Raw genomic sequence first — 114,310 nt, 5'->3', positions numbered from 1 at the left:
TCAACGACAAGGCGTTCGAATACCTGATGAAGCAGCGCTGGCAGCCGGCCTTGCGCACGGTGCCAACCTATCACGATGACCCCGCCTATATCGTGGCGCTGGCCAATTCCGTTCGCCAGACGCTGTCGACGCTCGAGTGGGAACCGCAGCTGCTGATCACCTCTTTCCACGGCATTCCGCAGTCCTACTTCAAGGCCGGCGACCCCTATCACTGTTTCTGCTACAAGACCGCACGGTTGCTGCGCGAAGAGCTCGGCTATACCGAGAAGCAGTTGCGCCTGACCTTCCAGTCGCGCTTCGGGCCTGAGGAATGGCTGCAGCCCTATACCGACAAGACGATGGAAACGCTTGCCGCCGAAGGCATCAAGCGCGTCGCCATCATGAACCCCGGCTTCGTCTCCGACTGCCTGGAAACGCTTGAGGAAATTGCCGGCGAGGCTGGCGAGATCTTCATGCACCATGGCGGCGAGAATTTCGTCCATATTCCCTGCCTCAACGACAGCGTCGACGGCATCAACGTGCTTGAGACGGTGGTTCGTCGCGAGTTGCAGGGCTGGGTCTGAGCTTTAGGGAGATCGCGATGAAGCGAGCCATCGTTACCGGCGGTGCCGGCCTGATCGGAAGCGGGATCTGCACTGATCTGGCCGACCACGGTTTCGAGGTCGCCTCGTTCGACTTCAGCGAAACGGCTGATGTTCCGAAGGGCGTTCAGCCCGTTCTCTGCGATGTCTCCGACGAAACCTCGGTCGAGGAAGCCTTTGCGCTACTCGGCTGGGACAGTCTCGACCTGCTCGTCAACAATGCCGGCATCGCCAGCCCGAACCATGGCCCGATTGCGCAGCTGTCGCTTGCCGACTGGCGCCGCGTGACCGATAGCCATCTGACGGGCGCCTTCCTGATGACCCGCGCTGCAGTTCCGCTGATGTCATTAGGAGGATCCATCGTGAACATGGTGTCGACACGCGCCTTCATGTCGGAACCGGATACGGAAGCCTATGCCGCGTCCAAGGGCGCATTGGTCGCCTTCACCCACGCACTTGCGATCAGCCTTGGCCCGAAAATCCGGGTCAATGCCATCGCGCCGGGCTGGATCACCAATGAGACGAAGCTGAGCGACGAGGACCACGCACAGCACCCTGTCGGCCGCGTCGGTCGCCCGAAGGACATTGCCGACGCCGTTCTCTATCTGTCGAGTGCCGGCTTCATGACCGGCCAGGTCCTGACGCTCGACGGCGGCATGACCAAGAAGATGATCTACGCCGAATAGCGCTTACCGCACTTCGTCGGCGCGAAACCCGTCCGTTGCGGACTTCCAGAATTCGGCATCCTCATACTCGGTCGGATCCGCGACGCCAGCGAGATGAAACGCCTCGCGACGCTCGACGCAGGTGCCGCACCGGCCGCAATGGTTTTCGCCACCCTTGTAGCAGGACCAGGTGTCGCCAAACGGTGTACCGTGTTTTGCGCCGTCGGTGACGATATCGGCCTTCGACCCATTCACATAAGGCGCCAGCAGCCGCACCGAGGCGTATCCGTCGAGCGCATGATCCTGCATCGTCTGAAACGCGTCGATAAAGCCCGGCCGGCAATCGGGATAGATGAAATGGTCGCCGCCATGGACGGCAATCGCCACCGCATCCGCGCTCTGGGCCGCCGCCACCCCGAACGCGACCGCGAGCATGATCGCGTTGCGGTTCGGCACGACGGTGACCCGCATCGTTTCCTCAGCGTAATGACCGTCAGGCACGTCCAGATCGTCCGTCAGCGCCGATCCCGTCAGCTGGTCACCGATCGAGCGCATATCGATGATCTGGTGAGGTACGCCCAGCCGCAGCGCACAGGCCGCGGCATAGTCGAGTTCCTTCCTGTGTCGCTGGCCGTAATCGAACGAGACGAGCCCGATCAAATCCTGCTCGGCATCAATCTTGTGGGCAAGCGAAACGGAATCCAGTCCGCCGGAACAGACGACGATGGTCTTCATGGTTTTGGTCCTTGTTTTGTCGGGGTAGGCTGCGACCCGTGTGTCCGGCGGTTTCTAGTGCAAGAACATGCGCTTGTGAACACCTCCGCACATCTCTAGGGTTGTCGGGTATGAAACGAACGCAATTTATTGGGCAGGAGGCCTCTTCATGAGCCTGGACGGTTTCGACTATTTTGTCATCGGTATCGTAATCCTCGCGATACTCCTGCTCTTTGCCCTCGTGAAGACCGTGCCGCAGGGCTATAACTACACCGTCGAGCGGTTTGGCCGCTACACGCGCACGCTGGAGCCGGGCCTCAATATCCTGACACCGTTCATCGAGCGCATCGGCGCGCGGATGAACGTCATGGAACAGGTGCTCGACATTCCCACCCAGGAAGTCATTACCCGGGACAATGCCAGCGTTTCGGCCGATGCCGTCGCCTTCTATCAGGTGCTCAACGCCGCGCAGGCCGCCTACCAGATCACCAATCTCCAACTCGCCATCCAGAACCTCACGATGACCAATATTCGCTCGGTCATGGGTTCGATGGACCTCGACGAGCTGTTGTCCAACCGCGAAGTCATCAACGAACGGCTGCTGCGCGTCGTCGACCAAGCGGTTCATCCCTGGGGCATCAAGGTCACCCGCGTCGAGATCAAGGACATCCAGCCGCCGGCAGACCTCGTGCAATCGATGGGCCGCCAGATGAAGGCGGAGCGCGAGAAGCGCGCCCAGATCCTCGAGGCCGAAGGCTCACGCAACGCGCAGATCCTGCGGGCCGAGGGCGCGAAACAGGCCGCTGTGCTGCAGGCCGAAGGCGAACGCGAAGCAGCGTTCCGCGATGCCGAGGCGCGCGAGCGTCTGGCAGAAGCCGAAGCACGCGCGACGCAGGTCGTCTCCGAAGCAATCGCCTCCGGCAACGTGCAGGCGATCAACTACTTCGTGGCGCAGAAATATACCGAAGCTCTGGTCGAGATCGGCAAGGCGAACAATTCCAAGATCGTGCTGATGCCGCTTGAAGCCTCGTCGCTGATCGGTTCGCTCGGCGGCATCGGCGCCATCGCCAAGGAAGTCTTCGGAGATGGCGACGGCCCTGCCCCGGCAGCGCCCCGCACGCAACCCGGCCAGCCTTCGCGCACCACCCGCAGCACGCCAAGCGTGACCGCCGTCATCCCGCCCTATACGCCCTCCTCCGACAAATGAGGCTGCAATGATCATCGATCTGGTACGCAGCCTCGGCTCGTGGAGCTGGTGGCTCCTCGGCCTCGTCCTGCTCGCAGCAGAACTTGCCGTTCCCGGTGCCTTCCTGATCTGGATCGGGCTTGCCGCCATCATCATCGGCGCGCTGTCTCTGGCACTCTGGGATACCGGCATCTGGACCTGGCAGGTGCAGCTTCTGCTGTTTGCCGTGCTCGCGGTCGCACTGGCGGTGGTAGGGCGTCGCTTCTATTCGAGCCGTGGCGGCGAGAGCGATCAGCCGAACCTCAACCGGCGTGGCGAAAGCCTCGTCGGGCGCACCGCAACGCTGCACGAGCCGATCGCGGAAGGTCGCGGACGGATCAGGCTTGATGATACGTGGTGGTCGATCATCGGGCCGGACCTGCCAGCCGGCACGCAGGTCGTGATCATCGAATCAAATGGCCGCGATCTTCGCGTCGAAGCAACCGCCACCGTCTTGCGTCCCGCCTGAAACTCAGATGGGTTTCAGGCGACGCCGACGCGGAGCAGATCGTGGAAATGGACGATGCCGATCGGGCGCTGATCTTCGCCGACGACGAGAAGTGCACCGATACTATACTGGTTGAGAAGCGCGAGAGCCGCAGTCGCCAGCGTATCCTTGCCGACAGTCTTCGGACGAACGGTCATGACCTCGTCCACGGACATCTTCGTCAGGTCGACGTCGAGATGGCGCGCAATGTCGCCATCGGTGACGACGCCGACAAGCCGGCCCTCATCATCGGTAACACCGACGCAGCCGAACCGCTTGCGCGACAGTTCCTGCACCGCTTCCGGCATCAGAACGCCCTGGCGCACCAACGGAATGCTGTCGCCGACATGCATGAGGTCGCTGACATGCGACAGCATGGCGCCGAGCTTGCCGCCGGGATGATAGACGCGGAAATCGGTTGCCGAAAAACCGCGCGCTTCCAGAAGCGCCACAGCGAGCGCGTCGCCCATCGCAAGCTGCATCAGCGTGGAGGTGGTTGGAGCCAGCCCGTGCGGACAGGCTTCCTGTTCCTTCGGCAGAAGCAGAACGACATCTGCCGCTCTGCCGAGCGCTGAGACCTCACCAGACGTGAGTGCGATCAAAGGAATAGAAAAGCGACGGGTGAACGATACGATCCCCTGCAACTCGGCGGTCTCGCCGCTCCAGGACAGCGCCAGCACGACATCGCCGGGCGCAATCATGCCGAGATCGCCGTGGTTTGCTTCGACCGGATGCACGAAGAAGGCCGGCGTTCCTGTCGAGGCAAAGCTTGCAGCAATCTTTTTGCCGATATGGCCGCTCTTGCCGATGCCGGTCACGATGACACGACCGCTGATGCCACCGATCAGCTCGGCCGCTGCGCGGAACGGGCCGCCCAGGCCATTCTGAAGGGCATGATCAAGGGCTACAAGGCCCTGTTTTCCAAAGGCAATCGTCCGCAGGGCGGAATCAATGACATCGACCTCTGCGGCCTGCAACGCTCTCTTTATCATGTCGCAGGCTTAGCGCTTTTTCCTGGTCAAGTCCATCGCATTAGCCGCTGAGCAAGTATTGCGGACTTCGAGAAAACAATGCGTCGATCTTCGAAACCGGTCGCTGGCTAGAGTGTCGCTGAGCAAGGAAAGAACCGGGCAACGGGAAATCGCACAGCTGTTTGCGTACATCACTGACGCGCTCAGCGTTCCAAGATATTCGCGGAATAAATACGTCCAACGGCCCCCAGCACACTGCAGCCTGATGACGAACGGAGCCCCCTCGAATGTCGAGACGGCTCCTTCTATGGCATTTCGCAGACTGCAATCAGCAAGTGGTGGCACTTCCGTCGCAGGTGAGCTTTCCTGCTATGTTGCTGAACTGGTTATTCAAAGCGCCGCCGAGCGTTGTTGCGCCGGCAATCAAAGCAACGGAAATAAGTGCGGCAATGAGGCCATATTCGATGGCAGTCGCGCCCGACTCATCCTTCATCATGCGTGCAAGAATTGACATATAACTCTTCCCTGACTCGCCCCTCGGAACGGAATTGCTCCGATATCAAGTTTCTATACTTCAACTGTAGATACATTTTCTTAATGCGCTTAAACAAATCCAATGTGTGTAAATGTCACGTTTGACTTGGTTAAATCACCGTAAACGCGCGAATTCGCCAGCCTTGGGCAACCGGCGTTTGTGCCCTGCGACCATCCATGCGCGCTGGGAATGTTCATGCAAATGTAGTGGCATCTCCTGGCGAGTGGACGGATAGCGTGAAGGGCAGTCGCGCAGCCCCACGCGGCCGGTTTCACCAACTGTTAACCATAAACTAACCCTTTCGAGGCATACTTCGCGATAAATCCGACAAGGTGACATTCGTGTTTCAAAGCATACACTTAGCCAGGACGGACCTGTGGATGCGGAGCGACGCTGGACTTTGCCTTTGGATCAGCATTTCCGATTTCCGGGCAGTCCGATGATTATCAGCAGGACAAAAGCCACGACGCTTTCGTTGCGCGGCCGTGCGTATGGACTGCTGCTGGCCGGCTCGGCACTGATCCTCCCGTCGGCTGCCGTTTCGCAGAGCCTTTTTCCAGACAGTGGCAGCGCGCTTCCAGCCATTCCCAGCAGCCAGGTCGGAACAGCCGGAACATCGACGATTACCCGCAACACCCCGACTGCACCGGTCGGCGGGACGATTCCCGGCATAGTCGCCGTTGCCGGAGACGAACGGGCCGCCGATACGACGGCGCAACAGAGTGCGGCCGCGCGTGTTCAGGAGCCGGAAGTCGACTTCAACCAGCCGATCGGTCCGTCCGATCTCGAGCCGCTCGATGATGGTCCCGAGGCAATCGATCCGCAGGAGGCTCCGCGTCAAGAGGTGGATCCGACCGGCATCCGGCTCGGCACGTTCATGCTGCGCCCGTCCATCAATCAGAGCATCAACACAGAAATCACCCGCGAGAACGGATCGAAGGAAACGCGCAATTACGCGGCAACCGGGATTCGCGGAACGCTGACCTCCGACTGGTCACGGCATGCGCTGACAGTTACCGGCGAAACCACGATTGAGCACAATTTCACCAAGAGCAAGGAAGGCGAGGATCCGGAGGGCAAGATCAGCGCTGATCTGCGTCTCGATCTTGCAGACGATACCGTTGCGCATCTGACCAGCGGCTACAGCTTTACCCGTGAGGACAATGACGACCCGAACGCCGTCGGTGGCGCCGACGTCCAGTCCGGCGTGCACCTGTTCCAGACCGGGGCATCGATCGGTCGCGACATCGGCAAGATTAGAGCACTCGCCGCCGTCAACGGCTCTCGATATGTCTATACCGAGGCAAAGCTTGCGGACGGCGGCACGCTCAACATGAAAGACCGCAATCGCAGCGGCATCGATGGTCGACTGCGCCTCGGCTATGAACTTTCGCCTGCCCTCATCCCGTTTGGGGAAATCGCATCGGGCCACACATTCTACGATCGCAAGCGCGATGCTTCTGGCTATCAGCGCTCATCGCAGACCTATGCCGCGCGCACCGGCGTCGAGTTCGATTTCGGCGAGAAACTGCGCGGCGAGTTGGGAACGGGCTATGAGGTCGTCGACTACGAGGATAACCGCCTCAAGAATGTCGGTGGCATCAGCTTTGATGGCGATGCGACCTGGTCACCACAGCGCGGCACCGACGTCAATCTCGGTCTGCGCACGACAGTCCAGGATTCCACAACGCCCGGCGAAGGCGGATGGGTGGAGTATGAGCTCACCGCAGCGCTTGCGCACGAGATGCGCGACAGCGTCGTGGCACGCCTGAGCGGCAGCACCGTGTTCCGCAACTTTGATTCCGGCAGCGAAGACGAGGTCACCTGGCTTGCCGGCGCGGGGATAACATGGGCAATCAACCGCTATCTCGATCTCACGAGCGACGTTGAATACGAGAAAACCACGGGCGGCACCGAACAGAACATCGTTCGCGCGGGCATGGGGCTGACTCTGAAGCGATAGCGTCCATCAGGCAATCACGTTTCCGTGATATCTATCCCGGTACTGCCGCCACTCGGCGCCAACGCTTCGACATGTGTGCCTTCACAATAGGCATAAAGTACGAAGTCGCGCTAAACGGCCCGGGATCGGAATGGGTTCTGTCTCCAACATACCTTCCCGCGAACAATTATTTCCGCACTGCAGCAATCGTTGCTCCAGCTACTCCTCCAGCGCATGGCTTCTCCAGCCGATCAAGCCGTCCATGCACGTTGTACAAAGCTTGCGCCCGGGCTTCCGCCCACTTCCCCTCAGGACTGTGCGCAACATATAAGCGCTCACGACGAATTGTCGCAGTGCAGCATTAATGCACTCCATCGATACATCCTGATAGATTAGAGGCTCAACGTGGCTGGAATTCCAACAGACAGCGCGACCACACCGCGCACAGCAACAAGTTCGACGGCAGGTAACAATTACCGCTTCGCTCTCGTTGCCCTGACTTCCCTGTTTTTCATGTGGGGCTTTATCACCTGCCTGAACGACATTCTGATCCCGCACCTGAAGAACGTCTTCCAGCTCAACTACACCCAGTCGATGATGATCCAGCTGTGCTTCTTCGGCGCCTATTTCATCGTGTCGCTGCCGGCCGGCGCGCTTGTGAAGCGCATCAGCTACAAATGGGGCATCGTCGTCGGCCTGCTGATTGCAGCGATCGGCTGTGGGCTGTTCATCCCGGCTGCCAGCTACCGCGTCTATGCGCTGTTTCTCGGCGCGCTGTTTGTGCTGGCAAGCGGTGTCACCATTCTGCAGGTTGCCGCCAATCCCTATGTGACGGAGCTGGGCGCCCCTGAAACTGCCTCGAGCCGGCTGACGCTGACCCAGGCCTTCAACTCGCTCGGAACCACGATCGCACCGCTCTTCGGCGCCTTCCTCATCCTGTCGGCCGCGACCGGCGACATCCAGAGCGCCAGCGGCGAACAACTCGAAGCCTTGCGCCTCGCAGAGGCTGATGCCGTCCGCTTCCCTTACATGCTTCTGGCAATCGCCTTCCTCGTGCTGGCCGCCGTCTTTGCAGCCCTGAAGCTGCCGCATGTCGAAACGGAAGACACGACGGTCGCTGAAGGCGGCGAACGTAGCTCCGCGTGGGCCTACCGTCACCTCGTTCTCGGCGCGATCGGCCTGTTCGTCTATGTCGGCGCCGAAGTGTCGATCGGCTCGTTCCTGGTCAATTACCTGGCAGAACCAAGCATCGCCGGCATGCCGGAATCGGAAGCCGCTCATTACGTCGCCTATTTCTGGGGTGGCGCCATGATCGGTCGTTTCGTCGGCGCCTATGTCATGCGCTTCGTCGACGACGGCAAGGCGCTGGCGTTCAATGCCGGTGTTGCGATCCTTCTGATCCTGCTCACGGTGTTTGCCGGCGGCTCGCTGGCAATGTGGTCGGTGCTCGCCATCGGCCTGTTCAACTCGATCATGTTCCCGACCATCTTCAGCCTGGCACTCAAGGGTCTTGGTCGCCACACCAGCCAGGGATCGGGCATCCTCTGCCTGGCCATCGTCGGCGGTGCCATCCTGCCGGTCGTGCAGGGCATGCTGGCCGATACGGTCGGCATCCACCTCGCCTTCCTGATGCCGGCGATATGCTACCTCTACATCGCCTATTACGGCCTCAAAGGTCACAGGGCGGCCTGATCGAAGGCATCGGTCCCCGAAACGAAAAACGCCCCCGCGATCGTCTCGCGGGGGCGTTTTCTTTTGCAGTAACGGATAGGCTTACATCAGCTTCGAGACGAGCGCCTTCAGCGGCTCTTCGATCGCCGGGCGGATATCCGGGCGCTGCAGGGCAAAGGCGATATTGGCCATGATGAAGCCGTCCTTGGCGCCGCAGTCGTAGGTCTCGCCCTTGAAGTGGTAGCCGGCAAATTCCTGGCTCTTGGCCAGCGCCAGCATGCCGTCGGTCAACTGGATCTCGTTGCCGGCGCCACGTTCCTGGGTTTCCAGGATCTTGAAGATCTCCGGCTGCAGGATGTAGCGGCCGTTGATGAAGAAGTTCGAAGGGGCCGTACCCTTGGCAGGCTTTTCGACCATCTCGGTGATCTTGAAACCGTCGCCGACGGTCTCACCCTTGCCGACGATACCGTATTTGTGGGCCTGGTCCGGATCGCATTCCTCGACCGCGAGAACGTTGCCGCCGGTCTGGTCGTAAAGTTCGACCATGCCCTTGAGGCAGCTCTTTTCCGACGACATGATCATGTCCGGCAACAGGACCGCGAAGGGTTCGTTGCCGACGATGTCGCGCGCACACCAGACGGCGTGACCGAGACCGAGCGGAACCTGCTGGCGGGTGAAGCTCGCCGTACCGGCCTTCGGCAGGATATGCGAGAGCAGCGTCAGTTCGGCATTCTTGTTGCGCTCGCGCAGCATCTGCTCGAGTTCGAACTGAATATCGAAATAGTCTTCGATCACACCTTTGCCACGGCCGGTCACGAATACGAAATGTTCGATGCCGGCTTCCGCCGCTTCATCGACGACATACTGGATGACCGGCTTGTCGACGACCGTCAGCATTTCTTTTGGCACAGCCTTTGTGGCCGGCAGGAAGCGGGTGCCGAGGCCCGCAACAGGGAAGACTGCTTTACGAATTTTCCGTTCTTGTGACACTCATGCCTCCTGATGCATTTCGCTGTGCGGTTTCGGGTCTTTTGTCGGCTGTAATAAACATTTGCTACCTTTTAGCAAAGATCTGCCCCGGCCGCGCGTTTCATGGTAAAGAATTTGTTGACCCTATCCTGTTATCACATCGCTGAGCCGCATCCCGATCTCGCCATGATGGCCAGAATAAAAATGGACCGACTGCCGATGAAAAAAATCAGCCCCAATCGCTTCCGCGCAACGATCTTCTCGCTTGTCGCCGGCCTTGCCATATCGACCTGCGCGATAGATGCCCGCGCCGATGCCGGTTTCAAGACGTGGGTTGCAAATTTCTATTCGACTGCTGCCAAAAGCGGCATCAGTCGCTCGACCTATGATCGCGCCTTTGCAGGCATCAGCGGTCCCGACCAGGAAGTCCTGCGCAAGGCCGAGTACCAGCCGGAATTCAAGTCGAAAATCTGGGATTATCTCGACAGCCGCGTCAATCCCTACACGGTCAAGATCGGCCGCGAAATGGCTGCCCGCCATGGCGCGACGCTGAACGCCGTGGAGCGGCATTTCGGTGTCGACAGAAACATTCTCCTCGCCATCTGGTCGATGGAATCCAACTATGGCGCAGCTCTGGAAAACCCCGAACGTCTGCACCACGTGCCACAGGCACTAGCGACGCTCGGCTGGGGCGATCCGAAGCGCGGCAAGTTCGCGCGCAACCAGCTGATCGCCGCCTTGAAGATTCTTCAGGCAGGCGACGTATCCCCCAAGCAGCTGACCGGTTCCTGGGCAGGCGCGATGGGCCATACCCAGTTCATCCCGACGAGCTACCTGCTCTATGCGGTCGACGCTGATGGCAACGGCAAGCGCGACATCTGGCATTCGGTTCCCGATGCGCTGGCGACCTCCGCCAACCTCCTGGCCAAGAACGGCTGGACTGCCGGCAAGACCTGGGGCTACGAATCCGTGCTTCCCGCCGGCGCCGCAAAATACGAAGGCCAGAGCAAGACCCTGGCACAGTGGGCAGCGCTGGGCTTCCAGCGTCCGAACGGCAAGGGTTTTCCGCGCGGAGCAGACCGCGCGACATTGAAGCTGATGGCCGGCGCGAACGGTCCAGCCTACCTGATGCTCTCCAACTTCTTCACCATCAAGCGCTACAACGCAGCCGACAGCTACGCGCTCGCGGTCGGTCTTCTCGCCGACGAGATCGCCGGTTTCGGCGGTGTACAGCAGTCCTGGCCGCGCCCCAACGGCACGCTCGACATCAAGGAAAAGTTCGAGCTGCAGAGCCGCATGAAGGAACTCGGCTATTACGAAGGCGAAGTGGACGGCAATTTCGGCTCCGGCTCGAAGGCCGCGATCTCCGCCATCCAGAAGCGTCTCGGCATGCAGCCGGATGGCGAGCCGTCGCATTCTCTTCTCAAGGCGATCCGTTGAGGCTAGCATGCGATGCGCCGCAATCGTGAACGGTGCGGCCAAAAGGCATGAAAACGATGAAGCTCTTGCGCCACAACAGGCCAAACCGACGCCTGGTCCGGACGGTATTCATGGTAGCGACCAGCCTCGTGCTGTCGCTGCCATCAACCGTTTCGTTTGCCCAGGACGGCGGCGATCGGCGCAACCTGTTCGACATGCTGTTCGGTGCGCCGCGCACAGAGCGATATGAACGCTACGAACGTCCGACCCGGCGATATGACCGGCAGGATGGATCGATCATTGAGATGGCGCCACGCCGGCAGAGAAGCCGTGCCACTCCGCAGGCTGCGGTTCCCCGCACGAGGACGGCGCCGATACCCTCTCAGCCCCAGGCCGAACCCGTCGCCAAACTGGAAACCGCCAAAAAGATCCTCGTTATCGGCGATTTTCTCGCCGGCAATATCGGGGGTGAGCTGGAAGCGACGTTTGCGACCTCCCCGGGGGTTTCGATCATCAGCCGCAGCGACGGATCCTCCGGCCTGGTGCGCGACGACCATTACGACTGGCTTGGCCAACTGCCGGCTATTCTCGACGAGGCCAAACCCGCGATCGTGGTCGTCATGCTGGGTGCCAACGACCGCCAGCAAATGGACACCGCCAGCGGACGCGAGAAATTCCGCACGGATGCCTGGTTCAAACAATATGAAACCCGTGTCGCGGAGCTTGCCGGCATGATCGCGCAGCGCAAGCTGACGCTGCTTTGGGTCGGCCTGCCGGCGTTCCAGTCGCCATCGATGATGGCGGACGCGGTCACGCTCAACACGCTTTATCGGGGACAGGTGGAGAAGGTCGGCGGCGAATTCGTCGACATCTGGGACGGCTTCGTCGACGAGGACGGCAGGTTCGTCCTGACTGGCTCGGACGTCAACGGACAGCAGGTACGCCTGCGCAATTCCGACGGCATCACGCTCACCAAGCCCGGCAAGGAAAAGCTCGCCTTCTATGTCGACAAGGTCCTGCGCCGGCATCTGGGCGACATGGCAAGCCCCGATCTCGCCAAATTCGACAGCAGCACCCTCCCGCCGCTCCAGACGCTCGAATCTCCTGCCAACCCCGAAGTGCCCGTACGGCCGATCAGCCTGGTTGACCCGGAGCTGGACGGCGGCCAGGAGCTTCTGGGCGGCAATGCGCCACCGGCCCGTCTAACGGAAACGCCGCGCGACAAACTGGTCAAACGCGGCGAACTCGAGCCCGCCCCGGCCGGTCGGATCGACGACTACCGGCTCACGACCCAGTAGGTCTTTGACACGAGCGCGAGCTCTCGCCTGTAGCTTCGCGAAAAAACGTGCTACATAGTCATAAATTCCCAGTTCAGACGTGCATGGCCTAGCTGATCTCTTTTATCGGAGTGCCCGCATGAACCTGCTTTTTCGCGTTATCGTATCAACGATTCTGCTTGCGACGCCGGTCCTTGCAGACGTTCCGCCGTTTCCATCCACCTTCAGGACCCAAACTGTCCATGTCGGCAACGTAGACATCCATCTCCGGATTGGCGGCAGGGGACCTGCCGTCGTTCTGCTACATGGCTACGGCGAAACCGGCGACATGTGGGCGCCGCTGGCTGCAAAGCTCGAGATGGATCATCTGGTCATCGTTCCCGATCTTCGCGGCATGGGTCTGTCATCACACCCCGAAGGCGGCTTCGACAAGGCAAGCCAGGCCCGCGACCTGGCCACCATTCTGAACGGACTGCACATTGATCGTTTCTCGCTGGTCACGCACGATATCGGCAACATGGTGGGCTTTGCCCTCGCGACGCAGCAACCCGCCCGCGTGACTCGCTTCGCGCTGCTCGATGCGCCCGTTCCCGGCATCGGCCCATGGGACGAGATCCTGAAAAACCCGCTTCTCTGGCATTTCCGCTTCGGGGGGCCGGACATGGAGCGTCTCGTCGCCGGGCGCGAGCGGATCTATCTGGACCGGTTCTGGAACGAATTTTCCGCCGACCCAAAGCGGTTCGACGAAGCATCCCGCAAACACTATGCCGCCCTCTATGCCTTGCCAGGCGCCATGCATTCCGGCTTCGCCCAGTTCGCGGCCTTCGACCAGGATGCGATCGACAACCGCGCCTGGGCAGCCACGGGCGCAAAACTGGAAATGCCCATTCTGGCCGTTGGCGGTGAAAAGTCCTTCGGGCCGGGCATGGCGGCGGTGATGCGCACCGCAGCCACGCAGGTCAGCGAGGGCGTAATCGCCGATGCCGGCCACTGGCTGCTGGAAGAACAGCCGGATGCCACCGTCAAGATGATCGACGCGTTTCTCTCCAGCAGCGAGTGATGCGATCACAAAACCAGGCGCTTATTGTGGAAAGCAAGCGTCGCCCAAGCAGCAATTCGCTTCGATCCTACTGATGACCGTCTGCGCGCAGGAATCGGATCGTGAAATTACTGATCCGGGCGATGCACAGCGTATCGAGCAGGCCAAGATCGATTGCGGGATGGTCATGGGCAAGCATGACCTGATTCTCCCGAAACAAAAACGGCCCCTCCCCGCGAAACGGAGAGAGGCCGTTCATTTTGACATATCAGTTAGCGCGGCAGGACGCTCGATCCCATCAGCGCTTCGTCGATGGCTCGTGCTGCCTGACGGCCTTCGCGGATCGCCCACACCACCAACGACTGGCCGCGGCGAACGTCGCCGGCGGTCCACAGCTTATCGACCGAGGTCTTGTAGTCGCGTTCGTTGGCGATGACGTTGGTCGAGCCGCGGCGGTCGACATTGAGCGCCAGCTTGCCGTCGAGTTCGGACAGCACACTGTCCGTTGCCGGGCCGGAGAAGCCGATGGCGATGAAGGCGAGATCGGCCTTGATGATGAAGTCGGTGCCCGCGATCGGCTGGCGGCGATCGTCTACCTCGCAGCAGCGAACGCCGGTCAGCTGGCCGTCTTCGCCGACGAATTCGAGTGTTGCCACCTGGAATTCGCGGATCGCTCCTTCGGCCTGGCTGGACGAGGTGCGCATCTTGGTGGCCCAGAACGGCCACACCGCGAGCTTGTCTTCCTTTTCCGGCGGCTGCGGGCGGATGTCGAGCTGGGTCACCTTGACGGCGCCCTGGCGGAACGCGGTGCCGACGCAGTCAGACGCGGTATCGCCACCGCCGACGACGACGATATGCTTGCCACCGGCGAGGATCGGCTCGGCCGCCCAGGCGACGCTGTCGATATTCTCGCGACCGATGCGGCGGTTCTGCTGCACCAGATACGGCATCGCATCATAGACGCCGTGCAGTTCCGTGCCGGGAATGCCGGCCGGACGCGGGGTTTCCGATCCGCCGCAATAGAGCACGGCATCGAATTCCGCAGTCAGTTCTTCGACCTTCTTGTCGACGCCGATATTGACGCCGTAGTGGAAGGTGACGCCTTCGCCGGTCATCTGCTCGACGCGGCGGTCGATGAAGTTCTTCTCCATCTTGAAATCAGGAATGCCGTAGCGCAGCAGACCGCCGGCCTTGGACTCGCGCTCGAACAGATGCACGTCGTGCCCGGCGCGCGAAAGCTGCTGGGCCGCCGCCATGCCAGCAGGACCGGAGCCGATGACGGCAACCTTGCGGCCAGTCTTCACGGTCGCCGGCTGCGGCACGATATAGCCCAGCTCATAGGCCTTGTCGGCAATCGCCTGCTCGACGGTCTTGATCGCGACCGGCGCATCTTCGAGGTTGAGCGTGCAAGCTTCCTCGCACGGCGCGGGACAAACGCGACCGGTGAATTCCGGGAAGTTGTTGGTGGAATGAAGGTTGCGGATCGCCTCCTCCCACTTGTTGTTGTAGACGAGGTCGTTCCAGTCGGGGATCTGGTTATGAACAGGGCAACCGGTCGGGCCATGGCAATAGGGGATGCCACAGTCCATGCAGCGGGCCGCCTGTTTCGTCACTTCCGCATCCGACATCGGAATGGTGAATTCGCGGAAATGGCGGATACGATCGGACGCCGGCTGGTACTTGCCAACCTGCCGGTCGATTTCCATGAATCCCGTAACTTTGCCCATAGTCTTTCCCTCAGTTCACAGAGGCGGCCATTGCGGCCCCCAGTACCAGTAGGCGAAACCGATCACCGCCCCCAGCACCACAAATTCCAAAACTAGCGCACCGTTGACCAGTGCGGCGACCGTTGGAACAGCCGCGGCGATTGCCACGGCCGTTCCGGCATGAACGATGCGTCCAATGCGGTTCACTCCGCAGCCACGCCCATCCGCATCCGTTCCATCTCCACCAGTGCACGGCGATATTCGACCGGCATGACCTTGCGGAACTTTGGACGGAACTCGCTCCAGCGGTCGAGAATGTCCTTGGCGCGGGTCGAGCCGGTATAGTGCATGTGGTTGGAGATCAGCTGGTAGAGCCGCTCCTCGTCGTGACGCGTCATGTCTTCGGAAACGTCCACGCGTCCCTTGTGCATGATGTCGCCGCCGTGGTGGTGCAGCTTTTCCAGCATGTCGTCTTCTTCCGGAACCGGCTCCAGTTCCACCATCGCCATGTTGCAGCGCTTGGCGAAATCGCCCGTCTCATCCAGCACGTAAGCCACGCCGCCCGACATGCCGGCTGCGAAGTTGCGGCCGGTTTCGCCGAGCACGACGACGATGCCGCCGGTCATGTATTCGCAGCCGTGGTCGCCCACGCCCTCGACCACCGCGATGGCGCCCGAGTTGCGCACCGAGAAACGCTCGCCGGCAACGCCGCGGAAGTAGCACTCGCCGGTCGTTGCGCCGTAAAGCACGGTGTTTCCGACGATGATCGAGTTCTCAGCGACGATGCTGGAGTTTTCCGGAGGCCGCACGATGATGCGCCCACCCGACAGACCCTTGCCGACATAGTCGTTGCCGTCACCGATCAGATCGAACGTGATGCCGCGTGCGAGGAAGGCCGCGAACGACTGACCGGCCGTGCCGCGCAGCGTCACATGGATCGTATCGTCCTTAAGACCCTTCTGGCCCCAGCGCTTGACCAGCGCACCCGACAGCATGGCGCCGACGGACCGGTCGACGTTCTTGATCGGCACTTCGAAGACGACAGGCTCCTTGCTTTCAAGGGCTGCCTGCGACTTCTCGATCAGCTTGCGGTCGAGAATATCGTCGATCGGATGCTTCTGCCGCTCGGTCCAGTAGGTCGCAGACTTCGGAGCCTCAACCTTGTGGAACAGCTTGGTGAAGTCGAGGCCCTGCGACTTCCAATGCGCCAGCATGTCGTCCTTCTCGAGCAGCTCGGAAAGGCCGATGATCTCGTCGAACTTGGTAAAGCCAAGCGATGCGAGGATCTCGCGCACTTCCTCAGCCACGAAGAAGAAGTAGTTGATCACGTGTTCCGGCGTGCCCTTGAAGCGCTTGCGCAGAACCGGATCCTGCGTCGCGACACCGACGGGGCAGGTGTTGAGATGGCACTTGCGCATCATGATGCAGCCGGCGGCAATGACCGGCGCCGTCGCAAAGCCGAACTCGTCGGCTCCGAGCAGCGCGCCGATGATGACGTCGCGGCCGGTCTTCAGGCCACCATCGACCTGCAGCGCGATACGCGACCGCAGACCGTTCAGCACCAGCGTCTGCTGGGTCTCGGCAAGGCCGATTTCCCAAGGGGAACCGGCATGCTTCAGCGAGGTCAGCGGCGAAGCACCCGTGCCGCCGTCGAAGCCTGCGACCGTGATATGGTCGGCGCGTGCCTTCGCAACGCCAGCCGCAACCGTGCCAACGCCCACTTCCGAGACCAGCTTGACGGAGATGTCGGAGGTCGGGTTGACGTTCTTCAGGTCATAGATCAGCTGCGCCAGATCTTCGATCGAATAGATATCGTGATGCGGCGGCGGCGAGATGAGGCCGACCCCCGGCGTCGAGTGACGGGTCTTGGCAACGGTCGCATCCACCTTGTGGCCGGGCAACTGACCGCCCTCGCCGGGCTTTGCACCCTGCGCCACCTTGATCTGCAGCATATCCGCATTGACCAGATACTCGGTCGTCACACCGAAGCGGCCGGATGCGATCTGCTTGATCGCCGAACGCTCCGGGTTCATCGAACCGTCGGCGAGCGGCAGATAACGATCGCTTTCCTCGCCGCCTTCACCGGTGTTCGACTTGCCGCCGATGCGGTTCATGGCAATCGCAAGCGTCGTATGCGCCTCACGGGAAATCGAGCCGAACGACATGGCGCCGGTCGAGAACCGCTTGACGATATCGACTGCGGGCTCCACCTCGTCGAGCGACACCGGCTTGCGGCCGGACCGTTCCGCCGACTTGATCTTGAACAGGCCGCGAATGGTGTTCATCCGCACCGCGCTCTCGTTCACCATTTCGGCGAACTCGCGGTAGCGATCCTGGCTGTTGCCGCGCACGGCATGCTGCAGGGTGGCGACCACATCCGGCGTCCAGGCATGGCTTTCGCCACGCATGCGGTAGGCATATTCGCCGCCGATATCGAGCGACGAGGCGAGAACCGGATCCTTGCCGAAGGCTGCACGGTGGCGGGTAACGGTTTCCTCGGCGATATGATCGAGGCCGATACCTTCGATCGACGTCGCGGTGCCGAAGAAATACTGGTTGACCAGCTCGGTGTTCAGACCGACGGCATCGAAGATCTGGCCGCCGCAATAGGACTGGTAGGTCGAGATGCCCATCTTGGACATGACCTTGAGGATGCCCTTGCCGACCGCCTTGATGTAGCGCGAGACGATCTCGGAACTGTCCACTTCCTTCGGAAACTCGCCGCGCATATGCATGTCAGTCAGCGTGTCGAAGGCGAGATAAGGGTTGATGGCTTCGGCACCGTAACCGGCGAGAAGGCAGAAATGGTGGATCTCGCGCGGCTCGCCCGATTCGACGACGAGACCGACCGAGGTGCGAAGACCCTTGCGGATCAGATGGTGGTGCACGGCAGCTGTCGCGAGAAGCGCCGGGATGGCAATCCGGTCCGGTCCGATCTGGCGGTCGGAGAGGACGATGATGTTATAGCCGCCCTTGACCGCCGCTTCCGCACGCTCGCAGAGGCGATCGAGCATTTCCGGCATGCCTTCGGCGCCGCGCTCGATATCGTAGGTGAAATCGAGCGTCTTGGTGTCGAAACGGTCTTCCGTGTGACCGATCGAGCGGATTTTTTCCAGATCGCCGTTGGTGAGGATCGGCTGGCGCACTTCCAGACGCTTGGCGTTGGCGGCACCTTCATGGTCGAGAATGTTCGGCCTCGGCCCGATGAAGGAGACGAGGCTCATGACGAGCTCTTCGCGGATCGGATCGATCGGCGGGTTCGTCACCTGCGCGAAATTCTGCTTGAAATAGGTGTAAAGCAGCTTCGACTTTTGCGACATCGCCGAGATCGGCGTGTCGGTGCCCATCGATCCCACGGCTTCCTGACCGGTCGTCGCCATCGGCGACATCAGGATCTTGGTATCTTCGGACGTGTAGCCGAACGCCTGCTGGCGATCGAGCAGCGACACGTCGCGGCGCAGCGCCCGCGGTTCGACCGGCTTCAGGTCCTCGAGGATCAGCTGCGTGCGGTCCAGCCACTTTTCGTAAGGATGGCGGGTCGCAAGCGTCGTCTTCAACTCCTCGTCGGAGATGATCTGACCCTTTTCCATGTCGATCAGCAGCATCTTGCCAGGCTGCAGACGCCACTTCTTGATGATGCTTTCTTCCGGCACCGGCAGCGTGCCGGCTTCGGATGCCAAAATGATGCGATCGTCGTCGGTGACGAGGTAACGGGCCGGGCGCAGACCGTTGCGGTCGAGCGTCGCGCCGATCTGGCGGCCATCGGTAAAGCATACGGCAGCCGGACCGTCCCATGGCTCCATCAGAGCCGCATGGTACTCGTAGAACGCTTTGCGCTCCTTCGACATCGACTGGTTGCCGGCCCAGGCTTCGGGGATCAGCATCATCATCGCATGCGCCAGCGAATAGCCGCCGCGCAGCAGGAATTCGAGTGCGTTGTCGAAGCAGGCGGTATCGGACTGGCCCTCGTAGGAGATCGGCCAGAGCTTGGAAATGTCGTCGCCGAACAGTGGCGAGGACACCGATGCCTGACGCGCCGCCATCCAGTTGACGTTGGAGCGCAGCGTGTTGATTTCGCCGTTATGGGCAACCATGCGGTATGGATGCGCCAGCTTCCAAGACGGGAACGTGTTGGTGGAGAACCGCTGGTGCACGAGGGCGACAGCACTTTCAAACCGCGGGTCGGCCAGATCCTTGTAATAGGCGCCGACCTGATAGGCGAGGAACATGCCCTTGTAGACGATCGTCGTCGATGACAGCGATACCGGATAGAAGCCGGTTTCCTGACCGCCGAACTGATCGTAGATTCGGTTGGAGATGACCTTGCGAATGAGGAAGAGCTTGCGCTCGAAATCCTGATTGGTCGCAGCATCGCGGCCGGCGCCAATGAACACCTGGAGGTGATAGGGCTCGGTACCGGCAATATCCGGCGCCTTGGACAGCGAGGAGTTGTCGACGGGCACTTCGCGGAAGCCGATGAACTGCTGGCCCTCTTCGGCCGTCACATCGACGATGACCTTCTTGAAGTGCTCGATCTGATCCGGGTCACGCGGCAGGAAGAAGTGACCGACGGCATACTCGCCAGCCTTGGGCAGGGTGATGCCCTGCTTTGCCATTTCCTCGCGGAAGAACTTGTCGGGGATCTGCAGCAGAATGCCGGCACCATCGCCCATCAGCGGATCAGCGCCGACGGCGCCGCGATGGGTGAGGTTTTCCAGAATGAACAGGCCATCCTTGATGATCTGGTGCGACTTCTGGCCCTTCATATGGGCGATGAAGCCGACGCCGCAGGCATCGTGCTCGTTGCGCGGGTTGTAAAGCCCCTGCGCTGCCGGAATGCCGGAGGCAATGAATGGCAGACGCTGTTCGACGCCCGAGCCAGCTTCCGCCGCGGTTGCGGTAGCGGGCAGACAGTGCACTTCAGGAACATTCTTCGTCATTGCTATTCCTCCTGTTGGCCACTCACGATCGAGCTTGCAAACGGCGTATTCTTCATTTCACCCGAAGAAATGCCTCGTCCTTTCAGGTGGCAGACTGCGGAAGCAGGAAGCCCTTGAGAGCACGAAGCATACCCTTGAACACGTCGACGGTCACCGCTCGGAAACGAAAAACCGCCTTCATTTCAAAAAATTAGGACAACAATTCTGTCCTAATTCTCGAATTTTATGACATAAGTGCCGCCTGTCTTCAATCCCCGGCCCACGAAAAAGTTAAGGCTAAACGACAGTTGATTACTGGTTGCGATGCCAGATCGAAATAATCTTGCGCCGCAAATGATAAAACTCGGCTTTGATTACGCGGCACGAGCAGACACCGCTCATTCGGCATGTTTCCGGATTGATCAACGGTCCAAAAGGCTTATGGTCCGCCTCGCTCAAAGCCCCGCATCTTATCCCACATCGCTTGCAAGGTACCGTCATGTTCTTCGCCTCGGACAACTGGGCTGGCGCCCATCCCGCAATCAATGAACGCTTGTCGAAGGAATCCACCCGCTTTGCCGCGGCCTACGGCAACAGCGAGCTCGACCGCTCGATCGAGGCTCGCTTCAACGAGATGTTTGAACGCGACGTGGCCGTCTTCTTTGTCGCGACCGGCACGGCAGCCAATTCGCTAGCGCTTGCCAGCGTCGCCCGCCCCGGCGGCCTCACCTTTTGTCATTCCGAAGCGCATGTGATCGAGGACGAGTGCGGAGCACCCGACTTCTTCTCGGGCATGCGCATGGTCGCGGTCGAGGGCCCGGCCGGCAAAATGCTGCCGGAAAACCTCGTGGAGCGCATCTCACGCTACCCGCAGGACGCCATTCACCACGGCCGCGCCGCCGCCATCACCATGACGCAGGCAACAGAAGTCGGCACGATCTATACGCTCGATGAAATCGACGCGATCGCAAAGATCGCCAAGGACAACGGTCTGCCGCTGCACATGGACGGGGCCCGCTTCGCCAATGCTCTGGTCGCGCTTGATTGCTCGCCCGCCGAGATGACCTGGAAGCGCGGCGTCGACGTGCTGTCCTTCGGCGGCACCAAGAACGGCTGCTGGTGCGCCGAGGCGATCGTGTTCTTCAATCCTGATCTCGCCAAGGATTTTGCATTCCTGCGCAAGCGCAGCGCACAGCTGTTTTCGAAATCGCGCTTTATCGCAGCCCAGTTCGACGCCTATCTGAAGGACGACCTGTGGATGGGTCTCGCCGGCCATGCCAACACCATGGCCGATCGCCTGCGCACTGGCTTCGGCGCGCTCAACAGCGCCCGGCTTGCCTGGCCGACGACATCGAACGAAGTGTTCGCGGTCCTGCCGAAAGCCTCAGCCAAGGCCGCCGAAGAACAGGGCGCACGCTTCTACAACTGGCCGGCACCCCGCGACATTCCGGAAAAGGTCAAGGCAGACGAAGTGCTCATCCGCATGGTCACATCGTTTGCGACCACGGAAGAAGACGTCGACCAGTTCCTGTCGATCTGCGCTTCCACCTAATCGTCAGCCCTGCTTTTGCGGCGCAATCTGCGCCGTAATCAGGCTGGACAGGGCCTCGACCAGCGCTGCATCTGCGCCGCGCCTGGAAATCAGCACGAACTCGACATCCTGCAGCGTTGGCAAACGGTCCCCGGTGATCTCCTTGAGGCCTTCGGGCGCCATGCTGCGCGGCTGCACGAGCACGCCCATTCCCGCCCGCGCCGCAGCCGTCAGACCGCTGAGACTGCCGCAGGTGCAGACGATCCGCCAGGACATACCGGCTCCATCCAGCGCCTCCTGCGCCACCCGCCGCGTGATCGAGGGCGACGGGAAGGCGATCAGCGGCAGAGCATCGGTCCGGTCGATCATGCGCTCCGGATCACGCGCCAGCCACACAAGCGGCTCGCGGTAGAGCAGACGCCCATGGGTTTCCCCAACATGCCGTTTGGCGAGAACCAGATCGAGATCGCCCGCGTCCTGCATCTGATTGAGCACGGCCGACAGCGCCACGGTCAGCTCCAGATCGACCAGTGGATGCAGACGAATAAAATCTTCGAGAATGCCGGTCAGCCGGCTCGCAACCACATCCTCGGAAACGCCGAGCCGCAACCTGCCACGCAGCCGGCTTTCGCCGAACAACGAGGACACCTTGCTGTTGAGATCCAGCATTCCGCGCGCATAGCCCAGCAGCGCCTCCCCTTCCGTCGTCAGCCGCACGTGGTGCGTATCCCGCGAAACGAGCTGACGCCCGAGCGACTTTTCCAACCGCTGGATATGCTGGGTAACGGTCGACTGCCCGAGCCCCAGCCGTGCCGCCGTATCGGTAAAACTTCCCGTCTGCTCCAGCACGAGAAAACTGTTCAGGTGATGCAGGTTGAGCATGGTTATCCGACTTCGCGATAGCTGTTAGTGTTTGCATTCAAATTCATGATAAGCGAAGACAGCCTCGACAAACAATGAAATCGTCGAAGGATTTTCCATGCGCCGCTACCTGCCGGATCGCTTCACCGTCATGCTCGTCTGCACCGTCATCCTCGCCTCCTTCCTGCCGATCCAGGGCGTATGGGCGGAATGGTTCGGGGTGGCGACAGACATCGCCATCGGCCTCCTCTTCTTTCTGCATGGCGCTCGCCTGTCGCGGGATGTGGTGGTCGCAGGCGTCCTGCACTGGCGCCTGCATCTGACGATCCTTCTGACGACGTTTGCGATCTTCCCGATCCTTGGGCTCATGATCGGTTTCGTTCCGGAAGACATCCTGCCGGCACCGCTTTACATGGGCATCCTCTTCCTCTGTGTGCTGCCGTCCACCGTGCAGTCGTCGATCGCCTTTACCTCGATGGCGGGCGGCAACGTGCCGGCGGCAATCGTTGCGGCATCCGGTTCCAACATTCTCGGCATGTTCCTGACCCCGCTTCTGGTCGGCCTGCTTCTGTCGACGACCGGCGACGCCGGCGTTTCGACCGATGCCATCCAGAAGATCGGTCTTCAGCTTCTGGCACCGTTCATCGCCGGCCAGATCCTGCAGCCGTGGATCGGCAACTGGATCCGCTCCAAGAAAAAGATCCTCTCGCCCGTCGACCGCGGCTCGATCCTGATGGTCGTCTACCTCGCCTTCTCGGAAGCGGTCATCGAAGGGATCTGGAGCCGATTTTCGGTGAGCGACATCGCCGCAGTCGTCGTCATCGACATGCTGCTTCTGACCGTCGTCATCTGCATCACCATGTTCGGCAGCAGACTGCTCGGCTTCAAGAAGGAAGACGAGATCACCATCACCTTCTGCGGCTCGAAAAAATCGCTGGCAAGCGGCGTACCGATGGCCAACGCCATCTTCTCCGGCCAGTCGGCCTCGATCGGCGCCATCGTCCTGCCGATCATGCTGTTCCATCAGATCCAGCTGATGGCCTGCGCCGCGATCGCCCAGAAATACGCCGATCGCGCCAGGGCCAAGGAAGAAGCCCTCGCCAAGGTCGCCGCAGCCTGAAACCGGCGTGCAGACCTTAAGGTGTGCCAATCAGGGCCGAAGCTTTGGCCCTGATCAATCCCACGCAAAAAACGCCCCTTCCCCGGCAAGGGAAGAGGCGTCTGTATGCTACCCGTGACTGGAGGTCATTGGGCTGTCATTACTCTCCGTGGCGGGTCAGTTGACCTGCTGCGGAGCGATCTGTGCTTCGATCGTCTTGACGCTGTCGGACGCATCGGCCGCAATCGAGATACGGCGTGGCTTGAGCGCTTCCGGAATGTTGCGCACCAGATCGATGTGCAAGAGACCATTCTTCAGCGAAGCGGTTTCGACTTCCACGTGATCGGCGAGCTGGAAGCGGCGCTCGAAGGCGCGCTTGGCGATGCCGCGGTAGAGATATTCGGTCTCGGCACCGGCTTCGTCATCGCTCTTCTCGCCCTTCACGGTCAGCGAATGGGCCTGGAATTCGATCGAGAGTTCCTTCTCGTCAAATCCCGCGACAGCCATCGTGATGCGATAGGTGTTGTCGCCGGTCCGCTCGATATTGTAGGGCGGATAGCTCTGCGCCTGATCGCCAAGGTTGCGATTGTCGAGCAGATTGAAGAGACGGTCGAAACCGACGGTGGAGCGGTAAAGGGGGGAAAAATCGACGTGACGCATAAAGTCCTCCATTGAAGCGACGTTGCGGTTTAGGTTTGGCGTCTCACCCCGTTCTGGCGATGAAGACCCCGTTCTGCAGGCCCTTTCGGCGCCTGCAGAGGAAAGATGGGAATTGATTTTCCGTCATTCAAGAGGTTTTTTCATTGGGGAAATTCATCCCGTGACGGGCTCGGCTTCTTGGTTATAGGCCGACAGGTCAGAGTTCTCCGCTCCGGCCTCGCCTCTATCCGCATCCACCATTTCAGATGATTTCACTTGACGTGGCGGCCCGGATCGCTTGAGCCTGTCGGCATGACTGACACGCCCCACGCCTCACAGACCCTGTTGCGATCGACGCCGGAAAACCCGGCGCCGGCCGATTACACCGCTGGCCATTTCACCGGTCACCGCGGCACGAAGCTGCGTTACGCGCTTTTCCGCTCACCGGTCTCACCAGCCCGCGGCACGATCGTGCTGCTGCAGGGGCGCAATGAGTTCATCGAGAAATATTTCGAGACTATCCGCGAGCTCAACGCGATGGGCCTGTGGGTCGCGACCTACGATCTGCGCGGCCAGGGCGGTTCCGACCGCGAGACGCGGCATCCGAAAAAAGGCCATGTCAGACATTTCTCCGACTACCAGAAAGACCTCGACATCTTTCTCGAGCAGATCGTGCTTCCGGATGCACGCCTGCCGTTTTTTCTGATCGCCCATTCCACCGGCGCGCTGATCGCCCTGTCGTCGGCGCCGAAACTCGCCAACCGGATCAGCCGCATGGCGCTGCTGTCGCCCTATATCGGCTTTCAGGGCCAGGCCCTGCCGGAACGCATCGTCTGGCCGCTTTCGACGGTCATGCGCTGGACCGGGTTCGGCAAGATCCAGCTTGGCGGAGACAAGCGCTTCATACCCTTCGAACGAAACGGCCTGACCGGCGATCGCACCCGCTTCGAGCGAAATCTCGGCCTCTACGCTGCCTATCCGGAACTGACAGTCGGCGCACCGACGGCCGGCTGGGTTCACGAGACCCTTCGCGCAGGCCGGCGCGTCTCGTCGCAGGCGCATCTGACACGGATCACCATTCCGACGCTGATCATCGCGCCTGTCCTCGATGGCGTCGTGCCCTATTCGGCCCAGGAGGAACTCTCGCGCAATTTCCGGGCGGCACAGCTCATCACCATCACCGGCGGCCGCCATGAGCTGCTGCAGGAAAAGAATATCTACCGGGCCCAGGTGATGGCGGCGCTCGAGGCCTTCATGCCTGGGCTCGATGGCGGCATAGACCTCAGCGAAACCGCGGCCTGACCCGTCTTATCGGCGCGCCAGCAGCGCAAGCGCTTCGGCGTGCACGCTACGCGAACCGGCGGCGATGATATTGCCGCCGTTCTCCGGCCGGCCACCATCCCAATCGGTGATGATGCCGCCCGCCTGCTCGATGATCGGGATCAGCGCACCGACATCATAGGGCTGCAGATTATTCTCGACCACGAGATCGATATGCCCGCCCGCCAGAAGGCAATAGGCGTAGCAATCGCAGCCATAGCGGAACAGCCGCACCTTTTCTTCGATCGAGCGGTAAAGTGCCAGATCCTCGCCCTCGAAAATATGCGGTGACGTGGTGAAGAGAACCGCATCGGACAGCTGTCCGCAGTCACGCACGGCAAGGACGGCCTCACCACCCGGGCCGCGATAGGTTGCGACCTTGCCATCGGCAAAATAGCGTTCGCCGGTAAACGGCTGGTCCATCATGCCCATCGTGGCCCGACCATTCGACTGCAAGCCGATCAGCGTGCCCCACAGCGGCACGCCTGAGATAAAGGCCCGCGTCCCGTCGATCGGATCGATGACCCAGACATGCTCGCGGTCGAGCCCGACATTGCCATGCTCTTCGCCCAGGATGCCGTGTTCGGGAAACCGCGCCTCGATCAGGGTCCGGATCGCGGTTTCCGCCGCCCTGTCGCCCTCGGTCACCGGATCGAACCCGCCGGCCAGCTTGTTGACGACGGAGACACCGGTGCGGAAGCGCGGCAGCGTCTGCTCGCGGGCGGCATCGGCGAGCGTATCGAAAAAGGTGCGATCAGGCAGCATCAACAACTCCGTCCCAGAAAAGCTGCCCCCGTTCTAAAGCAGGTCTTGACGCTTAGAAAGGCCTGAACCGTTCTTCGAGTGACCAAAACGCGGTCACATCGCCAAATAATGATGCAATTTTCATCACACAAAATAATTGATTGACAGATGTGCATAACGGACGTAGCGTCTTCATACAGTCTTTGACTGTAAATACCCTCCTTGGGTGTTTCCTCCCTAGACTTAGCCGCGCTGTAAGCGCGGTTTTTTTTGTCCAAAATACAGGGGTGGAAGGGTATCGCGATGAGCACGCAGATTTCTGCGTCCAGCGGCATCGAATGCGTTCTGTCAGGGAAGTCGGCTACCTCGGCGATCGAAGTCAGCCTGATGCGGGGATACTATTCCGCGGCGAGCGCGGTATCGCCGGCCGAGAAATCAGCGACGAAGTCCGCCATCTGGCGCATGAAGAGCGAGAGTGCGGCGGCGATCGCATCAAATTCCGGCCGCTTCGAAAGCGTCCCCTCATCCACGTAAAGCCCGCGGTTGATCTCGATCTGCAGCGCGTGCAGGCCGCGCACGGGCCGGCCGTAGTGTTCGGTGATGAAGCCGCCAGCATAGGGTTTGTTGCGCACGGCGGCAAAACCCATCTCGCTCAGGAAGCTGAGCGCTGCGCGCGAAATTTCGGCAGACGCGCTTGTGCCGTAACGATCGCCGATGATGAAGTCGGGCTTCACGTTCGAACCCGAAAGCCGGATATTGCCAGGCATCGAATGACAATCAATCAACATGCAGATGCCGAACCGGGCATGCGTGGCCGCGATCAGCCGGCGCAGGCAGGCATGGTATGGCTTGTAGATTGCCTCGATCCGGGACAGGCCCTCCGCCACCGAAAGCTTGCGCCGGTAGATATCCATGTTCTCGGCGACGATGCGCGGAATGGTGCCGAGGCCACCGGCAACGCGCATCGATCCGATATTGGCGTAAGGCGGCAACGGACCATCGAACATACGCGGATCGAGTTCGAACGGCTCGCGATTGACGTCGAGATAAGCCCGCGGAAAATGCGCGGCAAGCAGAGGCGCGCCAAGTTCCGGCGCATCGGCAAAGAGATCGTCGACATAATGATCTGCCGAACGGCGAATCGCCATCGAGTCGAGATTGCTGTCGGCAAGAAAGCTTTCCGGGTAGCACCGGCCGCTATGGGGAGAGTTGTACACGAAGGGAATGGTTTGCCTGGCGGGTTCCCTTACCTCGAAATGCTCAGGATCGCCGGCGTTGAAATCCATTCCGTTTTTACCATGTCATGAACAAGTCGGATGAGGTATGTTGCCAGTTGCCCGGCGGGAAGTCCATACTATGTAATCCCACCAAGGCTGCTTCGGCTCTTATTAAACGGATGTTTACCGTCAATTGAGAGTGTAGACGGCCATACAGCCACGACTCATAGACAGATAGCGGTCCCCGAGATGCTTCCAAAAATCCTTCTCGCCGAAGATGACAACGACATGCGCCGGTTCCTGGTGAAAGCGTTGGAAAAGGCGGGCTACAAGGTCATTTCCTTCGACAACGGCGCCAGCGCCTACGACCGGCTCCGCGAAGAGCCTTTCTCGCTGCTCCTGACCGACATCGTCATGCCCGAGATGGACGGCATCGAGCTCGCCCGCCGCGCGACCGAACTCGACCCCGATCTCAAGGTCATGTTCATCACAGGGTTTGCCGCCGTCGCTCTGAATTCTGATTCGAAGGCCCCGAAGGATGCAAAGGTTCTCTCCAAGCCCTTCCACCTGCGCGATCTTGTGGACGAAGTGAACAAGCTTCTGGCCGCGTAAGCCCGGTTTTCCGGCGGCTGTCAAAAAGACTTCACAAAACCGGAAAAAGCCTATTGACGGCACATCGGTTTCTGTGGTCTTAAGCCGCCCATCGGATGGGCGTATAGCTCAGCGGGAGAGCACTACGTTGACATCGTAGGGGTCACAGGTTCAATCCCTGTTACGCCCACCATCCTGATTAGCCGCAAGGCACGAAAGGCTTCCGGGAAACCGGAAGCCTTTTTCGTTTCAAGCCGTTAACCGACCGCATAACGTCCCGTCACCATTCTTCCATCCGTAACAATACCAATAGCGCGAGGCTTGCGGATGCGGGAGCTTGTGGGTCTGAGTTTGTGGCTGGCCTCTCGGCCAGTGGCACTCAGGCGGCCGGGGTCGTGTGGGGCTCCGGCCGCTTCAATAGCGCTTCACTTCCCGAATTTACCGCAAACAAAAGCCGCCCGTGGAAGCTCCAGGGCGGCTTTGCTGTTTTGATCCTTGGGGTCTTTCTTAGAAGACCACGGCGCCTGCCGTCAGTGCCAGAACCAGGAAGATCAGGAAGATCACGATAGCGATAAAGAACAGGATTTTCGCGATGCCCGCGGTGGCAGAGGAGACGCCGGAGAAGCCGAGGAAGCCTGAAATCACGGAGATGACGAGAAAGATGAGAGCCCATTTCAGCATGGTATTATTCCTTCATATTTGATGCGGGAACAACGTGACAAAAGGTTCCAGGTTCCAGCGCCGTGATGGCCGCGAAGAAATATTCCGGCAAAAATGTGAACTACGCGTCGGCAAGCAGATGCACTCGTCCCGAGATGCCGATCGACACCCGGTCGCCTGACGCAATCAGCTCGCGGCCGGGGATATCCAGGCGGAAGGAAATCTCGCCCTCGGCGATACCGTCTCCGGCGAGTGTTATCCTCGCATCAAGCGATGGCCCACAGAAAACCACGTCGCTGACCACAGCCGAGACCCCGTTGTCCGGCGCGTATTCGATCCGGCTGACGGTAAACTGCTCAGGCCGGATCATGATCTGCGCCCGGCCGCGATAGGTGACGTCCGCTACCTCTAGTCGGCCGATCGGGCTGTCGGCTATCCCGTCGCCGACCACGGCCGGCAGCACGACCGCTTCTCCGAGGAAGGTGGCCGTCGCCCGGTCGACGGGTTTCAGATAGACATCGCGCGGCGTGCCGACCTGGGCAAATTTGCCGGCCCGCATCACGACCAACTGATCGGCGAAGGCCAGCGCTTCTGCCTGGTCGTGGGTGACGAGAATGGTGGTGACGCCAGCGGCCGACAGCACGTCGGCCACAGCCTTGCGGGTCGCGGTCCGCAGGCCCATGTCGAGCGCCGAGAAGGGTTCGTCCAGCAGCATCAGCCGTGGCCTGCGGGCAAGCGCCCTTGCCAGCGCCACGCGCTGCTGCTGGCCGCCGGAGAGCTGATCCGGCTTGCGGGCAAGCATCGCCCCGTCAAGTCCGACCATCTCCATCAGTTCCGCAGCCCTTGTCTGTTTGGCGTCGCGATCCGCGTCCATGCCGAAACCGATATTGTCGAGCACCGAGAGATGCGGAAACAGGCAGCCGTCCTGCGCCACGATGCCGATATTACGTCGGTAGGCAGCAACATGCGCGTCCGCATTGGACATGATCTCGCCGCCAAGCGTGATCGAGCCGGCGTCAGGAACCTCGAACCCGGCAATCAGCCGCAAAAGCGTGGTCTTGCCGCAGCCGGAAGGGCCGACGATGGCCGTGCGGCTTCCGCTTTGGGCTGCAAGGTCGACACCGGCAACGGCTGCGACGGAACCGTAGCTCTTGGCAACGGAGGAAAGGGTAAGCAGCGTCATCGCCCGGCGATCTTTTTTGACTGGTGGTGAAGGAGAAGGGTGAGCGGCAGCGAAAACAGGATCATCAGCAGCGCATAGGGTGCAGCCCCCGCATAATCGATCTCGCTGGTCAGGGCCCAGAATGCCATGGCAAGCGTGCGCGTGCCGTTGGGCGCCAGCATCTGCGTCGCGGTCAGCTCGTTCATGATGCCGAGCGAGGACAGCGCCATCGCCGCTGCAGCGCCCGGTGCCGCCAGCCGCACTGTGGTGGACCACAGCGCCCGCGCCGGCGACCGTCCGAGACTTTCGGCCGCCTGTTCCAGCTCTGCCGGCACCTGCGCGATACTGGCGCGCAGGCTGACCAGCGCCCGCGGCAGAAACATGATGACGTAGGCGATGACGATCGTCGCCACCGTCTGGTAAAGCGGCAGCATCACCCGGATCGAGATCGTTACCAGAGCGAGCGCGACAACCACGCCCGGCATCGAGCTTGCGAGATAATAGCAGCCTTCGAGAAACCGGCTGGAACGCGTCGGGCGGCGCACCGAAAGCCAGGCGATCGGCACGGCAGCAGCAGCCGTTGCCACACCGCCGATCACGCAGATCGTCAGCGTCTGGGAAAGGGCCAACCCGATCTCGCTGAATTGCCAGATATCAGCGCCTCCGGCGATCAGCCAGCGCCCCAGCGTCAGCACCGGCACGCCCAGCGAAAACGCAGTGGTCACGACCGGCAGCAGCAGGCAGGGATATCGCCAGACGCCAAGCGAGGCGCGCACCGGATGGCGGGCAACGCCCGAGCCCAGCCGGGCATAGCGACGGCGGCCCCGCACAGCGGCATCGACGCCGATCAGCACGAAGCAGCAGGCCACCAGCACCAGCGCCAGCATATGCGCTGCAACGCCGTTGTAGGTGGACTGGAACTGGTCAAGAATTGCCGTCGTGAACGTGTCGAACCGGATCATCGCATAGAGCCCGTATTCCGACAGGAGATGCAGGCTGATCAGCAGCGCCCCGCCACACAGTGACAGTCTGAGTTGCGGCAACACGACGCGCCGCAAGACCGCAGCAGGCGAAAGACCGAGAGAGGCTGCCTGATCCTCGAGCGCCGGATCGATCAGCCGAAGGGCCGCCGACACGGGAAGGTAGACGAAGGGAAAGTAGGTCACGACCGAGATCGCGACGCCCGCTCCAAGCCCGTTCAGCCGCGGCCACATACCGATCCAGGCATAGGACTGCACGAAGGCGGGAATGGCGAGCGGCACGATGGCAAGCCAGGCCCATAGCTTTGCGCCCGGCAGGTCGGTGCGCTCCGTCAGCCATGCAAGCGCCGTTGCAAGAACCGTCGCGACCGGCACCGTGAAGACGATCAGCGCAACGGTATTGAACAGGAGGTCGCCGACACGGGAACGGAAGATCAGCTGCGATGCCGTTTCCCAGCCGGTCGCAACCGTTGCCCAGAACACGAACCCGAGCGGCGTCAGCGTCAGGGCGGCAATCGCAACGGCGATTGCCAGCGTCCAAGACGATCCGGCAAGGGGTTTCCCCGCAGGCTTCCGGCGCGGCCGGCTGGCAACCATGCTCTCGGTGGTAAACGTCATCGCGTGCTCAAGAAAGAAGAGACATCGCAGGTACGCCCTGCGATGTCCGTGCGCAACAGGATTCGATGGTGTTTAGAGAATGCCGGCGGCTGTCATCATGTCGGTGACCTTGGCATTGTTGAGGCTCGAAGGCTCGACCTTCGGCGCCTGAAGGTCGGCAATCGGAACGAGCGCCTTGTTGGAAGCCTCGTCCTTGCCGACGGCGTATTCGAACGAGGTGCCGTCACGCAGAATCTTCTGGCCGCCCTTGCCGGCAAGCCATTTCAGAAATGCCTGCGCCTGCTCCTTGTGCTTGGAAGAGGCCAGAATGCCACCGCCGGAGATCGACACGAAGGCGCCCGGATCCTGGTTCTTGAAGTAATGCAGCGCAACGTTCTTGCTGTTTTCGCCGGTCTTCGCCTGATCGCCGAAATAGTAGTAGTGATAGATCAGCGCGCCTTCGAACTGGCCCGCATTGACGGCCTTCATGGCGGTGGAATTGCCACGCACGGCAGTGAAGTTCTCTTTCATGCCCTTCAGCCAGGCAGCGGTTTCCGGCTCACCCTTCAGCTGCAGAAACGCGCCGACGATCGCCTGGAAATCGGCACCCGACGGAGATGCGGCCCAACGGCCCTTCCATTCGGGCTTGGCGAGATCGAGCATCGATTTCGGCAGCTTGTCCTCGGTGAGCTTGGTCTTGTCATAGGCAAACACGGTGGAGCGCGCGGCAATTCCGGTCCAGTGACCGTTGGCCGGGCGGAACTGCTCGGGAACGAGATCAAGCGTTGCCTTGTCGACAGGCTCAAACAGCCCCTTGCCATCGACAAGCGCCATGGCCGGCGAATTTTCCGTCAGAAACAGGTCGGCCGGCGAGTTGGCGCCTTCCTGCACAATCTGGTTTGCCATTTCGAGGTCGGATCCGTTGCGCACCGTAATGACGATGCCGGTCTCTTCCTTGAAGGCCTCGACCCATTCCTTGGTCAGGCCCTCGTGCTGGGCATTGTAGATCGTCAGGCTGTCAGCGACCTGCGCGTTGGCCGGCATGGACAGAGCGAGTAGCGAAACGGCGAGCGAAGCTCCGGCCGAAAGAGCAGACAGAATTTTCAAGTTTGCCTCCAATTCATAAGCGTCATCGCATCGATAGCCAAAGCCGACCTGCGTAGTCAAGTTTAAGAATCGAACGGGGATGGAGACCGATTGCGGCAAATGCCGGCGAATCAGGTAGAGCTGAAACGAACACATCAAGAACAAGCCGCGGAAGCTGAATGTCGGTTGCTTATCTGGAAAAATTGAACGAGGCCCAGCGCCGCGCGGTCGAACATGGTTCGGACGTGCCGGATGGCGGCGCTGCCGGACCGCTTCTGGTGATTGCAGGCGCAGGCTCGGGCAAGACCAACACGCTTGCCCATCGCGTCGCCCACCTGATCGTGTCAGGTGCCGATCCGCGCCGCCTGCTGCTGATGACGTTTTCCCGCCGTGCGGCCTCCGAAATGGGCCGCCGCGTCCAGCGTATCTGCCGTGAAGTGATGGGTGCAAAGTCCGGCGTCATGACCGATGCGCTCGCCTGGGCCGGCACGTTTCACGGCATCGGCGCAAGGCTGTTGCGGATCTATGCCGAACAGATCGGCCTCGACCCGGATTTCACCATCCACGACCGGGAGGATTCCGCCGACCTGATGAACCTCGTTCGCCACGAGCTTGGCTTCTCCAAGACGGAGAGCCGGTTTCCGACCAAGGGCACCTGCCTTGCCATCTATTCCCGCGCCGTCAATTCCGAGACGCCGCTGGACGAGGTGCTGAAGACCTCTTTCCCGTGGTGCCTTGCTTGGGAACCGCAGCTGCGCGACCTGTTCGCCTCCTATGTGGACGCCAAGCAGGCGCAGAACGTGCTCGATTACGACGATCTTCTGCTCTACTGGGCGCAGATGATGAGCGAGCCGCTGATCGCGCAGGATGTCGGCGAACGGTTCGATCACGTCATGGTAGACGAGTACCAGGACACCAACCGCCTGCAATCCTCGATCCTGATGGCGATGAAGCCCGGCGGCCGCGGGCTGACGGTGGTGGGCGATGATGCCCAGTCGATCTATTCGTTCCGGGCCGCCACGATACGCAACATCCTCGATTTTCCAGCGACCTTCGATCCGCCCGCCAACATCGTCACGCTCGACCGCAATTACCGCTCGACCACGACGATCCTGGCAGCGGCCAACGGCGTCATCGAACTTGCCCGCGAGCGGTTCACGAAAAACCTGTGGACCGACCGCCAGTCGGAGGAGAGACCGCGTCTGGTCACCGTCAAGGACGAGACCGAGCAGGCAAGCTATATCGTGGAAAAGATCCTCGAGAACCGCGAAACCGGGATGCTGCTGAAACAGCAGGCAGTGCTGTTTCGCGCTTCGCACCATTCCGGCCCGCTGGAAGTGGAACTGACGCGCCGCAACATTCCCTTCGTCAAGTTCGGCGGCCTGAAATTCCTCGATAGCGCCCATGTCAAGGACATGCTGGCGGCCCTGCGCTTTGCCCAGAACCCGCGTGACCGGGTTGCGGGGTTCCGCCTGCTGCAGCTCATTCCGGGCATCGGCCCGCAGACAGCGGCAAAGATCCTCGATGCGATCGCAGCTGATCCGGAACCGCTGGCGGCACTCCAGGAAATCCCCTCGCCTCCGAGATCCGGAGAAGACTGGCCGGCCTTTGTCGAGATGCTCGGCGCCGTCAGGAAAAGCGAAGGCTGGCCTTCCGAAATCGGGCTCGCCCGCCAATGGTACGAACCGCATCTTAGCCGCATCCACGAAGATGCCGACACCCGCAAGGCCGACCTTCTGCAACTGGAGCAGATCGCTTCCGGCTACGCGTCGCGCGAACGCTTCCTCACCGAACTGACGCTCGATCCGCCGGATGCCACCAGCGACCAGGCCGGCGTGCCGCTGCTGGACGAGGATTACCTGATCCTTTCGACAATCCACTCCGCCAAGGGCCAGGAATGGCGCTCGGTTTTCCTGCTCAACTGTGTCGACGGCTGTATTCCCTCCGATCTCGGCACTGGCACGACGGCCGAAATCGAGGAGGAACGGCGGCTTCTCTACGTGGCGATGACGCGGGCGAAGGATCACCTTCACCTGATCACGCCGCAGCGTTTCTTTACCCACGGCCAGCATTCCCAGGGCGACAGGCACGTCTACGCCTCGCGCTCCCGCTTCATCCCGGCAACGCTCCTGCAGTTCTTCGAAAGCACCGCCTGGCCGGTGGTGGCGCAGATGACGGAAGCCGAACGCCAGGCCCGCCACCAGATCCGCATCGACGTAACCGCAAGAATGCGCGGCATGTGGCGCTGACCCTTAGAGCGAACGAGAACCCGCTGTCACACCGAGAATGTGGCGTGGGCTTATAGGCAGTACGCCCGACATTGGAGATTGCGTGGTGGAGAAATCGTCGCTCGAAGCCGCATTCTCGATGAAGGAACCCGTCATCGGCCTCCGATTTGCATCCGAAGACCTGACCGATTTCATCACGTCCGAGTCGAAATTCGCAGATTGCCGGTTCAACGACTGCGTCTTCGACGGCGCGAAGATCAGGGAATGCGAATTCATCGGCTGCAGCTTTTCCAACTGCTCCTTCAAGGAAGCCGAGTTTTTCAACTGCATCTTCGTCGATCGCGAAACGCAGGCAGGATCTGCGTGGAATTACTGCGACCTCAACGAGGCGAAGTTTAAGGCCTGCAACCTTTCCAACAACCGCATCGTCAAATGCGAGGCCTTCCTGCTCGAGATTACCGACTCGTCGGCTGTCGGTCTGCAGTTCGATGCCGAGGTTCATCGCAAGATCAGCAAGCGCATGATGTTTGGCGGCGTCGTCTTACAGCGTTGCAAGCTGCAATACGCGGTGTTTGCGGCCTCAAGCTACGAAGAGAGCCGGTTCGAGAGCTGCGATCTCAGAGACTGCTCGTTTGTCGACAGCAATCTCAGCCGCGTCAGCCTGATGGGATCGAGCCTCAACAATATCGATTTCACCGGCGCGACGCTGGATTTCGCCAACCTGTCGCAGGCGACCTTCGATGAGATGGATCTTGTAGCCATGGCGTCGTTCAAGGGCATGACTGTCAGCCGCGACCAGCACGAAAACCTGCTCCGCTCGATGGGAATTCTGACGTCGGGATAAGCAGCAGACACAACCGGTGGGCGGAAAGGCTTTCCTTTCAAACCGAAAAAGCTTTAGAGCGACCGTTCTGCGTCGAAGGAGACTGAAGTGGACAGCAATCAATCGGCAAGGGCCTCGCGGGCGACGTCGTCAGCCCAGCCGGCCCCGTCGACGAAGAAGGCTGCAGCCTGGATGCTGACGTCGATCAGCCTGCTGCTGCTGATGGCGATCTCCGGCCGGATCATCACCCGCGAGATCGACGTCTTCCAGGTGATGGAAATGCGCTCGATCATCGCCTTCTTCATGCTTTTGCCGCTGGTGTTTCGCGAGGGTGGCTTCAAAGCCATGCGGACCACCATCCTGCCGGCCCATATCGGCCGCAACGTCGCCCACTATATCGGCCAGTTCGCCTGGCTGATGGGCCTGACGCTGATCCCGCTCGCGCAGGTGATCGCCATCGAGTTCACCGCCCCGATCTGGGCGGCGCTGATGGCAGCGGCTTTCCTCGGGGAGAAGCTGACATGGCGCAAGGGTGCGGCGATCGGCTTCGGGCTCGCCGGCGTGCTTTTGATCCTGCGGCCAGGCGCCGCCCCGCTCAACCCCGGCCACCTGATCGTGCTGGGTGCTGCCTTCTTCTTCGCCATCTCCTTCATCACCACCAAGCTCCTGACGCGCACCGACAGCGCCACCAAGATCATCTTCTGGATGCTGATCATCCAGTCGATCATCGGGCTGATCCCGGCAATCAGGGTATGGACCTGGCCGTCCGCGGGGATCTGGCCGTGGATCTTCCTGATCGCGTTCACCGGGACATTCGCGCATTACTGCATGGCAAAGGCGCTGTCTTATGCCGATGCGACGGTGGCGATGCCGATGGATTATCTCCGCGTGCCGGCCTCGGCCCTCATCGGCTACCTTCTCTACGCCGAAGCCATCGACGGCCTGACCGCCGCCGGCGCAATCCTCATCCTCGCCGGCAACCTCTTCAACCTGCGACGCCCGAACGCCGGAAGAATCCAACAGACGCCGCCGTGAGATCGGTTTAGTCTTGTTCCTTGAATGCTGCGGGGATATCGCGCGCGCCGTGCAGGATGCGCTCAATTCTCACACCATCCTGGGACACGGTGTAGAACATCACGTACCGTTTGAAGTGGATGCAACGAAGCCCGGTCGCGCATCAGGAGCGGCGTCCGCCATATCTGGCTTCAAGCCGATGGAAGACGTCATCCGCCGGAATGCCCGGCCCACTCTCGATCCCGGTGCGGATATCCGCCTTCAGTGCATCGAGCCCAGCCTTGCCGTGCTCCTCCATCTCTTCGAGCAGGCGAAGGCTATCGCGCATGACCTCGCTTTCGCTCGCATAGCGTCCGCTTTCCACCAGTTTGCGCACGAAGCTTTCGTAATGGGGGCCGAGTTCATAACTGGAAGGCACAAGATCCACCCTTGTTTCACCGAAATTATCAATCTTCGACATCCACGTAAAGCGTATCCCCTCGCGCAACTCGTCACCGCTTCTCCAGCAACTCGATCTGGATCTGCTGGAGTTCTGCGAGCCGTTCCCACTGCTTGGCCATCTGGTGATCGATCTTTTCATGCAGCTGGCGGATTTCGAGTTCGGCTCGAAGGTTGACCATGTAGTCGTTTTCGCTGCGCAGCCGGTCCTTGTCCTCCTGCCGCCTCTGACTCATCATGATGACGGGTGCCTGCAGGGCGGCAAGCGAGGACAGGACGAGATTGAGCAGGATGAACGGATAGGGGTCGAACGGATCGGCGGACAAACCGACCACGTTAAGCGCCATCCACAAAACCAGCACGGCTAAAAAGGACAGGATGAAGGTCCAGGAGCCTCCGAAGGCGGCGACCCTGTCGGCGACCCTTTCCCCGAACGTTTCCGCCTGGTCGATTGCGGCGGGCGCGCCCGCCTGAACCGTCAGCGTTCCCTTTTCGAAACTGTCGAGCACGCGGGCGTCAAGCTCGGTGATCTCGCCCCGCTCCTCTTCCAGCAGTGCCTCCACGTAGCGCCGCCTGAAGCGCGCCAGATCCTCGTCGCAGATCAGACTGTCGGCGCTACAGGTCTTTACCTCCTCCGCGATCATCTCGAAGAGATGCGGCCTTAGAGTGCCCGCCTTGTGAAGCTTCGATACCGCAAACGTGCGACCGCAGATGAGGCATTGCCCGGTTCTCCCTGTCGTTTGAGAAGCATGCTTACCCATTGTCTCAAGCCTCGTTCTTCGTATCGACAGCCAGGAGCGGCGCCAGATGAAATACCTTTGGTGAAAATCTGTCCGAAAACACGTCGGAGCGGCCGATATAGAGGAGTGTCGAGCCGGTAAGCCCGGCCAGCACGTCGAGCAACAGCGCCTGCGTCTCCGGTTCGAGACCCTCCAGAACGTCGTCCATGATCAGCCAGTCCGGCTTTCGAAGCACGGCATTGGCGATCTGCAGCGCCACTTCCTCGTCCTTGTCGAGCAGCCGGTCCCATCGCTCCACCTCGTCGAGTTTATCGACGAGCCGATGCAGACCGACTTTCTTCAACGCTTGCGCCAGCGCCGCGTCGGTCATGTCGGGAATGCCATCGCGCATGCCAGCAGGCCCAGTCGCCGGATAGGTCATGACCTCGCGCAGTGATGCGGTCGGCAGATAACCTTCCTGCGGCATCATGATCATCCGATCTGCGGCCGGCAGTCGGATCTCGCCCTTGCCCCAGGGCCAGATACCGGACAGTGCCTGGAACAGAAGATGCCGGTCTGTCCCCGGATTGCCGTTGATCAGCACGCGCTCGCCGGGTCGGATGGTGAAGGCGCCTTCCGCGACCCTGATGCCATGGCCGTCCCCACCCTTGTCGGGTTCGCCGAAGACCGCAAGGTCGGTGACGGACAGCACGTCCTCCCCATCGCTTTTCCGGTAGGTGAGGACGGAGCCTTCCATCGCCGGCGTATCCATCGAAACCAGGGCATTGCGGAACGAGGAGACACGGCCGAGCGTCGCCCGCCAGTCGGCGATGACGCTGAAATTCGCCACATACCAGCGCAGCGCCTGGTTGACCTGGTTGAAGGCGCCGACCGCCATCATCAGACCGCCGAACGAAAGGCTGCCGGAGAAATACATCGGCGAGGCAATGATGATCGGCGCGACAAGCGCCAGCCAGCCGAAACCGGCAGACACCCAGGTGAGGTTGGTGAGCGCCCAGGCAAGCTTGCGCAGCATGCCGAGCACGCCATCGATCGCGGTGTGAACCCGAAACACCTCGCTTGCTTCGCCGCGCGCAAGCGTGATCGGCTTCATGTTCTCGTTTGCCCGCACGAGCGTCGCGCGCAGATCCGCCTCGCGGGCATAGCGCTCGGCATTCAGCCGCGCCAGCCGGCTCCCGACGACGTTGCTGAGGACCGAGCCGGTCACCGCATAAAGGATCGTCGCCCACAGCATATAGCCGGGAATGACGATCGTCCGCCCGCCGATCTGCAGGCCGAAGTCGGAAGAGATCGTCCACAGCACCCCGATGAAGCTCGCAAGAAGAATGGTGGAGTTGACCAGCCCGATCGACAGCGCCGTCGTGTTTTCGGCAAGGATGCGGGTATCCTCATGCAGTCTCTGGTCCGGATTGTCGGAGATCGCGCCAGCGCCGGCAAGCTTCAGGGCCCGCCCCGGCGTCAGCCAGACATCGGCGAGATCGCGGGCCAGCCCTTCTCGCATCCGCATCGCAGCGATCTGGTTCAGCCATTGCTGGATGACGTTGAGCAGTGTCAGGAGCGAGGCGAGGACTCCGAACACCACAAGCTGGTGGAGGAATTCGGGCATGTCGCGCCGCGCCAAGGCATCGTAAAACGGTCCGTTCCACTCGTTCAGCCGATAGGTGGCGTAGGTGGTCGCAAAGATGACGCAGAGCAGCGCGGCCGTGAGCGCGAGAACGGGATTGCGCACCGGGGACGCCCAGAACGCCCCTGTCATCATTTTGAGCTGGCCAGACAGAGGAAGTTCATAGGGCTCCGCCTTATCTTGCGAATTCACCATCTGCCGCCGGCTCCTGCCTGTCTGTGTCGAGTCCTAACTACCACAAGGGAATTGCGAAGGTGCGAGAAAGGCGTGCCGTTCACGGCTGACCGGGAACAGCGTCGAGCGTCCCACGATCGAATGCGGACGTCCGCTCGTCACATCGCCTTGAACAGCACACTCGGATCGGTGAGGTATTTCGCAAAGATCGGCAGGCTGGCGCCGCCGATGGCGCGGGCGTGGCTGCCGACCTTGCCCTCGATGATATCGGGGATGATGACACCTTGCAGATCGAGCCGCTTGACGGCCTCGATCGTCTCGGTGACGATCCGCTTGCGCACCCATGACGGAAATCCGCCATCGATCACGGCAGCCCCGAAATCGATGATCGAGGCGCTGGCAATGATCGCCTGGGCAAGCGCTGCCGCCGTCTCGCCGATCCACAGATCGAGCGGCGCCCCGAAATCGATCCATTCGTCGGCCGAATACCAGAGCGGCTCCGGATCGATCCCCTTTTCCTTCAGCATGTTCTCGAGAACGAAAATCGAAGCGACGTCGAGCAACTGCCGGGTTGAACCGTCCCTGCCGCGCACCGGAAGTGGCGCGACGGCGCCGGCAGTCCCGGTTCGGCCGGAAAACACGGCGGAGTTCAGAACGATGCCGCCGCCGATAAATGACCCGATGAAGAAATAGACGAAGTCCGGATAGGATGGACCGATCCCGAACACCAGCTCCGCACCGCAGGCGCTGGTCGCGTCGTTCTGCAGGTAGACGGCATGCTTGGTCGAGGCGGAGACCTCCTGCTGCAGGTCGAAATCGCGCCAGAGGTCCATCGCGCCCGCAGGCGCGCCGACCTCATCTGCCCAGTTCCACAGTTCGAACGGCGCCGAGATCCCGATGCCGGCTATCCGCTCACGCTCGACCATGCTGAGCTGGCCCTCGAGCCTGCCGATCCCCTTGCCGATGATTTCGATGATCTTCTGCGGCACTGGGTAGGCATAGGTTTCGTGATGATGCATCCGGATCTGCCCGACGAAATCCATCAGCACCAGATCGGCGCTGCGCCGGCCGATTTTCACCCCGAAGGAAAACACGGCATCGGGATTGAGCCGCATCGGTACCGACGGCTGCCCCACCCGGCCGCGGATCGGTTCGCCGCGCAGCAGAAGCCCGTCCTTTTCGAGCGATCGCATGATAACCGACACAGTCTGCGCCGACAGTCCGCTGGCGCGGGTAATGTCCGCCTTCGACATTTCGCCGTGCATGCGAACAAGCGAAAGGACCAGCCTCTCGTTATAGGCACGCACGCGAACCTGGTTCGATCCGCCCGAAAAACTGCCGAGCGGCATCGACCCTGTCGCGGTACTTCCCGCGATCGACATTGGAACTCCTCCCGAAACTCGCCGTGGATCGTCGCTCCACGCACGCCGAATATGCCACCGTGGATAAATAATTCAATCGGAATTAATTATTGACAGCTCATGGAAAACTGGTCTTAATCCGGGCTGCAGAGGACATGGGAGGCTTGGAGACGGCGCTCGTCGAATTCGATGGCACCCGGTGTTTCTGAACATTTGCATCAATCGCCCCAGGCTTGGGGAAAAGGTCTCTCGGGAGGAGATATCATGAAAAAGACTGTGCTTTCTGGCGCCTTTGCGGCGCTTGTCCTCGGCGTTGCGTTTTCCGCTCCGGCGCACGCAGCCGGCGTCTCCGCCTGCCTCATCACCAAGACAGATACCAATCCGTTCTTCGTGAAGATGAAGGACGGTGCGACTGCGAAAGCCAAGGAACTCGGCGTCACGCTGAAATCCTATGCCGGCAAGATCGATGGCGATTCCGAAAGCCAGGTTGCCGCGATCGAAACCTGCATCGCCGATGGCGCCAAAGGTATTCTGATCACCGCGTCCGACACCAAGGGCATCGTGCCGAACCTCAAGAAGGCCCGCGACGCCGGCATGCTGATCATCGCGCTCGACACGCCGCTGGAGCCGATCAATGCGGCCGATATGACGTTTGCGACCGACAACCTTCTGGCCGGCAAGCTGATTGGCCAGTGGGCCAAGGAAACGCTCGGCGACAAGGCCAAGGAAGCCAAGGTGGCCTTCCTCGACCTTACCCCGTCGCAGCCTTCCGTCGACATCCTGCGCGACCAGGGCTTCATGATCGGTTTCGGCATCGATCCGAAGGATCCGAACAAGATCGGCGACGAGGACGATCCGCGCATCGTCGGCCATGACGTGACCAACGGCAATGAAGAAGGCGGCCGCACCGCGATGGAAAACCTTCTCCAGAAGGATCCGACCATCAACGTCGTTCACACGATCAACGAACCGGCAGCAGCCGGCGCCTATGAAGCGCTGAAGGCCGTCGGTCGCGAGAAGGACGTGCTTCTGGTCTCCGTCGACGGCGGCTGCCCAGGCGTCAAGAACGTTGCCGGCGGTGTCATCGGTGCAACCTCGCAGCAGTATCCGCTGCAGATGGCGTCGCTCGGCATCGAGGCGATCAAGAAGTTCGCCGATACCGGTGAAAAGCCGAAGCCGACTGCCGGCAAGGATTTCTTCGACACAGGCGTGACGCTCGTGACCGACAAGCCGGTTCCCGCGATCAAGTCGATCGACACCAAGGAAGGTCTGAACAAGTGCTGGGGCTGATCCCCACCTGCATTTGAAAGATCAAACCACTACCCTCCCCGCAACGGGGAGGGCTTGATCCGGCGGCAACCGCTCAGACAATCCCTGCGTCCGCCGCAAGTCTTCTCCCACCGGGGTGGGAGAGATGGCCGGCAGGCCGGAGAGGGTCTCTCACTGTCGAGCGACAACGGAATTTCTCGGAGGAACATCCATGACCGAGCCAACGGCGGCATCGCCGCATCATGACTACGAAAAGGTTCTGAAGGACAGTTCGACCGACGTCGCGTCCTTCGATGGCGACAAGAAAACGCCTGTCCAGAAGTTCCAGCATTTCCTGCATACCAGCCCGTCAGCGGTTTCGCTGATCGTCCTCGTCGCAGCCCTGCTGGTGTTCGGCATCCTTCTCGGCGGCAAATTCTTCAACGCATTCTCCCTGACGTTGATCCTGCAGCAGGTGGCGATCACCGGCATTATCGGCGCGGCGCAGACACTTGTCATCATGACCGCCGGCATCGATCTTTCGGTCGGCGCCATCATGGTCCTCTCCTCTGTCGTCATGGGCCAGATGGTTTTCCGCTACGGGGTTCCTGTCGAGATCGCCATTCCCTGCGGCTTCGCGGTCGGCGCGATTTGCGGCTTCATCAACGGCTTCCTGATTGCCCGCGTGAAACTGCCGCCCTTCATCGTCACGCTCGGCATGTGGCAGATCGTACTTGCCACCAACTTCCTCTATTCCTCCAACGAGACGATCCGCTCGCAGGAAATCGAGGCGACGGCCCCGCTTCTGCAGTTCCTCGGCACGACGTTCAAGGTCGGCGGCGCCGTCTTCACCTTCGGCGTTGTCGCGATGGTGCTGCTGGTCGCCGTCCTCTGGTACGTGCTCAACCAGACCGCCTGGGGCAGACATCTTTACGCAGTCGGTGACGATCCCGAAGCGGCAGAGCTTTCCGGCGTCAACGTCAAGCGCATGCTGATTTCGGTCTACGTTCTGGCCGGCACCATCTGCGCGCTTGCCGGCTGGGTCTCGATCGGCCGCAACGGCTCGGTTTCCCCGACGGTCGGCCAGTTCGCCAACATCGAATCGATCACCGCCGTGGTGATCGGCGGCATATCGCTGTTCGGCGGCCGCGGCTCGATCCTCGGCATGGTGTTCGGCGCCCTCATCGTCGGCGTGTTCTCGTTCGGCCTTCGAATGCTCGGCACCGACGTCCAGTGGACGTACCTCCTGATCGGCGTGCTGATCATCGCCGCCGTCGCAATCGATCAATGGATCAGAAAGGCAGCCGGCTGATGGCACGCGATCCGAACACTCAACCCATCCTCGCCGCCCGCGGCCTGGTCAAGCGCTACGGCCGGGTGACCGCCCTCGACAACGCCGATTTCGACCTCTATCCGGGTGAAATCCTCGCCGTCATCGGCGACAACGGCGCCGGCAAGTCTTCGCTGATCAAGGCGATCTCAGGCGCGATCCGTCCAGACGAGGGCGAGATCACGCTGGAAGGCAAGCCGGTGCAGTTCCGCTCGCCAATCGAAGCCCGCGATGCGGGCATCGAGACCGTCTACCAGAACCTCGCGCTCTCGCCGGCACTGTCGATCGCAGACAACATGTTCCTCGGCCGCGAGATCCGCAGCAAGGGCTTCATGGGGAAATACCTGCGCAAGCTCGACCATGGCGCCATGGAGAAATTTGCCCGCGGCAAGCTCTCCGAGCTCGGCCTGATGACCATCCAGAACATCAACCAGGCGGTCGAGACACTCTCGGGCGGTCAGCGCCAGGGTGTGGCGGTGGCGCGCGCTGCGGCCTTCGGTTCCAAGGTCATCATTCTCGACGAACCGACGGCGGCGCTTGGCGTCAAGGAAAGCCGCAAGGTGCTGGAACTGATCCTCGACGTGCGCTCGCGCGGCATTCCGATCGTGCTGATCAGCCACAACATGCCGCATGTCTTTGAAGTCGCCGACCGTATCCACATCCACCGGCTCGGAAAACGCCTGACCGTCATCAACCCGAAGGACTACACGATGTCGGACGCGGTGGCTTTCATGACCGGCGCCAAGGTCCCGACGGAAGCCGTCGCCGCTTAGCGGAAATATCTGTGGCGCCCCTCACCCTAAACCTCTCCCCCCTCGCGGGGAGAGGGGACGTGCCTTGATTGAGGCGTAGAGCAAGCGGCTCGCGTCTTTCACTCCGCCTTCGGGGAGAAGGTGGCGGCAGCCGGATGATGGGCAGTCGCGGGCGGATGAGCCTACCCCGGCACGACCATCGAAAACCGAACGAAGCTCACCTTTCGACACGAGCGGGAAAACAGCCTGCCCCGCCTTGCATTCTTTTCATGCATTGCACAAACTCGCGGCAACGATGACGTAACGGCCCGTTCAACAAGGCCGGCAAGGGGCATAATGTCGATCAAGGCGAGCATCTACCACCTCACCCATTACAGCTATGACAGGCCGGTCCGCATGGGGCCGCAGATCATCCGGCTGAAGCCCGCCGCCCATTCCCGCACAAAAGTGCTGTCGCATTCGCTGAAGGTCACGCCGGAGAATCACTTCGTCAACCTGCAGCAGGACCCCTACGGCAACTACCTCGCCCGCTTCGTGTTTCCCGAACCGGTGACCGAATTCAAGATCGAGGTCGACCTCGTCGCCGACATGACGGTCTACAATCCCTTCGACTTCTTCGTCGAGGAAGAGGCGCAGGCCTGGCCGTTCACCTATCCGGCTGATCTCATCGAAGACCTGTCGATCTACCGCACGCCCGAGCCGCCGGAACCGGCGCTCATTGAATACCTGAAGACGCTGGACATGTCGCCCGGCCAGCCGACCGTGGACATGGTCGTCGGCATCAATGCCCGCCTGCAGCAGGCGATCGGCTATGTCATCCGCATGGAACCCGGCGTCCAGACGCCCGAGCAGACGCTGACCTCGGCCATGGGCTCCTGCCGCGACTCGAGCTGGCTGCTGGTGCAGATCCTGCGCCATCTGGGCTTTGCCGCCCGTTTCGTCTCCGGCTACCTCATCCAGCTGACGCCGGACCTGAAGGCGCTCGACGGCCCCTCCGGCACCGAAGTCGATTTCACCGATCTGCATGCCTGGTGCGAAGTCTATCTGCCAGGCGCCGGCTGGATCGGCCTTGATCCGACATCGGGCCTGCTGACCGGCGAAAGCCACATTCCGCTGGCCGCCACGCCCCATTACCGCAACGCCGCGCCGATTTCAGGCGGTTACTTCGGCGAGGCGAACACGTCGTTCGACTTCGCCATGAACGTCACGCGCGTTGCCGAACATCCGCGCATCACCAAGCCCTTCTCGGATGACAGCTGGGACGGGCTGAACGATCTCGGTGAACAGGTGGACCGCGTGCTGGAAGCCCAGGACGTGCGCCTCACCATGGGCGGCGAACCGACCTTCGTGTCGATCGACGACTTCGAATCCGACGAATGGAACACCGGCGCCGTCGGCCCTACCAAGCGCGAAAAGGCCGACGTCCTCATCCGCAAGCTGCGCGAAAAATTCGCGCCTGGCGGCTTCCTGCATTACGGCCAGGGTAAATGGTATCCGGGCGAAAGCCTGCCGCGCTGGACGTTCTCGCTCTACTGGCGCAAGGACGGCAAGCCGATCTGGAGCAATCCGGATTTGGTGGCCGAGGAAGGCCGCGACTATGGCAGCGGCGAACAGGACTCGCAGCAATTCCTGACGGCACTCGCAGCGGAACTCGATATCGGCGCAGAGATGGTTGTGCCCGCTTATGAGGATCCGGCCGAGTGGATCATCAAGGAGGGCTCGCTGCCTGATAATGTCGATCCATCCAATTCGAAACTCAAGGACCCGGAAGAGCGCAACCGCATCGCCCGCGTCTTCGAACGCGGCCTGACCAACCCGTCCGGTTATATCCTGCCTGTGCAGGCCTGGCAGTCGCATGCGAGAGGCGGCAGCATGGGCGCAAAGCGCTGGATCAGCGAAAAATGGAGCACCCGTCGCGGCAAGATCTTTCTTGTGCCCGGCGACAGCCCGGTCGGCTACCGCCTGCCGCTCGGCACGCTTCCCTATATCCCGCCATCGCAATTTCCCTATATCCACGAAGCCGATCCCTCGATCCCCCGAACTGCCCTGCCCGACGTGATCGTCCCGCCCGGTCACGAGGCGACGGAGGGTCGCGCGATGCCGGAGCAGTCGTTCACGGCAGGCGACCCGGTCAATCCCGGCCGCGTCGAGCAGACGCTCGGTGAAATCGGCGGCGCGGTGCGCACGGCGATTTCCGTCGAGCCGCGCGATGGCCGTCTCTGCGTCTTCATGCCGCCGGTCGAAAAGATCGAGGACTATCTCGAACTGATCGCAGCCGCCGAAAACGCTGCGACGAAGCTCGGTCTCGCGGTCCATATCGAAGGCTACGCGCCGCCGCATGACGAGCGCATCAACGTCATCCGCGTCGCGCCCGATCCTGGCGTCATCGAGGTCAACATCCATCCGGCCGCAAGCTGGAAGGAGACGGTCGAGACCACAACGGCGATCTATGAAGAGGCCCGCCAGAGCCGTCTCGGCGCCGACAAGTTCATGATCGACGGCCGCCACACCGGCACCGGCGGCGGCAACCACGTCGTGGTCGGCGGCGCCAACCCGAACGACAGCCCGTTCCTGCGTCGCCCGGACCTGCTCAAAAGCCTCGTGCTGCACTGGCAGCGCCATCCGTCGCTGTCCTACCTGTTCTCCGGCCTGTTCATCGGCCCGACCAGCCAGGCACCGCGCCTCGACGAAGCCCGCCACGATTCGATGTACGAGCTTGAAATCGCGATGGCACAGGTGCCGATGCCGGGCCAGGGTGCCGCACCGCTGCCATGGCTCGTGGACCGACTGTTCCGCAACCTTTTGACCGACGTCACCGGCAACACCCACCGTTCGGAAATCTGCATCGACAAGCTATTTTCCCCCGACGGTCCGACCGGTCGCCTCGGCCTCGTGGAATTCCGCGGCTTCGAAATGCCGCCGAATGCGCGCATGTCGCTGGCGCAGCAGCTGCTTGTGCGGGCACTGATCGCCCGCTTCTGGAAAAACCCGGTTCAGGGCAGGTTTACCCGCTGGGGCACGGCGCTGGCGGACCGGTTCATGCTGTCCCATTACATCTGGGCCGATTTCATGGACGTGCTGGCGGACCTTCGCGAAAACGGCTTCGACCTTAGGCCCGAATGGTTCGAGGCACAGCTCGAGTTCCGCTTCCCGTTCTTCGGCGAAGTCGAGTACGAGGGCGCCAAGCTGGAACTGCGCCAGGCGCTGGAGCCCTGGCATGTGATGGGCGAACAGGGCGCGATCGGCGGCACGGTGCGCTATGTCGACAGTTCCGTGGAGCGCCTGCAGGTGCGGCTCGAAACCAGCAATCCGCAGCGCTATACCGTCGCCTGCAACGGCCGCGCCGTGCCGTTGACGCCGACGGGCATATCCGGGGTCTCGGTTGCCGGCGTGCGCTTCAAGGCCTGGCAGCCGTCATCGGGCCTGCATCCGGTATTGCCGGTCAATACGCCGCTGACATTCGATATCTATGATACATGGTCCAGCCGCTCGATCGGTGGGTGCATATACCATGTTGCCCATCCGGGCGGTCGCAACTATGAGACCTTTCCGGTCAATGGCAACGAAGCGGAAGCGCGAAGGCTCGCACGGTTCGAACCGTGGGGACACACGGCGGGCAGTTATGCTTTGATGCAGGAAATGCCATCGCCCGAATTTCCGCTGACACTCGATCTGCGCCGGCCACCCGGGATTTGAACGGACCGCCTGGGTTTTAACTGGAGTTGACAGCAAGCCATGTCCAACGGACCGGCAACAGAGCACGCCAAGGCGGAAGCCGCCATTGGCGAGACAGGCGTTGGCGAGATCGGCATTGACCCGATCCTCGGCTACGCGGCCTTGGCCGGCGTCACCGACGAGATGCTGGACGCCGAAGGTCGTATCAAGCCGGTCTGGGAGAACCTGATCGCGCATCTGAGCCGTCTCTCGGAAGCCGAGCTGCATGAACGCTTTGCCCGCGCCGACCGCTACCTGCGCGATGCCGGCGTGTTCTATCGCACCTATGCGGCACCCGGCAGCACGGCCGGAAGCGGCAGCGGCGAGCGTGCCTGGCCGATCAGCCATATTCCGGTCCTGATCGCAGAAAAGGAATGGGAAGAGATTTCCCGCGGCCTCAAGCAACGCGCCGACCTTCTGGAAGCGATGCTTGCCGATATCTACGGCGACAACAAGCTGGTCGAGGAAGGCTTTCTGCCGCCGCAGCTCGTTGCCGGCAACCCTGAGTTTCTGCGTCCGCTGGTAGGCATAAAGCCGGTCAGCGGCCATTACCTGCACTTCTGTTCGTTCGAAATCGGCCGCGGTCCGGATGGCGACTGGTGGGTCCTGGCGGACCGCACACAGGCCCCATCAGGCGCAGGCTTTGCGCTCGAAAACCGCGTTGCGACCACACGCGCGCTGTCGGATATCTATGCCGAGAGCCATGTTCACCGCTTAGCCTCGTTCTTCGGCGCCTTCCGCGATGCGCTGCAGAGCCACAAGCAATATCCCGACGACCGGATCGCGGTTCTTTCCCCCGGCCCCGCCAACGAAACCTATTTCGAACACGCCTATATCGCCCGCTATCTCGGTTTCATGCTTCTGGAAGGCGAGGACCTGACCGTTCTCAACAACCGCGTCATGGTCCGCACCGCTGCGGGTCTGAAACCCATCGGCGTTCTCTGGCGCCGCCTCGACGCGTCCTATGCCGATCCGATGGAATTGAACCAAAGCTCCCATATCGGCACGCCCGGCATGGTGCAGGCGCTGCGATCCGGGTCGCTGACACTCGTCAATGCGCTCGGCTCCGGCATTCTCGAAACCCGGGCGCTGCTCGCCTTCATGCCCGCCATCTGCCGCCGCCTTCTCGGCGAAGCGCCGATCATGCCGTCGATCGCGACCTGGTGGTGCGGCCAGAAGGCCGAGCGGGACCATGTGGCCAAGAATATCGGTCGGATGGTGATCGGTCCGGCCTATTCCGGCCTGCCCTTCTTCGACGACAACGGCCAGTCGGTTCTCGGCTCTGCTCTGAGAGAGACCGCAAGAGAATCGATCGGCGAGTGGCTGTCGAGCGAAGGCGCCAAGCTCGTCGGCCAGGAAGTCGTGACGCTGTCGACGACGCCTGCCTATGTCGACGGCAAGCTGGTCCCGCGTCCGATGTCGCTGCGCGTCTTTGCGGCCCGCACCGAAGATGGCTGGCAGCTTATGCCCGGCGGTTTTGCCCGTATCGGTTCGGGCGACGACGTGGCCGCAATCGCCATGCAGGCCGGCGGGACCGCGGCCGATGTCTGGATCGTTTCCGACAAGCCCGTCGACAAGCCGACGCTGCTGCCACCGGAAGAAAGCTTTACCCGCAACATGCCGGGTTCGCTGCCCTCGCGCGCCGCCGACAATCTGTTCTGGCTCGGCCGCTATATCGAGCGCTCCGAAGGTGCGTTGCGCATCCTGCGCTCCTGGCACCTGCGATACGCGGAATCCGCCGATCCGGACGCGCCGCTTCTGGTCGATGTGGCCGACTACCTGAAATCCATCGATATGGACATGGCAAAGGCCGTGCCGGCACCGCTCCTGTCCCACCTCAACAGCGCCATCTATTCGGCCAGCAACATCCGCGACCGCTTTTCACCGGATGGCTGGCTGGCACTGACGGACCTTGCCAAGACCGCCAAGCGCTTCCATGAATCGGCACAACCCGGCGACGATGCCGCCCATGCCAGCACCATCCTTCTGCGCAAGCTGGCGGGGTTTGCCGGTCTCGTGCACGAAAACATGTATCGCTTCACGGGCTGGCGTTTTCTGTCGATCGGCCGCTATCTCGAGCGCGGTCTGCATATGACGCGGCTGCTCGCCCACATGTCCGGCCCCGACGCGCCGGACGGTTCGCTCGACATGCTGCTCGAAATCGGCGACAGCGTCATGACCCACCGGCGCCGCTACAACGTCAACACCGCGCGGCTGACCGTCGCCGACCTCCTGGCCCTCGATCCGCTCAACCCGCGTTCCATTCTCTTCCAGTTGAACGAGATCCGCACCGAGGTCGAGCAGCTGCCGAATGCCGTTGTGAACGGCCAGATGTCGCCCTTCTATCGGGAAGCAGTGCGACTGCATTCGGGCCTTGCAGTCATGACCCCCGAGGGCATGGACGTGGAAGTTTACCGTAAGCTTGAGCAGGAGCTTGAACGGCTTTCCGACATTCTCGCCCGAACCTATTTCAACTGAGCGGGAGAGGACACGCCATGCTTTACGACCTCTCCATGCACATGGGCTATGTCTATGACCAGCCGGCCTCGGTCGCACGGCATGTGATCCGGGTCCTGCCCCTGTCGCTGCCCGGCCGCCAGCGGCTGATTGCAGGCACGATCACCGTCACGCCGAACGCAGAGGAGAAAGCCACCTTCATTGATTTCTTCGGCCAGCAGGCGACCTCAATCCTGCTGCGCGCGCCGCATGAACGGTTCGACATCCGTATGCAGGCGCGCGTCATGGTCGAGACCCCGACGATCTCCGCGGATCTGTCGCCACGGCTCGATGGCTTGAGGCGGGAGCTTGCAGCGTATCTTAGCGTCGACGGCAGCTCGCCGCACAACCTGACCGGCGCAAGCCCTCGCCTGCCCGAAGATCCGCAGATTGCCGCCTATGCCCGCGACGTCGTCAAGCCGGGCCAGACGGTGCTGGAGATTGCAAAGGAGCTCTGCACCCGCATCTACGACGACTTCAAGTATGACTCCAAGGCGACCAAGGTCGACACAACCCCGCGCGAGGCCTTCAAGCTGAAGCGCGGCGTCTGCCAGGACTTTGCCCATATCATGATCACGGCGCTGCGCAGCCTCGGCATCCCCGCAGGCTATGTTTCCGGGTTCCTGCGCACTCTGCCGCCCCCGGGCAAGGAGCGTTTGGAAGGCGCGGACGCGATGCATGCCTGGGTCAAGGTCTGGTGCGGCGAGGCGGTCGGCTATGTCGAACTGGACCCCACCAACGACATCATGGCCGGCACCGACCATATCGTGGTTGCCTACGGCCGTGACTATTCCGATATCGCACCTGTCATCGGCGTGCTCAAAGGTTACGGAAATCGAAAGATCATCCAGGCGGTTGATGTGATACCGGTCAGATAGACCCGTTTTGGCGCTGAATCGTCGTGTTGGTTCAATTTTTAGAGGTTGATTTAGCGGTTCCTCCACCCGCTCCGCGCTATCAAGACCACGTGTTAGTGCAAATGAGTTGCGCGGTTACGGCACGGGGGTAAGTGCGATGACAGCATCAATTTGGACGCGGTTTGCCAAGAACCGCGACGGAAATTTCGGCCTTATGACAGCGGTGCTCCTGCCCATCCTCCTGGGTTCGGCGGGCGTCGCGCTTGATTTCACCAATGCCATGCAGATCAAGAGCAAGATGCAGGGTCTGGCGGATTCCGCGGCACTGGCAGCTGCCTCATCGATGGCCCAGAAAGGCATGAACGAGAAGGACGCCCAGGAACTGGCGACCGACTACCTCGCCGGCCAGATCCTTGCCAATGGCATAGACGCGAACGCCACACCTGAAGAAAAGGCAGCGCAGCAGGAGGCGATCCGCAAGGCCACCGCCGTCAGCGCCAAGACCACCAACAACAGCGCTTCCAGCAAGGGCTATACGGTGGCGCTCAACACCAAGTACACGATGAAGCTGAACCCGATCACCAGCATGATCGGCGGCCAGTCCATCACGCTGAATATTGCGGCCACGGCATCCAGCAGTTCGGAAACGACCAACGGCATCTCGATGTACCTGGCGCTTGACCGGTCCGGCTCGATGTCCTTTGTCACCAGCGACAGGAATACACTGCGGTCCTACTGTGACAACTACACCAACGCTGACTGGCCGTCGGTCGCCTTCTACTGGCCCTGCTACATCCGCAAGATCGAGGCCCTGCAGACGGCGGCGACGGGGCTGTTCACGTCGCTGAAGACGTCCGACCCGAAAAATACGCTGATCCGTGTCGGTGCGGTTTCCTACACCGATGAGACGCAGTCTCCGACACCGATGACATGGGGCACGACCGAGGCTGCCAAGTACGTGGCGGCGCTTCCAAGCGTTCCGACCGGCGGCACCGATGCCAGCGGCGCGATGACCCTCGCACTGAATGCGCTGAAATCGAGCAACACGACCGAGGCAACGGCGCATACGGCCAAGGGCAACGCCACCTTCAACCGCTACATCGTGCTGATGACGGATGGCGAAATGACCGGCAAAAGCGCCAACTGGAATCCGGCGCTGGACAGAACAGTGCGCAGCCAGTGCGAAACCGCCAAGGCCGATGGCATCAAGATCTTCACCGTTGCCTTCATGGCACCGGACAAGGGCAAGTCGCTGCTGAGCACCTGCGCAAGCGCCAGCGACTACTATTACGAGCCTGAAGACATGACCGATCTCGTCAACGCGTTCGGCGATATCGCCAACAAGGCGGCAAAATCCGCGGTTCGCCTCACCAACTAGGCAGCAGTCTAAGTCTCTCGGAACGTTTGATTATTTGCAGAACCCCGTCCAACCGGCGGGGTTTTGCTTTTTTGCGATTTTACATGCCCATGACATATTTCAAGACCAATATCATTGCCCGTTGCAAGCGTTTCGTAACGGTGCATAACTGGTTTCCCAGATCTTCAACGAGGGTCCGAATCGGACGCAATTCTCACGCTTAACCAGAAAGTTAGCGCGACATGGACAAGACCTCTTCTAACGTCGAACTCCCCTTTCCGGCACCACGCAGCTCCCGGCCTGAAATCATGGCAGAGGAGATCATCGAGCGCCTGACCTACCGGATCGGCAAGGATGCGCAGGTCGCCAAGCCGCATGACTGGCTGACCGCAACGATCCTCGTGGTGCGCGACCGCATTATCGACCGGTGGATGGATTCGACCCGCAAGGTCTACAAGACCGGCGAGAAGCGCGTTTACTATCTATCGCTGGAATTCCTGATCGGCCGCCTGATGCGCGATGCCGTCAGCAATCTCGGCCTGATGTCGGAAATTCGCGACGCGCTGACATCGCTCGGCGTCGATGTGGCTGTCATTGCCGGCCTCGAACCCGATGCCGCCCTCGGCAACGGCGGCCTCGGCCGTCTCGCCGCCTGTTTCATGGAAAGCATGGCGACCGTCGAGATCCCGGCCTATGGCTACGGTATCCGCTATGTCCACGGCCTGTTCCGTCAGCAGATGGCCGATGGCTGGCAGGTGGAACTGCCGGAAACCTGGCTCGCCCACGGCAACCCCTGGGAATTCGAGCGCCGCGAAAGCTCCTACGAAATCGGCTTCGGCGGCACGGTCGATACCGTCGGCGGTTACGACGATGCGCCGCGCTATGTCTGGAAGCCGGCCGAACGCGTCATCGCCATGGCCTACGACACGCCGATCGTTGGCTGGCGTGGCAAGCGCGTCAACACGCTGCGCCTCTGGTCGGCCCAGCCGATCGATCCGATCTTGCTCGATGCCTTCAACGCCGGCGACCACATCGGTGCGCTGCGCGAAAGCAACAAGGCCGAAAGCCTCACCCGCGTCCTCTACCCGGCCGATGCCAATCCGGCCGGCCAGGAACTGCGCCTGCGCCAGGAATTCTTCTTCTCCTCGGCCTCGCTCCAGGACATCCTGCGCCGCCACCTGCAGCAGTATCCGGATTTCACCAATCTTCCCGACAAGGTCGCGATCCAGCTCAACGACACTCACCCGGCGATTTCGATCGGCGAGCTGATGCGCCTTCTGGTCGACATTCACGGCGTGGATTTCGACGAGAGCTGGGAAATCGTCCGCAAGACCTTCTCCTACACCAACCACACGCTTCTGCCCGAGGCGCTAGAAAGCTGGCCGGTACCGTTGTTCGAGCGCCTGCTGCCGCGCCACATGCAGCTCGTCTATGCGATCAACACCAAGATCTTGCTCGAAGCGCGCAAGCTGAAGAATTTCTCCGAAACCCAGATCCGTTCGATCTCGCTGATCGACGAGGGCGGCGAGCGCCGCGTGCGCATGGGCAACCTTGCCTTCGTCGGCTCGCATTCGATCAACGGCGTCTCGGCCCTGCATACGGACCTGATGAAGGTCACTGTGTTTCAGGACCTGCACACGCTCTATCCCACACGCATCAACAACAAGACCAACGGCATCACCCCTCGCCGCTGGCTGATGCAGTGCAATCCGGGCCTCACATCGTTGATCCAGGACGCCATCGGCGACAAATTCCTTGATGACACCGAGGCGCTGACAGATCTTGAGAAATTCTCAAGCGACAGCTCGTTCCAGGACAAGTTTGCAGCGATCAAGCGCACCAACAAGATCGCACTCGCCAATCTGGTCGGCAGCCGCATGGGCATCAGGCTCGATCCGTCGGCCATGTTCGACATCCAGATCAAGCGCATCCACGAATACAAGCGCCAGCTCCTCAACATCATCGAGGCGGTAGCGCTTTACGACCAAATCCGCTCGCATCCGGAACTCGACTGGGTGCCGCGCGTAAAACTGTTCGCCGGCAAGGCGGCGCCGAGCTATCACAACGCCAAGCTGATCATCAAGCTGGCCAACGACGTCGCTCGCGTCATCAACAACGACCCATCGGTGCGCGGTCTCCTGAAGATCGTCTTCATACCCAACTACAACGTGTCTCTCGCCGAGATCATGGTCCCCGCGGCCGATCTTTCCGAGCAGATCTCGACGGCCGGCATGGAAGCGTCGGGAACCGGCAACATGAAGTTTGCCCTGAACGGGGCACTGACGATCGGCACGCTCGACGGCGCCAATGTCGAAATGCGCGACCATGTCGGGGAAGACAACATCGTCATCTTCGGCCTGAAAGCGGACGAGGTGCAGAAGGTCCGCGACGAGGGCCACGATCCCCGCGCCGTTATCGACCAGTCTCCGGAACTTGCACAGGCCCTGAATGCCATCGCGACAGGCGTGTTCTCGCCGGATGACCGGTCGCGTTTCACGGTCCTGATGGACGGGATCTACAATCACGACTGGTTCATGGTTGCCGCCGACTTCGATGCCTATGCAGCGGCGCAGCGCAGCGTTGACCAAATCTGGTCGGACCCTAAATCATGGTATTCAAAGACCATTCTCAACACCGCCCGCATGGGTTGGTTCTCCTCCGATAGAACCATTCGCCAATACGCGTCGGAAATCTGGAGAGCCTGATGACAAAAGCGCCGCGTACGCTCGATGACGGGAGAGCTCCTGGAGAAATCCCGTTATCCGAGATCGAGGCGATTTTGGAAGGCAGGCATACAAACCTCTTTGCCGTTCTCGGCCTGCACAAGGTCGGGGACGTCTACAGGGTCCGCTGTTTCATCCCCGGCGCCGAGGCCGTCACGGCCACGGCGCTGAACGGCACGGAACTGGGGGAACTCACCTGCCGCCACGAAGCCGGTTATTTCGAAGGCATCGTCTCCGCCTCGCAACGCCAGCCCGTCCGTTACCGCGCCCGCCGCGGTGATGACGAGTGGGCGGTGACGGACCCCTACTCGTTCGGCCCGGTTCTGGGACCGATGGACGATTATTTCGTCCGCGAGGGATCGCATCTGCGCCTGTTCGACAAGATGGGCGCCCATCCCCTTAAGCACGAGGGCGTCGAGGGATATCATTTCGCCGTCTGGGCACCGAATGCCAAGCGCGTTTCCGTCGTCGGTGATTTCAACACCTGGGATGGCCGCCGCCACATCATGCGGCTGCGTCAAGACACCGGCATCTGGGAAATCTTCGCGCCCGATATCCTGGCTGGCACCCCCTACAAGTTCGAGATCGTCGGCAGCGACGGCGAAGTTCTGCCCCTCAAGGCCGACCCTTACGCCCGGCGCGCCGAAATGCGCCCGAAGACGGCGTCCGTCACCACGCCGGAACTGGTGCAGAAGTGGGATGACGAAGCCCACCGCGAATTCTGGGAAAAGGCTGATCATCGCCGGCAGGCGATCTCGATCTACGAAGTGCACGCCGGTTCATGGCGCCGCAAGCAGGATGGTTCGTTCCTCTCCTGGGACGAGCTTGCCGCCGAACTAATCCCCTACTGCACCGACATGGGCTTTACCCATATCGAATTCCTTCCGATTACCGAACATCCCTATGATCCGTCCTGGGGCTACCAGACCACCGGCCTCTATGCTCCGTCGGCCCGTTTCGGCGAGCCGGAAGGCTTTGCCCGCTTCGTCAACGGCTGCCACAAGGTCGGCATCGGCGTCATCCTCGACTGGGTGCCAGCCCACTTCCCGGTCGACGCCCACGGGCTTCGCCATTTCGACGGCACCGCACTCTACGAGCATGAAGATCCGCGCCAGGGGTTCCACCCCGACTGGAACACGGCGATCTACAATTTCGGACGTCTCGAAGTCCTGTCCTATCTCGTCAACAACGCGCTCTACTGGTCGGAGAAATTTCACCTCGATGGCCTGCGTGTCGATGCGGTCGCCTCGATGCTCTATCTCGACTATTCCCGCCGCGAGGGCGAATGGGTGCCGAACGAGTATGGCGGCCGCGAGAACCTGGAATCTGTCCGCTTCCTGCAGAAGATGAACTCGCTTTCCTACGGCAATCATCCCGGTGTGATGACCATTGCCGAGGAATCCACATCCTGGCCGAAGGTCTCGGCGCCGGTCCACGAAGGCGGTCTCGGCTTCGGGTTCAAGTGGAACATGGGTTTCATGCATGACACGCTGAGCTATCTCGCGCGCGAGCCTGTTCACCGCAAGCATCACCACAGCGCCATCACCTTCGGCATGGTCTACGCCTATTCCGAAAATTTCGTCCTGCCGCTCAGCCATGATGAAGTCGTGCACGGCAAGGGGTCGCTGATCGCCAAGATGGCCGGCGACGACTGGCAGAAATTCGCCAATCTGCGCGCCTATTACGGGTTCATGTGGGGTTATCCGGGCAAGAAGCTGCTGTTCATGGGCCAGGAATTTGCCCAGTGGAGCGAATGGAGCGAGGAGCGGTCGCTGGACTGGAACCTGCTGCAATACAGCCCGCACGAAGGCATGCGCCGTCTCGTCCGCGATCTGAACTTCTGCTACCGCTCCAAGCCCGCCCTGCATGCCCGCGATTGCGAGAGCGAAGGGTTCCGCTGGCTGATTGCCGATGATGCCGAAAACTCCGTGTTTGCCTGGCTGCGTATGGCGCCGGGGGAAAAGCCGGTGGCGGTGATCACGAATTTCACCCCGGTCTACCGGGAAAATTACCGTATTCCCTTGCCAAGCGAGGGCAGATGGCGGGAAATCCTCAACACCGATGCCGAGATCTATGGCGGCACCGGCAAGGGGAATGGCGGACGCGTGCAGGCGGTGAATGCGGGAGGAACGATCACCGCCGACATCACGTTGCCGCCTCTGGCGACGATCATGCTGGAATTGCAATAACGACCGGGAGGGAGAACCATGAACGACAAACGCATACAGCCACTCTCACGCGACGCGATGGCCTATGTCCTGGCCGGCGGCCGCGGCAGTCGCCTGAAGGAACTGACGGATCGCCGCGCCAAGCCAGCGGTCTACTTCGGCGGCAAGGCGCGCATCATCGATTTCGCGCTGTCGAACGCGCTGAATTCCGGCATCCGCCGCATCGGCGTTGCGACCCAGTACAAGGCGCACTCGCTGATCCGCCACATGCAGCGCGGCTGGAACTTCCTGCGTTCAGAGCGCAATGAAAGCTTCGACATCCTGCCCGCCTCCCAGCGCGTTTCGGAAACGCAATGGTATGAAGGCACGGCCGACGCGGTGTTCCAGAACATCGACATCATCGAAGGCTACGCGCCGGAATACATGGTCATCCTTGCCGGCGACCACGTCTACAAGATGGACTACGAGTACATGCTGCAGCAGCACGTGAACTCCGGCGCCGACGTCACTGTCGGTTGCCTCGAAGTTCCGCGCATGGAAGCCACGGGCTTCGGCGTCATGCATGTCAACGAGAAGGACGAGATCATCGATTTCGTCGAAAAGCCGGCCGACCCACCGGGCATTCCCGGCAATCCGGATTTCGCGCTGGCCTCGATGGGCATCTACGTCTTCCACACCAAATTCCTGATCGAAGCGCTGAAACGCGACGCGGAAGCCGAAGGCTCCAGCCGGGACTTCGGCAAGGATATCATTCCCTATATCGTCGAGCACGGTAAGGCCGTTGCGCACCGCTTTGCCGATAGCTGCGTCCGGTCCGATTTCGAGCGCGAGCCCTACTGGCGCGATGCTGGAACTGTGGACGCATACTGGCAGGCCAATATCGACCTGACAGAAATCGTGCCCGGCCTTGATCTCTACGACAAGTCCTGGCCGATCTGGACCTTCGGGGAAATCACCCCACCGGCAAAGTTCGTGCATGACGACGAAAACCGCCGCGGGTCCGCAACGTCCTCGGTCATTTCCGGCGACTGCATAATTTCCGGTTCGTCGCTCAACCGAAGCCTTCTCTTCACCGGCGTGCGTGCCAATTCCTATTCCAAGCTCGAAGGCGCGGTTGTGCTGCCGAACGTGCGGATCGGACGGCGCGCCCAGCTTCGCGATGTCATCATCGACCACGGCGTCACCATTCCGGAAGGCCTGATCGTCGGCGAGGATCCGGAACTCGATGCCAAGCGCTTCCGCCGCACCGAGAGCGGTATCTGCCTGATCACCCAGGCGATGATCGACAAGCTCGAGCTGTGAACGGGATCCTCCGATGAATGTTCTGTCGGTCGCGTCCGAAGTCTTTCCGCTGGTGAAAACCGGCGGCCTCGCCGATGTGGCCGGCGCTCTGCCGCTGGCACTTAAGAGCCAGGGCATCTCGGTGAAGACCCTGATGCCGGGCTATCCGGCTGTCATGCGGGTGCTGAAGGATGCAAAACTCGTCATGAGTTTCGACGACCTTCTCGGTGCCAGTGCCGATATCCTCGAAGTCACGCACCAGGGGCTAGACCTCCTGGTGCTCGACTGCCCCATGTTCTTCGACAGGCCGGGCGGCCCCTATCTCGATCAGACAGGCAAGGACCATCCCGACAACTGGAGACGCTTCGCGGCACTGTCCAAGGCGGGTGCGATCATCGCGCAGGACGGCATCGCGGGCTGGAAGCCCGACATTGCGCATGTGCACGACTGGCAGGCGGGTATGCTTCCGGCCTATATGCGCTACTCGGAAACGCCCGAAATCCCGACGCTCATCACCATTCACAACATCGCCTTCCAGGGCATGTTCGGCGCCGATATCTTTCCCTTTCTCGGCCTGCCGGACCATGCATTTGCCATGGACGGGATCGAATATTTCGGCGGCATCAGCTATTTGAAAGCCGGGCTGGAGACGAGCTGGGCAATCTCTACCGTTTCTCCCTCCTATGCCGAGGAAATTCTGAGCGGCGAATACGGCATGGGGCTCGAGGGCCTGCTCTCTCGCCGCTCCGTGGATCTGACGGGTATCGTCAACGGCATCGACGCTGAAATCTGGGACCCGGAAACCGACATCAACCTGCACACCCGCTACGGTGCCGAAAGCCTTGCAAGCCGCGCCGGCAACAAGCGGGCGATCGAGGAGCGGTTCGGCCTCGTCGAAAGCGACGGTCCGCTGTTTTGCGTCATCTCCCGCCTCACCTCGCAGAAGGGCATGGATCTGCTGGCGCAGGAGATCGACAACCTTGTCGAAGCCGGCGGCAGGCTGGCGGTGCTCGGCTCCGGCGATCAGGCGCTCGAAACCGCATTTCACGCCGCTGCAGGCCGCCATCCGGGCAGCGTTTCGGTTCTGACTACCTATGACGAGCCGCTGTCGCACCTGCTTCAGGGCGGCTCCGATGCCATCATCATCCCCTCCCGGTTCGAGCCGTGTGGCCTCACCCAGCTTTACGGTCTGCGTTACGGCTGCATCCCGGTCGTTGCCCGCACCGGTGGCCTCAACGACACGGTCATCGACGCTAGCCCCGCCGCACTCGCTGCGAAGGCCGCAACCGGTGTCTCCTTCGGCCCGGCAACAGCCGACAATCTTGGCCGCGCCCTGCGCCGCGCCATCCGTCTCTACAAAGACCCTGATGTCTGGACGGAAATGCAGAAGCAGGGCATGAAATCCGACGTTTCCTGGGACAGGAGTGCTGGCCTCTATGCCGCGCTCTATTCCGACCTACTTGCAAGAAAAGGCATTTGAGATGATCAAAACCGTATCGACCACGCCCTATCAGGATCAGAAGCCTGGAACCTCCGGCCTGCGCAAGAAGGTGCCCGTCTTCGCCCAGGAAAACTACGCCGAAAACTTCATCCAGGCGATCTTCGACAGTCTCGAGGGATTTGCCGGCAAGACGCTGGTGATCGGCGGCGACGGCCGCTATTACAACCGCGAAGTCATCCAGAAGGCGATCAAGATGGCCGCGGCCTCCGGCTTCGGCAAGGTCATGGTCGGCCAGGGCGGTATCCTGTCGACGCCGGCCGCCTCCAACATCATTCGCAAATACCACGCCTTCGGCGGCCTGATCCTGTCGGCCAGCCACAATCCCGGCGGCCCGAACGAAGATTTCGGCATCAAGTACAACACCGGCAACGGCGGCCCGGCGCCTGAAAAGATCACCGACGCGATCTTTGCCCGCACCAAGGTGATCGACACCTACAAGATCGTCGACTCCGCCGATATCGACCTCGACGAAGTCGGAACGTTCAAGATCTCCGGAATGGAAGTCCAGGTCATCGATCCGGTCGCTGACTATGCCGAACTGATGGAGCAGCTGTTCGATTTCGTGGCAATCCGCGCTCTGCTTGCGAGCGGCGTCCGCATTGCGATCGATTCGATGGGCGCCGTCACAGGCCCCTATGCCGTGGAAATCTTCGAGAACCGGCTTGGCGCGCCCGAGGGCTCGGTACGCAACGCGATCCCGCTTCCCGACTTCGGCGGTCATCATCCGGACCCGAACCTTGTCCATGCCAAGGAACTCTATGACGACGTGATGAGCAAGAGCGGCCCGCATTTCGGTGCCGCCTCCGATGGCGACGGCGACCGCAACATGGTCGTCGGCAAGGGCATGTTCGTGACACCGTCGGACAGCCTGGCGATCATCGCAGCAAACGCGACGCTCGCACCGGGCTACGCCAAGGGTATTGCAGGCATTGCCCGTTCGATGCCGACAAGTGCGGCAGCCGACCGCGTGGCCGAAAAGCTGAAGATCGGCATGTACGAAACGCCGACCGGCTGGAAGTTCTTCGGCAATCTGCTCGATGCCGGCAAGGCCACCGTCTGCGGCGAGGAAAGCTTCGGCACCGGTTCCGACCACGTGCGCGAAAAGGACGGCCTCTGGGCGGTTCTGTTCTGGCTCAACATCATGGCAGCCCGAAACGAGAGCGTCGCCGAGATCGTCAAGTCGCACTGGGCCGAATACGGCCGCAACTACTATTCCCGCCACGACTACGAGGAAGTGGATTCGGATGCGGCGAACGCTCTCGTCGCAGCCCTGCGCGAAAAGCTTCCCAATCTACCCGGCCAGACATTTGGCGCACTCAAGGTCGAATTTGCTGACGATTTCGCCTATCTCGACCCGATCGACGGCTCCGTTTCGAAGAACCAGGGTATCCGCATCCTGTTCGAAGGCGGCTCTCGCGTTGTGTTCCGCCTGTCGGGCACCGGCACGTCGGGTGCGACGATCCGCGTCTATGTCGAGCGCTACGAACCCGATGCCAGCCGCCACGACATCGAGACCCAGACGGCGCTCGCCGACCTGATCGCAGTGGCAGACGAGATTTCGGATCTCAAGAAGCGGTCCGGCCGGGATGCCCCGACGGTGATCACCTGATCGAGGCTGCCGGGTGACATTGCCCCTCATCCGGCGACAGCAACCTTCTCCCCGCAATCGGGGAGAAGGATTTGCCGCAGCGACACGGGACCCTACTTCCATAGGACACGTCTCTTCTTCCCACCAAGCGGAGAGAAGGCAGGCTGATTGTCAGCCGCGAACGCAGGGTCGCTGGCGAAATGGATGAGCGATAAGGAACCCGATATGTCTCACGCACACGCTCAAAGACGCGGCGCTGTTCTCCTGGATAAGATGGCGGAATTCTCGGTCTGGTCGCAGCATGCGGAAAAGATCGAACTCTGCCTGTTCGATGCCGATGGCGAGACGGAAACCGCCCGCCACCCGATGGCGCGCGGCGACGACAACCTTTACCGCATCGACCTTCCCTCGATCAGACCCGGCCAGCGCTATGGTTTTCGTGCGCATGGCATCTACGATCCGGATAAAGGCCTCTGGTTCGACCCGTCGAAACTGCTTGTCGACCCCTACGCCAAAGAACTCGACCGCCCCTTCGTCTACGATCCGAACCTCTCGCAGTTCAACTTCGACACGGCCGGCCTGGTGCCCAAGGCGATCGTCACGGAGCACGTCGCAGCCAAGATCGAGGCGCCGCGGTTTACCCCCGGCGGACTGATCTACGAAGTCGCCGTAAAACCCTTCACCATTCTCCACCCCGACGTGCCGGAAGATATCCGCGGCACGGTCGCAGCGCTCGCGCATCCAGCGATCATCGCCCATCTCAAAAGGATCAGCGTCGACGCGATCGAGCTGATGCCAATCACCGCCTGGATCGACGAACGGCACCTCCCGTCGCTCGGTCTCACCAATGGCTGGGGCTACAATCCCATCGCCTTCATGGCGCTCGACCCGCGCCTTTGCCCGGGCGGGGTTGAGGAACTGCGCGACACCGTCACCGCCCTGCACGAGGCCGGCATCGGCGTCATCCTCGATCTCGTGTTCAACCATTCGGGCGAAAGCGATCGCTACGGCGCAACCCTGTCGATGCGCGGGATCGACAACCTCTCCTATTATCGTCACGCGCAGGGTGAGCCCGGCCTTCTCATCAACGACACCGGTACCGGCAACACGCTCGCCTGCGACCATCCCGAAGTCCGGCGCCTGATCGTCGATACGTTGCGCCATTTCGTCATTCATGCAGGCGTCGACGGCTTCCGCTTCGATCTGGCGCCGATCCTCGGTCGCACCTCGAACGGTTTCGACGCCGATAGCGAAACGCTGACCGCGATGCTCGAAGACGAGGTCCTGAAAGACCGCGTCATGATCGCCGAACCCTGGGATATCGGCCCCGGCGGCTATCAGCTCGGCAATTTTCCGGAAAAATTCCTCGAGTGGAACGACCGCGCCCGCGACGACATCCGCCGTTACTGGCGCGGCGACGAGTGGACGACAGGCGCGCTCGCCACCCGGCTTGCCGGCTCGTCTGACCTTTTCTCCGGACACACGCGCACGGTCAATTTCCTCGCCGCCCATGACGGCTTCACGCTGATGGATCTCGTGTCCAACGAGCACAAACACAATGAGGCGAACGGCGAAGACAACCGCGACGGTCACGGCGACAACATGTCCTGGAACAACGGCACCGAAGGCGTGACCCGCGACCGCGATATCCTCGCCGACCGTCGAAGGGACGCCGAAGCCCTGCTCTCGACGCTGTTTGCCAGCCGAGGCACGATCATGCTGACGATGGGCGACGAGGCCGGCCGCTCCCAGCGCGGCAACAACAACGCCTATGCGCAGGATAACGAGATCACCTGGATGGACTGGGCAACGCTCGACGAGGCGCTGGTCGAGCACACGGCAATGCTTTCAGCTCTCCGCAAGCGGTTCTCCGTATTCTCCGAAACCAGCCTGCTCACGGGCGATGGCGATATCGAATGGATCTCGCCAAGCGGCCAGCCGATGCAGGTGTCCGACTGGGAAAACCCCGCCAATCCGGTCCTCGGTTTCATGCTGAAAACCGACGATGCAACGACCGGAAAAGCCACGCGGCTCGCCATCATCATCAACCGCGGCCACACGCCGCAAACCTTCGCCCTTCCCGGCCTGAACTGGCGTTGTTATCCTGATAACCAGCCGTGGGATACGGCACTTGCCCCCCGGTCGGTCCGCTTTTGCATCGAAAATTGATGCACTGCAAAAACCTGTCGCCAAGTCCTTCAAAGCCTGTAAGAGTCCGCATCACAACCAACGGAAAGAGCAGCGCATGCGTGAAATTTCCCTCGCCGATGTTGCAGGACTGGTCGGTCAGGAACTGGGTGTTTCCGACTGGATTACCGTCAACCAGACAATGATCGACCAGTTCGCCGATGCGACGCTCGATCACCAGTTTATCCACGTGGATCCAGAGCGCGCCAAGGCCGAAAGCCCATTTGGCGGCACCATCGCCCACGGCTTTCTGTCGCTGTCGCTGCTGTCAGCCATGAACTACGAAACCATGCCGAAAATCCGCGAACAGACGATGGGGATCAACTACGGGTTCGACAAGGTCCGCTTCATGTCGCCCGTCAAGAGCGGCGCGCGGGTCCGCGGCCACTTCACGCTGGCCGACAGCCGCTTCCGCGGCGCCGGCATGCTGATGACCACATACGAGGTTTCGATCGAGATCGAGAACGAGAAAAAGCCAGCACTGACCGCCACATGGATCACCATCGTCCAGTTCGACCCGAAGGATCGGCCGGAAGACGCCTGAGTTACCTCCCGTTCATCTCCTCTCGCGTCATCCCAATTCCAGCATCAGCAACCCGATGAGCGGCGGCAAGGCGGCACCGATGAGAAGGGGCGCCGTCCGGGATGCCGTCAGCCCCAGCGCAGAACCGGAAACCCCGGCCGCGATCAACCCGGCGATCGGCATCGACAGACTGCGGTCGATCCCCGGCACGAGCGAAGCCAGTAGCGCCGCAATGACCGCTACTCCGCCGACCAGAATGCCCTTCCACAGTTCGACGCCGGACAACTTCGCCGCTACCGCGCCCCCGGCGATGGCGGCAGCGATCCCGAGCAAGACCCACTGAATATCCGGCCAACCAGCGTCCACCATAAAAAACCCTCCCATTCTGCAATGGGAGGGTGCGGTATTGTCGAACCCAATTCAAGTCAGGCGATGGTCGAAGAGCTAGAGCGCAGCGTCTTTCGCGCCCTCCGAGAGAAGGCCGAAGGCGTAGTCGGAAAACGACCGCCAGACTTCCATTCGGAACGCCTCCTCGCCCGTGCGCAGAAGCACCACTTCCACCTTGCCAAACAGCGTGCGCGAGCAGGCACCGACCGGAAAGACTGAAAGCGACAGATCCTGCGGGCAACCCGTGTTGATCGCGGCCTCCGCACCCGGACCCGAAATCAGGATCGCGGTGTTGCGGTGAGACACGTCGGTCGCGGAATGCAGCACACCGGAATTGGCGGCAGCGGTCATCAGGCCGCTTTCGCTTTCGTCGATCACCAGCCACTCGTCCGGTCCGAGCCATAGCGCGGTGCGGCCATTGGCGGATGCGGACGTCTTCGGCCTGACCGGCAGATCGACGCCGAGCGAGCCTGAAAGTGCGGATACATCCTCCGCCTTCGCCCGCAGCGAAATGCGGCCGGCCGGAGCTGCCGGTTCGAGCCGGACGACGGAAGATCCGCCGTGAAAACCGGTCATCGGGACTACGCGCTGAGCCATTGCAAAATCAGCCATTGATGCGGCCTCCTTCCTTGTCGAAGAACACCATGTCGGTCACCTCAACCGAAATCGTCCTGTCGGCCATCGGCACGTAGAGCGTGCTGCCCATCTTCGCCCGACCATCGGCAACCAGCGCGATCGCGATCGATCGGCCGAGAGTTTCCGACCAGTAGGACGAGGTCACATGGCCGAGCATGGTCATCGGCTTCGGCTGGTTCGGATCGGCAACGATCTGCGCTCCCTCTTCCAGCACATCCTTCGGATCCTTGGTGAACAGGCCGACCATCTGCTTGCGTCCCTCGCGCACGAGATCCGGACGCTTCAGCCCTCTGATGCCGACGAAATCGGTCTTCTTCTTCGAGACGGCCCAGCCATAGCCGGAATCGTCAGGCGTGACCGTGCCGTCCGTATCCTGGCCGACGATGATATAGCCCTTCTCGGCGCGAAGAACGTGCATGGTTTCCGTGCCGTAGAGGCAGGCCCCCATCGATTGCGCCCGTTCCCAGATCGCCTTCCACACCGCCGCGCCGAAATCGGCGGGAACGTTGACCTCGAACCCGAGCTCGCCGGTAAACGACATGCGGAACAGCCGGCCGGGAACGCCCATGATCGTGCACTCCGCAACGCTCATATGCGAAAAGGCTTCGTTGGAAATATCGAGCCCGTCGATGAACGGCGCAATGATCTCGCGTGCCTTCGGACCCTGAACCGCAATCACGGCCCATTGTTCGGTAGTCGATGTCAGCCAGACGTTGAGATGCGGGAATTCCGTCTGCAGATAATCTTCCATATGCTGCAGCACCCGCGGCGCACCGCCGGTCGTGGTCGTCACATGGAAACGGTCTTCCGCCAGGCGCCCGACGACACCGTCGTCATAGATGAACCCGTCTTCCCGCGTCATGATCCCATAACGGCTCTTGCCGGGTTTCAGCGTATCCCAGGCATTGGTGTAGAGCAGGTTGAGGAATTTCGCCGCATCCGGGCCGACCACCTCGATCTTGCCGAGCGTCGAGGCATCAAACACGCCGCCGACCTCACGCACGGTTCTGCACTCGCGGTTGACGGCTGCGTGCATGTCTTCGCCGCGCTTTGGGAAATACCAGGCCCGCTTCCAGTTGCCCACATCCTCGAACTCGGCGCCTTCGGACGCCTCCAGAGCATGCATCGGCGTCTTCCGGGCCGGATCGAACAACTCGCCGCGCGAATGGGCGATCAGCGTGCCGTAGGTGACCGGCGTATAGGGCGCACGGAACGTGGTGAGACCCACCTGCGGGATTGGCCGGTCGAGCATTTCCGACGCGATGGCGAGGCCATGCATGTTGGAAAGCTTGCCCTGGTCGGACGCCATGCCATTGGTGGTAAAGCGCTTGATATGCTCGATCGAATGCATGCCCTCGCGCACCGCAAGACGGATGTCCTTGGCGGTCACGTCATGCTGGAAATCGACGAACGCCTTGACCGCATCCTCCGGTCCCGCCCCTTCGGCCGCCCCGATCATGCCGCCGGTCCATTCGAACCGGTTTTCGCCCGAGACCACAGCTGCACCGCCGCCTGCGGCAATCGCCTCGTCGATCAGATCGGCCAGATCGTCGGTTCCGTTGCAGGCCCCGACCGAGATGCAGTTCTGGGCGTAGATATCCGGCAGGAACCGCTGGTTTGCCTCGTCGAACCGCAGTTTTCCGCGAGACTGCGAGAACAGATGCACTGACGGAGTCCAGCCTGCCGAGATGAGCAGCGCGTCAACCTTGATCTTGCGCGCATTGGCGCCGCCATTGCGGGTGACGGTGATGGAGTTGATCCGCAGCCGGCCGGACGTGTCGGTCACGGCATGGCCTGTCAGCACGTCGATCCCGAGCGCACGTGCCTCGGCCAGCACCGCATCGCCCGGATGGCTGCGGCTGTCGATGATCGCCGCGATCGACACACCCGCCCGCTTCAGGTCGAAGGCCGCCTCATAGGCGCTGTCATGCGCGGTATAGACGCCGACATTGCGGCCGACGGCAACGCCGTGATGGTTGAGGAAACTGCGCGCGGCAGACGCCAGCATGATGCCCGGTCGGTCATTGTTGGCAAACACCATATGCCGTTCGATCGAGCCGGTCGCCAGCACGACCTTTTTCGCACGCACCTGCCAGAGGCGCTCGCGCGGCAGGTCCCTGCCCGGCAGCGCCACATGGTCGGTCACCCGTTCCACAAGACCGAGGAAACCGTGGTTGTAATAGCCAAACACAGTGGTGCGGGTAAGCACGGTAACGTTGGGCATCGCCTTCAGCTTTGCAGCCGTGGCCTGCGCCCAGTCGAAACCGTTCTGACCGTCGATCACCGTGGAACTGTCGAAATGCAGCGCACCGCCAACTTCCGGCTGCTCATCAACGAGAATGACGTTCTTGCCCGTCGCAGCCGCCGAAAGTGCCGCCGTCAGGCCGGCAACACCGGCGCCAGCGATCAGGATGTCGCAATGCACGTAGCGGCTGGCGTAATGATCGGGATCCGCTTCCTTCGGTGCTTCGCCCAGACCCGCAGCGCGACGGATGATCGGCTCATAGAGTTTGTGCCAGGCTTCCCGCGGCCACATGAAGGTCTTGTAGTAGAAACCCGCGGCAAAGAACGGCGACAGCATGTCGTTGAAGGCGCCGATATCGTATTTGAGCGACGGCCAGCGGTTCTGCGAGGCGATCTTGGCGCCGTCGAACACTTCCTGCACCGTGGCGCGCACGTTCGGCTGACGCCGGGCGGCATCGCGCGAAACGTCGAGCAGCGCGTTCGGCTCTTCCGGACCAGAGGTCAGGATGCCGCGGGGACGGTGGTATTTGAACGAGCGGCCGAGCAGATGCACGCCGTGCGCCAGAAGCGCTGACGCGACCGTATCGCCTTCCAGCGCCGTGTAACTTTTGCCGTCGAAGGTGAAGCGCGCCGTGCGGGCCGGCGTATGGCGGCCGGCGCCCTTGATGCGGAATTCGCCCGAGTTGGAGGAAGAACTCATCTCGCGTCTCCTTCCGTAGCTTCCCAGGTTTCGACGGATTTTTCCTCGGCAATCGCTGCAGCATGGCTTGCAACCGGGATCGGCTGTTTCGGCAAACCTGCCTTGTAGGTCATCAGGAACCTGTCGCTCACCGTATCGCGGGCCGCGTTGAAGAAGCGGCCGCAGCCGTGAATATGCCGCCACCGTTCATAGGTGAGACCCTTCTCGTTGTTGCGCAGGAAGAAGAACTCCGCGAACTCCTCGTCGGAAATTGCCGCGATATTCTCCGGCCGGGCGATATGCGCCTCGCCGGCCCAGCGAAATTCCAGTTCCGAGCGATCTTCTTCGCAATAGGGGCAGTGGATCAAAAGCATCTAGTCTATCCCCTCACTATCAGTGCGCGACGGCAGCAGCAGCTGCCTCGTCGATCAGGCGGCCCGTGCGGAACCGGTCGAGATTGAGACCCGACGCCAGTTTATGCGGTTCGCCCTTAGCGATCAGATGCGCAAACAGGTTGGCCGAGCCGGGCGTCGCCTTAAAGCCGCCGGTTCCCCAGCCGCAATTGACGAACAGTCCAGGAACCGGCGTGACACCCTGGATCGGCGACCTGTCCGGCGTGTTGTCGGTAATGCCGCCCCACTGCCGCATCATCTTGACCCTGCGGAAGATCGGAAACAGTTCGCAGATCGCATCAAGCGTATGGGTGATGATCTGCAGGCCGCCGGTCTGCGAGTATGAATTATACTGGTCGGTACCGGCGCCGATCACCAGCTCGCCCTTGTCGGACTGCGAGATATAGGCATGGACCGTGTTCGACATGACGACGCAAGGGAAGATGGGTTTCAGCGGTTCCGACACCAGCGCCTGCAGCGGGTTGGAATGCAGGGGCACGCGAACACCTGCCATTTCCATGACGACCGACGAATGGCCGGCAGCCGATACGCCGACCTTGTTGGCACCGATAAAGCCCTTGGAAGTCTCGACGCCCTGAACTTCGCCACCCGGTCCGCGGCGGATGCCGGTGACTTCGCAATTCTGAATGATATGGACGCCGCGATCGGCCGCCGCGCGTGCATAGCCCCAGGCGACGGCATCGTGGCGGGCTGTGCCGCCGCGGCGCTGCAGGGCAGCACCATTGATGGCGTAGCGTGCCGTCTTCGAAATATCGAGAACCGGAACGAAGGCCTTGGCCTGTTCCGGCGTCAGCCATTCGTTGTCGATGCCGTAGAGCCTGTTGGCATTGATATGGCGCTTGAACGACTGCTGGTCATGAATGTTGTGCGACAGCATCATCACGCCGCGCGGCGAATACATGACGTTGTAGTTGAGCTCCTGGCTCAGGCCTTCCCACAGCTTGAGGGAATGCTCGTAGATGTCCATGCTCTCTTCGTAGAGATAGTTCGAGCGGATGATGGTCGTGTTGCGGCCGGTATTGCCGCCGCCGAGCCAGCCCTTCTCGATCACCGCGATATTGGTGATGCCGTGTTCCTTGGCGAGATAATAGGCGGCACCGAGACCATGACCGCCGGCACCGACGATGATCACGTCGTAAGAGCTGCGCGGCTCGGGAGAGGTCCACTGCGCCTCCCATCCCTTGTGGGCGCGCAGTGCCTCGCGGGCTATGGCGAAAACCGAATATTTGCGCATGAGGCCGCTTCTCCTTGATCCGCCGGTAAGGCTCTTGGGTAGAACCATACCCATCGCAAATCAATATGCGCCGCAATGGCCGTTTTGCGACGCCTCAGAGGATTGTTTCGACACACGCGGAAAACAGGCCCGGGAACCTCGGACGAAAGGCCCGGCCGACGGTCATGTGACGACGGCGGAGGGAAGATGGGGTCGTGACGTTAGAGCGACCGGCCGTTAACGCGGCCACAGGCTTCCTAGGAAAATTGGACAGACAGAAACCGGGGAAAGTTTCCCCGGTTTGTCATCGAGAGGCAAAATCAGGCCCGGAGCAGCACCTTGCCGGTGCGGCCGTGCTCGCCGGCTGCCTTGGCCGCCTTGGCGATGTCATCGAGACCAAAGACCTCGGAGACGGTGAGGGTCACGGTGCCGTTGGCGACCGCCTCGACAATCGCGCTGATATGGCTCTTCATCTTTTCCGCAGGAAGCTTGGGCGCGATCTTGGCGAGCCAGAAACCCTTGACCACAGCCTGCTTGAAAATCATGTCGCTGGCAGAAAGCTGCATCGGCGTTCCCGACATCAATCCGAACGAGATCAGCAGTCCGTTTTCGCCAAGCACCGACAGCAGGTCTCCGGAGGCCGGGCCGCCGACGCCATCGACCCCCGCCTTGATCGCGGCTCCGCCCGAGAGCGCATTGACCGTCTCGCGCCATCCGGTCTGCGACGTCGAGACGACATTCTGGATGCCGAGATCCGCCAGTTCGCGCACCGCCTCGTCACGTCGGACGAGGTTGATGACATTGATCTGACGCGGCTTTGCAAACATCGCGAGCGTCTTGCCGACCGCACCATTGGCCGCGTTCTGGATGATCCAGTCACCTTTTTCGACACCCGCAAAATCGAGCAGTGTCAGGGCGCTGAGCGGCATCGAGATCAGCTGCGCGCCGGCCTCATCGGAAATCGATTCGGGAAGCGGCACGGCCGCCATGGCCGACGCGATATAATACTCCGCCCAGGTGCCCTGCCCTGAGGCCGCCACACGCTGCCCGACCTTCAGGTGCGAGACACCCTCGCCCAGCGCATCAACGACACCGGTTCCTTCGGTACCGGCGACGGCGGGCAGGTCGGGCTTGTAGCCGTAATCGCCGGAAACCGTCAGAAGATCGTGATTGTGGATCGCCGCCATCGACATGCGGATCCGGATCTGGCCGGGGCCGGGCTGCGGAATTGGGCGATCCTCGATCGACAGGACGGAAGACGGATCGCCGAAACTGGAATGAATGGCACTACGCATGAGATTTCTCCGTTCGGTCCCGCGTGGCTCGGCAGGACAAGGCTTGGGCCGGTTGGGAACAGGTTCCCGCATGGGCGCAAATCGACTATGGCTTGGTGGCGGATATAGGACATCGCTAGGCTGATATAACCCCGCGCGGAGCAGCGGCTGTAAAATTCTTGAGAAGCCCGCAGCCGCGGGTAGACTTTTGACATCTCCTCTGTTAAGTGCCTTCACCAATCGCTTCGGCTATCCGCCGGGCTCCGACATTCTCTCGCCTCGAATCCTGCAGATTCCCTGGCGATAACAAACCAAAGGAACGGGATTTCACGTGCAGGTACTTGTCCGCGACAACAACGTTGATCAGGCTCTCCGCGCTCTCAAGAAGAAGATGCAGCGCGAAGGCATTTTCCGTGAAATGAAGATGCGTGATTACTACGAAAAGCCTTCGGAAAAGCGCGCCCGCGAAAAGGCTGAAGCCGTTCGCCGCGTCCGCAAGCTGGCCCGCAAGCGCATGCAGCGCGAAGGTCTTCTTCCGGCAACGCCGCGCCCGGCAACCGCCCGTCCGGCTGCTCGTTGATCGGTCGTTTTTTCGACGTTTTCATGTGATTATGAGCGGTGGCGACATGGGCGCCGCCGCTTTTTTGATTCGGAACAGTCGACATTCCGACACGTTCTGCCGATCCTGACAGCCCGATACGAGGACAAGCGCCTGATGGCCGCCAAGACTGCCGTTTTTTCCGATGGAACCCGAAACTCCGGCCATTCCTTGACCGTCGCCCCAATTCGCAAGGCCCTCGCTCCGATCGGTATCGTGGCAGTGCTCGCGCTGGCCGGCTGCTCGACGACCACGTCGACGGACATGATCAGCGTCGATCGCGCCCAGGGGTCGGAACAGAACATCTCGTCCCTGTCCTCCGTCATCAGCTCCAACCCGTCTGATCCGGAAGGCTACAACATTCGCGGATCGGCCTATGGTCGCGCCGGCGAATTCAAGCGGGCGCTGGACGATTTCAATCGCGCGCTCCAGATCAATCCGCAGTTCTATCAGGCCTATGCGAACCGGGCGCTCGTCTATCGCAACATGGGCAAGCCTGTCGAAGCCGCGAACGATTACAACCGCGCGCTCCAGATCAATGCCAATTACGACGTAGCCCTGATCGGCCGCGGCAATATCTATCGCCAGGCCGGCCGCCTCAACGAAGCCTTCAGTGACTTCAACAAGGCAATCGATCTCGATACGACCGATGGTCGCGCTTATCACAACCGCGGCCTGATCTATCAGGCCCGCAATCAGCATGCGCAGGCGATCGACGACTTCTCCAAGGCGATCTCGCTCTCCTCCAGCTCGGCCGAGCCTTATAACGGCCGCGGCATTTCCTATCTCGCCATGAACGACGACGAGAATGCGTTTGCCGACTTCAACCGTGCCATCGAGCTGAACGACAAGCTTGCCGAATCCTGGGCAAACCAGGCGCTGGTGTATGAGCATCGCGGCGACCGTGCCCGCGCCAACCGTTCGTTCTCGCATGCCGTCCGCCTGGACCCGAACTACAAGCCGGCCCAGGACGGCGCGGCACGTACGCGCGGCGGCAATAGCTAAGCGGAGCCATGACGATGCAGCAGTCCGGTCGCCATGATATCATCGTCATCGGCGGCGGGATTGTCGGCGCCTCGATTGCCTGGCACCTCACGGTGTCAGGCGCCAAAGTTCATCTTCTTTCTGAGAAACCGGGCGGCATAGCGACGCCGAATTCCTTCGCCTGGATCAACGCCAGCTGGGGCAATCCGCGCGCCTATTTCGACCTGCGCATGCGCGCCATCGCCGAATGGAAGCGCCTTGCGAAGGACGTCCCCACCCTGCCCCTATCTTTCGCGGGCGGCCTATGCTGGGACATGTCGCAGGCTGACCTGACGACCTACGCCAGCCAGCATTCCGGCTGGGGCTACGATATTGCTGAGGTCGATGCCGTTAGGATTGCCGCCATCGAACCGGCCTTGAACGACGTGCCTAACACCGCGCTTTACGCCGCGATGGAGGGTGTAGCCGAGCCGCAGGCGAGCGCCGAGATCCTCATCGCAGACGCCCAAAGACGCGGCATGCTCCTCATCGAAGGCGTCCGGGTCACTGCCCTCAGGCGCAATGGCGAAGGCAATGTCGCAACTGTGGTCACCGATAGCGGCGAATTCGCAGCCGGTGAGATCGTACTCGCCGCCGGCGCCGGCAGCGCGACCCTTGCCGCTTCTGTCGGAATAGACGTTCCGGTCGAAACACCACCCGGCCTCCTCGTCCACTCGACGCCGGTCGCGCCGATTCTTAACGGCCTCGTCATTGCGCCGGAACTGCATGTGCGGCAAACCGCGGAGGGTCGGCTCGTCGCCGGCACCGATTTCGGCGGCATGGATCCGGGTACCGATCCGGATGGCGCGGCGGAAGAGCTGTTCTGCAAACTGAAGCGGTTCGTCAAAGGCGGCGACAGCCTGGTCATGGACTTCTACACCGTCGGTTATCGCCCCACGCCAAAGGACGGCTTTCCGATCATCGGACGTGCCGAAGATCAGACCGGTCAAACCCTCACCGGCCTCTACATTGCCGTCACCCATTCGGGCATCACGCTCGCTCCGGCGATCGGCCTGTTCGCCGCCACCGAAATCCTGGAAGGGGCGCAAGAACCGCTTCTCGCCCCCTACCGTCTGTCGCGCTTTAGCTGACAGCCCTCAGCGCCAGCCGAGCGCCGGCGCGACATGCTTCAGGATCGACTCGATGACATGGGCGTTGTAGTCGACGCCAAGCTGGTTCGGCACGGTCAGAAGCAGCGTATCGGCCTCGGCAATGCCCTCATCCTGGCGCAGCTCCTCGATCAGGGCTTCCGGTTCTGCCGCATAGGAACGACCAAAGATAGCCCGCGTGCTGTCGTCGATATATCCGACCGAGTCCTGCTCCTTGCCACCCCGACCGAAATAGGCCCGGTCGCGATCGTCCGTCAGCGCGAAGATTGAGCGGCTGACCGATACCCGCGGTTCGCGCTGATGGCCGGCCGCCTTCCAGGCGTCGCGATAGGCGCGGATCTGCTTTGCCTGCTGGATGTGGAAAGGCTCGCCCGTCTCGTCGTTCTTCAGGGTCGAGCTCTGCAGGTGCATGCCCTTCCCGGCCGCCCAGACTGCCGTTGCATCGGAGCTTGCGCCCCACCAGATGCGGTCTCGCAACCCATCCGAATGCGGCTCCAGACGCAGCATGCCCGGCGGGTTAGGAAACATCGGGCGCGGGTTGGGTTTGGCAAAACCCTCGCCCTTCAGCACGTCGAGAAAGACTTCGGCGTGGCGGCGGCCCATATCGGCATCCGTCATCCCCTCGCCCGGCTCGTAGCCAAAATAGCGCCAGCCCTCGATCACCTGTTCCGGCGAACCGCGGCTGATGCCAAGCTGCAGGCGACCTTGCGAAATCAGATCCGCCGATCCCGCGTCTTCCGCCATGTAGAGCGGGTTTTCATAGCGCATGTCGATGACGCCGGTGCCGATCTCGATCTTCGACGTGCGCGCACCGACGGCGGCCAGAAGCGGAAACGGCGAAGCCAGCTGGCGGGCGAAATGGTGAACGCGGAAATAGGCGCCGTCGGCACCGAGTTCTTCGGCAGCGACGGCAAGATCGATCGACTGCAACAGCACGTCGCCCGCAGAGCGCGTCTGCGATTGTGGCGACGGCGTCCAGTGGCCGAATGATAGGAAACCGATTTTCTTCATAATAGGGCTCCGGCAATATGCGCATGAGAAGAGGTGTTGCCCCCTACATGGCATGCCGGAGCAGCATCCGTTAGGGCCCTGCCGCGAATTGGGCGCAGACGGATTGTTCGCAGATTGCGAACGAGTGTTGTGAAGATGGAATGAAACAGCGCCTGGAGTACCTGCCGGCACGGTCGCGCGGGTGCAACGTCACACCCGCGCTCCGACAGAAACAGATCCGGCTTAGCGCAGCAGGAAGACGCCAGCGATATTCAGGATGATGAAAACGATGAGGCCGCCGAGAAGTCCGGCGCCGCCGAAGAAGCCGGCCGCCATGGCGATCATCAGAACGACGGTAGACATCGTGCCCCATTTTGCAGCGGCCAGAAAACCCTCGTAGGTTTTCTCGTGCTCGCGATAATCCATGGGAGCACCGGTCTCCATAGGTCCGCTCTTGTGATTGTCCATCATCGATCTCCTTCAACGCCGCGCCCACGAGCCGATCACGGCGGGGTGGCGCGGTAGCCTCCTCCTCGCTCTTCGAATCCTTGGCAGATCACCGAAAAGCGCCTCTCGATCCAGATTACACACACCGCTTCAAAGCGCAATCGCGCCACGCCGCGGCTGGTCCTTTAACACCTACTCGGCGAACGCCATTTCCTGAGAGGTCGGCCTTCCCGCGATCCTCGCGGTCGGCAGAACGGTGAGTGGCGGACTGTCGAACTGCGCTTCGTTGCCGAACATCATCCGCCGTTCATAGGCCTCCGACCGGAACAACGGGAACCGCCGCATCAACTGCGGCCTTACCTCCTTGACGCGTGACGCAAGAAGCGTGAGCTCGAAGCCGTAGATGCCGGCCATCGTTGGCGGCACGACGATATCCGCCAGGAAGATGCGCTTGTAAAACGAGGCATGCGGCGGGCGGATGTGCTGCAACACCCGGTCGGCATCGAAATGGATCGCAGCCATGATGCTGGGCCGCAGCGTGATATAAGGGATCGTCGGCAATTCGGCGACGACAGCCGGATCGACCGCAAACCGGGCCGGGTCGATCAGCGTCATCCCGGCATCGAGGAAAGCGTGGACCGCATCGGGAAACACGCCTGTCGACTGGCACACACGATGGTCAGGCGTCACGTAATGGACGCGGATCGTCGCGATGAGTTCTTCGTAATGATGAATGCCGAAGACATAGGCGTTGCGGTCGAAATCGATCTCATCGAGCATGTCCACCGCACCGACGGGGAGAACATCCTGCGCCTTGTAGGCTTTGTATCTTAATCTGGCGATATCTTCGAAATCTTCGGCGCTCTGAATGCGGCGGTATTCGATGTGGTCGAGGGATGCGAGGAGCTTTTCGGAAAATGGTGCTTCAGGAACAGATTGCTTTATCGGCATGTGAATTATCCATGGGACGTTAACCCAGGATTAACCGTGAACTGAGCCTTGATCGCAATCGCCGAAATTATGTTTAACAAACTTTAAACAGAAATAGTTAACCGCCAACGGTAACCTTATGCCGCGGGTGCAAAAAATAGCCCGTGAAGATATGGGGAAGCGCGTCTAGCCAGCCGCGCTCAGTGACCGCGGCGCGTCGTTCTTGCGGCCCGATACGGCACGACTACCCGCCTTGCTGAGAGCAACGCCGTTAACGCGCAGACTCTCCAGCGCATCGACCGGCACCGGCGGCGAGAAGATGTAGCCCTGAACCAGGTCCGCAAAATTGTGCTTGCGCACGAGATCCAGCTGTTCCTGGGTTTCGACGCCTTCGAGAACGATGCGGAGATCGAGCTCGCGTGAAAGATGCACGATGCCGCTCAAAAGCTTCATGCGGCGCGGATCGGTACCGATGTCGCGCACGAAGGCGCGGTCGATCTTGACGATATCGATCGGCAGGGAATCCAGATAGCTGAGGCTCGAGAACCCGGTGCCGAAATCGTCGATTGCGATCGTCACGCCGTTGGCGCGCAACCGGCTGAGCGTCGCACTCACGGCGACAGGCTCCTCCATGAAGCAGCTTTCGGTTACTTCCAGATGCAGCCGTGCGGCAGGCAGACTGTAGCGCGCCAAAGTCTCGGCCACCATTGCCGTGATCGCACCGCCACGAAGATCCTTGACCGAGAGATTGACGGAGACCGCCATGCCGCCCGACCATTCGGCGCAGTCGGCGCATGCCTTGTCCAGCACGAACCGGGTGACGTCCGAAATCAGGCCCATGCTTTCGGCAAGCGGGATGAAGATGTTGGGGCCGATCCAGCCGCGCTCGGGATGCGACCATCTCACCAGTGCCTCGCAGCATTCCATCTCGGACCCGTCCGGCCGGTACATCGGCTGGTAGACGACGGACAGATGGCCGTTTTCGATGGCATGGCGCAGATCGGTCCGCAGACGCTGCTCGGCCACATACCGACCATCCATTTCCGGCCTGAAGGTTCTAACCGTGCCGTTGCCGGTCGACTTTGCCTCGTTGAGGGCAAGGTCCGCCTTGATCTGCCAGGATTCCATGTCGAAATCTTCAGCGGGCAGAATGACGCAACCGCTGTTGAGCGATACCGAAAGACTGAGCCCGTCGACCCGGTAATCCCCCTCGAATGTCCGATGAATCTCGCGGATACGCGCCTCGATCGCGCAAGAACCGTCTTTGCCGGTCACCAGCAGAACGAACTCGTCACCGACCAGCCGGCCGATCAGAACCTCGTCGCTCGCAAACGCCGCTGCCCGTTCGGCAATTGCTGCAAGGAGCTTGTCGCCCACCACGTGGCCGCGCATGTCGTTGACATGCTTGAACCCGTCGACATCAAGAATAGCAAGCCCGGCCCACATCTCCGGACCTGCATTTGCCAGCCGACGTTTGACCTGTTCGGTGAAATGTCCCCGTGTCGGCAGGCCGGTCAGCGTGTCGAAACGAACAAGGTGAAGGATTTTCTCTTCGGCAGCGACCCTCGCGCTGACATCCTCGAAGATCATCACGAGACCGCCCTCGGAACGGCGGCTGAGCGAGAATTCCAGATAGGTGTCGTCATTGAGACGCAGCAGCGTCTTGCCCGCCTGCCCTTCCAGCAAGCCGCCGATCTGCGTCAGGATCTCGTCCGGAAACGCATTTTCGCGGTCGCGAAGGGCGGCGATGAAACTCGCGCCCATCAGGTCTTCGGCATCGCCCAGTCCCAGCAATTCGTGCGCGCGCCGGTTGACGACCTGCACCCGGCCATCGGCGTCCAGCATGATCAGCGCATGCGTCATGGTGCTGAGCGCACTGTCGAGCTGGTCGGCAACCGTCTTCATCTCGCGCGAAACGATGACGTTCTTGTAGAGAAATTCCCGCACCCCCGTCGCCATCGACTGGGTGGTCAACCCGAACGGCACGAGAAAGAGCGCCATCAGCGCAAGATTGATTTCGCCGGTCAGCACGCAGGCAATGATCAGCGGCAAGCAGCAGCCGGTCGTCTGCAGCGCAACCGCGCGAGCAGACCCGTAGTTGCGGCCGACGATCGACACCATCGACGCCATGGTGACCGCGATGCACATGAAGGCGGCCATCATGTCCCGCAGGACAAGAACCGCATAGGCGCTGCTGATACCTAGAAGGAAAGCAGTCGCCGCGGCGCCGTAGACGTAGCGTGTTTCCCAGCTTTCGATCTCGTCGCGGGAAAGAACCGCACGGTCGAGACTGTCGAAGCGGCGGAACGAGATGACCCGGAAAGTGAAGACTGCCAAGAACACCGCAATCAGCATGATATAGAAGGTAGAGCCCGTCGTGGCAAAAATCACTGCGCACGACAGGATATGGACCACCATTCCAGTCCACAGCGTTCCACGATTTCTAAACAGCGATTCGACGAACGACAGATACACTTCTGTCGGCAGCGTTTGCGCTTCCGCATTCTTCATAGGGGCACATTCCCTTGCCATCAGACCTACAATGGAGAAAACGTTTTAAAAATTGATTGTTGTCGGAGTGCGACCCCTTGGATTGTGGGGGTTCGTCGAAAAGCGATCAATGAACGGTAACAGGGATTGCTAAAACTCTCCAAACTCAATTATGCGCTCTCGCGACCACCTTCGCAATAATATTTCGCGCAATGCCTGGAAACGGCATTTATGCGACCCATGGGGGTCTTTTCTTTTAATAAGCGTTCGTTTACATCGCCTCATTCGGGCAGAGGTAAAGACCTGCTGGGGAGCGAGTGAGTATGGCGGGCCTGTTGAAATTCAGCGCGTTAATTGACCGTGTCAGCGAAATCGTCGGAAAATTTGCGGGTTATCTCGTTCTGGCCTGCTGCCTGATCAGTGCCGGTAATGCCTGCATCCGCTATGCGTTCAACTACAGCTCGAATGGCTGGCTGGAAATACAGTGGTATCTGTTCGCGTTTATCGTTCTCTTGGGCGCACCCCATACGCTTCGTCTCAATGAACACGTCCGCGTCGATCTGATCTACGGCGCCGTCTCGGATCGCAAGCGGTTGTGGATCGATGCGATCGGCCTGGTGATCTTTCTGATCCCGGCATGCCTCTTTCTGGCATGGCTGTCCTGGCCGTTCTTCTCCCTGTCTTTCATGCAAGGCGAAGTGTCTTCGAATGCCGGCGGCCTGATCCGCTGGCCCGTCAAATTCATCATCGTCTCGGGGTTCGTGCTCCTTGCCTTTCAGGGCCTGTCCGAGCTGATCAAGCGCATCGCCGGCCTCACAGGCACCCTCCAGGTCGACACGACCTACGAAAAGCCACTGCAATAAGACCGCGCCATTCCGGGGGGAAACCAAGCTCATGTTTGAATACGGCGTAATGCCACCGGCCATGTTTCTGGGCATGATCATTTTCATGCTTTACGGCTTTCCGGTCGCCTTTTCCCTTTCGGCGGTCGGGCTGTTTTTCGGCTTCCTCGGTATCTACACCGGTCATTTCGAGTATGCGTTCATGCAGGCCCTGCCGCTGCGCATTTTCGGCATCGTCTCCAACGACCTGCTTCTCGCCATTCCCTTCTTCACCTTTATGGGTGCCATTCTTGAACGCTGCGGCCTTGCCGAGGACCTGCTCGAAGGCACCGGAAAACTGTTCGGCGCCATTCCCGGCGGCCTTGCCTATGCGGTAATCATCGTCGGCGCGATTCTCGGCGCCATCACCGGCACGGTTGCCGCCTCCGTCATCACCATGGGTGTGATTTCCCTGCCGATCATGCTGAAATACGGCTACAGTCCGCGTCTCGCAACCGGCGTGATTGCAGCCTCCGGCACGATCACCCAGGTCATTCCGCCGTCGCTCGTCCTCATCGTTCTGGCCGATCAGCTCGGCCGTTCGGTCGGCGACATGTATCTCGGCGCCATCGGCCCTTCGATCCTGCAGGTCGTGATCTTCCTGCTGTTCATTCTCTTCACCTCGATCGTCCGGCCCCAGGATGTTCCGGCGCTGCCGCCGGAGGCCCGCGGCGAACTCAATGCCGCGCTGGTGTTGAGAGTGCTGTGGGGCATGGTCCCTTCGGTCGTGCTGATCTTCCTTGTCCTCGGCACCCTGTTCATGGGACTTGCCACACCGACGGAAGCCGGCGCGCTCGGCGTCGTCGGCGCCATGGCGCTTGCTGCCATGCACCGCCGCCTGACCTGGGACCTCGTCAAGCAGGCCATGCATTCGACAATGACGATCACCTCGATGGTCGTCTTCATCCTGGTCGGCGCCACCTGCTTCAGCCTGGTCTTCCAGGGCATGAACGGCGGGCTCTGGATCGAATTCCTGCTGTCTCATATTCCGGGCGGCGCTCTCGGCTTCCTGATCTTCGTCAACATCTTCATTTTCTTCCTGGCGTTCTTCCTGGATTTCTTCGAGATCGCCTTTATCGTCCTGCCGATGCTGGCACCGGTCGCAACCGCGCTCGGCATCGACCTGATCTGGTTCGGCGTGCTGCTCTGCGTCAACATGCAGACCTCGTTCATGCACCCGCCATTCGGCTTCGCACTCTTCTACCTGCGTTCGATCGCGCCGAAGACCGTGAAGACGAAGGACATCTATCTCGGCGCCATTCCGTGGCTCGGGATGCAGTTGATCCTCGTCGCCATCATCATCTTCTGGCCGGAATCCGTCACCTATTGGCTGGACAAGGCGCCGGACGTCGATCTCAATACGATCAAGATCGAAATCCCCGGCTTCGGCAATGATAGCGGCAACAACCAGATGCCCAATTTCGGCCTGCCGCCGATGGATGGTGCGCCCGGTCAGGGCGGCGGCGCGCAACCTGCCCCCGGACTACCCGGCATGCCCAACTTCGGCGAGCCACCCAAGATCAACCCTTAACGGCTTCGTCTTGCCAGAAAACCGGCGCAGTAGTACGTTGGAGTGGAGAGCAAAGCGCGAACTCTGCTCTCCCTTTGTTATCTGATGTAGAAAATGAACCGGACGGACACTGACCAGCCCGTCCGGTATTTCCTAACCAGCAACGTAATGCTCAGTGGAAACCACATCGCATCACCTCCTGTTCGACGGCAAGGCTTTTGCCTTAAGTCGGTGAAGCCCGTCTTCACCGATACTCCGGCTGGCCACGGAGTGCTCTGCTTTTGCCTTCGAACGCCACCATCACATGTACCAGCGTGTGATTGTCGAGCCGACACAACCGGGCATACGTGCAGCGCGTCTATTGCGTGAATCCAGTCTGGCGCCATCCCTCGGCTGCAAAAGAAAACCCCGGACCTTGCGATCCGGGGTACGTGTCTGAGCAACGCTGTAGACGTTCAGATCTTGCCGTTGCGCTGCTGGATCATCATGAACGTGTCGAACGTGTACTCCGAAAGCTGCATCCAGAGGTAACCTTCCTTCTTGAATGCGACCTGGTCGTCGTAGACCTTCTTGAAATCCGCGTTGGTTGCGGAAATACCTTTGTAGACGTCCATTGCCGCCGTGTAGCAGGCCTCGAGGATATCCTGGCTGAACGGCCGCAACGTCGTCCCCTGCGATACGATCTGCTTGATCGCCATCGGGTTCTTCAGGTCGTATTTCGCCATCATGTTGGTATTGGCGAAGGCGCAGGCATCGGTCAGCGCCGACTGATAGTGCTTTGGCAGGCTGTTCCACTTGTCGAGGTTGATGAAGGCATGGATTGTCGGGCCGCCTTCCCAGAAAGCCGGATAGTAGTAATACTTGGCCACCTTGTAGAAGCCGAGCTTGTGGTCGTCATAGGGACCGACCCACTCCGCCGCATCGATCGTGCCCTTTTCAAGAGCCGGATAGATATCGCCTCCGGCGATCTGCTGCGGTACGGCGCCGAGCTTTTCGAGCACCTTCCCGGCAATGCCGGCAATGCGCATCTTCACGCCCTTGAAGTCGTCGACGGTGTTGATTTCCTTGCGGAACCAGCCGCCCATCTGGGCCCCGGTATTGCCGGCCGGCATGCCGTAGATCTGATGCTTGGCATAGAACTCGTTCATCAGCGTATTGCCGTTGCCCTGGTAGAACCACGAGTTCGTCAGGCGCGCATTCATGCCGAAGGGGATCGCCGTGCCGATCGCAAAGGTCGGGTCCTTGCCGACAAAATAGTAGGAGCAGGTATGGCACATCTCGACCGTGCCAGCGGAGACAGCATCGGCCGCCTGCAGACCCGGGACGATCTCACCACCTGCAAACGGCTGGATCGTGAAATTGCCGTCGGTGGCGGCTGCAACATGCTTCGCGATATCGTCGGCGCCGCCATAAATCGTGTCCAGCGATTTCGGAAATGATGATGTCAGGCGCCAGTTGATCTTCGGGTTCTGCTGGGCAATGGCAGGTGTCGAAAGCGGAACAGCAAGCACTGTGGCTGCAGCGGCTCCCGCGCCGCCGACTGCCGTCTTTTTCAGGAATGAACGACGATCCATCAAAAGTCCTCCCGGGTTGAACAGACCGCGAAGATGTCTCCTCCCATACCTCGCCAGTCCTAGATGAGGTAATCATGTTGCTTGAATGCTTGCAAGCAGACCATGTAACAATGACGGCGGACCAAGGTTAAACCGCATTATACTTTCGTCTTCCGCGATCGTCGTGGTTCACGCTGCACGGCGTCGCTACGGCTTGACTTCGCCCCGCCTCCGGCAGCAATACGGGATGAGAACCACTGCCCCGCCTGGAGATCGTTCATGCCCGTCTCGTGCCGCAAGCCTATCGTCGCCGTTCCCGCCGATCTCAGGCAATTCGAAGGCGCCCTCTGGCACGCCACACCCAACCAGTATGTCAATGCGGCGCTGAAAGTGGCGGACGTCATGAGCTTCATCGTTCCCGCCTTCGAAGAGGGCAACGATGTCGACACGATCCTCGACCGGGTCGACGGCGTGCTGGTTTCCGGCGCCGTCAGCAACGTCCACCCGTCGCTCTACGGCCACGAAGCGACCGAGGCAGACGGCCCGTTCGATCCCGGCCGCGACGCCACCTCGCTGCCGATGATCCGCCGCGCGATCGAGCGCGGCATTCCGCTTCTCGCCATCTGCCGCGGCATCCAGGAGCTGAATGTCGCGCTGGGTGGCACGCTGGCAAGCGAGATCCAGGATCAGCCGGGCAACTGGGACCACCGCAAGCCCGACGTGCCAGACCGCGACGCGATGTACGCGATCCGCCAGCCGGTCTTCGTCAAGGAAGGCTCCTGCATCGCGGATTTCCTCGGATTTGCCGGCGAAGTCCAGGTGAATTCGCTCCACCGCCAGGCGATTGCAAAGACCGCTCCCCGCCTGAAGGTGGAGGCGACGGCTGCAGACGGCACGATCGAGGCGGTGTCGGTGATCGACGCGAAGAATTTCGCCGTTGGCGTCCAGTGGCATCCGGAATACTGGGCCGAAACCGACGCACCGTCGGGCGCCCTGTTCCGGGCGTTCGGCGATGCGGCCCGCGCCTATGCGGCATCGACAAGCGGTGCGACCAGCCCACCGGTTGCCCGCACCGCGTGAATCAAACGCCCTCGCCGTGTTTGCCGGTTATCCCTTGACGGGGGTTTCCGGAACCGGCGTCAGCACGCGGCCGTCCTTGAACCAGCCGATCAGGTTGTCGACGACGAGATCGGCCATCGCATTGCGGGTCTGAACAGATGCGGAGGCGACATGCGGCAGAAGGCAGGTATTGTCGAGAGCGATCAGCTCCGCCGGCACGTTCGGCTCGTCGAAGAAGACGTCGAGGCCCGCTGCGGCAATCGTCTTGTCGCTGAGGGCGGCAATCATTGCTTCCTCGTCAACGCTCGATCCACGACCGACATTGATGAACACGCCACCCGGTCCAAGCGCTTCGAAGATCTCCGCATTGATGATCTTGAACGTATCCGGCGTCCCGGGCGCGATGCAGATGAGCGTATCGACGGCCTCAGCCATCTCCTTCAGCGACGGATAATAGATATAGCCGACATCCGAGCGTTGGCTGCGGCTGTAATATCCGATCGTCACCTTGAACGGTTCAAGCCGCTTTGCGATCTCGCGACCGATGCGGCCGAGGCCGAGAATGCCGATGCTGCGGCCCTTCAGTGAAAACGGCGACAGCGGAAACGGCCCTTCGCTCGCCCACCGGCCTTCGCGCAGATAGGTCTCCGCCTTCGGAAACTGCCGCAGCGTATTGAGAAGCAGCGCGATCGCTGTATCGGCCACTTCATCGTTCAGGACGTCAGGCGTGTTGGTGACGATGATGCCCCGTTCGGCCGCCGTCTTCGTATCGGTGCCGTCGTAACCGACACCGAAGCTGGAGATGACTTCGAGATTGGGAAACGCATCGATGATGGCAGCATCGCATTTGCCGGAAACCGCGATGCCACGCACGCGCGCCCTCGTCTCGGCGTCGACGGATGCCAGTTCGGCATGCGGAGCCGAGATGACCTCGAAACTGTCGTTCAGACGCTCCAGAACGCGCGGATGAATACGGCCCGGCACGAAGATGGTGGCAGGATTCTCAGACATGCAGCAACCTCTTTATGAAGATAAATCAGCGTGGACGAAAGACGCCGGTCGACTGGCGCAGACGCATTTCCGGCTTGATCAGATGGAGACCGTCAGGCTCATGGCTCCCGGCAAGACGATCGAGCAGTGCCCGCGCCGCTAAGCGCCCGACATCGGCCTGTCCGTTGGAAACGGTGGTCAGAGACGGCGTCGAGATCGAAGCTTGTTCCAGATCGTCATAGCCGGTGACGGAAATATCGACGCCCGGTGTCAACCCGGCCCGCGCGATGCCGTTCATCAGGCCGATCGCCACCAGATCGTTCCAGCAGACCGCAGCCGTCGGCTTTTGCGGCAGGGACAGGAAGTGCACCGCCGCCTCGAACCCGCCCTGCATCGAACGGGGTCCCGGAATGCGCAGGTTCGGATCGACCTCGATATTGGCTTTCAGCAGCGCGTTGACGTAGCCCTGGTAACGGTCGCGACCGGTCGATGTCTGGTCGGTGCCGCCGATCATGGCGATCGCCCGGTGGCCGAGGCCAATCAGATGGTTGGTGGCCAGCGAAATGCCATAAGCATCGTCGCCACGATAGGTCGGCAGGTCGAGGCCTTCCATCGAGCGGGCAACAAGAATGGCCGGCATGCCGTTTTCTTCGGCAAGCTTCATATCCTCGATCGGCGTCCCGATCGCCGGCGACATGATCACGCCGTCGCCACCCAGCTGCAGCAGCGTTTCGATGAACGTGCGCTGCTTTTCGACCGAGTCGTAATGGTTGGAGAGGATGAACGTATGACGGCTGCGGTCGAGCTCGCTCTCGATGGCTTTCAGGATTTCACCGTAAAACGGGTTCATCACGTCATGCACGACGACACCGATAATGCCGGACCGCGAGGTGCGAAGGCTGGCGGCACGGCGATTGTAGATATAGCCAAGCGCCCGCGCTTGTTCCTTGATCTTCTCGCGGGTATCAGCGGCGACAAGCGGACTGTCCCGGAGAGCAAGCGAAATCGTAGCTGTAGAAAGACCGAGACTTTCGGCAATCGTCGACAGTTTGATTTTCTGCGCCATCTAGCCCCGCGTTCTCATGCAGCCTGCATTCTTACGCAGAGCACCCGAATTAAAGTTTAAATAAACAATTTAATTCCATGCGACAATCCTGTGACGGGATTTTTCGGACGAGCAGGTTGGCAAACGCAACCCTCAGTCGCGATCGCCCTCATCCGACTGAAGATTGTGCTCGACGGCTTTGAGAAGTTTGAGAAGGGTGCGAACCTCCTTGTCCGAAAGACCTTTGACGGCCAGTTCGCCGCACTCGGCCACCGCGCGGCCGATCTGCTCGACGCTCTTCAGACCAGGCTCCGTCAGATGCACCTTGGTCAGGCGACCATCCGTTCCATCCGACCGGCGCTCCAGAAATCCCTGCGCTTCCATGCGGCCGATCGTGCGGGTCATGGTGGGAGCCTTGACGCCCATGCGGTTGGCAAGATGACCCGGCGTCATGCCGTCTTCCTCGGAAAGCGCTAGGATCACCCCGTCCTGCCCGGCATAAAGGCCGCTTTCGACCAGACTGCGGGACAAGGCGGTGCGCATTGACCGGGCGGTCTGTGTAATGACAGGCGCAAGGTCGGTTGCGGAAAGACCAGCGCCGTCCTTCTTCTTGCCCGACTTGGATTTCTTGTCGCCTTTTTTCTTGCTCATCGGCTCCGCCCGTTTTGCGTCATGGAAGTCGGCGCTATAACTATACCACGCCACCCTTATCGAAACCCGGAATTGACCGCCAGATGCCGCATCCCTTGCCGCGCTATCATGACAACGATGTTACGCCCCCGTCCACAGAAAGCGCTAAAAGAGGCGACTGGATCGCCGTTCTGCCGCTCGGCGCCCACGAACAGCACGGTCCGCACCTGCCTTTCGAGACCGATACGCTGATCGCACAGGGCCTTGTCGACCGCATCATCCCTGCCCTTCCTGCTGATCTTCCGGTGACGTTCCTGCCGGTAGAGCCAGTCGGCTACTCGATCGAGCACATGGATGTGGCAGGAACGAAGACGCTGGCCGCCGCCGAGGCCATCGACCGCTGGCTCGGAATCGCCGAGGAACTTCACAAGCAAGGCATCCGCAAACTGGTGATGCTGAACGCCCATGGCGGCAACGCGCCGCTGCTGACGATCGTCACGACAGAGGCCCGCGTCCGTTTCAACATGCTGGCGGTCGCAACAAGCTGGACCCGCTTCGGCCAGCCCGAAGGCTGGATCGCTCCGGAGGACAAGGCAATCGATATCCACGGCGGCGATATCGAGACCTCTGTCATGCTGGCACTGTGGCCGGACCGGGTGAACATGGAGAGGGCCGAAAACTTCCCATCGCGCCAGACAGATTTCGCGAAAGACTTTCGTCACCTGCGCGCCTACGGCCCACATGCGTTCGGGTGGAAAATGTCGGACCTCAACGCCAAGGGCGCCGCCGGCAACGCAACCGCTGCCACCGCAGAACGGGGCGAGCAGTTGGTGAAGCATGCGGTCAACGGCATCATCGAGTTGCTACGGGATGTGGCACGGTTTGATGTTGACGCGTTTCGATAGCCTTGCACCATTCTGCCAGACCGCATACCTTTCGCAGGACACCGGAGGCTGACGGCATGCAGGTATCGGTACAGGAAGCCCAGAAAAATCTGAGTGTGTTGCTTGATCGCGTCGAAAGTGGCGAGGACATTGTGCTCACAAAAGACGGCGTAACGGTTGCCCGCATCGTCCGGTCGGCGCCACAGCTCAGCCGCGAAGAGCGGCGCGCCATCCTTGATCGGGTCCGCGCGATGGCTCCCCCGTTCCCACCCGGGGAACCCACAGCCGACCGAAGCCACGATGATCTCTACGATGAGGACGGACTGCCCGTATGATCGCGGTCGACACGTCGGCGCTGATCGCAATCGTCGGCAACGAACCGATGGCCAGTCACTGTATTGCGGTGCTCGAAGTCCCGACAGAACATTTCATCCTATCAGCAGGTACGTTGCTGGAAGCGCAGATTGTTGCCGTCAGGAAAGGATGCCGGTCCGGGCTGGACGAGTTGCTCGCATCGCTCCCGTTCAGCATCATCGACGTCACCGCCGCCCGTGCCGAAATCGCTTCTTCCGCCTACCGACAGTTCGGCAAGGGCTTCCATCCGGCAGGGCTCAACTTTGGCGACTGCTTCGCTTATGCGACAGCCAAGGAGTTTGGCTGCCCCCTCCTGTACATCGGCGAAGACTTCGCAAAGACGGATATCGCCTCAGCGCACGCCTTCCCCTGATCATGTGATCATATAACATTCAAAACCCCTTTGAACTCGCGCGGCCTTGCCCTTATATGAGGCCAACACGCTTCCGCGCTCCCCCGAGCGCTTCAGAACCCTTAGAGGTTTCCCATGACTGAAAACACCGCTCCCGTCGCTGCAAAGCCCATTCCCGTAACCGTGCTGACCGGCTATCTCGGCGCCGGCAAGACGACCTTGCTCAACCGCATTCTGTCGGAGAGCCACAGCAAGAAATACGCCGTGATCGTCAACGAATTCGGCGAAATCGGCATCGACAACGATTTGATCGTCGAGTCCGACGAAGAGATCTACGAGATGAACAACGGCTGCGTCTGCTGCACGGTGCGCGGCGACCTGATCCGCGTCGTGGAAGGCCTGATGCGCCGCCCCGGCCGCTTTGACGGCATTATCGTCGAGACGACCGGCCTTGCCGATCCCGTTCCGGTCGCCCAGACCTTCTTCATGGACGACGATGTTCGCGCAAAGACCGAACTCGACGCCGTCATCGCTCTGGTCGACGCCAAGCATCTGCCGCTGCGCCTCAAGGATTCGCGCGAGGCCGAAGACCAGATCGCGTTTGCTGACGTCGTGCTGATCAACAAGACCGATCTCGTGACCCCGGAAGAGCTGGAGATCGTCGAAGACGTGGTGCGCGCCATCAATCCGACGGCCCGTATCTACAACACCAGCCGCTCGGGCATCGATCTCGCCCGCGTGCTGGATCAGGGCGCCTTCAATCTGGAACGGGCGCTGGAAAACGATCCGCATTTCCTCGACCACGACCACGAAGACCATGTCTGCGGCCCCGATTGCGGTCACGACCATAGCCACGATCACCACGCGCATGACCATCACGCGCACGACCACGATCATCATGATCACGGGCACGATCACAAGCATCATGATCACGGCCATCATGCGCATCACGATGCGATGTCGCCGATCCACGATATCACGGTCAAATCGGTTTCCCTGCGCGGCGGCGAGATGAACCCGGACCGCTTCTTCCCGTGGATCCAGAAGATCACCCAGGCAGAAGGTCCCAACATCCTGCGCCTCAAGGGCATCATCGCCTTCAAGGGCGACGAGGAGCGTTACGTCATCCAGGGCGTCCACATGATCGTCGAAGGCGATCACCAGCGTCCGTGGAAGGATGGCGAGAAGCGTGAAAGCCGCCTCGTCTTCATCGGCCGCGACCTCGACTTCGACAAGATCCAGAAGAGCTTCATGGCTTGCCAGGCTGAGGTTGCTGTCGCCTGATGCCAACCGTTGCACCTCTTGATATCGACGGTCATGTCGTCGCGGCTCACTTTCTCGGCGACATCCCGATCTTTGCCACCGCAGCCGGCACCATTCACCGCCTTGACGGCGGTGAGAAGGTAACGGACGCGCATCACGGCCTGTTGACCTGCATCCGCCACCCCTTCAGCGCCACGCTTTTGAGTGGCGGCGAAGACGGCAGGGTGCAGCGCATCTCCCATGACGGCACCGTCAGCACGATTTCGGAAACGCCGCGCAAGTGGATCTCCGTCGTTGCCGGTGGCCCTCAGGGTGCGGTCGCCTGGGCGCAAGGGAAATCGAGCTTCGTCAAGCTCTCCGACGGCACCGTCAAGGAAGTGAAGGAAGAGCGCAGCGTCGAAGCCATCGCCTTCGCACCGAAGGGGCTGAGGATCGCGGCAGCGCGCTATAACGGCGTCTCCTTGCATTGGGTCGGTACCAACAGTCCGATGCAGGATCTCGACTGGAAAGGCGCCCATACCGGCGTCACCTTCTCTCCGGACGGCCGTTTCCTCGTCACCATGATGCAGGAAAACGCCCTGCACGGCTGGAAGCTCGACAGCAAGTCGGGCGAAAGCCGCCACATGCGCATGACCGGCTATCCGGCCAAGGTGAAATCGCTGTCCTGGTCGGTCAAGGGAAAGTGGCTCGCCTCCTCCGGCGCACCGGCCGCGATCGTCTGGCCGTTTTCGGCCAAGGACGGCCCGATGGGCAAGGCACCGATGGAACTCGGCACGCGCGCCAATATCATGGTGACGCAGGTGGCGTTTCATCCGCTGGAAGAAGTGCTCGCCATCGGCTTCATCGACGGCATGGTCCTCGGTGTGCGCATTGCCGACGGCAAGGAAGCACTGCTGCGCCGACCCGGTAAGGGCGCCATCACGGGCCTTAGCTGGAGCGCCAGCGGCAAGCTGCTCGCATTCTCGTCGGAAGCCGGCGATTGCGGCGTGATCGACATTTCTGGCTGAGCTGACAGTTCTATTTCCAATAAAACATGCGGGGCCTGCCCCGCATGCTAGTCCCCCATATCAAGGCGGAGCTTGGCGCTTACGCTGACGCGACAGCGCCGATAATCTCGGCGAGAAGGTCGTGCAACTGGTCACGGTAGCCGTTCCGGGCAGACGGACCGCTCTCCTTCGACGTCATCACCACGGTCATGTCGAGCGCCGGAACCACGTAGACCATCTGCCCGCCATACCCCCAGCCGAACTTCACATCCTGTCCGCCGATCTGGCGTAGAAACCAGCCGTAGCCATACCCGTCGCCGGAAAAGCGCGAGTTCGTGCGGGGCGTCCAGGACTGGTCGATCCAGTTCTGAGAGACCATCTGTCGGCCGCTCTTGGTTTTCCCGCCGTTGCGGTAGAGATCGCCAAATGCCAGCAGGGACGCAGCCGTCATCGCCATCTGGTTGCCGCCGAGATAGATGCCCTGCGGATCGCGCTCCCAGGCCCCGATGCGAAACCCGCCGACCGGCTCCAGCCAGTCGCGCGCCAGCGTAAGCGTCGGCCGTTTGCCGACGCGGGTGAGGATGGCCGACAGAAGATGCGTCGACGCTGTCGAATAGAGCATCTGACCGCCCGGCTCGCCGTCGAACGGCTCCGACAGTGCAAACCGAACCCAGTTGGAACTGGCCACCCAGCGCCCGTAATTCGGGCCGGACATCCGAGACAGACCGGCCTGCATGGAGAGAAGATTGCCGATGGTGACGTCGGCGAGGCGCGGATCCGCGTCGCGCGGCAGATCGGCCTTCAGGATCGAGGCAATCTTCTGGTCCGGCCCTTCGAGCAGATTACGATCGATCGCGATGCCGACAAGGCAGGAGATGATCGATTTCGACGCCGACTTGATGTTGGTCGAGGCGTTGAGGCCGCTGCCGTTGAACGCTTCCCTGGCAATCGTCTCGCCTTTGCGCGACACCATCACGACCTTCAACGGCTCGAGGTCAGCCGCCCGGCCGAGCACGGCCTTCAGCGTCTGCGGCGCCTGCGCCACGCCAGTCCCGCCGGTTTGCTGCGCGAAGGCCCGCATGGATGTGAGGACGAAGGGAGTGGCAAGAAGGGCTGTGCGGCGTGTGATCATGGATGCCAATCTAGGTCGAGACCAGCACGCGACTATGGCCGAGCCCAACGATTCACGCGAAGGTGACGGAGCGTGAGACCATTGCGCCACCCGTCGCCGGCCGGAAAACGAAAAACCCCGCCTCCTCTATGGGAAGACGGGGTCTATGGTTATTTCGATCAGCAGCAGCTCAGGCGAGCTTGCGCCCACTCGCAACGATCATGCCGGCGGCACCTTCCAGCCAACCGGCTTTCAGCTCCAGCGCCAGGAAGCGCGCACGGTCGCAGGGGCCTGGCATCACCAGATGCTCGGTCTTGCCACCGAAGAAGCCGAAGCGCTCGTAATAGGCGGCGTCACCGACCAGAAGCACGGCACCATGGCCACGATCATGCGCCTGGCCGATCGCCGCACGCATCAGAGCCGCACCGATGCCCTTGCCCTCATGCGACGAGCAGACGGCAAGCGGTCCAAGCAGAAGCGCGTCGATGGCGTTACCTTCTGGCGAAATGCCGGCCTCGATGTTCCACAGACGCACGGTGCCGATGACATGACCGTCCTCGTCGCGCGCAACGAGCGCCAGGCCTTCGGCCGGCACGCGGTTCTGGCGGATCTTTTCGGACGACTTCAAGCGTCGGTCGGCGCCCATGGCGCGATCGAGCAGATTTTCACGAGCCACCACGTCGGCCGGAGTTTCGGCAGTGATGGTGAATGTGGACGCGGGCGCAAACAGCGCACGGACAGAATCAAGAACAGTGGCCATCTTGGCCTCCCGCACTTAAAACCGTTTCAAACGGTATCGGACGATCATTGTGAATTTGCGGCTCCCGTCTGGAGGTCGGGAACCGCGAAAGTAGAAAGGCTTGTAACGCCTTAGATGACGTAGGCCTTGAGCGGGTCGAAGCCGTTGAACGCGACCGCCGAATAGGTGGTCGTGTAGGCGCCGGTGCCCTCGATCAGAACTTCGTCGCCGATCGAAAGCGAGATCGGCAGCGGATACATGTTCTTCTCGTACATCACGTCGGCCGAATCGCAGGTCGGGCCGGCCAGAACGCAAGGCTCCATCTCGTCGCCGTCGCGCTCGGTGCGGATCGGGTAACGGATCGCCTCGTCCATGGTTTCGGCGAGACCGCCGAACTTGCCGATGTCGAGGAAGACCCAACGGTGGTTGTCGTTGTCGGACTTCTTCGACACGAGAACGACTTCAGCCTTGATGACGCCTGCATTGCCGACCATGCCGCGACCCGGCTCGATGATCGTCTTCGGCAGGTTATTGCCGAAATGCTTACGCAGCGAAGCAAAGATAGCCTGGCCGTATTCTTCAGCCTTCGGCACGTCGCGCAGGTACTTGGTCGGGAAACCGCCGCCCATGTTGACCATCTGCAGAACGATACCTTGCTTTGCGAGCTGGCTGAACACGCGCTTGGCATCGGCCAGAGCCGCATCCCAGGCATCGACCTTCGTCATCTGCGAACCGACATGGAACGAGACGCCGTAGCTTTCGAGACCAAGCTGGTGTGCGTAGACGAGAACGTCGACGGCCATCTGCGGCACGCAGCCGAACTTGCGCGACAGCGGCCATTCGGCGCCTTCGCCATCGGTCAGCACGCGGCAGAACACCTTTGCACCGGGCGCTGCACGGGAAATCTTTTCGACTTCCTCATGGCTGTCGACGGCATAGAGGCCAACGCCGAGCGCGAAAGCACGCGCAATGTCGCGTTCCTTCTTGATCGTGTTGCCGAACGAGATGCGCGATGCGGTTGCACCGGCATCGAGTGCCATCTGGATTTCGGCGACGGAGGCGCAGTCGAAGTTGGAACCCATCGAAGCAAGAAGCTTGAGGATCGCCGGCTCGGGATTGGCCTTCACGGCGTAGTAGATCGCGCTGTCCGGCAGGGCATGACGGAAGGCGTTGAAATTGTCGCGCACGACATCGAGATCGACCACGAGGTAGGGACCATCGGGACGCTGGGTCTTGATGAAGTCGAGGATGCGGGCAGTGGTCATGGTCAATCCCTTCCAAATCTCAAAGGCTCCGGCTTGCGAACCGGAGGACAAAGGACGGATGAACATGCGCCAGGATCCAGTCGGTGGAGACACCGGTTCCCTGACACGCTCAAACGCGCGGTAAGTGGATCAACGTTCTGCCAAGAACGAAAATCCGGCTTTGTCTGCCATGGATTGGAGGGAGGTCCCTACCGCACTTCCGGCAATGATGGTGTGCCTCTTCAGTAACCCCGGCTGTTGGAAAGCCGGGAGAGAACAAAAAGGCCCGCACCGTCGTTGCTTTAGATGTCCTCGCATTTCCCGGATGGCCGGAATAGCGACTGGAGGGGTTAGTTCCAGGTACCTTACCGATGACCTCACCAAATAGAGGGTCGGCGGACACCCACGGGCACGTGCGACTTTGGGCTGCACGGGAGATAAGAATATTCGCGGTCATAATCAAGCGGTATTTTGGGCGGGGGGGGAAATAATCAAAAGGCAGCCCCCGGTAGAATTTCCGCGAGGGCACGCGCACGATTCCACTGGTGGAACAGGCCAGCGTTGGAGATACTGGATGCCGACGGTTGGGAAGCAGACCACACATGGATCACCGTCCTCAACGGTGATCTCGCCTGAAATTCGGGAGCAGCTTCTGGAGCTGAAAAGCCCCGAGGCTCAGGCTCGGCTGGCAGCCGCGATCGCAAGCCTTGGTCCGGAAGAGGAACGTGAGATCCTCGAATGGATGGAGAGGGTTGCGGATTGGAATGAGGACGAGCCAGGAGGGACGCGGCAAGAATGAAATGAGGCGACATCGTCACCGTTTCCATCTCCGGCGACTACGGGAAGCCCCGCCCGGCCATCGTGATCCAGACGAACGATTTGTCCGATACTTGTCCTACGGTCGTCGTCTGCCCAATGACATCGACACGTCTTGATCTCGACTTCCGCATCCTTCTCGAACCCGATCCGGAAAATGGCCTGCGGCATCCGTCACAGGTCATGACGGACAAGTTCATCGGCGTCGCTTGCTTGAAATTGGCAGCAGATCGGCGCCGTCAGCCAGAAAGACATGCGTCGGCTCAGCACAGCGCTTGTATTTCTGCTTGCCCTGGCGGAGACAGAAGACTTCTGAGATCGGGAGCACCCTTCGCCCATGGACACACTCACCCGCATGCGCGCCTTCATCGACGTGGTCGAGGCCGAGGGCTTTTCGGCCGCCGCACGCCGCACCGGCCGTTCCAAGGCGCTGCTGTCGAAATATGTCCGCGAACTGGAAGACGATCTCGGCGCGCTTCTTCTCAACCGGACCACCCGCCAGTTCTCGATGACGGAGGCGGGCCACACCTATTATCGCACCGCTGCCGATATCCTGAAGGAGATCGACAATCTCGCGGACCTCGTGCGCGAGAACAACGCCGACCTCAAGGGCCGCCTTCGCATCTCCGTGCCGCGCACCTTCATCGATGCGGATGTCGGCCAGTCGTTCATCGATTTCGCCAAGGCGCATCCGGACGTCCAGTTGGAAATCGTCGCCGATGACCGGTTTGTCGACCTGATCGAGGAAAATTTCGACCTGGCGATCCGAATCACCCGGCTGGAGGATTCCGGCCTGATCGCCAAGAAGCTTGCCGATTTCCGGGTCCATGCGGTCGCGACGCCCGATGTCGTGGCGCAATACGGGCCCCTCACGCATCCGCAGCAGCTGAACAAGGTGCCGTTCATTATCGACACCAATTCGCGCTGGCACAACAATATCCGCTTCGTCGATCCTGATGGCTCGATGATTTCAGTCGCGGTCTCGGGCCCGATCGAGGTCAACAGCCCGCAGGCAACCTTGCGCGCGGCCCGCGCCGGTCTCGGCGTCGCGATCATTCCCGACTTCGTCGCCATGGCCTCGATCCAGTCGGGCGAACTCGTCAATCTGTTCGACGAATACATCACCCGTGAACGCGGCATCTATGCGGTCTATCCGCATCGCCGTTACCTCCCGGCCAAGGTGAGAAGCTTCGTGGATTTCCTCGCCAACTGGTTCCGCCAGCCGCGCTGACCTGTAATGCTGTAACGCCGCAGTCGAAATTCCGTCCCATTTCGGGGCCAGACCACAGCTTGCGGACGAACGACACCCCTTTTGATTTGGCGCAGGTCCGGACGCAATGCCGCTGCGCAATATGCTGGACCTGCTCGGATATGCGAAACAGACTTGCGACAATTCTGACGGCAGCGGCCATGGCTGCACCCTTCGCCGTTCCAGCGCCGGCACTTGCGCATCCGCATATCTTTGCCGAGGCCCGGCTGGAGATTGTCGCAGGCGCCGATGGCACCGTGCAGGAACTGCGCAATGTCTGGCGCTTCGATGAAGTGTTCTCCTCGAGCGTCATCCTCGATTTCGACAAGAACGGCGATCTCAAGCTCGATCCGCATGAACTCGCCGAACTCGGCGAAACCATCCGCACCTCGCTTGCCGACTACCACTACTTCTCCACCGTGACGCTGGATGGCGCACAGATCGGCATAAAGAAGCCGGACGTCTTTCACACCACGATGCAGGACAAGCAGTTGATGCTGATCTTTGCGGTGAAGCCTGAAAAGCCGGTCCCTCTCAAGGGCAAGCTCACCTTCGGCATCTACGATCCCACCATGTACACGGCGATCGACTTCCCCACCGACAAGGATTTGGTGCTGAAGGGTGCGGGCTTCGAGAAGTGCCAGCACAAGGTCGTACGGCCCGATCCAGACGACGTGATTTCGCAAAACAGCGCGTCTCTGACAGATGCTTTCTTCAACGATCCGACGGGGACCGACATGACCAAGCTCTTTGCCACCCGCATGGAAGTGACATGCTGAGGAAAGCGTCGACCGGCCTGCTGTTTGCCGCTCTCGCGGCGGCGCTGGTCGCCACCGCCGCCCACGCCCAGTCTCCGCTCGGCGTCGGTGCAGCAGAACCCTCCTTCTCGGTAGGCGGGCCGCTCGCCCCCTTCTTCCAGTGGATCAATGCCTACCAGCAGGGCTTCTACCGCTCTCTGACCGGCGCGCTGCGGGCGATGCGCGAGGATCCGTCTGCACTTGTCGGCCTGATCGGCCTGTCTTTTGCCTATGGCGTCTTCCACGCCGCCGGCCCCGGCCACGGCAAGGCGGTGATTTCCTCCTACATGATCGCCAACGAAGTCGAACTGCGCCGCGGCGTCACGATCTCCTTCATCTCCGCGCTTTTGCAGGGCCTGGTCGCGATCCTCGTGGTCGGCGCTGCCTTCGTCCTGCTCCGCGGCACCGGCATCACCATGACCCAGGCCACCTGGACCATGGAGGTTGCAAGCTTTGCCATGGTCTCCCTGTTCGGCGCCTGGCTGCTGGTCAAGAAGATCCGGGCACTCCGCATGCGGGTCGTGCGCGCTCCAGACCGCGGCCGCACGGCGGCAGCGGCGACTTCAGCCGGCGGATCGACCGCCATGCTGTTCGACGGCTCTTCCAACGGACGACGCGCGACCGGTCTCAATTTCCAGGCGGTCGAGATCGACGACCACGCATTTCAGGGAGACAGCGACACCTGCGAGGCCTGCGGCATCAGCCACATGCCTGACCCGTCGACGCTCGGCGCCCGCAACTTCAACCTCAAGGAAGCTTGGTCGGCGATCATTGCTGTCGGACTTCGCCCCTGCTCCGGCGCCATCCTCGTCATGAGCTTCTCGCTTCTGAATGGCCTCTATCTCGGCGGCGTGCTGTCTGTCCTCGCCATGTCGATCGGCACGGCGATCACGGTGACGATCCTCGCAACGCTAGCCGTCGGCGCCAAGGATATCGCGCTCAAGTTCGCAGGCCCCGGCTCGCGCAGCGGACGACGCATCGGCCATGCGATCGAGATCGGCGGCGCCCTGTTCATCTTGCTGATCGGCCTTTCCCTGCTCGGCGCCTCGCTGCAGGGCTGAACGCTCAACCCGGCTGCGGCATCGCCTTGATGAAATCGATGAAGGTGCGCAGCGGAGCCGGCACCAGCCGTCGCCCTGGATAGTAGAGAAACGGCCCTGAGAATGAGGGCCACCACGGCTCGAGCACCTGCTCCAGCGCACCACTGTCAAAATGCGGCTTCAGCCAGTCCTCGAACAGCGCGACGATACCGGTGCCGGCAATCGCCGCGTCCACACCGAGATCGGACCCGCCACCCGCCTGCACGATCAGCTGCGCCGGTGGATCCACCACCACCTCCTCGCCATCGCGTTCGAACTCCCAGGGCGTGACCGGACGGTCCCTGAACCGGCTCCGGATGCAGGAATGCGCCAAAAGATCCCGCGGATGGCCCGGTCGGCCCCGCGCGGCAAGATAGGCGGGAGACGCCGCCAATGCGAAACGCTGAACGCGTGGACCGATCGGCACGGCGATCATGTCCTGCTCCAGCCGCTCGTCATAGCGGATGCCCGCGTCGCAGCCGGCGGCGATGATATCGACGAAACTCTCGTCGGTCATGATGTCGAGACGGATATCCGGATAGGCGGCCAGAAACGCCGGCACGATCTGCGGCAGGACAATCCGCGCCGCACTGGCCGGCACATTCAGCGTCAACAGCCCGGCCGGCCGGCCCCGAAACCCGGCCGCCATGTCGAGCGCCGCTTCCATTTCCGATAGCGCCGGTCCCAGCCGGTCGAGCAGCGCCCTCCCCGCTTCCGTCGGCGTCACGCTGCGGGTCGTGCGGTTGAGAAGCCGGACGCCGATCTTCTCCTCCAGACGACGAACCGCGTCGCTCAATCCCGAAGCGCTGCCACCGGTCAGCCGGGCCGCATCGCGGAACCCTCTGGTCCTCGCCACCGCGACGAATGCTCCGAGATCACCAGCGTCGTATTTCATTGTCCGCCTTGCCGTACAGCCCGTTCGAATTGTAACCGATTATCGCGCGGGCTGGATAGCCCTATCTCTGCCTCACCGATAGGGAGTAAAACCATGACCAATCTTGAAAAAGCCGGCACCTATAAACTCGGCGACCGCGCCGTAAAGCGTCTCGGCTACGGCGCCATGCAGCTAGCCGGCAAGGGCGTGTTCGGCCCGCCGAAAGACCGCGCGGAAGCCGTTGCGGTGCTGCGCGAGGCCATCGAAGCCGGCGTCGACCATATCGACACCAGCGACTTCTACGGTCCGCATATTACCAACGAGATCATCCGCGAAGCGCTGCATCCCTATAGCGACGATCTCGTCATCGTCACCAAGGTCGGCGCCATCAGGGGCGACGACGCATCGTGGAACCCGGCCTTTTCGAAAAAAGCACTCACGAAGGCCGTCCACGATAACCTCAGGAATCTCGGTCTCGATGCGATGGAGGTGGTCAACCTGCGCTCCATGCTGGATGTCCATGGCCCCGCCGAAGGATCACTGGAAGAACCGCTGACGATCCTCGCCGAACTCCAGCGCGAGGGCCTCATCAAGCATATCGGCCTGTCGAACGTGACCCGGAAGCAGGTCGAGGATGGCCGCAAGATCACCCAGATCGTCTGCGTTCAGAACCAGTACAATCTTGCGCATCGCGACGACGACGAGCTGATCGATCAACTCGCGGCTGAAGGCACGGCTTACGTGCCATTCTTCCCGCTCGGTGGCTTCTCGCCCCTGCAATCCTCGACGCTGTCGGATGTTGCAGCAAGGTTGGATGCAACGCCGATGCAGGTGGCACTGGCCTGGCTGCTGAAGCGCTCGCCCAACATCCTGCTGATCCCGGGCACGTCGTCGCGCGGGCACCTGCGCGAAAACCTCGCCGTCGCCGATATCGAACTGTCGGAAGATGTGATGGCGGAGCTGGAAGCGATCGGCGCCAAGTCGGCTTAAGGGTGAGCTGCTAGCTCACGACGCTTACCTCATCCCTGTGGCAGACACGGGGATGAGGACGGTTTCGGGATTTCGCCCGACCAAACCTCGCAACTACTTCCGCCGCTGATACCGGGCCCGCAGCCAGAAGATCAGGAAGAAGCCAAGCACCAGCAGCGCGCCGACCACGAATGCCAGAACCGGCGAGTAATTGCCGATCCACAACACGATGGTCGGCATGAGATAGATGACCACCGCCGCGCCGAAGAGAATGGCGGCAGCCGCGATCGCCTGTGATTTCGCTTCTGGCGTCATGAGGTTTTCCCGCCGGCAAATTCGGCCCTGAGATCTTCCAGCCGCTTTTTCTGCCGGCCGTCTTCATTGAAATTGTCGGGCGAGAGCCAGGCCTCGAACCCGGCCTTGATCACCGCCCACTCGCTGTCGATCATCGAGAACCAGGCCGTATCGCGGTTGGCACCGCGTGAGATGATGTGCTGCCGGAACACGCCTTCGAAGGTAAAGCCGTAACGCAGCGCGGTCACCTTGGAAGGCTCGTTCTCGTTGTGGCATTTCCATTCGTAGCGACGATAATCCAGCGTCTCGAACACGTGGCGAGCCATCAGGTAATGCAGCTCCGTCGACATCGGCGACCGCTTCATGGCAAGCCCATGCGCCACGGACCCCACCTCGATCACACCGTTCTTCGGGTCCGGCCGCATATAGCTCGCCATGCCGACAACCGCGCCAGAGGCGTTTTCGCGCGCAACCAGCGTTACGAAGCCGAGGTTCGCATTCACATTGTCCAGCCACGCGCCGAACTCTTCGGCGGTCGAATAATGATCGTTCGGAAAATAGCGGATCAGCTCGTTGATCCCCTCGGCACCGCCCAGCGCCTCCCAGAGATCAGCCAGATGCTTTTTACGGTCATAGGGCTCGAGCGTCACGAACCGTCCGGTCAGGGTGACGGGGCTGGGGGCGGCAACTTTGTAATTGAAAAGATCGCGCATTCGGGCAGGTCCAGCAAGATGCGCAGCGGCTGCGTCGCAACCGCTGCAGATGAGGCATCAAGGCTTAGGCCAGCACCTGTCGAAAGGCAACCGGCGGAGACGATCGATGGAGCTCACAGCTGCGCTTCGATGGCGGCCTTGTCGACAATCGACCAGACCTGCACGATCTTGCCGTCGCGGAACCGATAAAAGACGTTTTCACTAAACGACACCCGGCGCCCGTTGACCGGAAGCCCGAGAAACTCGGCCCGAGGCGAGCACTCGAATAGCAACCGGCTGACCACATGCGGCGGATCGACGACCAGCAGATCAATGCTGAAGCGAAGGTCGGGAATATCGCTGAAATTTCCGACGAGCATGTCGCGGTAGCCGGACAGCCCGAGCGGCCGGTCATTATGGATGACACCGTCATCCACAAAGTCCCCGAGCCGCTCCCAGTCCTGCCGGTTCAGGCAATGGATGTAATCGCGGTAGATGTCACCGAGATCGTTACCCATGTTCTCGCCCTTTAAGCGGGCACTTTTGCCGCGGTGACCGTCGCATCGATATGCTCGAGCAGAGCATCGGGCAGACCCAGGCGTCCCGCGAGAAGATCGAGGTAACCGCGCTCGGCCCGTGTATCGGGATCGATGGTCATGCGGGTCGCGGTGTAAAGCTCCACCTTCTGCTCCTCGGTGCGGGCAGCGGCGACCAGATCGTCGATATCGACGGGGTTCGCAAGCTCGTCGCGGATGAAGGCTTCCGCCTCGTCGCCGAGATCGACCTCATGCACCTTGTTCATGATATTGGCCCGCTCGGCCGCATCGATATGACCGTCTGCCTTAGCGGCGGCGATCATGGCGCGCACCAGGGTCAGGGCGAAATCGTTGGTCAGCTCAGGCGACTGCAGCGAAAACGGGCTGTCCGGCGGCGGCAGCGCGATAGGCTCTGCAGCAGACGGCGTCGGCTGAATCGCGGCCTGCGGCGACTGCCCGGATTTGTAGTTCTTGTAGGCGAGATAGCCGAGACCCGCGACGGCTGCGATGCCACCCACGGTCACCACATTGCCGGCAATCTTGCGGCCGGTCTTGGTGCCGAGAAGTGCTGCGGCAATGCCTGCAGACTTCAACGGATTGTTCTTCGCCATATCGCCGAACTGCCCAGCCCGGCCCTTCACGCTTCCCGAAAGACCGGGAACCTGCGAACCCAGGAACTGGTCAAGAAGCTTTTTTGCGTCGAACATCCGTATCTCCTACTGTTGAATTCGAACACGGAGATAGGAACGGCAACACAGGAAAACAATTTTCCCGCGCTGCCGATAACGAAAATGTCAGAACGGATTTAAGCTCTGAGCGCGAACGCTTCGGAGGCGAGCTTGGTGATGGCGGCCCAGTCGCCGGCTGCGACCAGTTCCTTCGGGGCTACCCAGGAGCCGCCGACGCAGATGACATTGGGGAGCGACAGGTAGTCGTTGGCATTCTTCAGCGAAATGCCGCCGGTCGGGCAAAACAGCGTGCCTGCGAGTGGCGACGAAAGAGCCTTCAGATAGGCGGCGCCACCGGCCTGTTCGGCGGGAAAGAACTTCATCACGTTGTAACCGGCTTCCCGGAGCGTCATCACTTCGCTGGCAGTCGCTGCACCCGACAAAAGCGGAACCGGCGAATCCTTGGCGGCCGACAGCACGCCCGGAGAAACGCCCGGCGACACGATAAAGGTCGAGCCCGCCTTCACGGCAGCTTCCCAGTCCTTCGCATTGAGGATCGTGCCGGCACCGACATTGGCGCCTTCGACTTCGGCTGCAACAGCCTTCACGGCGTCGAGTGCTGCCGGCGTGCGCATGGTGATCTCGATCGCCCGCAGCCCGCCGGCGACCAGCGCCCGGGCGAGCAAGACAGCCGACTTCGCGTCGTCGACGATCAGCACCGGAACGACAGGCTGCAATTTCAGAATGGTCAGCAGCTTTTCGGTCTTGCTTGGGTTCTGGCCCGGGTTCTGGTCAGCCATGAAGAACACTCCCTAAAACGATTGAAATCCCTTGCCCGGAAATAACGGTCGATCACGTCATTGTCGAGGACAAATCCCCCGATCGACGCAACCTATCGCCGCTTGCGTGCTTCTCTTGAGCACCCGGCCGAAGCACCGCTTTACCATGCTCTTGCCGATACTCTTGCCCTTGTGCATCTTTGCGCTACGGTACATCTCCACAACCAAGACGAGGCCCATGGGACAGGAAATCGAGCGCAAGTATCTGGTCAAGAACGATGCCTGGCGGAACGAGGTCGCATCCTCCTCGCGGTTCCTGCAGGCCTATATCGCCGTTGCCGCTGATCGCTCGGTTCGCGTTCGCATCATGGATGACGAGAAGGCCAAGCTGACGATCAAGATCGGCTCGGAATTGTTCTCGCGCTCGGAGTTCGAATACGAGATTCCGCTCGCCGATGCCAAGGACATGGCAGCTGGTGCCACCGGCATCGTCCTCGACAAGACCCGCTTCAATGTCGAGCATCAGGGCTACACCTGGGAAGTGGATGTCTATGAAGGCGTCTATAACGGCCTGGTTGTCGCCGAGGTCGAACTTCAAAGCGAAACCGAACGTCCGCCGATACCGGACTGGATCGGCGACGACGTCACCGGCGATCGCCGCTATTCCAATGCCGTCATGGCCAACCAGGATCTGAGCCGGGAGCTTCTCGATGGCCTACCACCTGCGACCCGATAAGCCGTTTACCGCCGAGTTCGTCGCGGTTGCCGAGCAGCAGCTGTCGAAGGCGGTCCGATATCTCGCCGACAAGCCTGATGGGGCGCACACGGCGATCCACGATGCGCGCAAGCGTTTCAAGCGCGTGCGGGCGCTGTACCGCCTGATCCAGCCGGACGCCAAGGAATTCAGAAGCCGGGAAAACACCCGGATCGGCGACATGGCCCGCAGCCTCTCTGCCGTGCGCGATGCAACGGCGCTCGTCGAAACGGTCGATTATCTTGCCGGCCAGTCGACGCTGCCGGAAGAACAGGCAGCACTTGCCTTTGCCCGCGACGCCCTTTCCAAACGCCGCGACGAGATTGCCAAGCACCAGGAAGACTTGCCCGCCCGCATGGCGACGGCGGTGATCATCTGCCACGAAGCCATCGACGCATTGCACGGCCTCTCCCTCGACGACCGGCCGGAAAAGACCGCCAACCGGCTTGCCAAGGTCTGGAAGAAACAGCGCCTGCAGGCGCTTGCCGCGATCAAGGAATGCGAGGGCAATGCCCATGCCGAGGCATTCCACGAATTGCGCAAGAGCGGCCAGACCTACTTGATGCATCTTGCCCTCCTGCGCGACATCTGGCCGTCGGCGATGCGCGCCAAACAGGCCGAGGCGAAATCGCTGGTCGATCTCTTGGGTCACGAGCACGATCTTTCCGTTCTCTCGGGCCTCGTCAACGAAAGCCCCGACCTGTTCGGCGACAGCGACACGCTGGCGCGGCTACTCGCCGCCATCATCGCCCGCCAGCAGGCACTCCGGAAAGAAGCACTGCCGATCGCCCAATCGGTGTTTTCCGACAGTGCCGCCACGGAAAGCAAGCTTGTCGCACTCCTTTGGAAACACGCGGCGTCGTGACGACGACGACGCCCGATCCATTGCGCAACAGCGCATCTGGTTGTATGGGACCGGCATGACCGAAAGCCACCTTCTCCCCCGCCCCGAAGCCACGGGCGCATTTCTCGTTGCCGCGCTCTATCACTTTGCGCGGTTCGAACGTTTTGCGGATTTCCAGACGCCGCTGCAGGCCTTCTGCGACGCGCGCGGCATCAAAGGCACGCTGCTGATCGCGCGCGAAGGCATCAACGGTACGGTGGCGGGTTCCGACAGTGACATCGCCGAGCTTCTGACATTTCTGCGCGCCCAGCCCGAATTCACCAGTCTGGAGCACAAGGAAAGCCGCGCATCGAAAATGCCCTTCGTGCGCATGAAGGTAAAGCTCAAGAAGGAAATCGTCACGATGGGGGTCGAGGATATCGATCCCAACAGAATCGTCGGCACCTATGTCGAGGCCAAGGACTGGAACGCGCTGATCTCGGATCCCGAGACCATCGTCATCGATACGCGCAACGATTACGAGACGGCGATCGGCATCTTCAAGGGCGCAGTCGATCCCAACACCAAGACGTTTCGCGAATTCCCGGACTGGGTGAAAAACAATACCGGCCTGCACAACAAGCCGAAGATCGCCATGTACTGCACTGGCGGCATCCGCTGCGAGAAGGCGACAGCCTTCATGAAGCAGCAGGGTTTCGAGGACGTCTACCACCTCAAGGGCGGCATCCTGAAATATCTGGAACAGGTGCCGGAAGAAGAAAGCCTCTGGGAAGGCACGTGTTTCGTGTTCGACGAGCGCGTCTCCGTCGAGCACGGACTGAAGGAAGGCAACCACAAGCTCTGCCACGCCTGCCGCAATCCGATCACCGCCGAAGAGATCACCTCGCCCAAGTATGAGGAAGGCGTCTCCTGCTCCCATTGCTACGACAGCCGCACCGAGGAAGACCGGTTGCGTTACCGTCAGCGGCAGTTGCAGATCGCCCTCGCCAAACAGCGCGGCGTCAAGCATATCGGCAGCTAAAGCGTCCACGAGAAGGATGGACTAACCTGAAAAACATCCTTTTTGTCTGCAGCCAGAACAAGCTGCGGAGCCCGACGGCGGAGCAGGTTTTCGCTGAGTGGCCCGGCGTCGAGGTGTCGTCCGCCGGCACCAACAATGATGCCGAAAACCCTCTCTCAGCCGAATTGATCGAATGGGCCGACATCCTGTTCGTCATGGAACGGACCCACCGGGCAAAGATCCAGCAGAAATATCGCTCGCAGCTCAAAAGCAAGCGGCTGATCTGTCTCGATATCCCCGACGACTACGGGTTCATGGATGCGGGCCTGGTTGCGATCCTGAAGACAAAGGTGCCGCGGCATCTCTAGCCTGAGACGTTTTCATGCAATCCGCTTTCCGTCCCGTCCCCGGTCGGTGCGGTAGATGACGTCGATCTCATGGGCTTCCATCGGCCGACCGAAGAAATAGCCCTGCAATTCATCACAGCCCGTCATCCGCAACTTCAGCGCCTGGTCCTCGCTCTCGACGCCTTCCGCCGTCACCGGCATGCCGAGCGAACGGGCAAGCGCCACGGTCGCCTGCAACGTCTGAACCGCGTGGTCACCCTCGGACATTGCATGCACCAGCGAGCGATCGATCTTCATCCGGTCGAAACCGAACTGCCGCAGATATCCGACGCTCGAAAAACCAGCGCCGAAATCGTCGAGAGCAATTTCGACACCGAGCTTTTTCAGCCTGGCAATCGCTGCGCGAGCGCGGTCTGGGTTCTGAATGAAATACCCCTCGGTCATTTCCAGCGTGATGCGCGATGGATCGGTTCCGGTCTTGCGGAACATCGAGGCCACATGCTGCGAAAATTCGGGATCACGGAACTGGCCGGGCGAGATATTGACGGCAAGCTTGATGCCGGGCCAGTCGGCGATGCGCTCGCAGGCCCGGTGCATGACGAACAGACCCAGCTGGTCGATCAGTCCGCTTGATTCCGCAATCGGAATGAAAACGTCCGGCGGCACCGGTCCGTAACCCTTGCGGGTCCAGCGGGCCAACGCTTCGACGCCGATCAGCCGCCAGTTCGTTGCATCCACCACGGGCTGGTAGACGATATTGATTTCGCGCCGCTCGATGGCGATCCGCAGGTCCACTTCCAGCCGGTTGCGCTCTTCGCGCTCGGCATCCATTTCCGGCCGGTAATTCTCATAGCGACCGCGGCCGGTTTCCTTGGCACGGTACATCGCCATGTCGGCCCGACGGACAAGCTCCTCTCCCGGCACGTTGCCGCGCGGCGAGATGGCGACACCGATACTGGTTCCGATCACAGCCACCCGTTCGCCGATGACGAAGGGCTCGCCGAAGAAGCCGAGAATGCGGTCGCAGAGAATAGGTGCCACCGGAGATGCCCCCATCACCGGAAGAGCGATAGCGAATTCGTCGCCGCCAACGCGCGCCAGGATCGCCTCGCTGCCAACAAGCGTCTTCAACCCGGCCGCCACGCCGCGGATCAGCTTGTCGCCGGTCCCGTGACCATAGGCATCGTTGACTTCCTTGAAGCCATCGAGATCCAGATAGAGAAGCAAAACATGCGCGCCCTGCGCCCGGCTTTCGAGAACAAGGGCGTCGAGAGCGGTAAAGAAACCTGAACGGTTCAAAAGCCCGCTCAACCGGTCGCACATCGCGAGCCGTCTCGCATCGGCTTCGTCGCGCTTGAGCTGATTTAGAGTGATGCTGCCACTGACCACGAGCAGCAGGAAAAACAGCCCGACCATGGCAAGCGCGCCATAGACCAGAGGCTGCACCTGGGAGAAGCCGAGGTCGCCCGGACGCCGCGGCTGCCACGACAGCTTGACCAAAAGCTTGCCGTGCAGGTTGCGAAGTTCGACACTGTTGCTGGTCTGATCGGTCTTGTCGATGAACCGCAAACCCTCGACAACATAGGTCCTTGCAAGTTCCGCCACCTTCTTTTCGTCCAGCTGGCGGGCAAAGACGAGAAACCGTCTCTCCGAGAGCGGCTTGTCGAGCGCGCCGGATTTTTCGCGCACCAGGGCGACGCCGACAGCCGCAACGCCGTCGCGTGTCTGAACAAAGCCCGTGGCTTCCGGCAGACCGTCGCGACCCGTGGACAGGACCCGATCGAACAAGGTCCAGAGCGACGTATCGAAATACTCGCGCGGGTTCCACCCTGCCGGACGTCCCTCCTGATAGGACATCAGCACGTTGCGCTCGGTGTCCATCACGATCGCGATATCGAACAGGCCGCTGTTGGACGTCATATCGCCGTAATTGCTGACAACCCAATCCTGTCCGTCCTGGGCATAGACGAACTGGGCAGCATCATCCCATGCCGAATAATCGTTGAGGGTGGCCTGAAGCTGGGTTCGGAAGGTCTGCAGCGCGCCTTCGGTGGTCTGCATCGAGCGGCTGTCGTCATACCGGTTGGCATAATCTGCAATGCGGCCGACGGCCGTCAGAATGAAGACGGTCACGAGCGTGACGACGACTGCGAACAGGACAAGTTGCATCGCCACGACAGACCGACGGCCGGCCGGAACGGAACGCCGGAAATGTGACGGCATGAACAACAATAGCCCGCCCCTTCATTAAGGGGGCCACATTGGACGGCGATCTCTTCAGATATCGTTAACTTCAATAAGAAAAGCCGGTCTCCGCGGAGACCGGCCTCGATTAGATCACTTCACTCTGAGATCCTACCGTCTTTCGACGTGTTACCAGGACGGAATGACGACGCCCTTGAACGTGTCGAGCACGAACTGCTTCACCTCAGGGCTGTGATAGCTGTCGACCAGCGTCTTCACCCAGGCGGCATCCTTGTCCTTCGCGTTGATCGCGATGATGTTGATGTAAGGTGCCTTTTCGCCTTCCTTGGCGATCGTGTCCTTGGCCGGGTTGAGACCACCCTCGACCGCGAAGTTGGTGTTGATCACGGCCGCATCGACGTCATCGAGCGAACGCGGAAGCTGAGCTGCGTCGAGCTCGGCAAATTCGATCTTCTTCGGGTTTTCGGTGACGTCTGCCGGCGTGACCTTAAGGCCCTTGTCGGCATTGAGCTTGATGAGACCCTTGTCGGCCAGGATCAGCAGCGCGCGGCCGCCATTGGTCGGGTCGTTGGGGATCGAAACCGTAGCACCTTCCTTGAGCTCGTCGAGGGTCTTCACCTTCTTGGAATAGACACCCATCGGGAAGTTGACGGTTGTGCCGACGGCGATCAGGTCGAACTTGCGGTCGGTCACCTGATTGTCGAGATACGGCTTGTGCTGGAAGGAATTGGCCTGAAGCTCGCCATCAGCCAGCGCCTGGTTCGGGACGACATAGTCGGAGAATTCGAGGATATCGATGTTGAGGCCCTTGGGGGCTGCGATTTCCTTGACCTTTTCCATGATCTGCGCGTGCGGACCGGGCGTCACGCCGATCTTGATGTCTTCGGCAAAGGCCGATGCGGCAGTGAGCGCACTGAAGGCGGCCGCGAGAATGATGTTCTTCATGTCTGTCTCCTTGGATTTGAAAGAATGAATGGCTTGTTCTTGATCAGGTCTTGCGGTTGCGCCTGTCGAACCGTCGGGCAAGACTGTCGCCGGCGCTCTGGACCAGCTGAACGAGAACGATCAGCACCACGACGACGGCAAGCATGACTTCCGGCATGAAGCGCTGGTACCCGTAGCGGATCCCGAGATCGCCGAGACCACCGCCGCCGACCGCACCGACCATCGCCGAATAGCCGATCAGGCTGACCATGGTCATGGTGAGCGCGAGGATCAGGCCGGGCCGGGCTTCCGCGAGCAGCACCTTGAAGACGATCTGCATCGGCGAAGCCCCCATGGCGCGGGCCGCCTCGATGAGACCGCTGTCGATCTCGCGGATCGCCGCCTCCACAAGCCGCGCAAAGAACGGAATGGTGGCGATCGTCAAAGGCACGATCGCCGCATTGGTGCCGATCGAGGTTCCTGTGATCAACCGGGTAAACGGTATGATCGCAACGACCAGAATAATGAACGGCGTCGAGCGCGCGGCGTTGACGATGAGGCCGATGACGCGGTTGGCCGCCGGTGCCGGAAACAGCTCGCCACGGCCGCTGGTGGCAAGAAAAATGCCGATCGGCAGCCCAATGGCCGAGCCGATCAAGCCGGCGATCGCCACCATCTGCAGCGTCTGGGTCAGCGCCTTGGTGAGAAGGTTGATGAGCATCTCAAGCGACATAGCCGAGCACCTCCGTCTTCAGGCCGGTCTCGGCATAGAATTGTTGCGCCCGCGCCATCACGGCCGGGTCCGCGGAATAGGAAACGACCAGCGATCCGAACGGCTCGCCCGCGATCTCCTCGATCGCGCCCGCCAAAATGTTGACGTCGGCGCCCAGTTCGGCAACCAGACGTCCCGTCAGCGGCTTGAAAGCCGTGTCGCCGAAGAACACCAGCCGCACCAGCGCCCGGTCTCCCGCCGATGGTTGACGTTTGATGCCGTTGCGCAGCCATTCCGGCAGGTTGAGCGAAGAGGCAAGCAACGTGCGCGTCGTCTCGTGCCTGGGATCGGCATAGACCTCAAACGTGCGCCCGGCCTCAACGATGCGACCCGCATCGATCACCGCCACATGGCTGGCGACCGTTTTCACCACTTCCATTTCGTGCGTGATCAGAAGCACCGTCAGCCCGAGTTCGGCGTTGATGCGCTTCAGAAGATCAAGGATCGAATGCGTGGTCTCCGGATCGAGCGCCGAGGTGGCTTCGTCTGAGAGCAGCAGTTTCGGATCGGTCGCCAGCGCGCGGGCAATGCCGACGCGCTGCTTTTGCCCACCCGACAGCTCGGACGGGTAACGCCCGGCCTTGTCGCCGAGACCGACGAGATCGAGCAGAGGCCCGACCTTGGCCTTGATCGCCGCCTTGTCCACACCGGCAATCTTGAGCGGCAGCGCCACATTGTCGAACGCGGTTCGCGAGGACAGCAGATTGAAATGCTGGAAGATCATGCCGACCTGGCGGCGCAGCGAACGCAAACCATCTTCGCCGAGCCCGCCCACTTCGACGCCATCGACCACGACCGTGCCGGACGTCGCCTTTTCAAGCCCGTTGACCAGCCGGATCAGAGTCGACTTTCCGGCCCCGGATCGGCCGATGATACCGGCGATGGAGCCGCGGGCGACCGAAAAATCGATACCGTCGAGCGCGGTGAATTCGGGCTGCCCGGACGCACCGCCGAACCGCTTCACCACCTTTTCGAACGACACCATGGGCGCAGCATTCGCCACGTCAGGCGAAGCGGCATCGGCCACGGCAGTAACAAGTGTCATGATAAGCTCACACGTTCAGTCAGGTCATCCCGGCGACAAGGGTCGCCGTCTCAATTCATGCAGCCGGGCGGCACATTCGATGACAGGTGACTTTGCGGAGCATTCGATCGGCTTTCAATGGAAGCCGGGAGGCCTCGTTATTGATGGCGCATCAATGCCCCGCCTGCGCCACATTTTACAGGGATGAGATTTCAAATTCAGCGGAAACGAGAAAAAATCTTCTACGCAGCGCAAAATTAAGCCGGTGCGTGGTTACCCTTGGGGAACTCTGCAGCCAGATCCCGATACCATTTGCCGCTCTGCTTGATCGTGCGAACCTGCGTCTGATAGTCGACATGGACGAGGCCGAACCGCATCTGATAGCCCTTGGCCCACTCGAAATTGTCCATCAGGCTCCACGCGAAATAGCCCTTCATCGGATAACCGTCGCGGGCGAGATCCGCGACGACGCCGAGATGTTCGACATAGTAGTCGAGCCGCATCGTGTCATCGATCGTGCCGTCGGCACCAATATCGGTATTGTCGCAGGCGCCATTTTCCGTGACGTAGCATTCCGGCAGGTCGTAGCGGCGGTAGAGATCCTCGACCAGCAATTTCATGGCGGGCGCATAGATCTCCCAGCCGATATCGGTCACCGCCGTTTCGACGAAAGGCGCGGGCTTTGTCGCCGGGAATTCCGCACCCTCAGCGGTATCTGCAAGAACGCGCATCGGCGTGTAATAATTGAGGCCCCACCAGTCGAGTTTCTGACTGATGACGGCAAGATCGCCCTCTTCCACTTTCGGCATGCGATCGCCGAGCGCCGACATCAGCGACGCCGGATATTCGCCCTTGAACACCGGGCCGAAAAACGCGCCGTTGTGGAAATCGAAGGCACGCTCGGCAGCAGCGCTATCTTCTGCGCTATCGGAACCGGCAATGACGGAATGCGCGTTTAGGACGAGACCAACAGGCACATTCGGCGTCACATGCCGGATGGCTTCGACCGCCAGTCCATGCGCGAGGTTGGTGTGGTGCATGGCGGCAAGGGCCGCCTCCATGTTGCGCTCGCCCGGCGCATGCTCGCCGTAGAGGTGGCTGAGCCAGACCGAGCACCAGGGCTCGTTGAATGTCGCGACAGAGTCCAGCCGGTCCCCGAGACGCGCCATCACCACCTTGGCATAGCGCTGGAAGGCGTAAGCCGTCGATCGCGCGGCCCATCCGCCGTCGCCCATCAGCGCCAGCGGCAGGTCCCAGTGATAGAGCGTTGCAAATGCCTTGATGCCGCGCGCCTTCAATCCGTCAATCAGCTTGTCGTAGAAATCGAGCCCCTGCTCGTTGATCCGGCCGGTGCCCTCAGGAATGATCCGCGGCCAGGCCAGCGAGAACCGGTAGGCGGAAACACCCATCTCCGCGATCAGATCGAGATCCGCTTCCCAGCGATTGTAGTGATCGCAGGCAATATCGCCATTGTCGCGGTTGTGAACCCGCCCCGGCATGTTCGAAAACGCATCCCAGATGGAAGGCTTCCTGCCATCCACCTTGGTCGATCCCTCGATCTGGTAGGCGGCGGTCGCAACGCCAAAGGTGAAATCGCCTGGGAAACGGGCTGCGAGGGTCTTTGGATCAGTCATCAGGATGCCGCCATATGGAGGTGCGACCGAGACAATGACCCCGGCCGTCATAGCAGCGACGTGTACCCAAATGCCCGCCCGTTGTACAGGTTTTGGAGCGCGAAAACCCGTTCAGCGCGACGATGTCGTTCGGGATTATCGCCTTAAGTGCGCTCTATACTATCTCTCATAGTGAAAACGGCTCTGGATGATTTCGAGTTGCTGGGTGCTTCCTTTACCCGACACACAATACACCAGTCGATGCTCCCCGAGAATGCGCCTCGACCAAAACCCGGAGAGACTGCCCTTCAGCGGTTCCGGTTTTCCAAGCCCCTTGAAGTGCGATCTCTTCGTATCCCTGATCAGCTCGTTGATTTTCTCGACCATCGATTGATCGACGCTTTGCCAGTATTGGTACTCTTCCCAGGCGTTTCCCGTCCAGAGAAGGTTCATGTCAGAGAGTCGGGTCTTTTTCGATCAGCTCTTCTCCGCGAAGCTGCGCAATACTCTCGCGCAGCCGATCAGAATTCGCTGGAGTGGAAAGAAGGTGCAGAGTTTCCTGCATGCTCTCGTATTCGCCCTCAGCAATCAGAACCAACGCCTCTGACCCCTGACGCGTGACCAGCAAAGGAGCGCGAGAGGCGATCACGTTGTCGAAGTGGGTCGCAATGTTCTGCCTAAACTCGGTCAAACGAACGTGGGCCACAATGCTCTCCTCTCAGAATGTACATATATCTGTACAGATTGAATGGAAGTGTCAATATTGGGCTCTGACACTGGAGGTAGATCCGGCCGCGGCGAGGGTTCCAACGCCTATCCGGGTGCCGCCACCTCTTCCCCAGGCCCCTCATCCGGCTGCGTCCTGCGGACCCTTCTCTCCGCAGTTGGGGAGAAGGTCCTTTGCCGCACGCGCCTTGCCCCGATCGAGCCACGTCCCCTCTCCCCGTCTACGGGGAGAGGGTTAGGGTGAGGGGCAGACGCCGCCCACCAAGTCTTTACACCTTCACCCAAGCACCATTGTTCCGAGACGACTCCACGCAGGCCTCGACAAAGGCGACGCCCTTCACGCCGTCGTCGACGGTTGGATAGATAACCGCCTCGTCCAGTTTCGCGCCCGTCCGGTGGGCGTGAATTGCCAGTGCCGCCTCCGTGTAGATCGTTGCAAAGGCTTCGAGATAACCTTCCGGATGACCCGATGGAATGCGGGAGACACGCGCAGCAGCGGCGCCGGAACCGGCGCCATTGCGGGTGATCAGCCGCTTTTCTTGCCCGAACGGCGTGAACCACAGGTAGTTCGGATCGGCCTGCACCCATTCGATGCCGCCCTTGGTGCCGTAGACGCGGATTTTCAGGCCGTTCTCGTGGCCCGGCGCCACCTGGCTGCACCAGAGCATGCCCTTGGCCGGCTTCTCGCCGTGTCTTGCCGCGAAGCGCAGCATGACATGGGCATTGTCGTCGAGCCGGCGGCCCTCAACGAAACTGTCTAGATCCGCGGCAAGGCTATCGAGCTTCAAGGCGGTGATGAAGCAGGCAAGGTTATAGGCATGCGTGCCGATATCGCCGGTCGAGCCGCCGGCACCCGATTGGGCCGGATCGGTACGCCACACCGCCTGCTTGGCGCCGGTCTGTTCGACCGCCTCGGTCAGCCAGTCCTGCGGATATTCCGCCTGGACGATACGGATATCGCCGAGCACGCCACTCTCGACCATCTCGCGGGCCTGGCGCACCATCGGATAGCCGGTGTAGTTGTGGGTGAGGATGAACAGTGCGCCGCTCTCGTCGGCTACCTGCTTCAGCGCCTTCGCGTCGGCAAGGTTGGAGGTCAGCGGCTTGTCGCAGATGACGTGGATACCGCGCTTGAGAAACGCCTTGGCGGCATCAAAATGAACATGGTTCGGCGTGACGATCGACACCGCCTCGATGCCGTCTTCGCGCTCCGCCTCGCGGCTTGCCATCTCCTCGAAGGAACCGTAGGTCCGCTCCGTATCAAGCCCGAGTTCCCGCCCCGATGCCGCCGATTTTTCCGCCGTCGAGGAGAGAGCGCCCGCGACGAGTTCGAACCGGTCATCCAGCCGCGCCGCCATCCGGTGCACCGCGCCGATAAAGGCGCCGGATCCGCCGCCGACCATGCCGAGCCGGATACGGGGTGCGCGTGTCTGTTCGTCCTTGGCTTCGATGGTCATGTCCTGTGTCTCCTTGGAAATTCATTGCGGGGAAAGTCCCCCTCTGGCCTGCCGGCCATCTCCCCCACAAGGGGGGAGAGACCCCTCCGCACCGTCTCCGCTAATGACCGAAAGGTGCGGCAG

At 61.2% G+C, this 114,310-nt stretch carries 101 protein-coding genes, 1 tRNA gene and 1 pseudogene (1 of these 103 cut by a window edge); 52 read left to right on the top strand and 51 right to left on the bottom strand.

Annotation, left to right across the window (positions count from 1 at the left end):
• Positions 1 to 563, top strand: partial view of a ferrochelatase gene (hemH, locus tag AC0JZ8_RS09405; RefSeq protein WP_113109760.1) — the 3' portion only. 472 nt of this gene lie to the left of the window's left edge; the window shows 563 of its 1,035 coding nt (coding positions 473-1,035); its start codon lies beyond the left edge, outside the window; its stop codon occupies positions 561 to 563.
• 17 nt (positions 564 to 580) lie between these two features.
• Entirely contained in the window at positions 581 to 1,267 is a 687-nt protein-coding gene (locus tag AC0JZ8_RS09400; protein ID WP_471892362.1) for an SDR family NAD(P)-dependent oxidoreductase, read from the top strand.
• A gap of 3 nt (positions 1,268 to 1,270) precedes the next feature.
• Here the strand turns inward: AC0JZ8_RS09400 and queC are convergent, their stop codons facing one another.
• Positions 1,271 to 1,981 carry a 7-cyano-7-deazaguanine synthase QueC gene (gene queC, locus AC0JZ8_RS09395; RefSeq protein ID WP_325263127.1) on the bottom strand — a complete coding sequence of 237 codons (711 nt, stop codon included), beginning with the start codon at positions 1,979 to 1,981 and terminating at the stop codon, positions 1,271 to 1,273.
• A gap of 148 nt (positions 1,982 to 2,129) precedes the next feature.
• Between queC and AC0JZ8_RS09390 the strand changes: the two genes are divergently transcribed.
• Both AC0JZ8_RS09390 and AC0JZ8_RS09385 read left to right on the top strand, forming a co-directional pair.
• On the top strand, positions 2,130 to 3,167 hold the full coding sequence (locus AC0JZ8_RS09390) for an SPFH domain-containing protein (protein ID WP_430242420.1): 1,038 nt from the start codon (positions 2,130 to 2,132) through the stop codon (positions 3,165 to 3,167).
• 7 nt (positions 3,168 to 3,174) lie between these two features.
• Positions 3,175 to 3,654, top strand: a complete 480-nt coding sequence (locus tag AC0JZ8_RS09385) for an NfeD family protein (protein WP_471892361.1) — start codon at positions 3,175 to 3,177, stop codon at positions 3,652 to 3,654.
• 14 nt (positions 3,655 to 3,668) lie between these two features.
• Here the strand turns inward: AC0JZ8_RS09385 and AC0JZ8_RS09380 are convergent, their stop codons facing one another.
• Both AC0JZ8_RS09380 and AC0JZ8_RS09375 read right to left on the bottom strand, forming a co-directional pair.
• Positions 3,669 to 4,664, bottom strand: coding sequence for a KpsF/GutQ family sugar-phosphate isomerase (locus tag AC0JZ8_RS09380; protein ID WP_113109756.1), 996 nt, complete (start codon positions 4,662 to 4,664; stop codon positions 3,669 to 3,671).
• Positions 4,665 to 4,971: 307 nt separating this feature from the next.
• Positions 4,972 to 5,157: a Flp family type IVb pilin gene (locus AC0JZ8_RS09375; protein WP_062460949.1), complete on the bottom strand. Its 186-nt coding sequence runs from the start codon at positions 5,155 to 5,157 to the stop codon at positions 4,972 to 4,974.
• A gap of 460 nt (positions 5,158 to 5,617) precedes the next feature.
• Here AC0JZ8_RS09375 and AC0JZ8_RS09370 point away from each other — a divergent pair, with 460 nt between their 5' ends.
• Positions 5,618 to 7,141, top strand: a complete 1,524-nt coding sequence (locus tag AC0JZ8_RS09370) for an outer membrane beta-barrel protein (protein WP_471892360.1) — start codon at positions 5,618 to 5,620, stop codon at positions 7,139 to 7,141.
• A 393-nt stretch (positions 7,142 to 7,534) separates the two neighbouring features.
• Positions 7,535 to 8,812 carry an L-fucose:H+ symporter permease gene (gene fucP / locus AC0JZ8_RS09365; protein WP_471893346.1) on the top strand — a complete coding sequence of 426 codons (1,278 nt, stop codon included), beginning with the start codon at positions 7,535 to 7,537 and terminating at the stop codon, positions 8,810 to 8,812.
• An 81-nt stretch (positions 8,813 to 8,893) separates the two neighbouring features.
• Here fucP and galU read toward each other — a convergent pair whose 3' ends face one another.
• On the bottom strand, positions 8,894 to 9,781 hold the full coding sequence (gene galU / locus AC0JZ8_RS09360) for a UTP--glucose-1-phosphate uridylyltransferase GalU (protein ID WP_062460958.1): 888 nt from the start codon (positions 9,779 to 9,781) through the stop codon (positions 8,894 to 8,896).
• A 198-nt stretch (positions 9,782 to 9,979) separates the two neighbouring features.
• Between galU and AC0JZ8_RS09355 the strand changes: the two genes are divergently transcribed.
• The 3 genes from AC0JZ8_RS09355 (at position 9,980) to AC0JZ8_RS09345 (ending at position 13,516) form a co-directional block, all read left to right on the top strand.
• The gene (locus AC0JZ8_RS09355) at positions 9,980 to 11,200 is read left to right on the top strand and encodes a lytic murein transglycosylase (protein WP_082472037.1); all 1,221 of its coding nucleotides are present in this window, start codon (positions 9,980 to 9,982) and stop codon (positions 11,198 to 11,200) included.
• A 110-nt stretch (positions 11,201 to 11,310) separates the two neighbouring features.
• On the top strand, positions 11,311 to 12,477 hold the full coding sequence (locus AC0JZ8_RS09350) for an SGNH/GDSL hydrolase family protein (protein ID WP_471892359.1): 1,167 nt from the start codon (positions 11,311 to 11,313) through the stop codon (positions 12,475 to 12,477).
• 118 nt (positions 12,478 to 12,595) lie between these two features.
• Positions 12,596 to 13,516, top strand: coding sequence for an alpha/beta fold hydrolase (locus AC0JZ8_RS09345; protein WP_471892358.1), 921 nt, complete (start codon positions 12,596 to 12,598; stop codon positions 13,514 to 13,516).
• 251 nt (positions 13,517 to 13,767) lie between these two features.
• Here the strand turns inward: AC0JZ8_RS09345 and AC0JZ8_RS09340 are convergent, their stop codons facing one another.
• Genes AC0JZ8_RS09340 through gltB form a run of 3 tightly spaced genes read right to left on the bottom strand, consistent with a single transcriptional unit; the run spans position 13,768 to position 20,141 of the window.
• Positions 13,768 to 15,222: a glutamate synthase subunit beta gene (locus AC0JZ8_RS09340; RefSeq protein WP_092659813.1), complete on the bottom strand. Its 1,455-nt coding sequence runs from the start codon at positions 15,220 to 15,222 to the stop codon at positions 13,768 to 13,770.
• A gap of 15 nt (positions 15,223 to 15,237) precedes the next feature.
• The gene (locus tag AC0JZ8_RS09335; RefSeq protein ID WP_174196068.1) at positions 15,238 to 15,408 is read right to left on the bottom strand and encodes a hypothetical protein; all 171 of its coding nucleotides are present in this window, start codon (positions 15,406 to 15,408) and stop codon (positions 15,238 to 15,240) included.
• Positions 15,405 to 20,141, bottom strand: coding sequence for a glutamate synthase large subunit (gene gltB, locus AC0JZ8_RS09330; protein WP_471892357.1), 4,737 nt, complete (start codon positions 20,139 to 20,141; stop codon positions 15,405 to 15,407). Before gltB ends, AC0JZ8_RS09335 begins: the two co-directional genes overlap by 4 nt.
• A gap of 478 nt (positions 20,142 to 20,619) precedes the next feature.
• Between gltB and AC0JZ8_RS09325 the strand changes: the two genes are divergently transcribed.
• Positions 20,620 to 21,672: a threonine aldolase family protein gene (locus AC0JZ8_RS09325; RefSeq protein ID WP_113109752.1), complete on the top strand. Its 1,053-nt coding sequence runs from the start codon at positions 20,620 to 20,622 to the stop codon at positions 21,670 to 21,672.
• 3 nt (positions 21,673 to 21,675) lie between these two features.
• Here the strand turns inward: AC0JZ8_RS09325 and AC0JZ8_RS09320 are convergent, their stop codons facing one another.
• A complete protein-coding gene (locus AC0JZ8_RS09320) occupies positions 21,676 to 22,533 on the bottom strand; it encodes a LysR family transcriptional regulator (RefSeq protein ID WP_062460971.1) in 858 nt (285 codons plus the stop codon).
• A gap of 97 nt (positions 22,534 to 22,630) precedes the next feature.
• Here AC0JZ8_RS09320 and AC0JZ8_RS09315 point away from each other — a divergent pair, with 97 nt between their 5' ends.
• Positions 22,631 to 23,632 carry a bile acid:sodium symporter family protein gene (locus tag AC0JZ8_RS09315; RefSeq protein WP_062582327.1) on the top strand — a complete coding sequence of 334 codons (1,002 nt, stop codon included), beginning with the start codon at positions 22,631 to 22,633 and terminating at the stop codon, positions 23,630 to 23,632.
• Positions 23,633 to 23,788: 156 nt separating this feature from the next.
• On the opposite strand, the gene AC0JZ8_RS09310 is transcribed toward AC0JZ8_RS09315, so the two are convergent.
• On the bottom strand, positions 23,789 to 24,271 hold the full coding sequence (locus AC0JZ8_RS09310) for an Hsp20 family protein (RefSeq protein ID WP_062460976.1): 483 nt from the start codon (positions 24,269 to 24,271) through the stop codon (positions 23,789 to 23,791).
• 291 nt (positions 24,272 to 24,562) lie between these two features.
• On the opposite strand from AC0JZ8_RS09310, the gene AC0JZ8_RS09305 reads away from it, so the two are divergent.
• Positions 24,563 to 25,552, top strand: coding sequence for an alpha/beta fold hydrolase (locus AC0JZ8_RS09305; RefSeq protein WP_062582322.1), 990 nt, complete (start codon positions 24,563 to 24,565; stop codon positions 25,550 to 25,552).
• Between the two features lie 6 nt (positions 25,553 to 25,558).
• Here AC0JZ8_RS09305 and hisN read toward each other — a convergent pair whose 3' ends face one another.
• Together hisN and AC0JZ8_RS09295 are read right to left on the bottom strand one after the other, a co-directional pair.
• A complete protein-coding gene (hisN, locus tag AC0JZ8_RS09300) occupies positions 25,559 to 26,335 on the bottom strand; it encodes a histidinol-phosphatase (protein WP_471892356.1) in 777 nt (258 codons plus the stop codon).
• Positions 26,336 to 26,712: 377 nt separating this feature from the next.
• Positions 26,713 to 27,600 (bottom strand): N-formylglutamate amidohydrolase, encoded by an 888-nt coding sequence (locus AC0JZ8_RS09295; protein WP_471892355.1) that lies wholly within the window; start codon positions 27,598 to 27,600, stop codon positions 26,713 to 26,715.
• Between the two features lie 180 nt (positions 27,601 to 27,780).
• Here AC0JZ8_RS09295 and cpdR1 point away from each other — a divergent pair, with 180 nt between their 5' ends.
• Positions 27,781 to 28,143 carry a response regulator CpdR1 gene (cpdR1, locus tag AC0JZ8_RS09290; RefSeq protein ID WP_062460988.1) on the top strand — a complete coding sequence of 121 codons (363 nt, stop codon included), beginning with the start codon at positions 27,781 to 27,783 and terminating at the stop codon, positions 28,141 to 28,143.
• 97 nt (positions 28,144 to 28,240) lie between these two features.
• Positions 28,241 to 28,315, top strand: a tRNA-Val gene (locus AC0JZ8_RS09285).
• A 314-nt stretch (positions 28,316 to 28,629) separates the two neighbouring features.
• Here the strand turns inward: AC0JZ8_RS09285 and AC0JZ8_RS09280 are convergent.
• The 4 genes from AC0JZ8_RS09280 to AC0JZ8_RS09265 form a co-directional block, all read right to left on the bottom strand.
• A complete protein-coding gene (locus tag AC0JZ8_RS09280) occupies positions 28,630 to 28,803 on the bottom strand; it encodes a DUF1328 domain-containing protein (protein WP_082471987.1) in 174 nt (57 codons plus the stop codon).
• Between the two features lie 100 nt (positions 28,804 to 28,903).
• Positions 28,904 to 29,965 carry an ABC transporter ATP-binding protein gene (locus AC0JZ8_RS09275; protein ID WP_471892354.1) on the bottom strand — a complete coding sequence of 354 codons (1,062 nt, stop codon included), beginning with the start codon at positions 29,963 to 29,965 and terminating at the stop codon, positions 28,904 to 28,906.
• Positions 29,962 to 31,542 carry an ABC transporter permease gene (locus AC0JZ8_RS09270; protein WP_471892353.1) on the bottom strand — a complete coding sequence of 527 codons (1,581 nt, stop codon included), beginning with the start codon at positions 31,540 to 31,542 and terminating at the stop codon, positions 29,962 to 29,964. The genes AC0JZ8_RS09275 and AC0JZ8_RS09270 overlap by 4 nt, the downstream gene beginning before the upstream one ends.
• 72 nt (positions 31,543 to 31,614) lie before the next feature.
• Positions 31,615 to 32,565, bottom strand: a complete 951-nt coding sequence (locus AC0JZ8_RS09265; RefSeq protein ID WP_162238006.1) for an iron ABC transporter substrate-binding protein — start codon at positions 32,563 to 32,565, stop codon at positions 31,615 to 31,617.
• 221 nt (positions 32,566 to 32,786) lie between these two features.
• On the opposite strand from AC0JZ8_RS09265, the gene AC0JZ8_RS09260 reads away from it, so the two are divergent.
• The 3 genes from AC0JZ8_RS09260 to AC0JZ8_RS09250 all read left to right on the top strand — a co-directional run bounded on the left by AC0JZ8_RS09260 (position 32,787) and on the right by AC0JZ8_RS09250 (position 36,693).
• The gene (locus AC0JZ8_RS09260) at positions 32,787 to 34,856 is read left to right on the top strand and encodes an ATP-dependent helicase (RefSeq protein ID WP_471892352.1); all 2,070 of its coding nucleotides are present in this window, start codon (positions 32,787 to 32,789) and stop codon (positions 34,854 to 34,856) included.
• Positions 34,857 to 34,938: 82 nt separating this feature from the next.
• Positions 34,939 to 35,679 (top strand): pentapeptide repeat-containing protein, encoded by a 741-nt coding sequence (locus AC0JZ8_RS09255; protein WP_471892351.1) that lies wholly within the window; start codon positions 34,939 to 34,941, stop codon positions 35,677 to 35,679.
• A 171-nt stretch (positions 35,680 to 35,850) separates the two neighbouring features.
• Positions 35,851 to 36,693 (top strand): DMT family transporter, encoded by an 843-nt coding sequence (locus tag AC0JZ8_RS09250; protein ID WP_174196783.1) that lies wholly within the window; start codon positions 35,851 to 35,853, stop codon positions 36,691 to 36,693.
• Positions 36,694 to 36,700: 7 nt separating this feature from the next.
• Here AC0JZ8_RS09250 and AC0JZ8_RS09245 read toward each other — a convergent pair whose 3' ends face one another.
• From AC0JZ8_RS09245 to AC0JZ8_RS09225, 5 genes are all read right to left on the bottom strand, one after another.
• Complete coding sequence (locus AC0JZ8_RS09245) at positions 36,701 to 36,814, bottom strand: type II toxin-antitoxin system RelE/ParE family toxin (RefSeq protein ID WP_280136960.1); 114 nt, start codon at positions 36,812 to 36,814, stop codon at positions 36,701 to 36,703.
• Between the two features lie 21 nt (positions 36,815 to 36,835).
• Positions 36,836 to 37,090: a type II toxin-antitoxin system ParD family antitoxin gene (locus tag AC0JZ8_RS09240; RefSeq protein ID WP_325263166.1), complete on the bottom strand. Its 255-nt coding sequence runs from the start codon at positions 37,088 to 37,090 to the stop codon at positions 36,836 to 36,838.
• Positions 37,091 to 37,163: 73 nt separating this feature from the next.
• Positions 37,164 to 37,871 carry a DUF1003 domain-containing protein gene (locus AC0JZ8_RS09235; protein ID WP_092659788.1) on the bottom strand — a complete coding sequence of 236 codons (708 nt, stop codon included), beginning with the start codon at positions 37,869 to 37,871 and terminating at the stop codon, positions 37,164 to 37,166.
• Positions 37,872 to 37,875: 4 nt separating this feature from the next.
• Positions 37,876 to 39,669: an ABC transporter ATP-binding protein/permease gene (locus tag AC0JZ8_RS09230; RefSeq protein WP_471892350.1), complete on the bottom strand. Its 1,794-nt coding sequence runs from the start codon at positions 39,667 to 39,669 to the stop codon at positions 37,876 to 37,878.
• Between the two features lie 137 nt (positions 39,670 to 39,806).
• Complete coding sequence (locus tag AC0JZ8_RS09225; protein WP_062461012.1) at positions 39,807 to 41,030, bottom strand: ROK family transcriptional regulator; 1,224 nt, start codon at positions 41,028 to 41,030, stop codon at positions 39,807 to 39,809.
• A 243-nt stretch (positions 41,031 to 41,273) separates the two neighbouring features.
• On the opposite strand from AC0JZ8_RS09225, the gene AC0JZ8_RS09220 reads away from it, so the two are divergent.
• The 14 genes from AC0JZ8_RS09220 (at position 41,274) to AC0JZ8_RS09155 (ending at position 64,755) form a co-directional block, all read left to right on the top strand.
• Positions 41,274 to 42,299: a sugar ABC transporter substrate-binding protein gene (locus AC0JZ8_RS09220; protein ID WP_062461015.1), complete on the top strand. Its 1,026-nt coding sequence runs from the start codon at positions 41,274 to 41,276 to the stop codon at positions 42,297 to 42,299.
• Between the two features lie 190 nt (positions 42,300 to 42,489).
• On the top strand, positions 42,490 to 43,569 hold the full coding sequence (locus AC0JZ8_RS09215; RefSeq protein ID WP_062461017.1) for an ABC transporter permease: 1,080 nt from the start codon (positions 42,490 to 42,492) through the stop codon (positions 43,567 to 43,569).
• Positions 43,569 to 44,360 (top strand): ATP-binding cassette domain-containing protein, encoded by a 792-nt coding sequence (locus tag AC0JZ8_RS09210; RefSeq protein WP_062461891.1) that lies wholly within the window; start codon positions 43,569 to 43,571, stop codon positions 44,358 to 44,360. Before AC0JZ8_RS09215 ends, AC0JZ8_RS09210 begins: the two co-directional genes overlap by 1 nt.
• A 315-nt stretch (positions 44,361 to 44,675) precedes the next feature.
• Complete coding sequence (locus AC0JZ8_RS09205) at positions 44,676 to 48,035, top strand: transglutaminase family protein (RefSeq protein WP_471892349.1); 3,360 nt, start codon at positions 44,676 to 44,678, stop codon at positions 48,033 to 48,035.
• 39 nt (positions 48,036 to 48,074) lie between these two features.
• Complete coding sequence (locus AC0JZ8_RS09200) at positions 48,075 to 50,531, top strand: circularly permuted type 2 ATP-grasp protein (protein WP_471892348.1); 2,457 nt, start codon at positions 48,075 to 48,077, stop codon at positions 50,529 to 50,531.
• 17 nt (positions 50,532 to 50,548) lie between these two features.
• Positions 50,549 to 51,427 carry a transglutaminase family protein gene (locus AC0JZ8_RS09195; RefSeq protein ID WP_192077638.1) on the top strand — a complete coding sequence of 293 codons (879 nt, stop codon included), beginning with the start codon at positions 50,549 to 50,551 and terminating at the stop codon, positions 51,425 to 51,427.
• 136 nt (positions 51,428 to 51,563) lie between these two features.
• Complete coding sequence (locus tag AC0JZ8_RS09190; protein ID WP_062461028.1) at positions 51,564 to 52,784, top strand: vWA domain-containing protein; 1,221 nt, start codon at positions 51,564 to 51,566, stop codon at positions 52,782 to 52,784.
• A 221-nt stretch (positions 52,785 to 53,005) separates the two neighbouring features.
• Entirely contained in the window at positions 53,006 to 55,468 is a 2,463-nt protein-coding gene (locus AC0JZ8_RS09185) for a glycogen/starch/alpha-glucan phosphorylase (RefSeq protein WP_062461031.1), read from the top strand.
• Positions 55,468 to 57,675, top strand: coding sequence for a 1,4-alpha-glucan branching protein GlgB (glgB, locus tag AC0JZ8_RS09180; RefSeq protein WP_209901908.1), 2,208 nt, complete (start codon positions 55,468 to 55,470; stop codon positions 57,673 to 57,675). The genes AC0JZ8_RS09185 and glgB overlap by 1 nt, the downstream gene beginning before the upstream one ends.
• Before the next feature lie 18 nt (positions 57,676 to 57,693).
• Positions 57,694 to 58,956 (top strand): glucose-1-phosphate adenylyltransferase, encoded by a 1,263-nt coding sequence (gene glgC, locus AC0JZ8_RS09175; RefSeq protein ID WP_062461037.1) that lies wholly within the window; start codon positions 57,694 to 57,696, stop codon positions 58,954 to 58,956.
• Between the two features lie 13 nt (positions 58,957 to 58,969).
• Positions 58,970 to 60,415, top strand: a complete 1,446-nt coding sequence (gene glgA, locus AC0JZ8_RS09170; RefSeq protein ID WP_471892347.1) for a glycogen synthase GlgA — start codon at positions 58,970 to 58,972, stop codon at positions 60,413 to 60,415.
• A gap of 1 nt (position 60,416) precedes the next feature.
• Positions 60,417 to 62,045 (top strand): alpha-D-glucose phosphate-specific phosphoglucomutase, encoded by a 1,629-nt coding sequence (locus AC0JZ8_RS09165; protein WP_471892346.1) that lies wholly within the window; start codon positions 60,417 to 60,419, stop codon positions 62,043 to 62,045.
• A 204-nt stretch (positions 62,046 to 62,249) separates the two neighbouring features.
• Positions 62,250 to 64,193: a glycogen debranching protein GlgX gene (gene glgX / locus AC0JZ8_RS09160; protein ID WP_471892345.1), complete on the top strand. Its 1,944-nt coding sequence runs from the start codon at positions 62,250 to 62,252 to the stop codon at positions 64,191 to 64,193.
• Positions 64,194 to 64,269: 76 nt separating this feature from the next.
• The gene (locus tag AC0JZ8_RS09155; RefSeq protein WP_062461045.1) at positions 64,270 to 64,755 is read left to right on the top strand and encodes a MaoC family dehydratase; all 486 of its coding nucleotides are present in this window, start codon (positions 64,270 to 64,272) and stop codon (positions 64,753 to 64,755) included.
• Between the two features lie 27 nt (positions 64,756 to 64,782).
• Here AC0JZ8_RS09155 and AC0JZ8_RS09150 read toward each other — a convergent pair whose 3' ends face one another.
• The 6 genes from AC0JZ8_RS09150 to AC0JZ8_RS09125 form a co-directional block, all read right to left on the bottom strand.
• Positions 64,783 to 65,103 (bottom strand): hypothetical protein, encoded by a 321-nt coding sequence (locus AC0JZ8_RS09150; protein ID WP_062461049.1) that lies wholly within the window; start codon positions 65,101 to 65,103, stop codon positions 64,783 to 64,785.
• Positions 65,104 to 65,178: 75 nt separating this feature from the next.
• Positions 65,179 to 65,733 carry a sarcosine oxidase subunit gamma gene (locus tag AC0JZ8_RS09145; protein WP_113109734.1) on the bottom strand — a complete coding sequence of 185 codons (555 nt, stop codon included), beginning with the start codon at positions 65,731 to 65,733 and terminating at the stop codon, positions 65,179 to 65,181.
• The gene (locus AC0JZ8_RS09140; protein ID WP_471892344.1) at positions 65,726 to 68,701 is read right to left on the bottom strand and encodes a sarcosine oxidase subunit alpha; all 2,976 of its coding nucleotides are present in this window, start codon (positions 68,699 to 68,701) and stop codon (positions 65,726 to 65,728) included. The genes AC0JZ8_RS09145 and AC0JZ8_RS09140 overlap by 8 nt, the downstream gene beginning before the upstream one ends.
• Positions 68,698 to 69,054: a sarcosine oxidase subunit delta gene (locus AC0JZ8_RS09135; RefSeq protein ID WP_471892343.1), complete on the bottom strand. Its 357-nt coding sequence runs from the start codon at positions 69,052 to 69,054 to the stop codon at positions 68,698 to 68,700. Before AC0JZ8_RS09135 ends, AC0JZ8_RS09140 begins: the two co-directional genes overlap by 4 nt.
• A 19-nt stretch (positions 69,055 to 69,073) precedes the next feature.
• Positions 69,074 to 70,327: a sarcosine oxidase subunit beta family protein gene (locus tag AC0JZ8_RS09130; RefSeq protein WP_092659764.1), complete on the bottom strand. Its 1,254-nt coding sequence runs from the start codon at positions 70,325 to 70,327 to the stop codon at positions 69,074 to 69,076.
• A gap of 299 nt (positions 70,328 to 70,626) precedes the next feature.
• On the bottom strand, positions 70,627 to 71,601 hold the full coding sequence (locus AC0JZ8_RS09125) for a zinc-binding dehydrogenase (RefSeq protein WP_471892342.1): 975 nt from the start codon (positions 71,599 to 71,601) through the stop codon (positions 70,627 to 70,629).
• Positions 71,602 to 71,911: 310 nt separating this feature from the next.
• Between AC0JZ8_RS09125 and rpsU the strand changes: the two genes are divergently transcribed.
• From rpsU to AC0JZ8_RS09110, 3 genes are all read left to right on the top strand, one after another.
• A complete protein-coding gene (gene rpsU / locus AC0JZ8_RS09120) occupies positions 71,912 to 72,160 on the top strand; it encodes a 30S ribosomal protein S21 (RefSeq protein ID WP_062461068.1) in 249 nt (82 codons plus the stop codon).
• 135 nt (positions 72,161 to 72,295) lie between these two features.
• On the top strand, positions 72,296 to 73,183 hold the full coding sequence (locus AC0JZ8_RS09115) for a tetratricopeptide repeat protein (RefSeq protein ID WP_082476443.1): 888 nt from the start codon (positions 72,296 to 72,298) through the stop codon (positions 73,181 to 73,183).
• A gap of 14 nt (positions 73,184 to 73,197) precedes the next feature.
• The gene (locus AC0JZ8_RS09110) at positions 73,198 to 74,292 is read left to right on the top strand and encodes an NAD(P)/FAD-dependent oxidoreductase (RefSeq protein ID WP_430257617.1); all 1,095 of its coding nucleotides are present in this window, start codon (positions 73,198 to 73,200) and stop codon (positions 74,290 to 74,292) included.
• 6 nt (positions 74,293 to 74,298) lie between these two features.
• Here AC0JZ8_RS09110 and AC0JZ8_RS09105 read toward each other — a convergent pair whose 3' ends face one another.
• From AC0JZ8_RS09105 to AC0JZ8_RS09090, 4 genes are all read right to left on the bottom strand, one after another.
• Positions 74,299 to 75,321, bottom strand: a complete 1,023-nt coding sequence (locus AC0JZ8_RS09105) for an LLM class flavin-dependent oxidoreductase (protein WP_430251077.1) — start codon at positions 75,319 to 75,321, stop codon at positions 74,299 to 74,301.
• Between the two features lie 222 nt (positions 75,322 to 75,543).
• Positions 75,544 to 75,768 carry an aa3-type cytochrome c oxidase subunit IV gene (locus AC0JZ8_RS09100; RefSeq protein WP_471892341.1) on the bottom strand — a complete coding sequence of 75 codons (225 nt, stop codon included), beginning with the start codon at positions 75,766 to 75,768 and terminating at the stop codon, positions 75,544 to 75,546.
• A 171-nt stretch (positions 75,769 to 75,939) separates the two neighbouring features.
• The gene (locus tag AC0JZ8_RS09095) at positions 75,940 to 76,698 is read right to left on the bottom strand and encodes an N-acyl amino acid synthase FeeM domain-containing protein (protein ID WP_180215465.1); all 759 of its coding nucleotides are present in this window, start codon (positions 76,696 to 76,698) and stop codon (positions 75,940 to 75,942) included.
• A 165-nt stretch (positions 76,699 to 76,863) separates the two neighbouring features.
• Complete coding sequence (locus tag AC0JZ8_RS09090; RefSeq protein WP_062461077.1) at positions 76,864 to 79,188, bottom strand: putative bifunctional diguanylate cyclase/phosphodiesterase; 2,325 nt, start codon at positions 79,186 to 79,188, stop codon at positions 76,864 to 76,866.
• Positions 79,189 to 79,490: 302 nt separating this feature from the next.
• On the opposite strand from AC0JZ8_RS09090, the gene AC0JZ8_RS09085 reads away from it, so the two are divergent.
• Positions 79,491 to 80,030: a TRAP transporter small permease subunit gene (locus AC0JZ8_RS09085; protein ID WP_471892340.1), complete on the top strand. Its 540-nt coding sequence runs from the start codon at positions 79,491 to 79,493 to the stop codon at positions 80,028 to 80,030.
• 31 nt (positions 80,031 to 80,061) lie between these two features.
• Positions 80,062 to 81,579: a TRAP transporter large permease gene (locus tag AC0JZ8_RS09080; protein WP_471892339.1), complete on the top strand. Its 1,518-nt coding sequence runs from the start codon at positions 80,062 to 80,064 to the stop codon at positions 81,577 to 81,579.
• 434 nt (positions 81,580 to 82,013) lie between these two features.
• Here the strand turns inward: AC0JZ8_RS09080 and AC0JZ8_RS09075 are convergent, their stop codons facing one another.
• Positions 82,014 to 83,132 carry a TRAP transporter substrate-binding protein gene (locus AC0JZ8_RS09075; protein ID WP_062461086.1) on the bottom strand — a complete coding sequence of 373 codons (1,119 nt, stop codon included), beginning with the start codon at positions 83,130 to 83,132 and terminating at the stop codon, positions 82,014 to 82,016.
• 258 nt (positions 83,133 to 83,390) lie between these two features.
• Here AC0JZ8_RS09075 and AC0JZ8_RS09070 point away from each other — a divergent pair, with 258 nt between their 5' ends.
• Positions 83,391 to 84,191, top strand: a complete 801-nt coding sequence (locus AC0JZ8_RS09070) for a gamma-glutamyl-gamma-aminobutyrate hydrolase family protein (RefSeq protein WP_471892338.1) — start codon at positions 83,391 to 83,393, stop codon at positions 84,189 to 84,191.
• A 27-nt stretch (positions 84,192 to 84,218) separates the two neighbouring features.
• On the opposite strand, the gene AC0JZ8_RS09065 is transcribed toward AC0JZ8_RS09070, so the two are convergent.
• The 3 genes from AC0JZ8_RS09065 to AC0JZ8_RS09055 form a co-directional block, all read right to left on the bottom strand.
• The gene (locus tag AC0JZ8_RS09065; protein WP_471892337.1) at positions 84,219 to 85,181 is read right to left on the bottom strand and encodes a 2-hydroxyacid dehydrogenase; all 963 of its coding nucleotides are present in this window, start codon (positions 85,179 to 85,181) and stop codon (positions 84,219 to 84,221) included.
• 25 nt (positions 85,182 to 85,206) lie between these two features.
• A complete protein-coding gene (locus AC0JZ8_RS09060; RefSeq protein WP_062582147.1) occupies positions 85,207 to 86,226 on the bottom strand; it encodes a LacI family DNA-binding transcriptional regulator in 1,020 nt (339 codons plus the stop codon).
• A gap of 132 nt (positions 86,227 to 86,358) precedes the next feature.
• Positions 86,359 to 86,856: a MarR family winged helix-turn-helix transcriptional regulator gene (locus AC0JZ8_RS09055; protein WP_471892336.1), complete on the bottom strand. Its 498-nt coding sequence runs from the start codon at positions 86,854 to 86,856 to the stop codon at positions 86,359 to 86,361.
• Positions 86,857 to 86,939: 83 nt separating this feature from the next.
• Here AC0JZ8_RS09055 and AC0JZ8_RS09050 point away from each other — a divergent pair, with 83 nt between their 5' ends.
• The 5 genes from AC0JZ8_RS09050 (at position 86,940) to AC0JZ8_RS09030 (ending at position 90,695) form a co-directional block, all read left to right on the top strand.
• Positions 86,940 to 87,740 carry a creatininase family protein gene (locus AC0JZ8_RS09050; protein ID WP_471892335.1) on the top strand — a complete coding sequence of 267 codons (801 nt, stop codon included), beginning with the start codon at positions 86,940 to 86,942 and terminating at the stop codon, positions 87,738 to 87,740.
• A 56-nt stretch (positions 87,741 to 87,796) separates the two neighbouring features.
• Positions 87,797 to 88,054 carry a type II toxin-antitoxin system Phd/YefM family antitoxin gene (locus AC0JZ8_RS09045; protein WP_192086011.1) on the top strand — a complete coding sequence of 86 codons (258 nt, stop codon included), beginning with the start codon at positions 87,797 to 87,799 and terminating at the stop codon, positions 88,052 to 88,054.
• Positions 88,051 to 88,446 carry a type II toxin-antitoxin system VapC family toxin gene (locus tag AC0JZ8_RS09040; protein ID WP_471892334.1) on the top strand — a complete coding sequence of 132 codons (396 nt, stop codon included), beginning with the start codon at positions 88,051 to 88,053 and terminating at the stop codon, positions 88,444 to 88,446. Before AC0JZ8_RS09045 ends, AC0JZ8_RS09040 begins: the two co-directional genes overlap by 4 nt.
• Before the next feature lie 114 nt (positions 88,447 to 88,560).
• Positions 88,561 to 89,709 carry a CobW family GTP-binding protein gene (locus AC0JZ8_RS09035; RefSeq protein WP_471892333.1) on the top strand — a complete coding sequence of 383 codons (1,149 nt, stop codon included), beginning with the start codon at positions 88,561 to 88,563 and terminating at the stop codon, positions 89,707 to 89,709.
• On the top strand, positions 89,709 to 90,695 hold the full coding sequence (locus AC0JZ8_RS09030; RefSeq protein WP_471892332.1) for a WD40 repeat domain-containing protein: 987 nt from the start codon (positions 89,709 to 89,711) through the stop codon (positions 90,693 to 90,695). Before AC0JZ8_RS09035 ends, AC0JZ8_RS09030 begins: the two co-directional genes overlap by 1 nt.
• Positions 90,696 to 90,774: 79 nt before the next feature.
• Here AC0JZ8_RS09030 and AC0JZ8_RS09025 read toward each other — a convergent pair whose 3' ends face one another.
• The 3 genes from AC0JZ8_RS09025 to odc2 form a co-directional block, all read right to left on the bottom strand.
• Positions 90,775 to 91,806 (bottom strand): serine hydrolase domain-containing protein, encoded by a 1,032-nt coding sequence (locus AC0JZ8_RS09025; RefSeq protein WP_471892331.1) that lies wholly within the window; start codon positions 91,804 to 91,806, stop codon positions 90,775 to 90,777.
• A gap of 169 nt (positions 91,807 to 91,975) precedes the next feature.
• Positions 91,976 to 92,545: a GNAT family N-acetyltransferase gene (locus AC0JZ8_RS09020; RefSeq protein WP_471892330.1), complete on the bottom strand. Its 570-nt coding sequence runs from the start codon at positions 92,543 to 92,545 to the stop codon at positions 91,976 to 91,978.
• A 110-nt stretch (positions 92,546 to 92,655) separates the two neighbouring features.
• The gene (gene odc2 / locus AC0JZ8_RS09015) at positions 92,656 to 93,789 is read right to left on the bottom strand and encodes an ornithine/lysine decarboxylase (RefSeq protein WP_471892329.1); all 1,134 of its coding nucleotides are present in this window, start codon (positions 93,787 to 93,789) and stop codon (positions 92,656 to 92,658) included.
• A 553-nt stretch (positions 93,790 to 94,342) separates the two neighbouring features.
• Here odc2 and AC0JZ8_RS09010 point away from each other — a divergent pair.
• The 5 genes and pseudogenes from AC0JZ8_RS09010 (at position 94,343) to AC0JZ8_RS08990 (ending at position 97,691) form a co-directional block, all read left to right on the top strand.
• A complete protein-coding gene (locus tag AC0JZ8_RS09010) occupies positions 94,343 to 94,567 on the top strand; it encodes a hypothetical protein (RefSeq protein ID WP_192077660.1) in 225 nt (74 codons plus the stop codon).
• A 62-nt stretch (positions 94,568 to 94,629) separates the two neighbouring features.
• A pseudogene (locus AC0JZ8_RS09005) lies at positions 94,630 to 94,731 on the top strand (type II toxin-antitoxin system PemK/MazF family toxin); the annotation flags it as partial.
• Positions 94,732 to 94,921: 190 nt separating this feature from the next.
• Positions 94,922 to 95,815, top strand: coding sequence for a LysR family transcriptional regulator (locus AC0JZ8_RS09000; protein ID WP_062461123.1), 894 nt, complete (start codon positions 94,922 to 94,924; stop codon positions 95,813 to 95,815).
• Positions 95,816 to 95,955: 140 nt separating this feature from the next.
• Positions 95,956 to 96,612 carry a DUF1007 family protein gene (locus AC0JZ8_RS08995; protein ID WP_471892328.1) on the top strand — a complete coding sequence of 219 codons (657 nt, stop codon included), beginning with the start codon at positions 95,956 to 95,958 and terminating at the stop codon, positions 96,610 to 96,612.
• Positions 96,606 to 97,691, top strand: coding sequence for a nickel/cobalt transporter (locus AC0JZ8_RS08990; protein WP_471892327.1), 1,086 nt, complete (start codon positions 96,606 to 96,608; stop codon positions 97,689 to 97,691). Before AC0JZ8_RS08995 ends, AC0JZ8_RS08990 begins: the two co-directional genes overlap by 7 nt.
• A gap of 4 nt (positions 97,692 to 97,695) precedes the next feature.
• Here the strand turns inward: AC0JZ8_RS08990 and AC0JZ8_RS08985 are convergent, their stop codons facing one another.
• Complete coding sequence (locus AC0JZ8_RS08985; RefSeq protein WP_092659729.1) at positions 97,696 to 98,604, bottom strand: LysR family transcriptional regulator; 909 nt, start codon at positions 98,602 to 98,604, stop codon at positions 97,696 to 97,698.
• Between the two features lie 93 nt (positions 98,605 to 98,697).
• On the opposite strand from AC0JZ8_RS08985, the gene AC0JZ8_RS08980 reads away from it, so the two are divergent.
• Positions 98,698 to 99,573, top strand: a complete 876-nt coding sequence (locus AC0JZ8_RS08980; protein WP_471892326.1) for an aldo/keto reductase family oxidoreductase — start codon at positions 98,698 to 98,700, stop codon at positions 99,571 to 99,573.
• A 93-nt stretch (positions 99,574 to 99,666) separates the two neighbouring features.
• Here AC0JZ8_RS08980 and AC0JZ8_RS08975 read toward each other — a convergent pair whose 3' ends face one another.
• From AC0JZ8_RS08975 to AC0JZ8_RS08955, 5 genes are all read right to left on the bottom strand, one after another.
• Entirely contained in the window at positions 99,667 to 99,867 is a 201-nt protein-coding gene (locus AC0JZ8_RS08975) for a hypothetical protein (protein WP_471892325.1), read from the bottom strand.
• Positions 99,864 to 100,559 (bottom strand): GNAT family N-acetyltransferase, encoded by a 696-nt coding sequence (locus AC0JZ8_RS08970; RefSeq protein WP_471892324.1) that lies wholly within the window; start codon positions 100,557 to 100,559, stop codon positions 99,864 to 99,866. Before AC0JZ8_RS08970 ends, AC0JZ8_RS08975 begins: the two co-directional genes overlap by 4 nt.
• 113 nt (positions 100,560 to 100,672) lie before the next feature.
• Positions 100,673 to 101,056 carry an ester cyclase gene (locus AC0JZ8_RS08965; RefSeq protein WP_471892323.1) on the bottom strand — a complete coding sequence of 128 codons (384 nt, stop codon included), beginning with the start codon at positions 101,054 to 101,056 and terminating at the stop codon, positions 100,673 to 100,675.
• 11 nt (positions 101,057 to 101,067) lie between these two features.
• Positions 101,068 to 101,781: a tellurite resistance TerB family protein gene (locus AC0JZ8_RS08960; RefSeq protein ID WP_062461148.1), complete on the bottom strand. Its 714-nt coding sequence runs from the start codon at positions 101,779 to 101,781 to the stop codon at positions 101,068 to 101,070.
• 98 nt (positions 101,782 to 101,879) lie between these two features.
• Positions 101,880 to 102,542 (bottom strand): 2-dehydro-3-deoxy-phosphogluconate aldolase, encoded by a 663-nt coding sequence (locus tag AC0JZ8_RS08955; RefSeq protein ID WP_471892322.1) that lies wholly within the window; start codon positions 102,540 to 102,542, stop codon positions 101,880 to 101,882.
• A 217-nt stretch (positions 102,543 to 102,759) separates the two neighbouring features.
• On the opposite strand from AC0JZ8_RS08955, the gene AC0JZ8_RS08950 reads away from it, so the two are divergent.
• Genes AC0JZ8_RS08950 through AC0JZ8_RS08935 form a run of 4 tightly spaced genes read left to right on the top strand, consistent with a single transcriptional unit; the run spans position 102,760 to position 105,487 of the window.
• The gene (locus AC0JZ8_RS08950) at positions 102,760 to 103,257 is read left to right on the top strand and encodes a CYTH domain-containing protein (RefSeq protein WP_113109712.1); all 498 of its coding nucleotides are present in this window, start codon (positions 102,760 to 102,762) and stop codon (positions 103,255 to 103,257) included.
• Positions 103,232 to 104,140, top strand: a complete 909-nt coding sequence (locus AC0JZ8_RS08945; RefSeq protein ID WP_471892321.1) for a CHAD domain-containing protein — start codon at positions 103,232 to 103,234, stop codon at positions 104,138 to 104,140. The genes AC0JZ8_RS08950 and AC0JZ8_RS08945 overlap by 26 nt, the downstream gene beginning before the upstream one ends.
• A 55-nt stretch (positions 104,141 to 104,195) precedes the next feature.
• Complete coding sequence (gene trhO, locus AC0JZ8_RS08940; RefSeq protein WP_471892320.1) at positions 104,196 to 105,140, top strand: oxygen-dependent tRNA uridine(34) hydroxylase TrhO; 945 nt, start codon at positions 104,196 to 104,198, stop codon at positions 105,138 to 105,140.
• 26 nt (positions 105,141 to 105,166) lie between these two features.
• Positions 105,167 to 105,487, top strand: a complete 321-nt coding sequence (locus tag AC0JZ8_RS08935; protein ID WP_471893345.1) for a low molecular weight protein tyrosine phosphatase family protein — start codon at positions 105,167 to 105,169, stop codon at positions 105,485 to 105,487.
• Positions 105,488 to 105,499: 12 nt separating this feature from the next.
• Here the strand turns inward: AC0JZ8_RS08935 and AC0JZ8_RS08930 are convergent, their stop codons facing one another.
• From AC0JZ8_RS08930 to AC0JZ8_RS08895, 8 genes are all read right to left on the bottom strand, one after another.
• Complete coding sequence (locus AC0JZ8_RS08930; RefSeq protein ID WP_471892319.1) at positions 105,500 to 107,689, bottom strand: bifunctional diguanylate cyclase/phosphodiesterase; 2,190 nt, start codon at positions 107,687 to 107,689, stop codon at positions 105,500 to 105,502.
• 150 nt (positions 107,690 to 107,839) lie between these two features.
• On the bottom strand, positions 107,840 to 108,616 hold the full coding sequence (locus AC0JZ8_RS08925; protein ID WP_471892318.1) for a MetQ/NlpA family ABC transporter substrate-binding protein: 777 nt from the start codon (positions 108,614 to 108,616) through the stop codon (positions 107,840 to 107,842).
• A gap of 43 nt (positions 108,617 to 108,659) precedes the next feature.
• A complete protein-coding gene (locus AC0JZ8_RS08920; RefSeq protein ID WP_062461169.1) occupies positions 108,660 to 109,328 on the bottom strand; it encodes a methionine ABC transporter permease in 669 nt (222 codons plus the stop codon).
• A complete protein-coding gene (locus AC0JZ8_RS08915) occupies positions 109,318 to 110,352 on the bottom strand; it encodes a methionine ABC transporter ATP-binding protein (protein WP_471893344.1) in 1,035 nt (344 codons plus the stop codon). The genes AC0JZ8_RS08920 and AC0JZ8_RS08915 overlap by 11 nt, the downstream gene beginning before the upstream one ends.
• A 296-nt stretch (positions 110,353 to 110,648) precedes the next feature.
• Positions 110,649 to 112,025 (bottom strand): GH1 family beta-glucosidase, encoded by a 1,377-nt coding sequence (locus tag AC0JZ8_RS08910; protein WP_471892317.1) that lies wholly within the window; start codon positions 112,023 to 112,025, stop codon positions 110,649 to 110,651.
• 159 nt (positions 112,026 to 112,184) lie between these two features.
• Positions 112,185 to 112,457, bottom strand: coding sequence for a Txe/YoeB family addiction module toxin (locus AC0JZ8_RS08905; protein WP_471892316.1), 273 nt, complete (start codon positions 112,455 to 112,457; stop codon positions 112,185 to 112,187).
• Position 112,458: 1 nt separating this feature from the next.
• A complete protein-coding gene (locus tag AC0JZ8_RS08900; RefSeq protein WP_092659709.1) occupies positions 112,459 to 112,710 on the bottom strand; it encodes a type II toxin-antitoxin system Phd/YefM family antitoxin in 252 nt (83 codons plus the stop codon).
• Between the two features lie 289 nt (positions 112,711 to 112,999).
• Entirely contained in the window at positions 113,000 to 114,187 is a 1,188-nt protein-coding gene (locus tag AC0JZ8_RS08895) for a Gfo/Idh/MocA family protein (RefSeq protein WP_471892315.1), read from the bottom strand.
• Positions 114,188 to 114,310 lie beyond the last annotated feature (123 nt).

The sequence above is a fragment of the Velazquezella soli genome, assembly GCF_977018685.1.
Note: the sequence above shows the minus strand (reverse complement) of the source record. Positions and strands in the feature narration are given on the sequence as shown.

Bases quoted from the DNA above. Each gene is read 5' to 3' on its own strand.
- AC0JZ8_RS09210 (WP_062461891.1), top strand. From the start codon at position 43,569: ATGGCACGCGATCCGAACACTCAACCCATCCTCGCCGCCCGCGGCCTG.
- AC0JZ8_RS09135 (WP_471892343.1), bottom strand. From the start codon at position 69,054: ATGCTTTTGATCCACTGCCCCTATTGCGAAGAAGATCGCTCGGAACTG.
- AC0JZ8_RS09105 (WP_430251077.1), bottom strand. From the start codon at position 75,321: ATGAAGAAAATCGGTTTCCTATCATTCGGCCACTGGACGCCGTCGCCA.
- AC0JZ8_RS09070 (WP_471892338.1), top strand. From the start codon at position 83,391: ATGCCCGTCTCGTGCCGCAAGCCTATCGTCGCCGTTCCCGCCGATCTC.
- AC0JZ8_RS09315 (WP_062582327.1), top strand. From the start codon at position 22,631: ATGCGCCGCTACCTGCCGGATCGCTTCACCGTCATGCTCGTCTGCACC.
- AC0JZ8_RS09165 (WP_471892346.1), top strand. From the start codon at position 60,417: ATGATCAAAACCGTATCGACCACGCCCTATCAGGATCAGAAGCCTGGA.
- AC0JZ8_RS09155 (WP_062461045.1), top strand. From the start codon at position 64,270: ATGCGTGAAATTTCCCTCGCCGATGTTGCAGGACTGGTCGGTCAGGAA.
- AC0JZ8_RS09375 (WP_062460949.1), bottom strand. From the start codon at position 5,157: ATGTCAATTCTTGCACGCATGATGAAGGATGAGTCGGGCGCGACTGCC.
- AC0JZ8_RS09225 (WP_062461012.1), bottom strand. From the start codon at position 41,030: ATGTCGATCGCGGGAAGTACCGCGACAGGGTCGATGCCGCTCGGCAGT.
- trhO (WP_471892320.1), top strand. From the start codon at position 104,196: ATGACCGAAAGCCACCTTCTCCCCCGCCCCGAAGCCACGGGCGCATTT.
- AC0JZ8_RS08930 (WP_471892319.1), bottom strand. From the start codon at position 107,689: ATGCCGTCACATTTCCGGCGTTCCGTTCCGGCCGGCCGTCGGTCTGTC.
- AC0JZ8_RS09115 (WP_082476443.1), top strand. From the start codon at position 72,296: ATGGCCGCCAAGACTGCCGTTTTTTCCGATGGAACCCGAAACTCCGGC.
- AC0JZ8_RS09295 (WP_471892355.1), bottom strand. From the start codon at position 27,600: ATGGATTTCAACGCCGGCGATCCTGAGCATTTCGAGGTAAGGGAACCC.
- AC0JZ8_RS09390 (WP_430242420.1), top strand. From the start codon at position 2,130: ATGAGCCTGGACGGTTTCGACTATTTTGTCATCGGTATCGTAATCCTC.
- gltB (WP_471892357.1), bottom strand. From the start codon at position 20,141: ATGACGAAGAATGTTCCTGAAGTGCACTGTCTGCCCGCTACCGCAACC.
- AC0JZ8_RS09000 (WP_062461123.1), top strand. From the start codon at position 94,922: ATGGACACACTCACCCGCATGCGCGCCTTCATCGACGTGGTCGAGGCC.
- AC0JZ8_RS09040 (WP_471892334.1), top strand. From the start codon at position 88,051: ATGATCGCGGTCGACACGTCGGCGCTGATCGCAATCGTCGGCAACGAA.
- AC0JZ8_RS09060 (WP_062582147.1), bottom strand. From the start codon at position 86,226: ATGGCGCAGAAAATCAAACTGTCGACGATTGCCGAAAGTCTCGGTCTT.
- AC0JZ8_RS09195 (WP_192077638.1), top strand. From the start codon at position 50,549: ATGCTTTACGACCTCTCCATGCACATGGGCTATGTCTATGACCAGCCG.
- AC0JZ8_RS09095 (WP_180215465.1), bottom strand. From the start codon at position 76,698: ATGCCGATAAAGCAATCTGTTCCTGAAGCACCATTTTCCGAAAAGCTC.
- AC0JZ8_RS09350 (WP_471892359.1), top strand. From the start codon at position 11,311: ATGGTAGCGACCAGCCTCGTGCTGTCGCTGCCATCAACCGTTTCGTTT.
- AC0JZ8_RS08975 (WP_471892325.1), bottom strand. From the start codon at position 99,867: ATGACGCCAGAAGCGAAATCACAGGCGATCGCGGCTGCCGCCATTCTC.
- AC0JZ8_RS09230 (WP_471892350.1), bottom strand. From the start codon at position 39,669: ATGGTGAATTCGCAAGATAAGGCGGAGCCCTATGAACTTCCTCTGTCT.
- AC0JZ8_RS09305 (WP_062582322.1), top strand. From the start codon at position 24,563: ATGACTGACACGCCCCACGCCTCACAGACCCTGTTGCGATCGACGCCG.
- AC0JZ8_RS09130 (WP_092659764.1), bottom strand. From the start codon at position 70,327: ATGCGCAAATATTCGGTTTTCGCCATAGCCCGCGAGGCACTGCGCGCC.
- AC0JZ8_RS09125 (WP_471892342.1), bottom strand. From the start codon at position 71,601: ATGCGTAGTGCCATTCATTCCAGTTTCGGCGATCCGTCTTCCGTCCTG.
- AC0JZ8_RS09035 (WP_471892333.1), top strand. From the start codon at position 88,561: ATGACTGAAAACACCGCTCCCGTCGCTGCAAAGCCCATTCCCGTAACC.
- AC0JZ8_RS09140 (WP_471892344.1), bottom strand. From the start codon at position 68,701: ATGAGTTCTTCCTCCAACTCGGGCGAATTCCGCATCAAGGGCGCCGGC.
- AC0JZ8_RS09065 (WP_471892337.1), bottom strand. From the start codon at position 85,181: ATGTCTGAGAATCCTGCCACCATCTTCGTGCCGGGCCGTATTCATCCG.
- AC0JZ8_RS08895 (WP_471892315.1), bottom strand. From the start codon at position 114,187: ATGACCATCGAAGCCAAGGACGAACAGACACGCGCACCCCGTATCCGG.
- queC (WP_325263127.1), bottom strand. From the start codon at position 1,981: ATGAAGACCATCGTCGTCTGTTCCGGCGGACTGGATTCCGTTTCGCTT.
- AC0JZ8_RS08925 (WP_471892318.1), bottom strand. From the start codon at position 108,616: ATGAAGAACATCATTCTCGCGGCCGCCTTCAGTGCGCTCACTGCCGCA.
- AC0JZ8_RS09355 (WP_082472037.1), top strand. From the start codon at position 9,980: ATGAAAAAAATCAGCCCCAATCGCTTCCGCGCAACGATCTTCTCGCTT.
- cpdR1 (WP_062460988.1), top strand. From the start codon at position 27,781: ATGCTTCCAAAAATCCTTCTCGCCGAAGATGACAACGACATGCGCCGG.
- AC0JZ8_RS08985 (WP_092659729.1), bottom strand. From the start codon at position 98,604: ATGAAATACGACGCTGGTGATCTCGGAGCATTCGTCGCGGTGGCGAGG.
- AC0JZ8_RS09050 (WP_471892335.1), top strand. From the start codon at position 86,940: ATGCCGCATCCCTTGCCGCGCTATCATGACAACGATGTTACGCCCCCG.
- AC0JZ8_RS09150 (WP_062461049.1), bottom strand. From the start codon at position 65,103: ATGGTGGACGCTGGTTGGCCGGATATTCAGTGGGTCTTGCTCGGGATC.
- AC0JZ8_RS09345 (WP_471892358.1), top strand. From the start codon at position 12,596: ATGAACCTGCTTTTTCGCGTTATCGTATCAACGATTCTGCTTGCGACG.
- AC0JZ8_RS09275 (WP_471892354.1), bottom strand. From the start codon at position 29,965: ATGACGCTGCTTACCCTTTCCTCCGTTGCCAAGAGCTACGGTTCCGTC.
- AC0JZ8_RS08920 (WP_062461169.1), bottom strand. From the start codon at position 109,328: ATGTCGCTTGAGATGCTCATCAACCTTCTCACCAAGGCGCTGACCCAG.
- AC0JZ8_RS08950 (WP_113109712.1), top strand. From the start codon at position 102,760: ATGGGACAGGAAATCGAGCGCAAGTATCTGGTCAAGAACGATGCCTGG.
- AC0JZ8_RS08945 (WP_471892321.1), top strand. From the start codon at position 103,232: ATGGCCTACCACCTGCGACCCGATAAGCCGTTTACCGCCGAGTTCGTC.
- AC0JZ8_RS09075 (WP_062461086.1), bottom strand. From the start codon at position 83,132: ATGGATCGTCGTTCATTCCTGAAAAAGACGGCAGTCGGCGGCGCGGGA.
- AC0JZ8_RS08915 (WP_471893344.1), bottom strand. From the start codon at position 110,352: ATGGTGTCGTTCGAAAAGGTGGTGAAGCGGTTCGGCGGTGCGTCCGGG.
- AC0JZ8_RS09110 (WP_430257617.1), top strand. From the start codon at position 73,198: ATGCAGCAGTCCGGTCGCCATGATATCATCGTCATCGGCGGCGGGATT.
- AC0JZ8_RS09260 (WP_471892352.1), top strand. From the start codon at position 32,787: ATGTCGGTTGCTTATCTGGAAAAATTGAACGAGGCCCAGCGCCGCGCG.
- AC0JZ8_RS09100 (WP_471892341.1), bottom strand. From the start codon at position 75,768: ATGGACAATCACAAGAGCGGACCTATGGAGACCGGTGCTCCCATGGAT.
- AC0JZ8_RS08970 (WP_471892324.1), bottom strand. From the start codon at position 100,559: ATGCGCGATCTTTTCAATTACAAAGTTGCCGCCCCCAGCCCCGTCACC.
- AC0JZ8_RS09270 (WP_471892353.1), bottom strand. From the start codon at position 31,542: ATGACGTTTACCACCGAGAGCATGGTTGCCAGCCGGCCGCGCCGGAAG.
- AC0JZ8_RS08955 (WP_471892322.1), bottom strand. From the start codon at position 102,542: ATGGCTGACCAGAACCCGGGCCAGAACCCAAGCAAGACCGAAAAGCTG.
- AC0JZ8_RS09145 (WP_113109734.1), bottom strand. From the start codon at position 65,733: ATGGCTGATTTTGCAATGGCTCAGCGCGTAGTCCCGATGACCGGTTTT.
- AC0JZ8_RS08965 (WP_471892323.1), bottom strand. From the start codon at position 101,056: ATGGGTAACGATCTCGGTGACATCTACCGCGATTACATCCATTGCCTG.
- AC0JZ8_RS09265 (WP_162238006.1), bottom strand. From the start codon at position 32,565: ATGCCGGCCAACGCGCAGGTCGCTGACAGCCTGACGATCTACAATGCC.
- odc2 (WP_471892329.1), bottom strand. From the start codon at position 93,789: ATGACCACTGCCCGCATCCTCGACTTCATCAAGACCCAGCGTCCCGAT.
- AC0JZ8_RS09205 (WP_471892349.1), top strand. From the start codon at position 44,676: ATGTCGATCAAGGCGAGCATCTACCACCTCACCCATTACAGCTATGAC.
- AC0JZ8_RS09045 (WP_192086011.1), top strand. From the start codon at position 87,797: ATGCAGGTATCGGTACAGGAAGCCCAGAAAAATCTGAGTGTGTTGCTT.
- AC0JZ8_RS09340 (WP_092659813.1), bottom strand. From the start codon at position 15,222: ATGGGCAAAGTTACGGGATTCATGGAAATCGACCGGCAGGTTGGCAAG.
- AC0JZ8_RS09200 (WP_471892348.1), top strand. From the start codon at position 48,075: ATGTCCAACGGACCGGCAACAGAGCACGCCAAGGCGGAAGCCGCCATT.
- AC0JZ8_RS09185 (WP_062461031.1), top strand. From the start codon at position 53,006: ATGGACAAGACCTCTTCTAACGTCGAACTCCCCTTTCCGGCACCACGC.
- AC0JZ8_RS09310 (WP_062460976.1), bottom strand. From the start codon at position 24,271: ATGCGTCACGTCGATTTTTCCCCCCTTTACCGCTCCACCGTCGGTTTC.
- glgA (WP_471892347.1), top strand. From the start codon at position 58,970: ATGAATGTTCTGTCGGTCGCGTCCGAAGTCTTTCCGCTGGTGAAAACC.
- AC0JZ8_RS09020 (WP_471892330.1), bottom strand. From the start codon at position 92,545: ATGGCCACTGTTCTTGATTCTGTCCGTGCGCTGTTTGCGCCCGCGTCC.
- AC0JZ8_RS09235 (WP_092659788.1), bottom strand. From the start codon at position 37,871: ATGGGTAAGCATGCTTCTCAAACGACAGGGAGAACCGGGCAATGCCTC.
- AC0JZ8_RS09325 (WP_113109752.1), top strand. From the start codon at position 20,620: ATGTTCTTCGCCTCGGACAACTGGGCTGGCGCCCATCCCGCAATCAAT.
- AC0JZ8_RS09010 (WP_192077660.1), top strand. From the start codon at position 94,343: ATGCCGACGGTTGGGAAGCAGACCACACATGGATCACCGTCCTCAACG.
- AC0JZ8_RS09190 (WP_062461028.1), top strand. From the start codon at position 51,564: ATGACAGCATCAATTTGGACGCGGTTTGCCAAGAACCGCGACGGAAAT.
- AC0JZ8_RS09220 (WP_062461015.1), top strand. From the start codon at position 41,274: ATGAAAAAGACTGTGCTTTCTGGCGCCTTTGCGGCGCTTGTCCTCGGC.
- AC0JZ8_RS09250 (WP_174196783.1), top strand. From the start codon at position 35,851: ATGCTGACGTCGATCAGCCTGCTGCTGCTGATGGCGATCTCCGGCCGG.
- AC0JZ8_RS09320 (WP_062460971.1), bottom strand. From the start codon at position 22,533: ATGCTCAACCTGCATCACCTGAACAGTTTTCTCGTGCTGGAGCAGACG.
- AC0JZ8_RS09385 (WP_471892361.1), top strand. From the start codon at position 3,175: ATGATCATCGATCTGGTACGCAGCCTCGGCTCGTGGAGCTGGTGGCTC.
- AC0JZ8_RS09400 (WP_471892362.1), top strand. From the start codon at position 581: ATGAAGCGAGCCATCGTTACCGGCGGTGCCGGCCTGATCGGAAGCGGG.
- AC0JZ8_RS08905 (WP_471892316.1), bottom strand. From the start codon at position 112,457: ATGAACCTTCTCTGGACGGGAAACGCCTGGGAAGAGTACCAATACTGG.
- AC0JZ8_RS09090 (WP_062461077.1), bottom strand. From the start codon at position 79,188: ATGAAGAATGCGGAAGCGCAAACGCTGCCGACAGAAGTGTATCTGTCG.
- AC0JZ8_RS09085 (WP_471892340.1), top strand. From the start codon at position 79,491: ATGGCGGGCCTGTTGAAATTCAGCGCGTTAATTGACCGTGTCAGCGAA.
- AC0JZ8_RS09025 (WP_471892331.1), bottom strand. From the start codon at position 91,806: ATGATCACACGCCGCACAGCCCTTCTTGCCACTCCCTTCGTCCTCACA.
- AC0JZ8_RS08990 (WP_471892327.1), top strand. From the start codon at position 96,606: ATGCTGAGGAAAGCGTCGACCGGCCTGCTGTTTGCCGCTCTCGCGGCG.
- AC0JZ8_RS09080 (WP_471892339.1), top strand. From the start codon at position 80,062: ATGTTTGAATACGGCGTAATGCCACCGGCCATGTTTCTGGGCATGATC.
- AC0JZ8_RS09055 (WP_471892336.1), bottom strand. From the start codon at position 86,856: ATGAGCAAGAAAAAAGGCGACAAGAAATCCAAGTCGGGCAAGAAGAAG.
- AC0JZ8_RS08995 (WP_471892328.1), top strand. From the start codon at position 95,956: ATGCGAAACAGACTTGCGACAATTCTGACGGCAGCGGCCATGGCTGCA.
- AC0JZ8_RS09215 (WP_062461017.1), top strand. From the start codon at position 42,490: ATGACCGAGCCAACGGCGGCATCGCCGCATCATGACTACGAAAAGGTT.
- AC0JZ8_RS08980 (WP_471892326.1), top strand. From the start codon at position 98,698: ATGACCAATCTTGAAAAAGCCGGCACCTATAAACTCGGCGACCGCGCC.
- AC0JZ8_RS08910 (WP_471892317.1), bottom strand. From the start codon at position 112,025: ATGACTGATCCAAAGACCCTCGCAGCCCGTTTCCCAGGCGATTTCACC.
- AC0JZ8_RS09280 (WP_082471987.1), bottom strand. From the start codon at position 28,803: ATGCTGAAATGGGCTCTCATCTTTCTCGTCATCTCCGTGATTTCAGGC.
- glgX (WP_471892345.1), top strand. From the start codon at position 62,250: ATGTCTCACGCACACGCTCAAAGACGCGGCGCTGTTCTCCTGGATAAG.
- glgC (WP_062461037.1), top strand. From the start codon at position 57,694: ATGAACGACAAACGCATACAGCCACTCTCACGCGACGCGATGGCCTAT.
- AC0JZ8_RS09030 (WP_471892332.1), top strand. From the start codon at position 89,709: ATGCCAACCGTTGCACCTCTTGATATCGACGGTCATGTCGTCGCGGCT.
- glgB (WP_209901908.1), top strand. From the start codon at position 55,468: ATGACAAAAGCGCCGCGTACGCTCGATGACGGGAGAGCTCCTGGAGAA.
- AC0JZ8_RS09380 (WP_113109756.1), bottom strand. From the start codon at position 4,664: ATGATAAAGAGAGCGTTGCAGGCCGCAGAGGTCGATGTCATTGATTCC.
- AC0JZ8_RS08960 (WP_062461148.1), bottom strand. From the start codon at position 101,781: ATGTTCGACGCAAAAAAGCTTCTTGACCAGTTCCTGGGTTCGCAGGTT.
- hisN (WP_471892356.1), bottom strand. From the start codon at position 26,335: ATGCTGCCTGATCGCACCTTTTTCGATACGCTCGCCGATGCCGCCCGC.
- AC0JZ8_RS09370 (WP_471892360.1), top strand. From the start codon at position 5,618: ATGATTATCAGCAGGACAAAAGCCACGACGCTTTCGTTGCGCGGCCGT.